Source organism: Lentzea sp. NPDC020367 (assembly GCF_044387305.1).
Classification (GTDB): domain Bacteria; phylum Actinomycetota; class Actinomycetes; order Mycobacteriales; family Pseudonocardiaceae; genus Lentzea.
Genome location: NZ_JBIRVV010000001.1, coordinates 1,431,212 through 1,538,923, shown reverse-complemented (window position 1 = coordinate 1,538,923; position 107,712 = coordinate 1,431,212). Strand labels below are relative to the sequence as shown.

The following is a 107,712-nucleotide window of genomic DNA, read 5'->3' as shown; positions in this document are numbered from 1 at the left end:
CGCGGTCCCGGGGGCCGCGGGGGGGGCGGGGGGGTGGGCCGCCGGGGGGGGGGGGCGCGCGCGGGGGGGGGGGGGGGGGGCCGGGGGGGGGGGGGGGGGGGGGGGGGGGGCGGCGGGGGGGGGGGGGGGGGGGCCCGCGCCCCCCCGCCGCGACTGGGCCGGGGTGATCAGCAGCACTGCCCAGCTGACCCGCGATCTCGATCTGGCCGAGGAATGCGCGCAGGACGCGTACGCGCAAGCCCTGAAGACCTGGGGCGAGAGGGGCGTCCCGGACCGGCCGGGGGCCTGGCTGACCACCTGCGCCCGCAACCGGGCCCTCGACCTGATGCGCCGCGAGTCGGTGTTCCGCGGCAGGATGCCGCTGCTGGTCGCGGGCGAGGCAGTGCCGGGACCCGAGGAAGCCTTGAACGACGATCGGCTGCGGCTCATCTTCACGTGCGCCCACCCGGCCTTGTCGCCGGATGCGCAGGTGGCGTTGACGCTGCGGCTGGTCTGCGGTCTGTCCACTCCAGAGGTGGCCAGGGCGTTCCTGGTGCCGCCGGCCACCATGGCGGCTCGCATCACCCGTGCCAAGAAGAAGATCGCCGCGGCCCGAATCCCGTATCGGGTGCCAGGTCCCGACCAGTTGGAGGAGCGGGTCAGCGCCGTTCTGGAGGTCGTCCACCTCATCTTCACCACCGGGCACACCGCGCCGCTCGGTACCCACCTGATGCGTCGTGACCTGACCGACAGTGCGATCAGGCTGGCCCGCGTGCTGCACCTGCTCATGCCGACCAACGTGGAGGCCGGTGCCCTGCTCGCCCTGTTGCTGCTCAACGCGGCGCGTCAGGAGACCCGGATGTCCGACTCCGGTCGCCTGCTGCTGTTGTCCGAACAGGACCGTGCGCGCTGGGACCGGCAACTCATCAGCGAGGGCCAGTCGCTGCTGATCGAGGCCCTGCGGCGGAAGCCAACAAGCCGGTACGCCCTGCTGGCCGCTATCGCCGCTTTACACGTGGAGGCACCGAGCTGGGCTGACACCGACTGGACGGAGATCGTGGACATCTACGACGTCATGCTCCGGCTGTGGCCGTCGCCGGTAGTCGAGCTCAACCGCGCCGTCGCGGTCGGCATGCTCGACGGGCCTCAGGCCGGACTGGACGCACTGACACCGCTGCTGGCCGATCCCGTTCTGGCGACCTACGGTTACCTCAGCGCCGCGCGCGCCGATTTCCTGCGCCGGCTGGAGAACTGGCCACAGGCCGCGACCGCCTACGAGGAAGCGCTGGCGCTCACCGACAACGAGGTCGAACGCGCTTTCCTCACCGAACGGCTCATCGAGGTTTCGCGCAACCTGTGACCGCCCGTCCACGCCATGGCCGGGTTCCGGGACGCACAGCTCCGTCACACCAGCAGGCGGGGATCCATCCGCGCGACGGCTCCACGCCCGTCCAGGGCCCTGCCGGTCTGGTAGCACCGGTCGAAGACGTCACCGAGTTCCGCGCGCAGCCGCTCGGTCAGCCGCACCGCGAAGACGTCGGCGCCGCCATCACCACCCCGCAGGCGCGCGGCCGCACCCAGCACCTCCGCCGCATCGTCGAACCGGCCCAGCACCGCGGCCGTCTGAGCGAGACCCGGCCCGAGCAACGCGACGACCGGGCGGTCCTCGGTCAGGACGGCGGCCGGGTACGCCTGGCGGAGCACATCGAGGGCGTCGTCCAGCCGCTGCGGCAGGTGTTCGGCGGCCGCGGCGTAGATGGCCGCGACCGCGCCGAGCACGGTCGTGACCACGTGGCCGCGCACCGATTTGGTCGCACCCTCCGCACGTAGCCGGGCCCGGACGTCGTCGGCCAGGCGCACCGCGGCGTCGTGGTCGCCGTCGGTCCACTCGACGCCGACCATCGCCGAGTCGACCACGAGGTCTGCCTGGCCGCCCTGCCAGAGGTTCCCACCACCGGACCGGAGCGCGGCCAGTTCGTGGCGGGCCTGGGCGGTGCGGCCGAGCGACCACAGCAGCCAGGCGATCCGCAGTCGCAGGAAACGAGCGTCGTCCGTCGCCCCGAGCTCCTCGGCGGCCGAGCGCGCGGCCTCCAGGTCGGCCAGTGCGCCGGGCAGGTCACCATCCACCACCCGCAGCGCGCCCCTGGTCCGACCGGCGACTGCCACGCCCCAGCGGTCACCGGTCGTGTGGAACTCCCGCCGCGCGAGCTCGGCCTCCTCCCGCACGCGGTCCGAATCACCCCGGTTCTCGGCCCAGTTGGCGGCCGCGGCGTGCCGCACCGCCCGGACCCACGGATCGGGCGAGGTGCGCGCCTGGTCCGCCACGGCCTCCGCCTCGGCGGAAAGACCGGCCACCGCGGGGAGGACGGCCAGCACCGCGTCGAGGCTGCCGTAGGGGGACGGCACCGGGTTCGCGCGGAACCGCCGCAGCAATTCGGCGACCTGATCACGGACCTGGTCGCCGCCGACGTCACGGCCTTCGTCCAAGGAGAACATCACCCGCACCGCCTCGGCGTAGCCGAGCAACGGCTCGGCGGTCCCGTCGTGCGCCTCTATCAGCTCGTCCAGCCAGCCCGCCTCGTAGGTGTCGCCGGTGATCCTGCCGAGCCACGCCGTCGCCAGGGTCATCATCAACGCCTCGCGCAGCCGTCCGGAGTCGAACAGGTACCGCCGGGCCGCGGCGACGTTGGTCTCCTCCGCGCGCAGGGTGGCCAGCGCCCCCAGCTGGTCCCTGCCCCGCAGCACGGGTTCCAGCGCGTCCACGAGCCGCGCGAAGTAGCGGGCGTGCCGATTCCGCGCGGTCCCCGCCAGGCCCTGTGCGGTCAGCCGTTCCACGCCGTACTCGCGGATCGTCTCGAGCATCCGGTAGCGCAGCGGGGTGTCGTGCGGGGGTCGCAGCAACGACTTCTCGGTGAGTGTCATCAGCAGCTCGCCGACGTCCTCGGAGGGCACCAGGTCGTCGGCGCAGACCGCCACCGCCGCCTCCTCGGTCACCCCGCCTGGGAACACCGCCAGCCGTTCCGCCAGCAGCCTTTCGGGTTCCGTCAGCAGCTCCCAGCTCCAGTCCACCACCGCCCGCAGCGTGCGGTGCCGCGGCAGGGCAACCCGGTCGCCGCCGGTGAGCAGCCGGAACCGGTCGGAGAGCCGGCGGGCGATCTCGGCCACCGGCAGCACCCGCAACCGGGCGGCGGCCAGCTCGATCGCCAGCGGCAGCCCGTCGAGCCCGCGGACGACGGCGACCACGGCCTCGACCGTGCCGTCGTCCAGGACGAAGTCAGGACAGGCGGTCGCGGCCCGGTCGAGGAACAGGCGGACAGCCGGGTACCGGGCGGCCTGCCCGGGAACGGCCACGGACGGCGGCAACGCGAGCGGCGGCACACGGGTCAGCGCCTCGCCGGTCAACCCGAGCGGTTCACGGCTGGTCGCCAGCACCCGCAGGTCCGGCGCGGCGGCGACGAGGTCGGCGACCTGCTCGGCGACCGCGCCGAGCAGGTGCTCGCAGTTGTCGACCACCAGCAGTCCGGCGGACTCGCGCACGGCGTCGAGCAGCCGCTCGCGGTCGTCCTGACCTGACTGCTCCGGCCGCAGCCTCGCCTCGCGCAGACCGATCGCGTCGAGCACGGCCCTCACGATGCCGGCGCCCGACATGACTGGCGCCAGCTCCACCAGCCACGCCTCGCGGCGTCCGCCGGCCGACCAGCCGCGCGCCACCTCGGTGGCCAGCCTGGTCTTCCCCGCGCCGCCGGGACCCACCAGCGTGGTCAGGCGGTGCGCCGCGACGGACGACCGCACCTGGTCCAGCTCGGTCTCCCGGCCCACGAAGCTCGTCAGCGGAGCACCCAGGCCCCGCGGCACCGGCCGCCGCATCGGGGCACGGTCCGCGAGCGCGCCGCCGAGCAACCGCTGGTGCAGGTCGCGCAGCTCCGGCCCGGGATCCGCGCCCAGCTGCCCGGCCAGCTCGCGGCGGATCCGCTCGTAGCCCGTCAGCGCGTCCGCACTCCGGCCGGTCGCGGCCAGCGCCGTGATCAGCTGGGCGGCGAAGTCCTCGCGCAACGGGTGCTCGTCCGCGGTCCTGCGCAGGTCGGCGACCACCTCGTCCGCCCGCCCGAGCGAGAGGGCCGCGGCGAACCGCCCCGCGTGGGCGTCCAGACGCAGGTTCTCCAGCTCGGCGGTCAGCCCGGCGACGTACGGCGCGTCGGGCACCCCGGTCAGCGCCGGACCGCGCCACAACGCGAGCGCCTGCTCGAAAGAGGTCAGCGCGCTCCCGTGGTCCGCCTCGCGGGCGGCACGACGGCCGCGCGCGAGCAGGTCCTGGAACACAAGCGCGTCGACGGCGTCGGGAGTCAGCGGCAACCGGTAGCCGCGGGCGTCCATCAGCACCGAGCCGGCACCGCCGAGCACGCCGCGCAGCCTGGTGATCAGCGACTGCAGGGCGTGCGCCGCCGCGCCGGGCGGCCGTCCGTCCCAGACCGCGTCGATCAGCTCGTCGACCCCGACCGGCCGGGGAACGGCCACCGCGAGCCTGCAGACCGCGGCGCGCAACCGGGTCCCCGCGAGGTGGGTGGCGACGTCGTCCACGTCCACTTCCAGGGGGCCGAGGACCGCCACGCGCACGTTCACCGTCACGGCCGCAACTCTGGCAGATGGCATCGCCCCCACATCGAGGTGTCAGTCCCGTGTGTGCGCCGTGTGTGTGCCGCGTGTGCGGCACACCGGACTCTTTGCCTGTCCGAGGAACACGGGAACATTTCGGAAAGTGGGTCATCCGTGCATGACGTCGTGATCGTGGGTGCCGGCCCGGTGGGGCTCTTCCTCGCGTGCGAGCTCGGTCTGGCGGGCTGCTCCGTGCTGGTGCTGGAGAAGGACACCGAACCGCGTTCGGCCTGGAAGAGGGCGCCGCTCGGCACACGAGGGCTGTCGGCCGCGTCCGTCGAGGCGTTCTACCGCCGGGGCATGCTGGCACCGGTGCTGGAGGCGGCGGGCATCCCCTACGACCCGGACGGCGATCCCGCGCCCCCGCAAGCGCACGGCCACTTCGCGGGCATGATGATCAACCCCGGCGACGTCGACCTCCCGGCGCTGCCGTTCCGGTTGCCCAGCCCCGCCAACCAGCAGGCGGTGGTCAACCTCGAGGCAGTCGAGACGCTCCTGGCCGTACGGGCGGCCGAGCTCGGCGTGGAGATCCGGCGCGGAGTGGCCGTCTCGGACGTCACCCAGGACGAGGACGGCGTGGTCGCCCGGGCCGGGGGACAGGAACACCGGGCGCGGTGGCTGGTCGGCTGCGACGGTGGGCACAGCGCGGTGCGCAAGCTCGCCGGGTTCGAGTTCGTGGGCACCGGCCCGCGCTTCACCGGCTACATCGCCCAGGTCGACCTCGACGACCCCGGGTTGCTGAAGCCCTGGTTCAACCTGACCCCGACGGGCATGTACCTGACGATGCCCGGCGGCGGGATCGGCATGATGGACTTCGACGGCGGCACATTCGACCGTTCGCAGGAGCTGACCCGCGAGCACCTCCAAGACGTGCTGCGCCGGGTCTCGGGCACCGACGTCGCGATCACGGAGGTCCACCTCGCCTCGACCTACACCGACCGGGCGATGCAGACCTCGACTTACCGGCGCGGGCGCGTCCTGCTGGCAGGCGACGCCGCGCACATCCACTCACCCCTGGGCGGCCAGGGACTCAACACCGGCCTCGGCGACGCGGTGAACCTGGGCTGGAAGCTCGCCACGGTCGTGCACGGCGACGCCTCGTACGAGCTACTCGACAGCTACGAGCGCGAACGGCACCCGATCGGCGCCTGGGTACTCGAATGGACCCGTGCCCAAGTCGCCGCAATGGGACCGGACCTGCACTCGCAGGCGGCCCAGGGAGTGCTGCGCGACCTGATCGCCACGCGCGACGGGGCGACCTACGTGTACGGCAAGATGTCCGGCGGCTGGATCCGCCACGACGTCGGCGAGGAACACCCACTGACCGGACGCGACGCCCCGGACTTCCGACTGGAGGACGGCACCCGCCTCGCCGGGCTGATGCGGGACGGGCGAGGCGTGCTGCTCGACTTCAGCCGGGACGAGGTCCTACGCGACGTGGCCTCGCGGTGGAAGGCACAGGTGCACTACGCGGCCGGGACGGCGAAGGACGATCTCGGGCTGACGGCCGTGCTCGTCCGTCCGGACGGGATCGTCGCCTGGGCCGGCAGCGGGCCCGGCGATCCACAGTCGATCGAACGCGCGGCGGCGCGCTGGTTCGGCAAGGCGTTCTAGGAAGCCGGCAGACCGGGTGTGGCAGACCGCCCCGAGCGCGCGGTCGAGGTCGCCATCGTGGCTCGATTGGCGCGGCTCCGTGCCATGCCCTGACCGCCACCATCGGGCACAGGCAGATCGGATGAAGCGCTGTCGGCCAGTTCCCGCCCGTTCTCGGCGGGCACCTCGACCCGTGGGTCACCGGTGATATCGGGGCGGCGGTGCCGAAGCGAGGTCTGCTAGTTGTCGCTGCACTCGCGCGGCGTCCTCGTTGCGGCCTTGCTCCCGATACAACTCCAGCGCCTCCTGCCACGCCTGGCGGGCCTGATCATGTTGTCCAAGAGCGGCGTGGGGATGGCCGAGGCGGTCGAGAGTGGCCGCGACCTCATAGGCGTCGCCGTGGGTTCGGAACATCGTGAGGGCTCGGTGATAACGATCGACCGCCTGCTGGTGATCTCCGATGCGGTGGGCGACGAACGCAAGGCTGTCCAGAGTGGCCGCCTCGCCGTCGGGATGGTGGTGGTGCCGATACAGGGCGAGGGCGGCGGAGCAGTGGTCACGGGCGGTGTCGAACTCGCCCAAGCGCGCGGCGAACCAGCCCACCACGTTGAGCGCGTGAGCCTCCCACACCGGGCGGTCGAGGGTGCGGTAGAGGTCAACGGCATGCCGGGCGTGGTCCAAGGCCTGCCGGTCGTTCCCCTGTTGTCCGCAGGCGATGGCGAGCTGCTGACGGGTGTGCGCCTGTTCGGCGGGGTCGCGCTGGTGCACGGCCAGTGCGAGTGCTCGGCCCAGGTGTCTCGCGGCCTCCTCGTGCAGGCCCAACCGGGAGCAAGCGCGGCCAAGGTTCCGATGAGTCCGGCTGCGGGTGGTTGGGGCGGGCAGATGCGCGGCGGCGTCCAACGCGGTCCGCCACACGGCGAGCGCGTCGTGCCGGTTCCCCTGCCTGCGGTGGAAGGTGTCCAGCGCCCTGGCGAGGTGCCAGACGACGTCGTGGAGACCGAGTTCGGCGGCCGCGCGTTGGGTGGCCAGGAGAATGGCGTGCTCCGCCTTCAGCCAGGCCATCGCCGACGCAGGATCGGCCGGTGAGAGCGGCGGGATGGCGGGCGCGGGTGAGTCGGGGCTGACGAGCGGGCGGTGGGGGTCCAAGATCCGGTCGGCGGCGACAGCGGTGTGCATGTAGAAGTCCATCACCCGCCCCAGGGCCGTCTTCCGCACGTCATCGGGTAGATCACGGGCCGTGATGCCGGCGTAGGCGCGGACCAGGTCGTGCATCGCGTACCGGCCGCCCGGCCGCAGGTCGAGCAATGATGTCTGCTCCAGCGCCGACAACGCTTTGCGTGCTCGGACAGGGGACAGGCCGGTGAGGGCGGCCGCGGCGGGGAAGGTGATGTCAGGTCCGGGGGTGATGCCCAGCAGACCGAACACGGTGCGGTGTTCATCGGTGAGCCGACGCATCGACCAGGACAGCACGGCGGGCAGGCTGGCTGCGGGGTCGGTGTCGTGGTCGAGCATCGCCAAGCCCAGTTCGCGCAGTTCGGCTGCCACCTCGGTCAGCGGAATGGCCGGACGGACGGCGACGTCGCGGGCGGTGATCGACAAGGCAAGCGGATATCCACCGCACAGGTCGATCAACTCGTCGACGACGTGGGGTTCGGCGGCGACGCGGTCGGCGCCGATTCGACGGGTGAGCAGGGCGCGTGCCTCGGCGCGGGCGAGCACGTCCAGTTGCAGGTGGCGGACGCCGTGCCGGTCGATCAGGGAGGCGAGCTTGGTGCGGCTGGTGACCAGCACGGTGCAGGTCGGACTGCCTGGCACCAGCGGGATCACCTGCTCTGCGGTGGCGGCGTTGTCCAGCATCAGGAACATCCGCTTCCCGTTGAGCACGCTGCGGTACAGCGCGGCCTGGGCGTCCAGGTCGGCCGGGATGCGGCTGGGGTCGACGCCGAGGGCGTCGAGGAATCCGCGCATCGCTACTGCCGGTGCCATCGGCTCTTGCGTAGGGCTGAACCCGTGCAGGTCCACGAACAGCTGGCCGTCGGGGAACCGCTCGGCGTGCTGATGCGCCCATGCCAAGGCCAGCCAGGTCTTTCCGATCCCGCCGGCTCCGCCGATCGCTGAGATCACCACCGTGGCGGCAGTTCGTGTCCTCGAACCGGCCTCGGACAGCAGGTGCGCCTCATCAGGTTCAGCCGTCAGTGCCTGGTCCAGGCGGGCCAGTTCGGAGACGCGGCCGGTGAACCACCGTGGTGGCGCGGGCAACTGCCGGGGCGCCGGATCCTCCGCCTTCGCCGGTGTTTCTTGCATCGTCGAGGGTGGGGTGAGGGAGGAGTCGGTGTCGAGGATGCGCTGATGCAGGTCCTGCAGTGCGGTGCCGGGCTCGGTGCCGCATTGCTCGATCAGCCGGGCACGCAGTTGCCGGTAGTGGGTCAGCGCGGCGGTGGTGCGTCCGGCGCGGTGCAAGGCCAGCATGAACTGGGCGGCGACGCGTTCGTCCACCTCTTCCTGTTCCGCCAGTGCGAACAGGTCGGTCAGGACCTCGGTGTGCCGGCCGCAGCGCAGCGCGACGTCGATGCGGTCGAGTTGGGCGGCGATGCGTTCTCGTTCGAGTCCGGTGCGCACCGCGGCCAGCCAAGGGGTGTCCAGACCGGTGAACGGCTCACCCTGCCAGAATGCCAAGGCCTGGTCGAACAAGCCGAGAGCCTGCACGTCATCTGCTCGACGTGCACGGACGACCAGACGGCGGAACCGGTGCAGGTCAACGACATCCGGGTCGGCGAGCAGCACGTAGCCGTTGGGTCGGCGCTCGATCCCGATGCCTTCCGGTGAGAGCAACAGTCTCAGCCTGGAGAGGTAGTTCTGCAGGACCTGCCGGACCCGGTGCGGCAGATCCTCTGGCCACACGCGCTCCAGCAACTGCTCCACCGTGACGACCCGGTTGATGTCCACTGCCAGGACCGCGAACACGCACCGCTGCCGCGTGTGCCCCACCTCCACACGCCGATCTCCGTTCCAGGCTCCTACATCCCCCAGCAACCGAAGCTCCACCATCACGCCCCCTGTCGCCGACGCCCCGGCGTCTACACCCTGCCGGAATTTCCACAAGATCGGCACCGATTCGGCACAGGCGCTCGTGTCAGCACATTCCACGTTCCTGGTGTTTTCTCTTGACGCTGCACTCCCATGCTCGCGGCAGGCGGAATTCAAACGCGGAGGGACAGTGGATCCGGCTGAGCCGGCCAGACGGGCGGCAGGGGAGTTGCCGCCGCCGTCACTCAGGAGGGGGATGAAGTGAGTAGGAGAGTTCGTATTTCCGGTTCAAGGGCAGGGCGTGGGGCGCTGTTGGTGGCGAGCCTGGCTCTGGCTGCTGTTGCCGTGCCCGCGAACGCCTCGGTGAACCAGGGCTACATCTCGGGTTTCGACACCGTCACCGACGACTGGGGCGACGAGGGGGAGCTCGCTCGCAACACTTTCCCGAACAGCAATGCGAGCGGCCTGTGGCAGTTGGTTCTCTACGCGGACGGCTACCTCGGCGCCGGCGAGGTGGACTGTGAGTTCGGTCCGCGAACTGAGGCGGCCACCAAGCGCTGGCAGGGCGATCGCAAGCTCGGGGTGGACGGACGGGTCGGCGTGAACACGTTCAGCCTGGCCGACAACAACCTGAGGATCACTGCGGATCCGTTGATCGTCGAGTACGTCGGGTCGTACGCGTCGGTGTACTTCCGTCGCGAACAGGGCGTGTACTTCATCTACCCGAGCGTGCCGGCCTATTACCGCGTGAAATCTTCGCTCTGTTGAGCGGAGTCGACATGAACCGAAGCTCTGAAGAAGTGGACCACGTGAAGGGCTACATGAAGAAGGCTGCAGTGGTGGTGTTCGCCGGCGCGCTCATGTTCGCGACAGCGACAGCGGCGTCGGCCAACCAGGCGGGTGTGCGGGTCGATGGCAAGGAGCGTGGCTACGGCGGGGTGAACAACCACGGCAACCATGTCTACGCCTGCGACACCAGATCCGACAACTGGGGTGTCAGGACCAGGTTCGTCTACGTCGTGTCCGGCGGTGGCCAGTACGAGGACGTCGTCGGCGACGGCAACGGGTCGACCACGGGCTGCGGTGTCCGAGACCTCCCGCTGGCGCTCACAGCCGTCAGGTTCAACGTGTGCGCCGGTGTTAGCGGCGCGGACACCGGTTGCACAGGGTGGATCGAAGTCGACTTGAACGACCGCGCCGCCCAGGCCGGAGCGGCGAACCCCAGCACGATTTCGCTCGGCTGATCGGGAGATCAGCGCAGTTGTGCAGCCGCACCTCGACCGAGGTGTGGCTGCACAACTGCGAAGGCCCGCCACTCGTCTCAGTCATCTGAGGCGGCGTGCACACCGCTTACCTCATTGACTTGGTCCTGCTGCCCGTCTGACATCTCCAGTGCAGCAGGACTGCGACTCCGGGAACCGCGCTGTGCAGGCGGTTCCCGGAGTTTTCACGACTTGAGGCCACAACGCTCGGACGCAGGTTTCCTTCTGTGTCAACGAAGGACGACGGTGGGCACAGGAGAGCCGGTCAGGCTCGACGATCCGTGCCGCTGTCTGGGCAGACGCGGCAGAACCGGAAGCGGCCACCATGGCCGGCGCGGAGACGTACCTGCACAAGCGCACCACCGACACTGCCACGCTGGCCTCGGTGTTGCCGGGACTGCGGTTCGCGGCGTGGCCCTGGCCGGACAGCCGCATTCTGCGAAGCGGGCGTACGTGTTCTCTGTGTTGGAGGTCGGCAGCCGCTACGTCCACATCTTCGGCACCACCACCAACCCTGACGGCCCTTGGACTGCACTGCAGGCTCGCAACTTCCTCATGGAGCTGGACGACCGGGCCAGCTAGCTTCGGTTCCTGGTTCGTGACAGGCCGGCCAGTTCACGGCGTCGTTCGATTCCGTTCTCGCTGACGCCGGCATCGACGTTGTGAAGGTCCCACCGCAATGCCCGCGGGCCAACTGCTACGCGGAACGGTTTGTCGGCACCGTTAGAAGCGAGCTCACCGACCGGCTGCTCATCATCAACGAGCAATACCTGAAGTCAGTGCTGAACCGCTACGTCTCCCACTACAACCACCGGCGACCACACCACGCTCCACCACGACCCGATCACCCGACCGGAGATCCAGGCTGTAGATCCATACGTCGTCGGCGAGTGCTTGGCGGCTTGATCAACGAGTACGAACCTGCAACCGCGTGATCCGCAGGTCAGGCCCGTCGAGCCGTGTTTTGGCACCCCACACGCCATGATCAGCCTGACGTGGGTACGCCGCCGGCGGCTCCGCAGTCCCAGGCCGTACCGCGGTGACCACGGCCTGCGGTGGACGCGGCGGCCTGTGGGTGAGCATGGCGGTGTAGGAGCACAACCGCGTTCCTCCCGCACCGCGCCGAGGCCACCCGGCCGGTGCGGTGGCCGGAGCCTTGGGGGCATGCTGACGGCCATGAATCGTGAGCACGACGTCGTCGTCTACGGCGCCACCGGGTTCGTTGGGGCGCTGACCGCCGCATACCTGGCCCGGCACGCCCCCGAGGGCGTACGGATCGCGCTGGCCGGGCGGTCCGCGGACAAGCTCACTGCCACCAGGGCCGGGCTGCCTGCGGCGGCGCGGGAGTGGCCGCTGGTCGTCGCCGACTCGGGGGATCCGGTCGCGCTGGCGGCGCTGTCCGCGTCGACGCGGGTGCTGGCCACCACCGTCGGCCCGTATGCGCGTTATGGGCTGCCGGTCGTCGAGGCGTGCGCGCGGGCCGGCACGCACTACGCGGATCTGACCGGCGAGGTGTTGTTCGTCCGCGCCGCGATCGACGCCGTGCACGAGCTGGCCGTGGAGTCCGGAGCCCGGATCGTGCATGCCTGCGGCTACGACTCGATCCCGTCCGACCTGGGCATGCTGTTGCTGCACGAGCGGGCCGTGGCCGACGGCGCGGGGCCGCTCACCGACGTGCGGTTGGTGGCTACGGTCCGCGGCGGTTTCAGCGGCGGCACGATCGACTCGCTGCGGGCGCAGATCGAGGCCTACGAGAGCAATCCCGGCCTGCGCCGCGTCGCCGCCGATCCGCATGCGCTCAGTCCCGACCGCGCAGCAGAGCCGGCGCCTGCCCAGCCCCGTGACGCGGGGATGCCCTCCCGCGCCGCCGACGGAACGTGGCAGGCGCCGTTCGTGATGGCCCCGTTCAACACCCGCATCGTGCGGCGCAGCAACGCCCTGCTCGACTGGGCCTACGGGCCGGAGCTGCGCTACGGCGAGGTAATGGGCGCGGGGCAGGGCGTCACCGGAGCGCTCATGGCGGCCGGTATCACCGGTGGGCTGGCGGGGCTGGTCGGCGCGATGTCGGTCAAGCCCGTCCGCGGCCTGCTCGACCGGGTGCTGCCCGCGCCCGGTACCGGGCCCAGCGAACAGGCTCGTGCGAAGGGCTGGTTCCGTTCGGTGCTGCACGCCACCACCAGCTCGGGGCGCCGCTACCGGGCCACAGTCGCCGGACCAGGCGATCCCGGCTACGCCGCCACGGCCGTCATGCTCGGGCAGAGCGCCCTCTGCCTGGCCCTCGACGACCTCCCGCATCGGTCCGGCTCCCTCACGCCCGCGACGGCCATGGGCCGGCCTCTGATCGATCGCCTGCGGCTCGCCGGCCACACCTACGACGTCACGACCGCCTGACCCACGCCGCCGTGGGGGGATGCTTCTTGCGGCCTCGGGAAGCGTGTCCTAGTCGTGGCACTGAAGCCTCGGACGGATGGTCCTCGGTGTCGGTGCGTCACGCGGGCCTTGAGGGAGGTTGATCCAGGCGAGCACGTCGGGCCTGGTTTGAGTGGCCCGTGTAGGAGAACTCCGGGCTGGGGCAGAGGCCGGCGCCCTGTACGTGCCGAAAAATACGTCCGTGCAGGTCAGCAGTCATCTGCGTGTTTACCGGTCGCCGTCCGGCATGATCGTGGCTCGTGCTGGTCCGCTTCGCCTACCTCGCCGTCTCCCACGCCTTCGCCGCGCTACGGCTGTTGCGCATGACCGACCGTGAGAAGGACGTCGAGATCCTTGCCCTACGCCATCAACTCACGGTCTTGCACAGACAACTCGGCGATCGGCGCCCACGACCGCGGCCCGAGGACAGGGCGTTGCTCGCGGCGCTGCTCGTGCCGCTGTCACGCGTAACGCTGCGCCGGCTCCGGCTGCTGGTCAGCCCAGACACGGTGCTGTGGTGGCATCGCGACCTGGAGAGAAGCCGCCACGCCCGTGCAAGCAAACACTCACGGTCGATGAGCGTGCGTCCTTTGCTTGTCGTGTAAGCAAGAAAGACGCCGAGCTGACGGTTCTCGGTCCGCCCGGCTGTGCCGGAGTACTGCCGCTGCACTCCGGCGGATCCAGTACCCTTCTTCAGGAAACCGGTCTCGTCCACCACCAGCACGCCGTCGCGCTCGCCCAGGTGCTCGACGCGTAGTCACGGACCCCGTCGGCGTCCCAACTCGCCGCGTTGAGCAGACGCTGCATGCCATCCGGTGTGGCATCCCCAGCAGCCTCGGCCAGAGTCCACCCGTTCTTGCCCGCCAAGGGTGCCAACAAGCCCCTACATAGGCACGGGCACGGCGTCGTGGCTCTACCCGGTGAAACCGCCCCGCCACCCGTCCGAACAGGTCGTCCAACCCCGCCGTCCAGGCAGCAAGATCCTCTTCAGTCAACACAAGATCGGTAACCTAGGGACTGTAAAACGTTTGGTGTAACTCCCGATCATGGAAGTGCACCTGATGACCGACATGATGTCCGGCGTGGAGAACGCCGAGGACTCGAAGCCCGCAGCCGGTCTGGACGGCCTGGACGAGCAGCTCGTCGCGCAGCTGCTGAGCAGTGCCAAGGCCAGTGGCCTGAGGCTGACCGGTGAGGGCGGGGTGCTGCAGCAGCTGACCAAGCGGCTGCTGGAGTCCGCGCTCGAGGGTGAGATCACTGATCACCTCGGCTATGACAAGCACGACCCCGCCGGCCGCGGGACCGGTAACTCGCGCAACGGCACCCGATCCAAGACGGTGCTCACCGATGTCGGCCCGGTCGCGATCGAGGTGTCGCGGGATCGGGACGCCAGCTTCGAGCCCAAGATCGTGCGCAGGAACATGTTGCCCTCGACGTGGAGCCGGTCGGCGTGCAGCCCCGGGAGCTGGCAGCCGTCGAGATCCAGCGCGGACAGCGTCGCGCTGCGGGCGGTCATGATCGTGTCGAGCTCGCAGCCGGAAAGCCGCAGCCTGACAGGGCTTCGAGCGAAGTCGAGGTCCAGCGGGCCCACGATTCGCGCGCCACTGAGCTGAACGCCGCGCGGATCAAGCTGTTCGCTGTAGCGGCCAAGCAACAGCCCGCGGATCAGCTCCGCCCTGATCTCTTCATCGGTCTGCAGCACCGCGCCGGTACGAGCCGCCTCCACCAACGAACGTTCACTACTCGTCAGCTGAGACTCAGAGAGCATCCGCTCAACCTCTTTCTACGCAGAGTGCACGCTGTGTTCTCCGGGCACGCAGCCAAACAGGCGCCCCCAGACAGTCTGGGCGGCGCTTGCCGCCAGCACGCCCCCGACACGCCGCCGTGCTGGCGGCAGCCAGGACCCCGGCAGAACACGGGAAGGCTCGCGCGTCAGTACCTCCGGATTTCGCAACGCCGCCGTGTCGACAGCGATAGCGGCCTGTCGCGCGCCGTGCCGGACACGAGGTGATCGGCGGAACTCCTCCGAGAACCGGGCATCGACGGATCCCGCAGTCGTTCCCTGCAGACAGTCGCGTTGCCGGCGCCGTCGCTGGCGAAGCCAGCTTCCTCGCTCGAGCGCCGCCGGCCGCGGGAGGCATTTGTCTCTGCCGCCGCTACTCCAGTTCGGTGGGGACAACGAGGAAGACCGTGCCGCCGGCCCCTAAGATGCCTCCGGTAGGAGCGCTGCGCTTGCATGCCGCTCTGTCACCCCCGACTGGTCCACCGCCTTGGGCTGGTCGGGCGGAGGCGACGCGGTTGCCGACCGCACGATGGTCAGCGCGGTCGTCCAGGCGCGTCACGGCGGCAGGGTCGGCCGCGGAGGTGGCGACCTGGTCCACCGGCTCGACGTAGCAGATGCGGAGCTTGAGGCGGTCCTCGTGCGTCAAGCCCAGCTTGGCCGAGCGCAACCGCAACTCGGCCGCGCGGTTCAGCTCACTGCGCCAGAACTCGTCCACCAGGTGCTTGCCGACGATCGGGTACTGGTCGGGTCGTACCCCGAGCGAGACGTGCTTGTGGGCGATGCGTTCCGCGATCGGGCCGAACGGCGTGCCGTCGAGCAGGTGCTGGGCGTAGGCGATCACCGCGGACGCCCAAGGCGATCTGCTGCTTGCCGCTGGCCTGGTTGCCGTGGTTGAAAAGGTTCAGCAGTTCCGGGTGCGCGGCGAACATCGACGGGTAGAACTCGGCGGTGATCTCGGTGGCGTGGTCGCGGACGACGGGCAAGGTCGCGCGGACCACGGCGGCCGAAGCAGCGGAAAGCACAGGTAGCTCCTCGGGGATGTCCCTGGACAGAACAGACAGCGCGGCTATGTGGCCGCACCTTGAGTTTGTGCGACCAGGACCAGGTGAATGCAGGTGAGAACGTCGCCTGCACTTCAGGACCTTGGTCCCTGCCGTTCGCGACGGAGGCCTCCAGCCCTGGGCGACTACGATTCGCCGATGGCGAGAGCGCAATCTGGCGGACCCGGTCAGGACGGCGTGCAGAACGTGATGAGCGGTACAGCCGACGTAGTGATGCAGGCTGGCCATGTCCACGGGGATGTCTTCGTGAGTTCTGGTCCTGAGCACCTGGACCTCGAGGTCTGGTGTGAGCCGGCGGAGATCGAGACCATGCCCAACCAGCTGGACCTCATCTACCCGTGGATAGATTCCGAACGTGCCCGCCTGATTGCTCTTGCCGACGGTTACGACTGGTCACAGAACAAGCGGTCGCTGGACTTCCTCGATCACCAGCACGAGGTTCAACAGCGCGCCATTCGCGATCTCCGGACACGTGAGGTCTACGAGTCACACGTAGAGGACTACCTCGCGCAGGCGGCAGAGGTCCTCCAGCAGAGAGCCCTGCTGCACCTTGAGAACCACGAACGAGCTTGCGTGCAACTGGTTGTCAGCAACCCGACTGACATGCATTTCCGCGGCGTCGAGCTGCGTATGTGGTTCGAGGGGCCCGTACGTGGTCTCTCCGACGATCTTCGATACACGCTTCCGTTGAAGTGGCCCGGTCTGCCGCCGGTGCCGGCGCCACCAGGAACACGGGCCGAGGACGTGTTCAAGCACCAGATGGTGATGTCTCCACCGCAGCGGATCAGAGAAGTCACACGAGCGGCGGCCGAGGCAAAAGGCGAGGATGTCCTCAATGGATGGTCCGGCTGTGACCTTCAACGTGGCATCCTCGTGACCTTCGACAGATTCTCCTTGCGTCCCAGAGAGGAACGGCTCCTTCCTGCTGTTCCGCTGAAGGTGCTGATGCTGCCGAAGGAGATCTTGACTGGTCACTGGGATGCGACCGCCGATTCCGCACGCGGGCGGCGTTCAGGCGATCTGGAACTCGAGGTGTTTCCGTCCACCGCGAACCTCGCCGAGATCGCCCAGCCGGGTCCTCCCAGCGAGAACAACGGAAGCCTGGCAGACGCACTTGCGGTAGCGGCAACGGCACTCGTCGGGCACATGATCGAGCGGAAACGCAACGCCGAGCTGGTCGGCGGGGCTGAGGAGTTCAGCCAAGCAGATCGAGCTCGGCCTGCAGCGCCTCAGTGAGCACGAGCAGGTCGGGCACATGATCAGGGTCGGCGACCATCGTGATGGTGAACGTGTCGGCGTAGGACAAAGCAGCGAACGCGACCGTCACGTTGCCGGTGGTGGCCGACAACGGGACAAGATCGACGACCGGCGCGCCGCCCAGCCGCATGGGGTGATCAGGGCCGTGCACGTTGGTCACGACGGTGTTCACCATGCGTTGGTGGTTCATGAACCAGTCCGCCATCCCGAGCCACTTCAACATCCGGAAGACAGGCGCGACTGACGACGCCGCCTTCTTGTGTGACCGGGTGATAGCAGCGATCCGTGTCAGGCGTTCCAAGGTTTTGCCCCCGGTCGGCAGCGCGACGGGCATGACGCCGGTGCTGTTGCCGAGATGAGCGGCTGTGGTCGATCGACGCGTCGACACGGGAACCGAGACGACCAGCTCGTCGACGTGGTCACCGCGCCCTGTCAGCACCGTGCCCAGTGCACCCATGACGGCGGCGAGAAGGGCATCGTTGACCGTGCCCCCGCAGGTGTGCGCAGTGGCGTGCAACCGGGAAACGCTGGTCCGCGCGATGGTCTGTTCCCGCCGGGGGCCGGTCGGCTGGTTCAGAGAGCAGCGCGAGCCACGTGACGGCCACCGCAACCCGGCGAACGAGACTCGCCCAGGCGGCGTCCACCGGTCCGTCCAGGTGTTCTTCGCGAGTTCACGACGGGAAGGCGGTGGAGCGGGGAAGGGCGCGGTCTCGGTTCGAGGTGCTCCGTCGACCAGGTTGGCCAGCACGGCGAGGCCGCCGATGCCATCGGACAACACGTGGTGGAACACCAGGATCAGCGCTGCCCTGTTGCCTGCCAGCCCGGTGACCAGCGTCGCCGACCAGAGCGGTGACGAGTGGGGCAACCGGCGAATCACCAGTGACGAGGCGACGTTGAGCAGTGCTGCCTCGTCGCCAGGAGCCGGGCAGGCCGTGCGACGTACGTGTCTGGTGATGTCGAACCCGGCGTCGTCGATCCACACGGGCCGCCCACAGCCGAACGGTGCCCGAACCAGGCGTCGGCGCAGCCGCGGAACAGTCTGGACGCGGTCCGCGAGCAGAGATTCGACGTCGCCAGGATCTCGGTCCAGCACGACCACCGCGCCGACTTGCATGTCCGAGGCCAACGACACCAAGTCTTCGGGACTCGTCCGGTCAATCATCGGAGGTGCCGTTCTGCCCGCTGAACCCTTCACGTCACCGCGAGCTTCAATCACGTCATCTTCTCCTCACGAGCCGGATCAGGGCAGCGCCCGTGACGGCTGCCATGGTGGCCGCCATCAACAGGCCGCCGAGAGCGCCGATCAGGGCGATCAGTTCCGGTGACTGACCTGGTTGCCACAGGGGAGTGGCGACAGCGGTGAACACCAACACGCCGGCGCCCCATGCCACGGCGTTGGCCCAGATCCACAAGTGAGCGCGCCGAACGTGATTTCTCAGGACGAACCACTGTGCGGTTCCCAGTGATAGCAGGATTCCCGTGCCTGCCAGCGCGGCGATGGGCAGTACGGCGGCGAGCGGGAGCATGTTCAGCTGGTCGCCGTTGTGCACGGCAAGCATTGCGACTGCCCAGGCGAATCCCGCTGCTAGTGCCGTGACGCCGATCCAGCTCCGCCGGTGCAGGGTGCGGTCGATGCGGTGCAGTACCACGGCTTGTGCCGCGCCGAGCACGGCACCTTCGACTACTCCAGCGAGAACTAGCAGTTCCGGTGACGAGGTGAGCGCGCCCGCGAGCGCCGGGGTGAGGAAGCCCACGAACTCTCCCGCTGTGGTCCAGCGGAACCACGACTGCCATGTCTCGCGTGCGGCCAGTTCTGTTCTCATCTCTCAACGTTGCGCGCTGAGCCGTTCGAAGTTCAGGGGCCAACGTCCTCATCGGTCAGGCCCATAAGGACGGGCGAAGCCAGCCAGGGCAGGGTGTTTCGAGTCCTCCGGCACTTCGCCCCAGAACGGTCGCGCACACGCCGATCATCACGGCGAACAGGCCCGCGACCGCCCAGTTGGGCTGCTGGCCGTTGACGAGCAGGGCGATCGCCATCGCCCAGATGGCGAGCCCCATTGTCAGCACCTTGATCAGAACGATGGCACCGAGGACGGGCGCCGCAACGTGACCGCGCACCAAGGCGATACCGGTGGTGACGACGGCGGGCAGTGCGAACGCCAGGTCGGCGACATAGACCGGGTACGGCAGTTCCCCCACGTTGAGAGTGCCAGGCAGGCCGCCGCCGATGGTCGGCACGATGTCAGAGAGCCACAAGCCTGCGAACGCGAGGCCGATCACGATCAAGAACCAGCCGACGCCGACATGGCCGCGGAGAGGAACCTTGCGCACGTCGATGCGGGCGACGCCGTCGACAAGAGCGGCGATCGAGAGCGTCAGCGCGGCGACGTAGAGCAGGAACGCCGAGTTGTGAGGTACGCCGAAGGCGTAGATCAGGTACGTGTACGCGATGTAGCCGAGCAGACCGAGCCACAGCAGGTGTGCACGCACCGATCCCGCGCTGCTACGGCGGCCCGCCCAGATCAGTACCGGCACGATCGCCAGCGTCAGGACGTCTTGCGCCAACGACTCGAGGTGCGTCGTGCGGTCGAGCCGATACGCACGGTCGGAGAAGAGGCCGTACAGCGTCGCCGCGATCAGAACGGACGCCAGCAGCCACGTGACACCAGTGGTCCACCACGCCCGCCGTGAGTGCGCCGCGTAGGCGCTGGTTGTCGGAAGAGTGCTCATGACTCAACGTTGCGCTGTCTGGAGTGAGGGGTGCAGGGGCGAAGTGCTCTGCTGCGCCAAGCCGTCTGGCGCGTTCAGCCGTGGAGTTGCTGGTGGGCCAACGGCACCACGCAGACAGGGCAGTGTGCGCGTGTCGTCACGGCGACTGCGGTCGAACCCGCGAGTTCTCCTCGGCCGTGTGAACCCAGCACCAGCAGGCCGACTGATGTGGATGGGGGCTGCAGTCGCCGCGTCAGCGAGCCATTGCCCGGCTTCGTCGAGAACACCGTCCGCACAGGACTCGGCGGCCCGGCGCACCGCGTGCGTTGCCGACTTCGATCCGTCCAGTCCCACGACCACCGGCCTGGTCATCGCCTCCTCCCACTCGTTTCGTTCATGAGTGCGCGGGTCTGCGTCGCGATCTCGATGTCCTCCCGTGCCTCTAGGACCCAGACCTCTACAGCCGAACCGCTCGCGCTGACGAGGCGGTCCTGCGCGACTTCGGAGTTGAGTGCCGTGTCGAGGCTGATGCCGAGGAAAGCCAGACCGGCAGCGGTGTCCGCCCGCAATGCCGCGTCGTGCTCTCCCACGCCGCCGGTGAACACGAGAACGTCGATGCCACCCAGCGACGTCACCATCGCGGCGATGCTCTGCCGCAACCGGTGTGCGTACACCTGCAGTGCGAGGACTGCGTGCTCGTCGCCGTTCTCCGCGGCCTTGCGCACATCCCGCAAGTCACCGCCGACCTCGGACAGGCCCGCCAACCCGGAGTGGTGTTCCAGGCCGTCTTCGAGCTCGTCGAGGGGCAGTCCGGCGCGTTGCAACCACACGAGGAGGCCGGGATCGACGTCACCGCTACGCGTAGCCATCACCAGACCCGCCAGCGGCGTGAAGCCCATCGTGGTGTCGACCGAACGTCCGTCGGTGACAGCGGCGAGCGACGCTCCGGAACCGAGGTGGCAGCTCACCACGCGAGCGCCGGGCCTTCCCGCGAGTTCGGTTGCCCGGCGGGACGCGTAGGCGTGTGACAGGCCGTGGAAGCCGTACCTGCGCAGGTCCCACTTGCGGCGCCATGCGGCGGGCACGGCGTAGGTGGTGGCGGCTGCGGGCATCGTGGTGTGGAAGGCGGTGTCGAAGCACGCCGTCTGGGGAACATCGGGCAGTAGCTGCCGAGCTGCGTCGATGCCGGCGAGCGCGCGGGGCTGGTGCAGCGGTGCCAGCCCGGTGAGTGCGTCGATCCTGGCGCGCACGTCCTCGTCGATCGCTGTGGCGCTGGTGAACGTGGAGCCGCCGTGCACGACGCGGTGCCCGACGGCGTCCACCCGAGGCGCGTCGCTCAGGAAGTTCTCCAACGGCCCGGTTTCGTCGCCGCCGGACCACCGTTCAACGTCGTGCTCGGCGAGGACGGTGTTGTCCTCGCCGAGCACGCGGAGTTTGAGGCTGGACGAGCCCGCGTTCACCGCGAGAACGTTCACTGCCAGGTCCAGTCGCGGACCTCGGGCATGTCCTCGCCGTGCTCGCGGATCCACGTGTGGTGGCGGGCGCGCTGGTCCTGCATGAGCTGCCGCAGTCGAGCCGCTTTGGGGCCGAGGCCGGGCACGCGGTCGATCACGTCGATGACGAGGCGGTAGCGGTCCATGTCGTTGAGCACCAGCATGTCGAACGGCGTGGTCGTGGTGCCTTCCTCCTTGTAGCCGCGCACGTGCAGGTTGCGGTGGTTGGTGCGGCGGTAGGTCAGTCGGTGGATCAGCCACGGGTAGCCGTGGTAGGCGAAGATCACCGGCTTGTCGGCGGTGAACAGCGCGTCGAACTCGCGGTCCGGCATGCCGTGCGGGTGCTCGGTGTCGGGCTGCAGGCGCATCAGGTCCACGACGTTCACGACGCGGATCCGCAGTGACGGCAGGTGTTCGCGCAGGAGCTTCGTGGCGGCGAGCACCTCGACGGTGGGGGCGTCGCCGGCGCAGGCCAGTACGACGTCCGGTTCCTCGATGCTGTCGTCGTTGCTCGCCCACTCCCAGATGCCCGCGCCACGGGTGCAGTGCAGGATCGCCTCGTCGACGTCGAGCCAGTCCGGTGTCTCGTTCTTGCCGGCCACGATGACGTTGACGTAGTCCTTGCTGCGCAGGCAGTGGTCCGCGACCGAGAGCAGCGTGTTGGTGTCCGGTGGCAGGTAGACGCGGACGACCTCGGCCTTCTTGTTCATCACGTGGTCGATGAAGCCGGGGTCCTGGTGGGAGAAGCCGTTGTGGTCCTGGCGCCACACGTGCGAGCTGAGCAGGTAGTTCAGCGACGCGACGGGCCTGCGCCACGCCAGCTTCTTGTGGGTCTTGAGCCACTTGGCGTGCTGGTTGAACATCGAGTCGATGATGTGGATGAAGGCCTCGTAGCAGTTGAACAATCCGTGCCTGCCGGTCAGCAGATAGCCCTCCAGCATGCCCTGACACAGGTGTTCGGACAGCACCTCGATCACCCGGCCGTCGTGGACCAGGTGCTCGTCGACCGGCAGAGTCTCTGCCTGCCACTGCTTTCCGGTCACCTCGTACACGGCGTCGAGCCGGTTGGACGCGGTCTCGTCCGGCCCGAAGATCCGGAACGAGCGGGCGTCGGCGTTGAGCGTGATGATGTCGCGCAGCATCCGGCCGAGGACTCTGGTCGGTTCGGAGTGCGTGGTGCCGTGCTTGACGACTTCGGCCGCGTGCGCGCGGATGCCCGGCATCTTCAGTTCGCGCAACAACAGTCCGCCGTTGGCGTGCGGGGTCGCGCCCATGCGTTGCGTGCCGTGAGGCACCAACGCGGCCAGATCCGCGCGAGGTGCGCCGTCGGCGTCGAACAGCTCTTCTGGCCGGTAGCTCTTCAGCCACTCTTCGAGCTGCCTGAGGTGGTCCGGGTTGTCCCGCACGCCGGAGAGCGGAACCTGATGGGCACGCCAGGTGTTCTCTACCGGCACACCATCCACTTCGGACGGCCCGGTCCAGCCCTTCGGGCTGCGTAGCACGATCATCGGCCACCGCGGCCGCTCGTGCGTGCTCTTGATGCGATGGATTTCGTCGAAGACCTGGTCGAGGACCTCGGCCATGCGGGCGTGCATCACCTTCGGCTCGTCACCTTCGACGTAGAACGGCGCGTAGCCGTAGCCGCGCAACAACGCGTCCAGCTCGTCGTGCGGGATCCGGGACAGCAGGCTCGGGTTGGCGATCTTGTAGCCGTTGAGGTGCAGGATCGGCAGGACCGCGCCGTCGCGCTGAGGATTGAGGAACTTGGCCGCGTGCCAGCTGGTGGCGAGCGGGCCGGTCTCGGCCTCCCCGTCGCCGACCACGCAGGCGACGACGAGGTCCGGGTTGTCGAAGGCGGCGCCGAACGCGTGCGCCAGCGAGTAGCCGAGCTCGCCGCCCTCGTGGATGGAGCCGGGCACCTCGGGCGCGACGTGGCTGGGGACTCCGCCGGGGAAGGAGAACTGCCGGAAGAGCCTTCGCATGCCCACGGCGTCGCGCGGCACGTCCGGGTACGTCTCGCTGTAGGTGCCCTCCAGCCACGTGTTGGCCAGCAACGCGGGGCCGCCGTGGCCGGGGCCGGTCACGAACAGCATGTCGAGGTCGCGGTCGCGGATGATCCGGTTCAGGTGCGCGTAGAGGAAGTTCAGGCCCGGCGTGGTGCCCCAATGCCCCAGCAGCCGCGGCTTGATGTGCTCCGGTGCCAGTGGCTCGGTCAGCAGCGGGTTGTCCATCAGGTAGATCTGGCCGGCCGACAAGTAGTTGGCGGCTCGCCAGTACGCGTCGAGCAGCTCCAGGTCGGCGTTCGACATCTCGCGCTCCTCACTCGGGGTTGGTGACTTCCACGCTGCCGTCCTGATCGATCACGGGACAGGGCATCCGGTCCGCGTAGCCAGGGACTCAAGTCCCTGGGGGGTGCCCTGTCAGTGCACGGGTACACCGAAGTCGGCGAACTGCCCGCGCACGCGCCGCACGAGCTCGGCGTCGGGGGAGGGAACGCCGGCCAGCGGGAACGGAATGCCGAGCGCGGCGTACTTGGGCGTGCCGAGCTTGTGGAACGGCAGGACCTCGACACGTTCGACGGAGTCCAGGGTGCTGACGAAGGACGCGATGCCCGCGACGTTGTCCTCGGCGTCGGTGTGGCCGGGCACGAGCACGAACCTGATCCACATCGGCTTGCGCAGCCCGGACAGCCGGCGGGCGAACTCCAGCGTCGGCGTGACCTCACCACTGGTGACGTGCCGGTAGGTGAGCGGGTCCCAGGACTTGATGTCCAGCAGGACCAGGTCGGTGTCGGCCAGGAGCTCGTCTGACGCGCGTGCGCCCAGGAAGCCGGATGTGTCCAGCGCGGTGTGCAGGCCGAGCTGCTTGACTCGGTGGAACACCGCGGCGGTGAAGTCGGGTTGCAGCAGCGGTTCTCCGCCGCTGATCGTCAGGCCGCCGCCGGCCACCTCGATGAACCGCCGGTATTTGACGACTTCGGCCATGACCTCGTCGACGGTCGTGCGGTGTCCGTCGCGCATGTGCCAGGTGTCCGGGTTGTGGCAGTACAGGCACCGCAGCGGGCACCCGCTCAGGAACAGCACGAAGCGGGTGCCCGGTCCGTCGACCGCGGTCGAGACGTCCCACGAGTGGACTGATCCGGTGGTCACAGCGACTCGTGGAACGTGCGGTTGATGACGTCGCGCTGCTGCTCGGGCGTGAGCCGGACGAAGTTCACCGCGTAGCCGGAGACGCGGATGGTCAGTTGCGGGTGCTTCTCCGGGTGCGCCATCGCGTCGAGCAGGGTCTCGCGGTTGAGCACGTTGGCGTTGAGGTGGAATCCGCCGGCGTCGGTGTAGGCGTCGAGCACGCCGACGAGGTTGGTCACCTGCTCGTCCTCGGTGCGTCCCAGGCCCTCCGGCGTGATGCTCGCGGTCAGCGAGATCCCGTCCTTCGCCTGCTCGTAGGGCAGTTTCGCCACCGACAACGCCGCGGCGGCGAGTCCGTGCCTGTCGCGCCCGTTCATCGGGTTGGCACCCGGTGCGAACGGTTCGCCGGCTCGGCGGCCGTCCGGGGTGTTGCCGGTGTGCTTGCCGTAGACGACGTTCGACGTGATCGTGAGCACTGACTGGGAGTGCACGGCGCCGCGATGCGCGGGGTACTGCCGCACCTTGCGCATGAAGCTCTCGACCAGCTCGACGGCGATCGAGTCCGCGCGGTCGTCGTTGTTTCCGTAGCTCGGGAAGTCACCTTCGACCACGTAGTCGACGGCGAGGCCGGTCTTGTCGCGGATCACCTGGACTCGTGCGTACTGGATCGCGGAGAGGCTGTCCGCCACCACCGACAGGCCGGCGATGCCGCAGCCGAGCAGCCGCTGGACCGGGTGGTCGTGCAGCGCCATCTCGATGCGCTCGTAGGCGTACTTGTCGTGCATGTAGTGGATGATGTTGAGCGCTTCGACGTAGGTCTTGGCCAGCCAGTCGGTCATCCGGTCGAACGCCGCTCGCACCTCCGCGGGATCGAGGTACTCGGAGGTGATCGGCGGGAACGCGGGCGCGACCTGGACGCCGGTCATCTCGTCGCGGCCGCCGTTGATCGCGTACAGCAGCGCCTTGGCGAGGTTCACGCGTGCCCCGAACAACTGCATCTGCTTGCCGACCTTCATGGCCGAGACGCAGCAGGCGATGGCGGTGTCGTCGCTGAACCACGGCCGGATCAGCTCGTCGTTCTCGTACTGGATGGAGCTGGTGTCGACGGAGACCTTGGCGCAGAAGCGTTTGAAGCCTTCGGGCAGACGCGGCGACCACAGGACGGTCAGGTTCGGCTCCGGCGCCGGTCCCAGGTTGTAGAGGGTCTGCAGGAACCGGAAGCTCGTGCGGGTGACCAGCGGTCGTCCGTCGTCGCCGATACCGCCGATGGACTCGGTGACCCAGGTCGGATCGCCGGAGAACAGCTGGTCGTACTCCGGGGTGCGCAGGAACCGCACGATCCGCAGTTTGATGACCAGGTCGTCGACGAGTTCCTGGGCCTCGCGCTCGCTCAGACGGCCTTCGTCGAGGTCGCGTTGCAGGTACACGTCGAGGAACGTGGATGTGCGGCCCAACGACATCGCGGCACCGTTCTGCTCCTTCACCGCCGCGAGATAGGCGAAGTACAGCCACTGCACGGCTTCGCGTCCGGTTGTGGCGGGTTTGGAGATGTCGTAGCCGTAGGACGTGGCCATGTCACGCAGTTCCGCGAGCGCCCGAATCTGCTCCGCCACTTCTTCGCGGTCCCGGATGATGTCCTCTGTGGACATCAGCTCGCCCAGCGCCGCGCGCTCGGCCTTCTTCGCCTCGATCAGGAGGTCGACGCCGTAGAGCGGAACCCGCCGGTAGTCGCCGATGATCCGGCCCCGTCCGTAGGCGTCCGGAAGGCCGGTGATGATCCCTGCCTTGCGTGCCCGCAGGATCTCGGCCGTGTAGGCGTCGAACACGCCGTCGTTGTGGGTCTTGCGGTACTTGGTGAAGATCTCCTTCACACGGGGATCGAGCTCGTAGCCGTAAGTGGCGAGGCTCGTCTCGACCATCCTGAGGCCACCCGACGGCATGATCGCGCGCTTGAGCGGTGCGTCGGTTTGCAGGCCGACGATCAGCTCGTGGTCGCGGTCGATGTAGCCGGGGGAGTGCGCGGTGATGGACGACGGGGTGTGCGGGTCCACGTCGTAGATCCCGCGAGCCCGCTCCTCGACGAACATCTCGGTGAGCCGGTGCCACAACGCGGTCGTGCGCGGCGTTGGCCCGGCCAAGAACTCCGCGGTCCCTTCGTAGGGCCTGTAGTTGGACTGGATGAACTCGCGCACGTCGATCTCGTCGCACCACCGCCCGGCGCGGAAACCGCGCCAGGCAGCGGTGGTCGTGCGTTCGGCGGTGGCAGTCACCGGGTCAGCACCACCTTGAGTGCACCGGTGTCGCCGGCGTTCTCGAACACCTCGTAGGCCTGCTCCATCTCGTCGAGCGCGAAGCGGTGGGTGATGAACCGCTCGCCGTCGATCCGGCCCGCGGCGACCATGCGCAGCAGCGTCGGGGTCGAGCTGGTGTCGACCAGGCCGGTGGTGATGGTGACGTTGCGGATCCAGAGGCTCTCCAGGTGCAGCGTCGCGGGCTTGCCGTGCACGCCGACGTTGGCGACGTGCCCGCCGGCACGCACGAGCTTCGTGCACAACTCGAACGTCTCCGGCACGCCGACCGCCTCGATCGCGACGTCCGCGCCGAGTCCACTGGTGAGCTCGCCGACGACCCGCTCCGCCTCCTCAGCCGTGGCCGCGGTGACGTCCGCGCCGAACTGCTTCGCCGCGTCGAGCCTGGACGTCGCGAGGTCGACGGCGACGATGTGGCTCGGGCTGTACAGCTGCGCGGTCTGGATCGCGGCGAGACCGATCGGCCCGGCGCCGACGATCACCACGGTGTCCGCGGGATTGACCCGTCCATTCAGGACACCGACCTCGTAGGAGGTGGGCAGGATGTCGGCCAGCACTACCGCGGCCGTGTCCGTGACGTCGTCGGGTAGCAGGTGCGTGGAGTTGTCGGCGAACGGGACGCGCACGTACTCCGCCTGCACGCCGTCGGTCGTGTGGCCCAGGATCCAGCCACCGCCGCCGAGACACTGGCCGTAGCTGCCGACGCGGCAGTACTCGCAGCGACCGCAGGAGGTGATGCACGAGATGAGCACCCGGTCACCCGGCTTGACCCCGGTGACCGAACCGCCGACCTGCTCCACGACGCCGACCGCCTCGTGGCCGAGGATCCGGCCGGATTCGACCTCGGGGACGTCGCCCTTGAGGATGTGCAGGTCCGTGCCGCAGATCGTGACCGCGGTGACGCGGACGATCGCGTCGGTGGGCTCCTTGATCTCCGGCTTCGGCACGTCTTCCCACGCGCGCTTGCCAGGACCGTGATAGACCAGCGCCTTCATCGAGATTCCTCCTCGTCGATTTGTCGATTCCAGACTTCTCGGCTCCGCGGGCGCGGCGCAGAGCCCGTGGGCCCGGACGCCAGAGGACCTAAGGACCTCCTCCTGGCCGGCTCCCCAGATCTACCGTCGAGGCATGAAGCACGCGCTTGTGGTGTACGAGTCGATGTTCGGCAACACCAAGGAGATCGCCGAAGCCGTGGCCGAAGGGCTGCGCGAGACCATGACCGTCAAGGTCGTCGAAGTCGGCTCCGCCCCGGTCGAGCTGGGTGACGAGGTCGGGCTGCTCGTGGTCGGAGGCCCAACGCACGCGTTCAGCATGAGCAGGCCGGGCACCCGTGCCGACGCCGCCACCAAGGGAGCCGACGAGCAAGCGGCCGCAGGCACTGGCTTGCGGGAGTGGGCGGAGCGGATCGGGACGGGCTCGGCGCATCCGCCGGTGGCCGCGTTCGACACCAAGGTCAAGGGGCTGATGACGGGCTCGGCTGCCCGCGCCGCGATCAAGCTGTTCCGGCGCGCCCACTTCCCGGTGCTCTTGGCGGCGGAGAACTTCTACGTAGACGGCACCGCCGGCCCGCTGCTCGAAGGTGAGTCCAACCGTGCCCAGGTTTGGGGAGCCAAGTGCGCGAACGAGGTGGGGTAGGCGGGCACGCCCGCACCGTGATCGCCGGCGGCGGAGTGAGCGGGCTCAGCCTCGCCGCACACCTCGCAGTAGCTGATCACCGGCACCCTGTCGTGGTGGTCGACGACGGCTCGTATCCGTTGGACGACAGGACGTGGGCGTCCTGGAGCGACCGGCCCGGCCTGCTGGACGGTGCCGCTTCGCGGTGGTTCGAGCGGATCCGGGTGAATGTGAACGGGCGCACAACCGTGATCCCGTTGGGCCGCTACCGGTACCGAGTGGTCCGCGGTCGTGATCTGCGAGAGGTGGTGCAGCGGTACACCGACCCGTTGCCGCACTTCACCTTCCATCGCGGTCACATCGATCGGATCGACCAGGACGGGATCCTGGTCGACGGCCACCACATGCGGGCCAGGTGGGTGTTCGACAGCATCATCGGACCCGAGGCCCAGTCACATGTGAACGCACAGCTGAGCTTTCGTGGTTGGTACGCCCACAGTGAGCGGGCGGCGTTCGACGCAGAGACACCGACGTTCTTCGACTTCCGAACGTCACAGCGGCACGGGGCGAGTTTCCTCTACGTGCTGCCTTTCGACGCGCACCGCGCACTCGTCGAGCACTCCTCATTCACCGCGCCTGGTGCACTTGTACCTCCTCGTGCGCAACGAGAAGCGCTCGCCGACTACCTGACCGACGTTGTCCGCACTGGCGGCTACGAGGTTGAACGCGAAGAGCATGCCGTGCTGCCGTTGAGCGCCGCGCAGATACCGCGTCGCAGGGGAAACGTGCTCACGATCGGCGCCGCGGGCGGCCTGCTCAAGTCTTCGACGGGATTCGGGTACCAGCGGATCCAGCGAGACAGCGAAGCGATCGCAGAGTCGTTGCGCCGCAAAGGCCATCCGTTCGCCCTGCCTGAACCGTCCCAGCGATTCCGTATGTTCGACGCCGTGCTGCTGGACGTGGTCACCCATGACCCGGAGCAGCTGGAACGGGCCTTTGGCGCGTTGTTCCGCTTCCAGACCGCGGAACCCGCGCTGCGGTTCCTGGACGAGGCCACGACGCCGCCGCAGGAGTGGCGGTTGTTCGCCGGAATGCCGGCGCCGGTCTACCTCGCCGCGGCTGGACGCAGGCTCAGTTCGTGACACCCCGGTGCTCGGCGTTGTGCTTGACGGTGCGCAGCACCGCGCGGCTGATGATCGACACGGCCGGTGTGCTGATGCGCCAGTAGCGGCGGAAGTTGAGCCAGGCCTGCGGATCGGTGAGCTTCACGCGGATCTCGGAGGTGACCAGCGTGCGTCGTTCCCCGTACGGCTGCGTCGTGAACGACCACACGACCTTGCCGTATCCCGGCTTCGCGAAATCCAGGAAGTCGCGCGGCTCACAGGGGAACCACTTCACGACCGGACGCCAGAACTTGCCGACCGCGCCGAGCACGATCTCATGGCCCGGGTTCTCCCCGAGCACCATCCACTCGGTGCCGGCGTCCAGGTCGTCCCAGGTCAGTCTGCTGCGCTCACGTACCGGGCCTTGGTTGCGCGCACGCCAGCGTTCCGGTACCGCGCGGAACCACACCGCGAACGCCGCGACACCGCCACGCAGTTCGATGAGGTCCACCTCGCGCAAGGACCTCCAGGTAACCGCGGGATTCGCATCCACGAGCAGGTGATCGACGCGCCCGAACTCAGGCCTGGGAGCGAACCGGTCGGCGAGGAGCGGGGACGGCAGCTCGGCCATGGTGTTCCTCCAGAACCGGTTGGTGCACCACGAGAACAGGGCACGGCGCGTGGTGGAGTGCCGCCTTGGTCACGGTACCGCTCTCGTGAGCGTCACCGGAACCGACGACGATCAGATCGGTGTCGGTACAACGGGCGATCGCCTCATGCGGTTGCGCATGCACCATCACGGCGTGGTGCGGGAAACCGTCGAGCGCCGCAGCCGCGCGAGCGAGCACGTACGTGTGGTCCGTGTCGATGCTGCTCTGAACCGGAGATTGAGGTGCGGCGTGGAGGACTCGCAGCGCCGCGGCCCGTCGCCGTGCGAAGTCGGCGGCGTGCCGCACCACCCTGCCGTCACCGGGACCGCCGCTGACCAGCGCGGTGACGTGGCGGTGCTGGGCATCGACGGCTGCGGGAGTTCCGCGCACGATCACCGTGTCGCAGCGCGTGGTGGCCAGCAGCGGCAGTACGTGGCTACCCAGGCCGAGCGCTGAGCTTCCCGGACCCCGGTACCCGACGACCACGAGCTGGGCTCGGAAGTCGTCCTGAGGGCGGCGGATCTCGAGGCCGGTGCCGAGGAGCTGAGCGTGAGCGGCAGCCCACCGCAGGACGCTGTCGTCACGTCTGGCGCCGTCTTGGATGATCACAACTGGTTCCATGCATTGACAATGGTTCGTTGCGTCCGTCTGGAGCAGGGCGGGAAGTGTCGACCGCGCCGGGACCAAAGTCCCCGGCGCCGCAGGGCCCGCTGCCCTGCTGGCGGTGCGAGGCACCGCTAGCAGGGCGCATGCTCGTCGGAGTCGACCATGAGCTCGGCGACGGATCGCCGTGGTGTGGCTGGTACCGGTGTGCTGAAGCCCAGGCGCAGCAAGGTCTGCGGCACGAGCACTCCGCCGAGAGCACGGCGCAGGTCCTCGCGGACGCGCTTGACCTCGACTGGCTGGGACATGAACGACGCGGACAGCCCCTGTGTGGTCGCGGTGAGAAGGACGCGTTGCAGTGCCTGTCCTGCCTGGAGATCGCCCAGCGGTCCGTCGTAGAACGAGCAGAGCACCACGACCAGGGGGTCGGACTCGTAGTCCTTGCCGGGGTGGCGTTCGGCGCCCTGGAAGTCGCGGAACACCCACTCGTCCTGCATCTCCGGACGCACACCCGCTGAGGCCGGCGGGACGCCGTCGCGGGCGTCCGGCCGGTGCCCCGTGAAGGTGGCCAGCTCGGCCTGCACGCCTTCGTCGCCGAGCTGGATCTCGTGTGCCTGCTGGACGAACCGCTTGAGCTGGGCACGCTCCTCAGGCGTGGTGACGACGTGCAGCCACGCGCGTTCGAGCTCGGCCGCCCGCACCAGTGCGTGACGCTGGCGAGCGTCGATGTCGGCTTCGAGAAAAGGCCGGCGGTTGGTGCGGCGGCGAGGTACAGCATTGAGCAGTGCCCGATGCTCGTCGTCGAGTTTGATCGTGCCGCCTCGACGCACCACGGCGAGGGCGCCGGGTGCGTCGTGGCCGGGCAGCATCGACACCAGCGGGCGCACGCCCATGCTCTGCAGAGCCAGCCGCAGGTTGAACAGTGCCGCGCCGCAGGACAGCCTCAGTTCGCGGTCTTCCGGGTCGGTCGCCGCGAGCTTGCGGCTCGGGTCCGGGTGGAGCTCGATCCGGTCGCGTCGGACGCGGAACCGCCAGGGCTGGGTGTTGTGCACGGACGGAGCGAGCGAGGCGGTAGTGAGCGCGCTCTCGATCTGTGCGGGCCCGAGCCCCAGAGCCGCCGCCACTTGAGCCATGTCCTTCACCCCATCGTGTTGCTTGTGGATCCTCTTCATCCACTTTCCGCGTTGCCACGGGGCAGACCCACCGTCGAAGGTCCTCACCTGGCCGGGACCGCTTGGCGTCGTCACCGCCACGTGGAAGGCTTGATCCATGGTGGAGCCCGAGGAGAGACCGTCCCGCAGCCTGCTCGGTGGGCTGCGGCTGGACGATCTGCTCGACGAGATGCGCGACCGGCTCGCCGAGATCGGGTCGACCCGCGACAAGATGCAGAGCCTGCTCGACGCCGTGCTGGCGGTTGGTGCCGGCCTGGAGCTTGACTCCACGCTCCAGCGCATCGTTCAGGCGGCGGTGGAACTCGTGGGCGCCCGCTACGGCGCGTTGGGCGTGCTCGGCTCGCGACACAACCTCTCGCAGTTCGTCCACGTCGGCATCGACCCCGAGACTCGCGCGCACATGGGCCACCTTCCCGAGGGCAAGGGGCTGCTGGGCCTGCTGATCAAGGATCCGCGCGCGATCCGGCTGCACGACCTGAGCGAGCACGTGGCGTCGGTCGGCTTCCCGGCCAACCATCCGCCGATGCACAGTTTCCTCGGCGTTCCGGTGCGCGTGCGGGACGAGGTCTTCGGCAACCTGTACATGACGGAGAAGATCGGCGGCGGCGACTTCACCGCAGACGACGAGGTCGTGCTGGCGGCGCTGGCGGCGGCGGCCGGCGTCGCGGTGGAGAACGCCCGCCTGTTCGAACGTTCGCGGATGCGCGAGCGGTGGCTGGAGGCGACCGCGGAGATCAACGCTCAGCTCCTCGCCGGCGCGACCGCCGAGGACGCGCTGCAGTTGATCGTGCAGCGGACCGTGGAGTTGTCGTCGGCGTCGTGGGCGGCGGTGCTGCTGCGCTATGGGAACGAACTCCGCAAGGCCGCGCACGCGGGACACGAGCCTGTACCTGACAGCTTCGCCGCCGACGCACAGGTGCTCGCCCAGGTGCTGGACACAGGCGCACCGGCGCTGATCGAGGAGGTGGACGGCCAGCTCGGCGATCTTCCTGCTCAGACGGGCGCTGCGGTGGTGCTGCCCCTGCGCGCCGGCACCACGGTGACCGGTGTGCTGCTCGCGGTCCGGGACAAGGACGCGGCTTCGTTCGGTGCCGACCTCATGCCGCTGCTGGCGTCTTTCGCGGACCAGGCCGTGGTCGCGATCGAGTTCGCCGAGAACCAGAGCGCCAAGCGCCTGGTCGACGTGCTGGAGGATCGCGACCGCATCGCCCGTGACCTGCACGACCACGTGATCCAGCGGCTGTTCGCCACTGGCATGAGCCTGCAGGGCGCGTTGACTTGGGTGACTCATCCCGAGGCGCGGAGGCGGGTGACGAAGGCGGTCAACCAGCTCGACCAGACGGTGCTGGAGATCCGCACCTCGATCTTCGACCTGCAGGCGGACTCCGGCGACACCGGCCTGCGGCGCCGGCTGCTCAACATCGTCGCCGAGATCACCGAAGGCGCCGAGCTGAGCCCGGCGATCCGGATGTCCGGCACGATCGACAGCCTGGTGCCCGACTACATCGGCGAGCACGCCGAGGCGGTGGTGCGCGAGACCGTCACGAACGCTCTACGCCACGCGCGGGCGAACGAGCTGACGCTGACCGTCGAGGCGGGCGACGCGCTGATCATCACGATGGTGGACAACGGCGTGGGCATGCCGCCTGACGTCGCGCGCAGCGGTCTGCGAAACCTGGAGCAACGCGCCATCGAGCTGAACGGCGCGCTCGCAGTCGCAGAGGAGCCCGGTGGAGGCACGCGGGTGACGTGGCGGGTACCGCTCGACTAGGTCTCAGCCGGTCTCGTTGTCGTGGGTCGGCTTGCGCAGCTGTGAGGCGAGCACGGCGGCCTGGGTGCGGCGTTCGAGGCCGAGTTTCGCGAGCAGGTGCGAGACGTAGTTCTTCACGGTCTTCTCCGCGAGGAACATCTTGTCCGCGATCTGCCGGTTCGTCAGTCCGTCGCCGATGTAGTCGAACACGGTCCGCTCCTGCTCGGTGAGCGCACGGACCGGGTCGCCCTGCTCGCGTTCGCGGCGGATGCGGTTGAGCAGCGCCGCGGTCGATCGGGCGTCCAGGAGGGACTGTCCGGCTGCGACGGTCTTCACCGCGGTTGTGAGGTCGGTGCCGAGGATGCGCTTGAGCACAAAGCCGGACGCGCCGGCCATGATCGCGTCGAACAGCGCCTCGTCGTCGGTGAACGAGGTGAGCATCAGGACGTTCAGTTCGGGCATGCGGGAGCGCAGCTCGCGGCACAGTTCGATGCCGTTGCCGTCGGGCAGCCGCACGTCCAGCACCGCCACGTCGGGATTGGTCGCCGGGACCATCGTGAGCGCCTCGGTCACCGAGGCCGCCTCCCCGACGACCTCCAGGTCGGGGGAGGCGCTGAGCAGCTCCCTGATCCCGACCCGGACGACTTCATGGTCGTCCACCAGGAAGACTCGCGACACCACCGCAACCACCTCTCCTCGATCGTTCCGCGATCACGATCTCTCAGCTGCCCACCGGGCACACAGGGACCAAAGACCCTGTCACCGGGAATCGAGAGTCCTCCGCACCCGCTCGAACTCCTCGGTGTCGATGTCACCCTTGGCCAGCCGTTCCTCCAGTATGCGGTGCGCCGACCCCGCATGCGGAACCTTGCGCAGCAGCACGACGACCAGCGCGACCACACCGCCCCAGAACAGCACCATGGTCAACGCCATCATCCCGAACCCGCCCCAGCCCATCGGGCTGCCGTAGTACCCGTACATCTCCATCGCCTCCCAAGGTCGTGTCCAGGTTCTTCTGGGCGGACGGCCGCGCGGAGAGTCCAAGTGCCCAACCCTCGTGAGCAGGACCGCCCTGTTCGCACGACGGCGTGCGGCGCAATCGTCAAGACATGCGATGGAACCCAGCAGAGGCCGCGGAGATCGTCAAAACGGCGACCAGCGCGCCCGTGTACAGCGCGGACCGGCCTTGGGCCTTGGAGCTGCACGGCAGGTCGGTCTACCTGTTCGAAGCGGGGCAGTGTTCCGAGCACGACCCTCTCGGCTTCGACCGCATGCTCTCGTGTGGCGCGGCCTTGGAACACGTCGTGCTCGCCGTCCGGAACGCAGGCTGGCACCCGCACGTCGTGTTCCCGACCGACCGCGCCAGCCCAGACCTGCTCGCCGTTGTACACGCGGACCGCCGCGAGCCACCGGACCCGCAGGACCTCGACCTGCACCGGGCGATCTGGACCGCCGACGCATCTGGTGGAGGCGACGCTCGCGCATTCGTACGGGCCAACCACTGGGTGGGCACGGAACTGCGCGCCCTGAACGACCACGAACTCGTCGTGCTCACCACCGACGACCGCCGTCCTGACCACGTCCGGGGTGGCGCGGCGCTGCAGGCCGCGATCCTGGCCGGCCGAAGCACCGGTGTGGCGATCCGGCCCGTGGTGCATCTGGTCCACCGCCGCGCGTGGAGGGCGGGCTTGATCGAACAGCACGAGCTCGCCGGTTTCCCACAGGCGCTGGCGATCGTGGGTGCCAAGGACCCGGTCGGCACGGGACCTACGACAGCGTCCACCGCACGCTCCGATTCCTAGCGTTGGAGCCGGAAGGGAGTTCCGCCATGCGAGCTCGCGACATCATGACCAGCCCGGTGATCACCGTGACACCGGTTGTACCGCTCAAAGGCGCGGCCGCGCTGATGGTCTCGCACGGGTTCACCGCGCTCCCTGTCGTCGACGACGACAAACAGCTCATCGGCATCGTGACCGAGGCCGACCTGGTGCGCGGCGGATACCTGGAAGAAGGCGGCAGGGTGGTCGCCGACGTGATGACCACTCCCGCCGTCGCGATGGATGCGGCCGCACCGGCCGAGATGCTGGCCCGCGTCATGGTCGACGACCAACGGCGCTGCGTCCCGATCGTGGACGGCTCGACGGTCATCGGCGTCGTCACCCGACGTGATCTGTTGCGCGCCATCGCCAGGACCGACACGACGGTGACGGCAGACGTCCAGCGCGTACTCGACGTCTACGGCGGCGGTCGCAAATGGACGGTCGCGGTCCACGACGGTGAGGCCGTGATCGGCGCGGACACGACCGATGAGGACACCGAGCGGGTCCTGACCGCGCTCGCCGACGCCGTGCCAGGAGTGCTGCACACCCGAATTCTCGTGGGAGGACAACGATGAAGGCCCCATCCGCCCCGATCGTGGTCGGCGTCGACGGCTCTGCCTCGGCCCTGGCCGCCGTCACCTGGGCCGCACAGGAGTGCGCTCGCCACAAGGTGCGTCTGCGGCTCGTGCACGCGTACTCGTTGCCGACGCGCGGGTATCCCGAGGTCATCCTCACCGGCAACGAGATCCGCAACGCGATCGAGCAACTGGGCCGCGACAAGCTCGACGAGGCAGCCGCTGCCGCGCGAGCGACCGCACCCGACGTCGAGGTGACCACCGGAATCGCGTGTTGCGGTGCGCCCGCCCTGCTGATCGAGGAGTCCAAGGCGGCACGACTGGTCGTAGTCGGCTCGCAAGGCCTCGGCACGGTGACGGGAATGATCGTCGGTTCGTCCGCATTGGCACTCGCGGCGCACGGCAAGAGTCCGGTGGTCGTCGTGCGCGGCGTTGCTGTGCCCGGCGGTCCGGTCGTCGTCGGCGTCGACGGATCCCCGACGAGCGAGGCCGCGCTCGCGTTCGCCTTCGAGACGGCCTCGATGCGCGATGCCTCGCTCACCGTGGTGATGTGCTGGCAGGACTTCATGCTGGAGAGCGCCTACTCGGCGTCCAGATTCACCGTCGACTGGGGCCAGGTCGAGGCCGACGAGCGCAGGTTGCTCGCGCAGCGACTCGCCGGGTGGCAGGAGAAGTACCCGGACGTGCAGGTGCACCAGGTAGTCGTGCGCGACCGGCCTGTGCGGGCACTGATGCGGTACGGAGCTGAGGCTCAGCTCGTGGTGGTGGGTAGCCACGGGCACGGCGGGTTCGCCGGCATGTTGCTCGGCTCGACGAGTCAGGCCCTCGTCTACAACGCGCCGTGCCCGTTGGCGATCGTGCGGCCCGACTAGGCCGCGTTGCCGGCCGACTTCCCCTTCGTCTTGGCGATGAAGGGGATGTCGGCGAACTGCAGCTCTATGCCGAGGCCGCGCAGTTCGTGGCTCAGCCGCAGCAGGCTGACCTGGGACAGGGTGAACAGCGTGCTGACGTCCCAGGCTCGGCCGGCGATGGCCAGCACGACGACCGTCGGCCGGTCAGCGACGTCTCGCGTGCTGTCGAGCGCACGGACCTTGTCCCGCAGCTGCTGCATCGCCTGTGGTTCGAAGTACTGCGCCCACGCCGACACCTGGGCCTGCGTGTAGAGGTGGCTCGCCGCGGTCGCCCGACCGAGCCACTTCATGTGCACGATCTCGTTGCCGGGCCCGAAGATGTCGGCGATCTCGAAGCCCCGAAGGTGCATCGGGGTGTACGCGAGACCGCGGTCCATGCACAGGTAGCCGGACTGCTTGGCCACCTTCCTGGCGAACTGGTGCTCGTCGTCGCGCTTGCCGGTCGGCACCCACACGGGGAACGTCAGCGAGCTCTTGTTCTCCAGTAGCGCACGGACCTGCTCGCGAACACGCGCGACGGCGCCTTCGCCGATCTCGTACCACTTTCCCTGGTGCAGGGCGTAGGTCTTGCCTTCCACCACGGTCTGGAACGCCACCCACTTGATCATGGAGATCGGCCGGGTGAGCGGCTCCGCGCCCAGTTCGTCCTCGCAGGGCGCGAGTTCTGCACTGCGCAGCACGTCGAGGCGGAACTCCTGGTCGACGTCCGTGAACGGTTCCACCAGCTCGTGGATCTCGAACCCCGGCACCAACACACGGGCAGCGGTCGGGCCGACCCTGCTCGACACGAACGACTGGGCCTGTCCGATCTCCCGGATTGCGGAGGAAGGCCAGCAGACGCCCAGCGGCCCGAACTGGTCATCGCCGCCGAGTGCCGCAGCGAACTGGTTCTCCAGGGTCGGCATGACCGGGTTGCTGGTGCTGACGGGACGGATCTCGGCGATGTGGCGCAGCGGCGCGCCCGTGACGTCCTCGTCGACGATCGCGCAGATCGTGCGCAGGTCGGCGATGAACGTCTCGGGCGTACGGCCGAGCTGGATGTTGAGTCCCCGTCCGGCCCGGATGTTCCACGTCCTGCCGTCGGTGGCGGTGTCGTAGGTCAGGCCGGACAGGTCGGCCGGCCCTTCGATGCCGGTGACGAGCTCACCCGCGGGTTCCAGCGGGAAGCCGGACATCGAGCTGCCAGACGGGAACGAGACCTCCATGCCGCGTGCGGACACGTCGAGGAGGTTGCTGCGGATCGTGCGGACCTTGTCCGGGTCGATCCGCCTGATGCCGAAGTTGAGACCGAAGTCGTCGTCGAGCAGCAGCTCGTCGAGCATGAACCTGCTGGAGGAGCCCCACGTGACTGCGCAGACCCACTCGTCGTCGATCTCGACGACGATGAGCGCGAACGGGGAGCTGCCCGCGAGGTCCAGGTTCTCGAGGTCCGACGCCTCCGTGAGGTGCCGGACCCAGTTCGGCTCGCCGCTGCTGCGGACACCGGCGAACACGTGGGTGCGGGTGCCGGCGATCAGAAGTTCGCCGTCGTACCTCACATCGACGCCCTCGACGTCCTTGAGGTAGTCGCTGAGGTTCTCGTGCGTGGCCGGGAGGCGGTACACCGTTGCCGCCCCGGTCGGAAGTGCCTTTGCCAAGGTAGGAACTTCTTTCGTCGTTCGATCGACGACGCAGGTGGAGACAGCGGAGGCGTCGTCTGGCTGATACGGGCGCGCGGGGGAACGCGCGCAGCCGGACAGCCGTGCGGCAGGCCTGTGACGGTCCGATGTGGACAGAGGGTGACGTCGCCCGTTTGGATGCCGACGTCACACGATCGTGACTGGTCCTGCGCGCCTGCGAAGCCCTAGACTCGGCGCGCGTTCTCCCGACTTGTTCTGGTTTCTGAGGCCAGGTTCTTGCCGGTGGAACTTCACGCGGCCTCCTGCTCCAACAGGGGGTCGCGTTCGCACGTCCAGGGCATGTTCGCCTTGGCCGTGATCCAAGGGTGACACGCCCCACGTATCAACTTCGCCTCCGACACGCGTCAGACCTTGAGTGGTTGACGTTCTGCGCCGAGTGGTGAGCAGTGAGCGGTCGGGCCGAACTCGGCGGGCGCTGGAGTGATTCCGCAAACCGGTTGCGACAAGAGATGTCCACTTTGTTGTCTGACTGGCGCTGACAACCTTGTCGGCAGCTTTTAATTGACAAATAGTGGTCATTCTGAGCGTGTGAATTGCCAGATTGTTGCGCAGCGTAACTGATCGCGTGCGCTTCGCGTTGTCGGGTATGAGCCGTTGAACGACCGTTCGTCGCAGACAGGAGGGCCTGTGTCCCGCAAGACGTCGTCGTCTGGATCAGCAAGGGCGTTACAGGGTGTTGTCCGATCTTGGCGCGTCAGGGTCGGCGTGCGCGAAATCGATTTCTGTGACTTATCCGCTGATCCTGCGGTAACTAGGTCGCGGTCGGCGGAATGACCACCACGGGGCATCCGGCGTGACGCAGGCAATTCGCGGCGACGCCGTGCGCAAGGAATTCACGAAAGGCGCCGCGTCCTCGTGTGCCGATCACCAGCAATTCGGCGTGCTTCGAGGCCTCTGTCAGATGGTCGGCCGCGTCGCCCACGACGACGCACTCGGCGACATCGGGCGCGTGGAGCATCGTGGCGCGCACCTGCTGGACGGCATTGTGGAGTTCGCGCGCCGGGTGGCGTTGTGGCATCTCGCCGTACGGGTTGAGGCCCATCGGCACGGCCGGCACGACCACCGGCTCCTGCTCGTAGGCGAACATCGCCTCAACCCTCGCGCCCCGGTGCGCCGCCTCCTCCATCGCCCAGCGCAACGCCGCACGCGACTCCGTCGAACCGTCGACGCCGACCAGGATCACAGGTGTCCTCATGACCGCTCCTCTCGCTCGGAACCAGCGTGCGGCGCGGCCTCAGGCGTTGGCAGGGACCAACGTCACGAGCCGGGCGAGCCCATCCGCACTGCTGACGTGCGCGCACGAAGCGAACCCTCGATCGAACGGATCGGATGGAGGACGCGATGAAGGCGAAGACAGGCGACTGGCTGGTGGAACCCGGCGGGCGGCGCGGGCTGATCGCGGAGGTCAGGCACGAGGACGGGGGACCGCCGTACGTCGTGCGGTGGCTCGACACCGAGCACGAGGCGCTGGTGTTCCCCGGCCCGGACACGCACGTCGTCTCGGCTGAGGACGAGGCCGCGCGCCTCCACGCGGGCTGAGCCGTGGACACAGTTGTCGCACTCGGCCACCTCGCGACGGCGCTCGCGATCGGCCTGTTGCTCGGGGTGGAGCGCGAGCACGACAACGCGCACAACTCGACCAGGCCCGCAGGTTCGCGGACGTTCCCGCTGATCGCGCTGGCAGGAGCGGTGAGCGCGGTACTGTCGCCGGTTGCGCTGGGCGTCGCGCTCGCCGCCGTCGCGGCGCTCGTCATCGCCTGGTACGTGCGCACGTCCGAACCTGGCGCCACCACGGAGATCGCGGCCATTGCCACGTTCCTGCTGGGCGCGCTGGCGTGGCACCGGCCCGAACTCGCGGTGCCGGTCGGTGTCGCCGCTGCCGCGCTTCTCGCCGCCAAACGACCGCTGCACCGGTTCGCGCGCAAGGTGGTGAGCGACCAGGACGTGCGTGACGCGATGATCCTGTTCGTCGTCGCGTTCGTGGTGCTGCCGCTGCTGCCCAACCGGCCACTCGGCCCGTATGGAGTGCTGAACCCCGCCCGCGTGTGGTGGCTGGTCATCGCGGTCACGGTCATCGGGTGGGCCGGATACGTTGCCGCGCGGGCGTTCGGCGAACGCTGGGGGCTGTTGGTCACCGGGTTCGCCGGAGGTTTCGTGTCCGGCTCCGCCACCACCGCGGTCATGGCCCGCAAGTATCGAACCGTTGGCGCGGCAGCGTTTCCCGGTGCGGTCGCGGTCAACCTCGCCACGCTCGCCCAGATCGTCGCGGTGACGGCGATCGCGAGCCCGCCAGTCGCGCTGAGGCTGCTGCCCGCGATCGGAGCGGGGGCGGTGGTGCTGTTGGCCGAGGTGGCCTGGCTCGTGTGGCGCACGAAACCCGCTGAGGCTGAGAACGACGAACCTGTGGTGAGCAGACCGATGTCGCTCAAAGCGGCTTTGTCGCTCGCCGCGATCCTGGTGTTGTTCCTGGTCCTCACTCGCGCGGCGGCGGACTGGCTGGGTGGCGGGGGAGTGGTGGCCGCAGGAGCACTGGGCGGGCTGGCTGACGCGCATGCGGCCGCGATCGCCGCCGCATCGCTTGCGCCGCAGTCGATTTCGGTGCACGTCGCCGTGCTGGCCTGCGGCGCGGCCCTTGCCACCAACACCGTCGTGAAGCTCGTCCTGGCCACGGTCGCGGGCGGGCTGCGGTTCGCGTTGCAGCTCGCCGCGTGGCTCGCGCCCGTGGTCGTGGCGGTCGGGGTGGGCATGGCCTGGTAGGCCGGGGACGAAGGTCCCGGACGGCGCGGGACCGCGGGCACTCACCGGCCGCGGCGCGGGCCGGAAGGCTGAAGTGCATGAGCGAGAAGGAATCCCGGCCCGTCGTGGTCGGCGTGGATGGATCAGCCGCCGCGCAGGCGGCACTGCGATGGGCCGTGGAGGACGCGCGGCGGCGAGGATGCCCGGTCGACGTGATCTCGGCGTGGCACCCCGACTACGGGGCGATGATCGGCCCGGTGCCGGCCGAGGTCATCATGGCGATGTCGCCGCGGGCCATGAAGGAGACGGCGCAGAAGGGACTGGACGCCGCAGTCCAGGGGTTCGAGGGCGTGGAGATCCGCCGGATCCTGGTCGAGGGCAACCCCAGGGACGCGCTCGCCAAGGCGTCGGAGGACGCGGAACTGCTCGTGGTCGGCAACCGCGGCCACAGCACGATCGTCGAGGCGATCCTCGGCTCGGTCAGCTCCTACTGCGTGCACCACGCCGCGTGCCCGGTCGTCGTGATCCGCGCACCGAAGGTCGAGCAGGAGCACGCACCCGCCGCAGCGGCACTGCCGCTGACTCCTGGACCGTTGCTGTGACCGCGCTGGCGCTGCTCACCGACGGTTCGGCGGTGACCGTCCGCGAGCTGGGGCCGGCGGACGTGACCGCGTTGCTGGAACTGCACCAGTCACTTCCGGTCGAGGACAGGTATCTGAGGTTCTTCAGCACCTCGCCGCACCAGCTCGAGGACTTCGTCGGGCGGATGGTGTCGGCGGACGAGCCTTCGCACGTGGTGCTGGGCGCGTTCCGCGGCGACCGGCTGCTCGGGGCCGCCAGCTACGTCGTCGTGCGGGAGACCGACTTCGCCGAGGTCGCGCTCGTCGTGTCGCACGTCGAGCAGGCCCACGGCCTGGGCACGCTCCTGCTGGAACACCTCGCCTCTCTGGCGAGGTCGCGGGGCGTTCGCCGGTTCACCGCCGAGGTGCTCACGATCAACGGTCGCATGCTCCGCGTCTTCACCGACATGGGCTTCGTCGTCGGCATCGTGCCCGACGGCGAGGTCATGTACGTCGAACTCGTCCTGCGGCCCGATGACCGGTACCTCGACGCCGTGAGCGCGCGGGAGTCGATCGCCGACGTCGCGAGCCTGTCCCACGTGCTCCGGCCGGGCTCGATCGCCGTGGTCGGAGCGGGCCGGTCGGAGACCTCCGTCGGGCATGCGGTGCTGCGCAACCTGGTGGACGGGAACTTCACCGGTGATCTCTACGCCGTGAACCCGCACGCGAAGTCGGTGGCCGGCGTCGACTGCTACGCCTCGGTCGAGGAACTGCCCGAGGCACCGGAACTCGCTGTGCTGTGCGTGCCGGCGAAGGCCGTGCCCGCTGTCGCCGAGGAGTGCGGACGCCGTGGCGTGCGCGCCTTGGTCGTCATCTCGTCGGGCGTCGACCCCACGGCCCTGCGGAACGTGGTCAGCGCACACGGCATGCGCCTCGTCGGCCCCAACTGTCTTGGTGTGTCGACGAGTTCGCCCGCGGTGCGGATGAACGCCACCTTCTCCGCACACGCCACCCTCGCCGGTGACATCGGGCTGGTCACCCAGTCCGGCGGCATCGCGATCGGCGTGCAGGAGGAGCTGCGGCGCCTGGGGCTCGGCCTGTCGACCCTGGTCTCCACCGGGGACAAGCTCGACATCAGCAGCAACGACCTGCTGATGTGGTGGGATCAGGACGCAGACACCCGCTTCGTCGTGCTCTACCTCGAGTCGTTCGGCAACCCGCGCAAGTTCTCCCGGCTGGCCCGCCAGGTCTCCCAGCACAAGCCGGTTCTGGCGATCCGTGCCGCCACAAGTGAGGCAGGCCAGCGCGCCGCCGCCTCCCACACGGCCTCGACCGCGACGCCGTCGGTCATCAGGGACGCGTTGTTCCGCCAGGCCGGGGTGATCGCGGTGGACAGCGTGCCGGAGCTGACCGACGTGCTGATGGCGTTGAGCTGGCAACCGTTGCCGCGGGGCAGGTCGGTCGCGGTCCTGAGCAACGCGGGCGGTCTCGGCGTGCTGGCGGCGGACGCGTGCGTGAGGGAAGGCCTGCGCATGGCGGAGCTGTCCGTGGACACCGTGAAGGCGCTGAGCAAGCTGCTGCCCGTCACTGCGAGCTTCTGCAACCCCGTCGACACCACCGCAGTGGTCGACGGGCAGACCTTCGCCCGCTGCCTCGACGTCATCGCGGCCGACCCGGCGGTGGACGGGGTGATCACCGTGAGCGTCCCGACCGCGCTCGGCGACCCGACCGATGGCCTGCACCGATTGGACGGCAAACCGATCCTCGCGGTGCGCACCGGTCAGACGGAACGCCTGCCGGACGACGTGCCCTGCTACGCCGAACCGGCACGTGCCGCCGCGGCACTCGCCCACCTGGTGGAGCGCGCGGAATGGCTCTCCCGGCCCGCCGAGTTCCTCGGCCTGGACAGGATCGACCTGGACACGGCCCGTGGTGTCGTGAGCCGCAGAGCCGATGGCTGGCTCACCCCGGACGAGGTCGTGGTGCTGCTCAAGGCGTTCGGGCTGCCCGTTCTCGGCGGAACGCTGGCCACGACGGAGGACCAGGCGATCGCCGCCCAGCTGGCCTACGACGTGCCGGTGGCGCTCAAGGCGGTCGCAGATGACCTGCTGCACAAGAGCAAGGGCGGCGGCGTCGAGCTCGGGATCAGTGACGGTCCTGCGGTCGCGGAGGCGTTCCGCGCGTTCCGGGACCGCTTCGGCGACGCACTGCGCGGAGTGTTCGTCCAGCCCATGGCGGCCGGTGGGCGGGAACTGCTGGTCGGCATCGCGACCGACGAGAAGTTCGGGCCGCTCGTGGTCACCGGGCTCGGCGGCGTGGACACCGACGTGATCGACGACCGGGCCGCCGCGCTCGCCCCGCTGTCTACATCGGACGCGGACGACCTCGTGCACGGGTTCCGCGCGGCCGGCCGGGTGCTGGCCGAAAAGGACGCGGTGGCGGTGCGTGAAGTCCTGCTGCGCGTGGCGGAACTCGCCACGGCGCTGCCGGAGGTCGTCGAGCTCGACATCAACCCGCTCGTGGTGACGGAGAACGGATGTCTGGTCGTGGACGCGCGGGTGCGCGTCGCACCCGCGCTCCAGACCGACCCGTTCCTGCGCCAGTTGCGGACCAGCTGACAACACGACGAGGAGAGAACCGATGAGCAACTCACAACCGATCGTGGTGGGCATCGACGGTACGCCCGCCTCGGACCGCGCGCTGGAGTGGGCGCTGAACGAGGCGACGGTGCGCGGCTGCCCGTTGCACGTCGTCAACGCCTGGCAGTACGAGGCGCTGGTGGACTGGACGGAGACCTCGGCCCAGCGGGAGACCACGGCGTCCGAGCAGCTGATCGAGCAGGCGCTGCAGCGGGCGAGCCAGGGTCGCACCGACCAGCCGGAGATCGTGCGGCGCAGCCTGCGCGGGGACGCCGCCGAAGTGCTGGAGGCCGCGTCGGAGGGCGCCGCGATGCTCGTCGTCGCCTCGCACACCGACCACCGGATCCGGCAGATGGTGCTGGGCTCGACCAGCATGCACGTCGTCCGGCACGCGCACGCCCCGATCGTCGTCATCCCGGTGACCGACCGGGAACATGCCGTGGCCACGTCATGAAGACGAGAGAACTGCTGAGACCGCTACTCGTCAGCGTGGGGCCGCGCGACTTCGCCCGCCACGCCGAGGGACTGATGGACGACTTCGGGCTCACGGTGCTGCCCGTCGTCGACCGCGGGTTCTTCTGCGGAGTGGTCACCAAGGCGGGCTGCCGGCGCAGCGAGGACGAGGCGCCCGAGGTCGAGCGGGTGATGGTGCAACCAGGGCTGACGGTCGGGCCTGACTTCGACGTCGCGACGCTGTGGGAGGCGATGACGAGGTACGAGGTGATCTGCGTGCCCGTGCTCGAAGACGGCCAGGTCATCGGCATGGTCAACCGGCTCGACGTGCTGCGGGCCATCAGCCACGAGGACCCGCACCTGCGAGTGGGTTCTGCCGCTGAGCACGGCTGACCGGCAGATCGTCGCCCATCACGGCCTGCGCAGTGGCGGCAGCGTCTGGCCGAGCTCGGCCAGACCAGCTGCCTGCGCGCCGTGGGACCGGGGAGCTGACGGCCAAGCTGGGCGCGAGGTCTGCGAGCGGGAGCTGCTCCGGCTGTAGACCGAGCTGGTGAAGCTGCAGGAGTGGGTAGAGGTCACCGGCGCCCGGCTCGTGGCGTTGCCCGCCCCCGGCGAACTTGAACGCGGCCAGTGGTACTTCCAGCGATAGGCGGCTGCGCAAGTACTGGGTTCTCGGTCAGCGACGCCGAGCAGGAACGCGCTTCCACAAGCGCCTCGACGACCCGCTCAAGCGCTGGAAGCTCTCGCCGATGGACCTCGAGTCGCTGACGCGCTGGGAGGACTACTCCCGAGCCAAAGGACGAGAAGTACCCGATCACACCGCCAAGTTCGTCTGAACTTCTGAGAAGAAGCCCCTCGCCGAGGCCAAGCTCGCTCGGCATGAGCGGATGATCTGCTTCGTGGCGGACGTGCAGGGCGTCCGATGGCAAGACTCGCACAGCACCAGAACGTCGCCGGTCAACTCGTCGACGCCGACGGAGGCCGTTGAGGAACAGTCGCGGCACGAGCGGTGCCCGGTGACCTTGATGACGTGGTCCGCGGAGTGCGCGCAGTGGTGCAGCCACCGGCGGTGCAGCCGGCACGAGACCCGCTCCAGCGGGTTGAGCCCGAGTTCCTCCGCCGCGTCTTCCTCGGCGAGCATCACAGCGAGCCTGCGGTCCTTGACGTCCGCGTAGGGCTGGTGGTCGACGACGAGAAGTGGCGTGGTCATGGCGTGCTCCTGGGTTCCGGCGTTGGTCCCAGGCTGCTCCGAGACACATTTCGCGAACACCGCACCGAGGCTTCGTTTCGGCGAGACCAGGGACTCACAGGTGACGAGACCAAGGTCCCTGGGGCCCACCGGCTCCGCCCGGAAGTCTTGACGGTGGAGGTGGACCATGACTGCGAACCCGTTGTCCCGACTCGTCCGCCGGGCCTTTCCCGGACGCAACCCGCTCGCCACGCTCGGCGACCGGATCGAGGGTGCGGTGCTCGCACTGGGGGTCGTCGTGGCGTTGCTCGCCGTTCCCGTTGCCGGAGCGGTCGGCTCGGAGATCTACGCGACGCACGAGTCGCGTGTCGCTGCCGAGCAGAAGAGCCGGACTCAAGTGGACGCAGTGCTCGTGGAAAACGCGCCGTCGATGGACGGCGCTGCCAGCAGCGAAGCGTTGATCGAGACGACCGACGCCACCGCGACCTGGCGCACGCCCGACGGCCTTGAACGGGAGGGCGTTGTTCGCGCGCCCTACGGTGCCGAGGCCGGCACGAGCGTGCGAATGTGGATCGAACTCAGCGGCGAGCCGACCGAGCCTCCCATGACGAACCACGGGGCCGCGTTCAACGCGATCTTCAGCGCCGTGCTGCTCTGGGGACTGATCGCGGGCGCGATGGCCCTGTTGTTCGGAGTGGTGAGGTTCGCGTGCATGCGGGTTCGTCTGCGCTGGTGGCAGCTCGAATGGGAGCTGACCGCGCCGGACTGGACCGGGCGTTGAGACGGGTCACCGTTCCCATTGGACATTCGAACGTCGTTGTGGCTGGCGTGGACGGATCCGAGTCCTCGCTACGAGCGGTGCGCTGGGCGGCTGAGGAGGCCGTCTGGCGGGACTCGGACCTACGGCTCGTTCATGCGGAGTTCCCGCTGCCCGGTGGTGCGCCGGACCTCTGCGGATCGGCGCGTAGCGCCTTGCACGACGAGTCGATGGGATGGATGCACACCGCCCTGGCGACCGCGAACGAGACTGCGCCTGGTCTGGAAATTCAGGTGCGAGTCGAGGTGAACACGGCCGCCCGGCTCCTGGAACAGGAGTCCGAGGCGGCCGCGCTCGTCGTAGTCGGATCGCGCGGGCTCGGCGGCTTCCGCGGCCTGTTCCTCGGCTCGGTCACTGTTGCGCTGTCGGAGCGCTCAAGGTGCCCTGTCGTCATCGTGAAGGGCGATGAGCCTGCTCCTGATGCACCTGTGGTCGTCGGCGTGCACGGCGCTCCAGCGAACTGGCTTGTGGTGGATCGGGCGTTCGAGGAGGCCGCCATGCGTGGCTCGTCGTTGATGGCTGTCCACGCCTGGATTCCGCCGCTGGGAACCGAGGAGCTCGCTGCGGCAGCGGGGGTCCGATGGTCCGAACTCGACGCAGTCCGCGAGTCGCTGGTGGCGCAGCGACTCTTTTCGTGCGCTGACCGCCACCCTGGTGTTCCCGTGGAGTCCTGTGTGGTTCACGGATCTCCTGCACAGCAGCTCGTGGAGTTCGCCGAGCACGCAGCGCTGCTTGTCATCGGCTCACACGGTGAGGACAGGCTTGGCGGAACGGGCCTGGGATCAACGAGTCACGCGGTTGTCCAGCACGCGCCGTGCCCTGTGCTGTTGGTACGGCCTGGGCTTGCAGGGCAGATCGAGCAGGCGCGCGGTCCTGCCTGACTCCGCACACGGAAAAGGGGCAGGACGCCGTGGCGTCCTGCCCCTTTTCCGGACTCTCACCGCAGCCAAGGGTTCGCCTTGACGATCGGCAGGTCGTTCCACCAGCGCGCCAGGCCCCAGGTGACGCCGGACGCGGTGGCCGCGAGGGCGATCAGCACCAGGGCGTAGACGACGTGGTAGTCGATGAGCGGGTTGGTCGACATCGTCGCCTCGCCGGTCGAGGTGTGCTGTGCCGGCGGCCATTCCGCGGCCCACATGAGCAGCATCATCAGCGAACCGCTGACGGCCGCGATCTTCAGGCCGATGCCGAGCACCAGCGCCGCGCCGACCGCGAGCAGGCCGGCCATGAAGAGGGTGTCTGCCCACCAGGTCCCGGCGATGTCGTGGAACACCGACTCGAACGGCCCGACGGCGACGTGGCTGAGGAAGCCCTTGGTGGGCGAACCTCCCGAGAACCAGGCGTTCTTGGACTGGGTGGCGTAGCCGAGGCCGAACGCCTTGTCGACGAACGCCCAGAGGAAGAGCAGGCCGGTCGCGATGCGCAGCACGGCGAGGGGAACGGAACCCGTTTCGGTTCGGGTCCGAGCAGGGGCGTGAACAGCGGACATCTTTACCTCCCAGGAAGTTCTTCTACATCGAGTCTTCTCACGAACACCGGGCGCGAACGCGGTCCTTGGTCCCGACCCGGTCGGGACGTCACGACCTGCCGCGGCGGTACCAGCGCCACACCTCGTCCGCTCCCCACACGACCAGCGGGAAAGCGGCGAGCACCAAGAGCTGCTCCGCGGGAGGCAAGGCGGTACCGAAGACGTGCTGCAAAGCGGGGACGGTCACGACCGCGGCCGCGAACACGACCTCGAACGCGATGCCCCACAACAACAACCGGTTGCTGAGCACTCCGATCGAGCGCAGTGACGCGTACTGCGTGCGGGACGCGAACGCGGTGCCGATCTGGCAGGCGACGATGCCCAGGAACGACATCGTGGTCGCCTGCACCCACACGTGGTGCATCGGCGTTCCGTCGCCGACCGGGTCGCCGAGGTGCCAGCCGCCCGCGAGCAGCGTCCAGAAGAACCCTCCGAGCACCAGCAACGCGGAGACACCGCCCAGCAGTCCCCAGGCGCGCCAGAGCATCTGCCGATCGATCACACCGTCGGTTCGGTGCCTCGGCGGCCTGGTCATGGTTCCCGGCTCTGCCGGCTCGCGTCCGAGAGCGAGCGCGGGCAGGGTTTCGGTGCCCAGGTCGATCGCGAGGATCTGCAACACCGTGAGTGGCAACGGAATCGCGCCGCCCGACAACGCGAACAGCAGGAAAGGGATCACCTCGGGTGTGGCGTGGGCGAAGATGTAGAGGATGAACTTGCGGACGTTGTCGTAGACACGTCGGCCTGCCTCGACCGCGGTGACGATGGTGGCGAAGTTGTCGTCGGTGAGCACCATCGTCGAGGCCTCGCGCGCCACGTCGGTGCCGGAGCGACCCATCGCGACCCCGATGTCCGCACGGCGCAGGGCGGGCGCGTCGTTGACGCCGTCGCCGGTCATCGCCACGACGTTTCCCTGGGCACGCAGCGCGTCCGCGACGCGCAGCTTCACCTCGGGGGAGCTGCGCGCGAAGATCAGCTCCTCGTTGCCGCGCAGCAGCTCGTCCAGTTCTGCCTCGGTCATGTCGTCCAGTTCGGCGCCGGTGACGACCGTCGTGCCGTTGCGGGCGATGCCGACCTGACGTGCGATCTCCTTCGCGGTCAGCCCATGATCGCCCGTGACGACGATGAGCCGGATACCCGCGGTGTGGCACCGCGCCACGGCGTCGGCGACCTCGAGCCGTGGCGGATCGAACATCGCCACGAGACCGAGCAGCTCGAGGTCGTGTTCGGCGTCCTCACGGCGCTCGGGAATCACCTCGCACCGCCGCCGCGCCACGGCCAGCACGCGGAGTCCGCGTTGTGCGTACGCGGCGATGACGCGTTCGACCTCGTCGGAGTCGTAGTTCGTCAGCCGGGTCAGCACTTCCTCAGGTGCGCCTTTGACGTTGACCACCAGTTCGCCGTCCTGGCGATCCACAGTGGACATCATGCGCAGCGCAGGGTCGAAGTGGAACTGCCGCACGCGATGCTCACCGCGAGCCTTGACGGACACCTCGACACCGATGTCCGACGCCGCCTGCAACAGCGCGACCTCGGTCGGGTCGCCGGTGCCCGCTTGCAGATCGGCGTTGTTGCACGCGGAGACCGACGCGGCCAGAGCGGCGCGATCGCCACCCGGCGTCCAGATGTCGGTGACCGTCATGCGGTTCTGCGTCAACGTGCCCGTCTTGTCGGTGCAGATCACCGTGGTCGAGCCGAGTGTCTCCACCGCGGAGAGCCGCTTCACCACGGCCCCTCCACGAGCGAGCGCCCGTACCCCGACGGCCAGGGCGAGAGTGATGGTCGGCAGCAGGCCTTCCGGGACGTTCGCGACGAGCAGTCCGATCGCGAAGTTGAACGAGTCCGGCAACGGCAGCCCGGCGACGAACACGCCGATCGGCAGGAACGCCAGCCCGGCACCCACGGCCACGGCGGCGATGAGCCACGCGACCCGCTTCACCTGACGCTCCAAGGGACTTTCGTCCCGCCCGACCCGCTGTGACAGCGCGGCGATCCGCCCCAGTTCGGTGCGCATGCCCGTGGCGAAGACGACCGCCTTGGCCTCACCGCCGGTGCAACTGGTACCGCTGAACACCAGGTCCCGCGCGTCGAGCAGCGGCCCGGCCACATCGGTGAGCTCCGTGGACCGGTAGGCGGGCAGCGACTCGCCGTTCAGCGTCGAGAGGTCGACCTCGACGCCGCCCTCGATCAGCCGCGCGTCGGCCGAGACGCGGTCACCTTCCTCGATGATCAGCACGTCACCCGGCACGAGCTCGCGTGCGGCGATCGAGGTGCGCACCCCGTCGCGCAGTACCGACGCCTTCGCGGGCAGGTAGGCGGCCAGCGCCTCGACGGCCTTCTCCGCTTGCTGCTCCTGGACGAAGGCCAGCCCGGCGTTGAGGACGATGACGGCGACGATTGCGATGCCGAGCGGTGTCGTGCCGGCGACGATCGCGAGAGCCGCAGCCAGCGCCAGCAGCAGTGCCAGCGGGTGGGTGAACTGGCGCAGGAGCTGCTTGGGCCAGTCCCGCCGTTTGCGGCGGGTGAGCTCGTTCGGCCCATGCGCGACCAGCCGCCGGGCCGCCTCGCGACCCGACAGACCGGTCGGCCTCGTTCGCAGGTCTCGGAACAGCCGTTCCAGTGGTTCTCGCGGATCGCTGTCAGGCTCGGTCGCCGTCGTGGTCGCCATGGGTTCGAGCATCACCAGCGGATGGCATTGTCCCCAGGGACCTAGGGGCACGTCAGGTGGGCAGGAAGTCCGCGTTGGATACTCCAGCGATGAGCAATCGCCCCTCTGCCCAGGCGGACGAAGGCCTTCGGCTGGATGCGGAGACGCGCAAGAAGCTGGTCGCGGTCGTCGTGGACGCGAATGCCTACGGCAAGGTCGGACCTGACCTGAAACGGCTCGCGAACCTGGCGGCTGACCTGGCCAAGATCGGTGTTGAGCTGTGGGTACCTGAGCCGGTCGCGTGGGAGTGGGCAGAGCACCTGTCGGTCGAGTGGGATGCAGCACGCAAGGTGGTCAACGACCAGTTGCGTCATCTCTCAAGGGCAGGGCTGCCCGCCTCGTCTATCACTCCATCGTACTCAGGCCCCGAAGACCTGGTCAGCGCGTTCCTGCAGGTGTTGGGGGACACTCCGCACTTGAAGATCATCGAGCTCACCGGGGCCAATGCCGTCGCAGGCTTGAAAGACCAGATCCTGCAACGGAAGCCAGCGAAAACCAAGAGCAGCGATCGCGTGAAGACTGGAGGCAGCGACTCAGCTTGGTTGCGCGACGTCGTGGCGAAAGCAGGTGCACCCGACGCGTTGCTGTTCCTGAGCCAGGACACCGACATCAGGAGCGCCTACACGGCGTGGGGCCACGCGAAGCAGCCGGTGATGCGTGAGCCGAACACGGTGCGCGCGACCCTTTTCGAGGATGTCGGGGCCAGCATTGATGACCAGTGGTTGATAGCTCGGTACCTCGCCGATCAAATGCCGTTGGTGCTTGAGGATGCGGGAGAGGGTGAGCAGGGCCGACTGGTCGGTCAAACGCTAGGCCTGCTCGACGCGGTCGACCTCGACTGGGCAGACCATGGTCTGCTCAAGGGGAATCTCACAGAGCTGAGCGCGCTCGCAGGCTTGGTGCAGGTGAGGTGCGAAGCTCCGGAACGGTACGAGCCGGGAAGACTGCCGAAGGATCGGACCATCCGAGCCGATGCGTACTTTCTCGCTGAAGCCGAGGTCGCTCACGTCGTTTTTGGCCTCGATGACGGTGACGCCACTGGGGAGCGCACGTTCCACTTCGACGAGCTGGTTGTGCGGACGACACTTGTACTGACTGTGCGGGATGGCCAGGTGGTCGACGTTCGGCCCGACTCAGAGACGAAGGTCTTCCCTGCATCGTCGCGGTACGGGGACAACTGGGATGCGCCCGAAGATTTGGCTGATGTCCTCGACTGCATTCCTGGCCTGGAGTTTCCTGCAGACCAGCGTGCTGGGTGGGACAGCCCCAACCAGGAAATCGCGGTCGAAGGACTGGAGAAGCAGGTCCTGCTCTGGTGGTCGCACAACAACGAAGGCGAGCTGCGAATCTCGATCGGCGCCAAGGAGGCTTATGTCACTTGTGAGTATGACGCCACTACGTGGATCGGAGGCAAGGAAGGAATGCACCTCGAGCCTCCGTACTTCCTGCGAGTCGAGACCGGCCAGGGGGAGGAACCCGGTGCATGGCCGCTCGCTGCCTGGGTCTTCGACCGTCTTCTGGAGTCGAAAGCACCAGCTCCGCGATAGGTCCTGGTTTCCATGAGACGTTGGTCCCGACCCACTCACCGCGTTGGGATCTGCGTCACACCCCAGCAGGAAGAGCAGCCTTGCCTCACCACGAAAACGGCTGAGGGAAGGGGAAGTCCGATGGGCATCCACGGTTACACCGCGCGGCACCGGTCGATGTTGAAGGCGGTCGCCGAAGGCCGCGCCGAGCTGTCCGGCGGCCGCGTCCCCAACCTGGCCGTCGACGGTCTGTGGTGCGACTTCACCGCGACGAACGAGCTGTGTGCGCGAGGCCTGGTCGCGGCGGCACACAGCTCGCAGTCGGGGCAACGAGTCCGCGCGGTCCTCACCTCGTCCGGCGAACAGGTTCTGGGTTCGCTGATCGCGGCGTGAACCGCCAGATCACCGACGCGACTTCACCAAGCGCGCCCCCACGAAGATGCCCGCGACAGCCACCGCTCCCAAGGTGGCGATCAGCCGGTTCACATCCACTGCGGGCACCCACCGGACGTCATCGCCGTTGATCACGAAGGCCCCCGTTGGCTTCGCGGCGATCCCGAACCCGCCGCCCTCGCCCTCCTGGCCCTTCTCGTCCTTGCCCGAGCCGCCACCGGTACCGCCGGAGACGGATGCGGCGGCGATGACGGTGATGCCGTTCTTCTCGTACGGCTCGGCGTAGACCTTCTTCGCCTCCACGGAGTTCTTGACGCTGGCGATCAGTTCCTCGATCTTCATCATCACTCCTGGTTTGTTGGTCATCGGGCCCCCAGCATCCGGTGGACGGGACCCTGTTCGGCAGGGCCCTTCGGCTCAGTGCGGACGTGTCAGCGGGCCCTCTTCCAGCCTCCGCCGGATACCTAGCTTCAAAGCCATGACAGCTGCCATCGCCCTGTCCGGGGTGCGGAAGGCGTACGGCCGGACCAACGCGCTCGACGGCCTCGACCTGACCGTCCCCGCCGGCGAAGTACACGGGCTTCTCGGCCCCAACGGCGCGGGAAAGACGACGACCCTGCGCATTCTGCTCGGCCTGCTGCGCGCGGACAGTGGCGCCGTCACGCTCCTCGGCGGCGACCCGTGGCGGGACCTGGCCGGCCTGCACCGCCGCCTTGCGTACGTGCCGGGCGATGTGACGTTGTGGCCCAACCTGACCGGCGGTGAGGTGATCGACCTGCTCGGCAGGCTTCGCGGCGGGCTGAACACGGTCCGCAAGGCCGAGCTGATCGAGCGGTTCGAGTTCGACCCGACCAAGAAGGGCCGTGCCTACTCGTCCGGCAACCGGCAAAAGGTGGCGCTGATCGCCGCGCTGGCGAGCGACGCCGAGCTGTTGCTGCTCGACGAGCCGACTGCGGGGCTGGATCCGTTGATGCAGGCCGTGTTCGAGGACTACCTGGCGGAGCTGAGGAGCGAGGGCCGCACGATTCTGCTGAGCAGCCACGTGCTCGCCGAGGTCGAGAAGGTGTGCGACCGCGTCAGCATCATCCGCCACGGCAAGCTCGTCGAAAGCGGCTCGCTCACCGACCTCCGGCACCTCACGCGCACCACGATCGAGGCCGATCTGGTCACCCCGCCCAACGGGTTCGTCTCACTGCCCGGTGTGCACGAGTGGCACGTCGACGGAACGCACCTGCGCTGCCAGGTCGACACCGACCGGCTGGACTCGCTGCTGCCCGCGCTGACCGGCCTCGGCGTGCGGACGTTGACCTGCCGCCCGCCCACGCTGGAGGAGCTGTTCCTGCGCCACTACGAGGTGAAGCGATGAACGGCACTCGCGAGCTCGTGCGCCTCGCGCTGCGGCGTGACCGGATCCTGGTGCCGGCGTGGATCGCGGCGTTCGTGTTGCTGGCCGTGACCTCGGCGGCCGCGACGAAGGACCTGTTTCCGACGGTCGACTCGGTGATGCAGGCGGCTTCGTTGATGAACGGCACGCCTGCGCTGGTAGCGGTGTACGGGCACATCTACGACGTGACGTCGATCGGCGCTCTCGCGATGCTGAAGGCGCTCGGCACCGGCTCGGTGGTGATCGCGATCTTCTCCATCGTCCTCGTGGTGCGGCACACCCGTGCCGAGGAGGAGGCGGGCAGGCTCGAGCTGGTCGGTTCGGGCGTGGTCGGCCGGCGGGCGCCGCTGACGGCCGCCCTGGTGGTCGCGATCGGTACGAACGTGGTGCTGGGGCTCATCACGGCGGTGTCGGTGGCGGCCGCGGGGTTGCCCGTCGCCGGATCGGTGACGTTCGCGCTCGCGTGGATGAGCGTGGGGATCACGTTCGCGTGCGTCGCGGCCGTGGCGGTGCAGCTCGTGACGAGCCGCCGCGCGGCGATCGGGCTCGCCACGGCGGCGCTGGGCGTCGTGTTCGTGCTTCGCGCGATCGGGGACACCGTCGGCCCGCAGTGGTTGTCGTGGTTGTCGCCGCTGGGCTGGGGACAGCAGTTCCGGCCCTACGCGGGCGACCGCTGGTGGATGGCCGGAATCGCCGCCACTTTCGCGATCGTGGTGACCGCGGCGGCCTATCGGCTCGTGGCAGGACGGGACCACGGCGCGGGCATGCTGCCCGACCGAGTGGGACCTGCTGGTGCATCACGTTGGCTCGCCGGGCCGTTCTCGCTGGCGTGGCGGCTTCAGCGGGGCTCACTCACCGGGTGGACGGTGGGGTTCGTCGCCTACGGACTGTTGGTCGGCAGTGTCGCGGACAGCATCGGCGACATGGTCGGCAGCCCGCAGGCCCAGCAGATGTTCCAGCAGCTCGGCGGTCGGGACGTGCTGACCGACGCGGTGCTGTCGGCGATGTTCGCGCTGCTCGGCGTGGTCGCTTCGGGATACGGTGTGCAGGCGGCACTGCGACTGCACGGCGAGGAGACGGAGCATCGCGCGGATGCCGTGCTCGCGGCCGGCGTGAGTCGCGCCAGGTGGGCGTTGAGTCACGTGAGCGTCGCGCTCGCCGGCACCGCGTTCCTGCTGATTGGAGCCGGTTTGTCGGCGGGAGTCGTACACGCTGCCCGGACCGGTGACGCGGGCCAGATCGGCCGGGTGCTGGTCGGCGCGCTGGTGCAGGTGCCCGCGGCTTGGGTGCTCACCGGGATCGTCGTGGTGCTCATGGGCACCGTGCCGAGGCTCGCCGCACTGAGCTGGGCGGTGCTGGCGGCGTTCATGCTGCTGGGCGACCTCGGTCCCTTGCTGGGGCTGGACCAGTGGCTGCTGGACTTCTCGCCTTTCGCTCACGTGCCGCACATGCCAGGCGGCGCCATCACGGCAACGCCGTTGCTGTGGCTGGTCGCCACGACCGTCGGCCTCGTGGCAACAGGCCTGACCACATTGCGGCGCAGGGACGTCGGCTGATCTGGAGGAACTGATGAAGCACGCAGGACAGCAAGAGATCGCCAACGTCGTGGTCGATGCCGGTGATCAGACCTCACCGGACGCCAAGCAGTACGCGCACGACCGGATCGCCCCGCTCGCCAGGTTCGCACCCCAGCCGACGAGCTACGCACATGTCCGCATCACGAACCCCGGTTCGCGCACCGTCGAGGTGCACGCGAACCTCGACGTCAACGGCACCCAGGTGGTGGCGCAGGCGGAGGCGGACACCGTCACCGAGGCGGTCGACGCCGTCCGGGACCACCTGCACCGCCAACTGCTGAAGATGCACAACTGAGCTGTCAGCGCGCCGCGACCAGCCGCTCGGCGATCGTGTACGCCCAGCGATCGATCTCGTCCCAGTCCCGGAAGTCACCCGCCATAGGACCCTGCGCCATCTTCCTGGCGAAGAAGCCCACAGCGGTCTGCGGCGTCAACCTGCCGCCAAAGGTGAAGGGTTCCTCCGCACCGATGCGTGCGGCGATCTCCCGCACTGTGCGCGGCGCTTGCTGCGCAGCGACGTCTGCGCCGAGCGGACCACTGTGGAACAGCCACAACGGGCGCGTGTGAAGGAGCTTCTCGTTGCGGGTCAGCAGTTTTACCGCCTCCCGCCGCCACCGTCCGGCGTAGAGCGCGCTGCCGAGCACGACGGCCTTGTACGGCGCGACGGAGTTGACGTCCGCTGCGTCCAGCACGACGACTTCGTGTGACGCCGAGCTGATCCGTGCACCGATCGCCTCGGCGATCTCCTTGGTAGCACCCATCTTGGTCGCGTAGGCGACGAGAATCTCAGTCATACCAACACCATCGTTGCGCTGTTCAGCCTGGGACAGAGCCCTTGTGCTCAGCTGCGATGGGTCGCCGGATACTCGTGACGCGCTCGTGCGCGCGCGAGGCTGGTTGTCAGAGGAGGTAAAGATGACAACCTCGACCGGCTATCCAGTGCGGGTGCACGCGCGGCTCGATCCGGAGCTGAGCCGCTGGCTGTGGCTGGTGAAGTGGATCCTCGCGATCCCGCACTACCTGGTGCTCGCGTTCCTGTGGCTCGGGTTCGCGATCGCCACCGTGGTGGCGTTCTTCGCGATCCTGTTCACCGGCCGCTATCCCCGTGCCCTGTTCGACTTCAACGTTGGCGTGCTGCGCTGGACGTGGCGCGTCGCCTGCTACACCTACGGCGCGCTGTCCACGGACCGATACCCGCCATTCAGCCTCAGGCCGGAGCCCGACTACCCGGCGACCCTCTACATCGCCTACCCCGAGCAGCTCTCCCGCGGACTGGTGCTCGTGAAGTGGTGGCTGCTGGCCATCCCGCACTATCTGGTCGTGGGCTTCTTCCTCGGAGGCGGCGGCTACGCGGGCAGCCACGCAGGGGAGACCGGCTACCACTCCGGAGGGCTGGTCGGGTTGCTGGTGCTGTTCGCGGGAGTCGCGCTGCTGTTCGCCGGCAAGTACCCCAAAGGACTGTTCGACCTGGTGCTCGGCATGAACCGCTGGGCGCTGCGGCTTGCCGCGTACGTCGGGTTGATGACGGACGCCTACCCGCCGTTCCGCTTTGACGCAGGCGCCGATGAACCGGATGGTGAGGCACGACCGGAGGTGTCGCCGTGAAGGTGCTGGTGGCGTACGCGACCGCCGCGGGCTCGACCGCCGGCGTCGCCGAATGGATCGCTGGTTCACTGAAGACAGGCGGCCACGAGGTGGTGGTGCGCACCGTCGACGAGGTGACCGATGCCCAGGCTTACGACGCCTATGTTGTCGGCAGTGCGGTGCACGACCAGGCGTGGCTTCCTGTCGGCGCTGCCTTTCTCGCCCAGCAACGCAAGGCGTTGTACGGCAAGCCGGTGTGGTTGTTCAGCGTCGGCCTGCCGGGAGCCCTGCGTGGACCGTTGCGCAAGTGGGCCCTGTTGAGGGAAGCCGACGTGCTCGCTGCGTTGCTCGACGGCGTCGAGCCGATCGAACACCGGCTGTTCTCCGGCGTCGTCACGCCGGGTGCTTTCGGCTGGTTGGGGACCTTCGTGTTCCGGCTGATGGGTGGCCGGTTCGGCGACTTCCGCGACTGGGCCGCGATCGAGAAGTGGAGCACGGGCATCGCCGAGGCACTCGTCGACATCGAGGCCGCGAACCGCTGACGGAGCCGGGCACCGAGCAGGTGCCCAGCTCCGTGACGTCATGGCTGGCGCTGCAGGTCGAGCAGCCGGATCCGAGTGGTCTGCAGGCGTTCCACCAGCGCGCCGACCATGACCAGTGCGACGCGGTAGCCGAGCTCGGGATCGGCGTCGGCCAGCTCCCGCAGCCTCACGGCGTCCACCATGACCGCTCGAGTGGGCGACACAACGGTGGCGCCGAAGTGCCAGCGGTAGGGCGGTACGACCCACGACCAGCCCAGCAACTCGCCGTGGCCGACGCTCTGCAGCGCCACCCGGCCGCTGGACGGTGTCGTGTGGTCGATCATGACGCACCCGCTGACCACGACCCAGCACCGGTCAGCGACGCCTCCCTCGTCGAACAGCCGATACCCGGGCTCGTAGGTCTCGACCGAGCTGATGCCGGCCACGGCAGCGCGCTGGGTGTCCGACAGGCCCGCGAGCAACGGCAGTTCGTCGAGGGTGGCGGCGGTGGTCATGGCATGGTCCGCGCGATGCGGTCGGTGAGGTCGAGCGTGCGGTTGGCGTAGCCCCACTCGTTGTCGTACCAGCCCATGACCTTGACGACGTGACCCTGCGCCTTGGTGAGCGACGCGTCGAACACACACGACGCCGGGTCGCCGATGATGTCCCGGGAGACGACGGGATCCGTTGTGTAGCGAAGGATTCCCTTGAGGTAGGTGGCTGCGGCGTTGGCGAACGCGCAGTTGACCTGGCCCGCGGTCGCCGGCTCCGCCAGACGGACGGTGAGGTCCGTGAGCGAGCCGTCCTCGACGGGCACCCGGACGGCGAGGCCGTCGAGCTTGCCGTCCAGCGAAGGGATCACCTGGCCGATCGCGCGGGCGGCGCCGGTGGAGGTCGGGATGATGTTCACTGCCGCGGAACGCGCCCGGCGCAGGTCCTTGTGCGGCCGGTCGAGCAACGCCTGGTCGCCGGTGTAGCTGTGGATCGTCGTCATCAGGCCCTCGACGATGCCGAACGCCCCGTCCAGCACGGCGGCCATCGGCGCGGCGCAGTTGGTGGTGCACGAGGCGTTCGAGACGATGTGGTGCTTGCTCGCGTCGTAGACGTCGTCGTTGACGCCCAGGACGATCGTGGCGTCGACGTCTTTGCCGGGTGCAGTGATGATCACCTTGCGGGCGCCGCGTTCGAGGTGCACGCCCGCGGTCTCACGGGTGCGGAACCGGCCGCTCGCCTCGATGACGATGTCGACGCCGAGTTGACCCCAGTTGAGGTCCTGCGGATCCGCTTGTCCGGTGACGAGAATGCTGTGACCGTCCACGGTGAGGATGTCGTGTTCGACGGAGACGTGCTTGCTCCACGGCCCGTACGTCGAGTCGTAGGCCAGCAGGTGCGCCAGGACTTCCGGGGTGGTGATGTCGTTGACGGCGACGATCTCGATCGCCGTGTCCTGCCGGTCGAAAGCGGCGCGCAGGACATCTCGCCCGATGCGGCCGAAACCGTTGATGGCGACTCGGGTGGTCATTGTGGGACTCCTTCAAGATCAATGAGTTCGTGAGCTAACGGGCCTGCCGCAACAACAACCGCCGTTCGGCTGATCCGATCGCCGCCCTGGCAGCGGGAACCGCGTCGGGGTTTACCGAGATCGAGGTGATGCCGAACTCGACGAGCTTCTCGGCGAACTCCGGCTTGTTGGACGGCGCCTGCCCGCACAGCGACGACGTGATGCCGGCATCCCGTGCGGCGCCGACGATGCGGCCGATCATGTCGAGCACGGCGGGGTCGGACTCGTCGAACAGGTCCGCGCACAGCTCGGAGTCGCGGTCGACGCCGAGCATCAGCTGCGTGAGGTCGTTGCTGCCGATGGAGACCCCGTCGATGCCGGACCGCGCGTACTCGGGAATCCAGTACGCCACCGAGGGAACCTCGGCCATGACCCACCGGTGCAGGCCGCGGTGGTGGCCCAGAGGACTGCGGTCGATCTGCTCCAGGCAGGCTTCCAGCTCCCACTTGGTGCGCACGAACGGGATCATCAGGTGCAGGTTCGGCGTCTGCTCCCGCACCCGTGCGAGCGCCTCGAGCTCCAGCCCGAACAGCATCGGGTCGTCGACGTACCGGTAGCAGCCGCGGTAGCCGATCATCGGGTTGTGCTCGTGCTTCTCGAACTCCTCGCCGCCCTTGAGCTCGCGGAACTCGTTGGTGCGGAAGTCCATCGTCCGGTACACGACCGGACGAGGCGCGAACGCGTGAGTGATCTGCAACAGCGACGCCGCCATGGCGTTGATGAAGTCGTCAGGACCACGCTGCGCGAGGAACCGCCGCGGGTGCTCGGCACCGAGTGCCTCAGTGAGCATGAATTCCGCCCGCAGCAGCCCGACCCCGTCGACCGGCATCGCGGCGACCTCGGCAGCGTGCTCCGGCAGCGCGAGGTTCACGTACACACGCGTACCGAGAGCTTCGGTCGCCTGCACCACCGGCGCGACGATCCGCGGCGCCGTCGTGATCGGAGCTGAACCCGCGCGCACCTCGCCGGCGCTGCCGTCGACGGTGACCAGCTGGCCCTCTTTCAACACCGAGGTCGCCGAACCAGTGCCGACCACGCACGGCACCCGCAGCTCGCGCGCCACGATCGCGGCGTGACAGGTGATGCCGCCGCCATCCGTCACGACCGCGGACGCACGGCGCATCGTCGGCACCCAGTCTGGGTTGGTCATCTCCGCGACCAGCACCTCACCGTCACGCAGCCGGCCACCCTCGTCGGGGGAGCTCAGCACGCGAACCCGGCCCGAAGCGATGCCAGGTGACGCGGCGAGCCCGGCGACCAGCGGGCCCGCCGAGGTAGGCGCCTCGTCCGGCAACGTGGTGATCGGACGGGACTGCACGAGCCACGTCTTGCCCTCGGCGATGGCCCACTCGGTGTCCTGCGGTTCGCCGTAGTGTCGCTGCACGCGCATCCCCAACTGCCCGATCGCGATGGCCTCGGCGTCGGTGAGCACCTGTGCGTGCGATTCCTCAGCTGTGAGGTCGATCCGTTCGTCGTTGCCGTTCGCACCGCGCACGATCTTGTGGGACTTGCGGCCGACCCTGGTGTCCACAAGGGACACCGTGTCGCCGTTGCGGCGCAGCACGTACGTGTCCGGCTCGACCGAGCCGCTGACCACGACCTCGCCGAGCCCGAACGATCCCTCGAGCAGCAGCTTGTCGCGGTCGCCGCTGGACGGGTCGGCGGTGAACATGACGCCGGAGCGTTCGGAGTTCACCATCCTCTGCACGACGACGGCGATCGCGGGCTCGTCGCTGATTCCTTGTTCGGCGCGGTAGGCGATCGACCGCGTGCCGAACAACGACACCCAGCAGTCCAGCAGCCGGTCGAGCAGGGCGTGTGCGCCTCGGGTGTTGGTGAAGGTGCTGTTCATGCCGGCGAAAGACGAACCCGCGGTGTCTTCGGAGGTGGCCGAGGACCGGACCGCCACGGACTCGTCCTGGCCGAGGTCGCGGTAAGCCTCCAGCACGGCGTGCCGCACGTCGTCGGAGATCCCGGCCTTGCGCACCAGCTCGCGCATCCGTTCGGCGCACTCTTCCAGCCGCTGCGGTGAGGTACCGCGGTCGAGCGCGATGGTGAGTTCTGCGGCGAGGTCGTCGCGGACCTGGCTCATGGATGTCAGGAACGCCTCGGCGGTGATGACGAAGCCAGGGGGCACTGGCAGCCCTGCGCGGGTGAGTTCGCCGAGGTTGGCGCCCTTGCCGCCGGCGATGGCGGTGTCGTTCTTGCCGAGCGTGGCGAAGTCGCGGATGTAGGTGGTCACTTCTGCTCCTGGTCGCGGAGAAGGTCGATGACGGGACGGCGAGGTGTGGCGGGCAGCGGGTCTGCGTTGAACCCGGCCCAGCCGACGCGGATCACGAGCTGAGGGCAGGTAGCACCGTCGAGGACCTCGTCGCGGACCAGATCTCTGGTCTCCACGATCTCGAGCGGCTGGCTGAGCGGGCAGGTCGCGAGGCCCGCGGCGGTGGCTTCCAGCAACACCGCGCTGGCCGCTTCGCCGGCCCGCAGCCGGGAGAGGTCGTCGTCGGACGACGTGCTGAGCACGAGGAGCGTTCCGGCGTCCTCGCCGAGCAGGCTGGCACCGCCTTGCAGCAAGGATCCCGGCGCGAACTCTCGCATCGTGAGGTTGCCGTACTGCCGCGACCCGGTCGGGATGTTCGCAGCCGGAACTCCGGCCGATGCACCGGGATAGACACCGCTCCACTGGTGGATCTCGGCCTGGTACGCCGGGTCGGCCTCCTGGATGTGGGCGGCCTTGCCGATCGCGATCAGGAGCTCGTCACGCGCCTTTCCAGTCGCGATGTGAGCATCCACCCCCTCAGCGCGAGCGAACTGCACGAGCTGCTGCAGCAGCTCCTCAGGGGTTGGCCAGGAGGAGAAGGCACGGCGATCGGTTCGCCTGCGAGGAATCGCGGCCGCGAGGGCCACATGGGACTGTCGCGGTTCCATCGGCTCGAACTCGATCGCTGCCAGGTGATCGGGCTGTGCGGGGTTGGGCAGACGGTGGACCTTCGAGCGCCAGCCGAGTGCCGCGAGCGCGGTCCGCAGGTGGTGCAACGCCGCCCCACAGCTGACCACCAGGTCGGCGCCGAGCGGATCGGTCGCGGGCAGGGCGCGCGTGCGGTCGGCATACAGATGCAGGCTGTGCGCACCGAGTTCCCAGCGCCACGGCTGGGAGTTGTGCACCGACGGCGCGCGGCCGGCGAGTGCCACCGCCGCTCGCACCGTTGTCTCGTCGGGCTGACCGCGGTCCATCCCGCTCACCTCCACGTTGAAGTCGTGTCTTGAAAGTCGCAGCACGGACGCCCGCGGGTGAGGGGCCTACGTCCCGGCCTGGCCGGGACCCGAGGCACTCACCTCAGCATCAACGGCCCTGCGTGCTGCTCCTCATTGACCGGCACCACCACGACCGGGCACAGGGCGTGGCGCAGGCAGAAGGTCGTGACCGAGCTGAACACCAGCACTTCACGCCGACGAGCACCGTGTCCGCCCACGACAAGGCAAGGTGCGTGCTTGGACAGCTCCACGAGAGCCGGTCCCGGAACGCCATGCAGCGTCTGCAGCTCCACTTGAACCCCGCCGCCGTCCGTGCCCAGCGAATCGAGTGCTGTCTGCAGGTCCTCCTTGTGGGCGGCCTCGAATCCCAGCTGGCACACCCCGACCGCCAGCACAGACGTGTTGGTGCGTTTGGCTTCCCGCACCGCCCACAGCAACGCGGCGCGTGCCGCGGGTGACTTGTCGACTCCGACGACAATCCGTGACTTCTCGCTCATGCGTTCAGCGTGTTGAGCTCGCTCACCGGTGTGCAGGGCCCTTTGGTCCTCTTGCACCGGGTCGGAACGCCCGGCCTACCCACGTCCTTGGCAGGTGGGCGGCCGCTGTTGCGGCGAGAAGGCTTGAGACAGAAAGAGACCGAAGATCGCCGGAGGGTGTCATGCGTGAACCGACAGTCGCCTCGCTGATGACACGTGAGGTGATCACCGCAGACGTCGAGTGCTCGTTCAAGGAGCTCGTGCGGCTGCTGGAGGACAACAAGATCAGTGCTGTTCCCGTGCTTGACGGCGGCTACCCCGTCGGCGTCGTCTCGGAAGCAGACCTGATGCCGAAGGAAGAGTTCCGGGGCGGCACCGAAGACGCACCTGGCGTGTTCGCCGGGCGCGCCACGAAACACCGGTGGGAGCAGGCGAGTGGTGTCATCGCCCGCGACGTGATGACGTCGCCGGTGAAGAGCGTCCCGCCGGACCTCGCCGCGAGCGCCGCGGCCCGCGAGCTGGCGGCAGCCGGTGTGCGCAGGCTGTTCGTCATGGACGCAGACGGCGCACTCGTCGGCGTGCTGTCCCGCCGCGACCTGCTGAAGCTCTTCGTGCGTGAGGACGACGAGCTGCGCACCACGATCCGCGACGAGATCTTCGGCCGGATGCTGTGGGTGGACCCGAACACCATCGACGTTGAGGTGACCGACGGCGTCGTGACGATGCAGGGCCAGCTGGAGCGCCAGAGCGAAGTCGAGATCGCCGAACACCTCGTGCGCGTCCTGCCGGGCGTCGTCGACGTGCACAACGACCTGCGCTGCGGATGGAACGACACCACGCACACCCGCCAGACTGAGATCTTCGGCTAGGAGCGTCATGAGGACTCGAGACGTGATGACCACCGACGTCGTGGTCGTCGAACAGGGCACCCCGGCACGGGACGCCGCCCGCTTGCTCGCCGAACGCGGATTCACCGCACTCCCCGTGGTCGACGCCTTCGGCGCGCTGGTCGGCGTGGTCAGCGAAACCGACCTGCTTCAGAACCGCCTGCCGCAGGACCCGCGTCAGCTCGTCCACGGCGAACCGATCGCGCCCAGGAAGTCGCCTGCGGACGTGGTCGACGAGGTGATGACGAAGCAGCCCTTGACGGTGAGCCCGAACACCGACCTCGCCGAAGTCGCCGACCTGATGATCGAGCACAACGTGCGCACCATGCCCGTCGTCCACGAGGGCCACCTCGCGGGCATCGTGACCCGCAGGGACATGCTCCGCTCGATCACCCGCGCGGACTGGGTCATCGAGGCCGAGATCCACAACCGGCTCGGCATCGTCGGCGGCGCACAGCGTTGGCAGGTCGAGGTTTCCGGCGGCAAGGTGTCCATCGTGGACAAGGCGGACAGCGCAACCGAACGCCATGTCGCAGAGGTGCTGGTCCGCGCGATCGCAGGCGTGACCGACGTCGAGTTCACCACCGAACCCGTGCGTGCGGGGAGTTGACGATGGCCAGGAAGCGGTGGCGTGATCTCACCCCGCTGCAGCGCAAAACCTTCACTTGGCTGAGCGTCGTGCAGGTCACGTTCGCGGCGGCGGCGTGGGCGGACCTGTCCATGCGGCCCGGGGAGTTCGTACGTGGTCGCAAGTTGTGGTGGGCGCTTGCGATCGCAGTGAACTTCGTCGGGCCGTTCTCTTACTTCCGCTGGGGAAGGAGGTCTTAGGGAAGAGCGGAACGAAGGGCGCCGGCACCCCTCCCGGCGCCTTTTTTGCTGCGTAAGGCCGTCTGCGTTGACGTCCCGCCGTGACGGGGACTTAGGTCCCGTGAGCGATGAGTCCTGAGGTGGTGGGGGATCGGTTCACCGGAGCGCAGGCTGCTCACAACAACAGTCCACATCGGAGTGAGGAGCTCGCCGTGAGCACAGACGTAGCCGGACCGGAGGCCGCGACGCGGCCCGGTTCGGGAAGTGAGCAGCCACGCCCGTCCAGATTCGGCCTGCCCACCGCGACCGCGCTGGTGGTCGGATCGGTGATCGGGACCGGTGTGTTCGGCCTGCCGACCGCTCTCGCGGCGTTCGGCCCGGTCAGTCTCGTGGCGTTCGTTCTCGTGTCGATCGGCGCGCTGGCCCTCGCCCTGACGTTCGGCGCGCTGGCGAAGCGCATCAGCGGCTCCGGCGGCCCGTACGTGTACGCCAGGGACGCGTTCGGCGAGTTCGCCGGCTTCCTCAACGCCTGGTGCTACTGGATCACCGCCTGGGCGGGCAACGCCGCGATCGTCGTGGCGCTGGTCGGCTACGTCGAGGTGTTCGTCAACACCGAACACCAGGTCGTCTGGTCCATCGTGATCGCGTTGGCGGGCCTGTGGATTCCTGCCCTGGTCAACCTGTCCGGGCTGCGGAACATGGCCGTCACGCAGATCGTCTTCACCGTGCTGAAGATCGTGCCACTGGTGTTCATGGCCACCGTCGGCCTGATCTTCATCAAGTCGGCGAACTTCGGCCCGTTCAACGCCAGCGGCACCTCGATCGCTGGTGCCATCTCGGCCGCAGCCGCGATCGCACTGTTCAGCTACATCGGCATCGAGACCGCCTCGGTCGCCGCCGGCCGCGTCCGCGACCCCGAACGCAACGTTGGACGCGCCACCGTGTTCGGCACGATCGGCTGCGCCGTCATCTACATCCTCGGCACCCTCACCGTCTTCGGCACCGTGCCCAACGAGACGCTGCGCGGGACCTCGGCGCCGTTCACCGACGCCGCCAACGCCATCTTCGGTGGCCAGTGGGCCGGTCAGGCCGTGGCGATCGCCGCCGTGGTGTCCGGTATCGGCTGCCTCGTCGGCTGGACGCTGATCGTCGGCGAGATGCCGATGGCTGCGGCGAAGGACAAGCTGTTCCCGAAGGCGTTCCTGCGCACTCGCGGTGACATCCCGAGCTTTGGCATCATCAGCTCCACCGTGCTCGCCTCGGCACTGGTCGTCGTCAGCTACACCAACTTCGAGCAGGTCTTCACCACGCTCGTGCTGCTGTCGGTGTTCACCGCTGTCGTCCCGTACCTGTTCAGTGCCGCCGCGCAGCTGTACTGGCTGCTGGTCCGCGGCCGCAAAGCCGAGTGGCCGCACCTCGTGCGCGACTGCACCGTCTCGGTCCTCGCCCTCGCCTTCGCCTTCTGGGCGCTCGCTGGCAGCGGCTATCAGGCCGTCTACTACGGCGTCATCTGTCTGCTGCTGGGTGTGCCGCTCTACATCTGGCTCAAGGTCGGCCGCCGCGAGTATGGCGAGGTGGGGTCATGACCCTCGGCGTCGGATCGGAGGTCGGCACGCTCCGCCAGGTGATCGTGCACCGTCCAGGCCTCGAACTGAGCAGGCTCACCCCGCGCAACTGCGACGAGCTGTTGTTCGACGACGTGCTCTGGGCCTCAAAGGCCCAGGAGGAACACGACGTCTTCGCCGCGAAACTGCGTGAACGCGGCATCACCGTGCACCACACCGGGACATTGCTCGCCGAGACCCTGGCCCTGCCGGAGGCCCGCGCGTTCGTGCTGGACCGGGTCTGCACCCCGGAACTGCTCGGACCGACCCTCGCCGGTCCGGTGCGCGAGTTCGCCGAGAAGGTCGACGCTCCGGTGCTCGCCGAGCTCCTGGTCGGCGGCGTGACCCGCGCCGACCTGTCTCCACTCGGCGTGCCCAGCCTGCGCTGGAACAGCCTCGGACTGGACGACTTCGTCCTGCCACCGCTACCGAACACCCTGTTCCCGCGCGACAGCTCCGCCTGGATCTACGGCGGCGTCACCATCAACCCGATGGCAAAAGCCGCCCGCCGCCGCGAATCCCTGCACTGCCAAGCCATCTACCGCTTCCACCCGCAGTTCGCCGACGCGACGTTCCCGACCTACTACGGCGCCGAGGACGCCAACCACCAGCCCGCCACGCTGGAAGGCGGCGACATCCTCGTACTCGGCCGCGGCACCGTGCTGATCGGCATGGGGGAGCGCACCACCCCGATGGGCGTCGAGATCCTCGCCCGCGAACTCTTCCGCACCGGCCAGGCGAGCTCCGTGATCGCCGTACAGCTGCCCCGCTCGCACGCCCTCATGCACCTCGACACGGTCATGACGATGCTCGACCTCAACACGTTCATCCGCTACCCAGGCCTCGACCCCGAGACGCTGAAGACGTGGGTGATCACCCCAGCCGACGCGGAAGAGGTCGTCGAACGAAGCTCGGCCGGCCTGCGCGTGCAGGAGCGGACCTCGGTGTTCGCCACCATCGCCGATCTCCTCGGCATCGACCGGCTACGTGTCCTGTGCGCGGACGAGGACGCCCGCGCCGCCGAACGCGAACAGTGGGACGACGCCAACAACTTCCTCGCACTCGCACCCGGCGTCGTCGTCGGCTACGAGCGCAACACCGTCACCAACACCATGCTCGCCGACCACGGCATCGAGGTCATCTCCATCCCCGGCAACGAACTCGGCCGCGGCCGGGGCGGCGCCCGCTGCATGACCTGCCCGATCCAGCGCGACGGCATCTGAAAGGACCACTCCGATGCGACACCCCGGCTCGTTGCTCAAGGAACTCGACCTCACCAAGGAGAAGTTCCTCGACCTCGTCTCCCAGGCCCGCGGACTCAAGCGCGCCAAGGCATCCCACACCGAACACCCGCTGCTGACAGGCAAGAACATCGCGCTGGTCTTCGAGAAGAGCTCGACCAGAACCCGCTGCGCCTTCGAAGTCGCCGCCCACGACCAGGGCGCCCACGTCACCTACCTCGACCCGACCGGCTCCCACATGGGCCGCGAGGAGTCCATCCCGGACACCGCCAAAGTGCTCGGCCGCATGTTCGACGCCATCGAGTTCCGCGGCTTCGCCCAGGACACCGTCGAAACGCTCGCCGACCACGCCGGCGTTCCCGTGTGGAACGGCCTCACCGACTCCTGGCACCCCACCCAGATGCTCGCCGACATCCTCACCATGACCGAGAACTCCACCGGCCAGATCGAGGACATCAAGTTCGCCTTCGTCGGCGACGGCCACAACAACGTCGCCCGCTCCCTGCTCATCACCGGCGCACTGCTCGGCATGGACGTGCGAATCGGCGCACCCGCCGAGTTGCAGCCACCCGCCGACGTGATCGCCAAGGCCCACGAGCTGGCGGCGGCCAGTGGTGCCCGCGTGCTCGTCACCGAGGACCCCGAAGAGGCCGTCGCAGGCGTCGACTTCATCTACACCGACGTGTGGGTCAGCATGGGCGACTCACCCGAGGCCTGGGACACCCGCGTGCCCCTGCTGACGCCCTACCGCGTCACCGCCGAGCTGATGAAGGCCACCGGCAAACCCGACACGAAGTTCCTGCACTGCCTGCCGTCCATCCACGACCGCACCACGACCATCGGCCGCCGGGTCCACGACCAGTACGGCCTCGACGGAGCCGAAGTCACCGACGAGGTCTTCTCCTCACCCGCCTCGGTCGTCTTCGACCAGGCCGAGAACCGCCTGCACACCATCAAGGCGGTCATCGTCGCCGGACTGGCCTCCTGATGCGCATCGTCGTCGCACTCGGAGGCAACGCCCTGCTCATGCGCGGCGAACGCGCGGACGCGTCCGTCCAGCTCCACCACCTCGCCGAGCTGCTGGTCGGGCAGAACGAGTTGCTCGCGCAGTTGCGCGAGGACTCCGCGTGAGAGCTTTCCTGCCTGTCAGGGCGGACTGGGCGACCGCCACACCACGGGACCTCGTCGCCGGTCTGACGGTCGCGGTCGTGGCGTTGCCGCTGGCACTGGGGTTCGGTGTGGCGTCCTGACTCGGAGCCGCCGCGGGCCTGGCGACCGCGATCGTCGCGGGCGCGCTGGCAGCGGTCTTCGGTGGTTCCAGCCTGCAGGTGTCCGGTCCCACCGGAGCGATGACGGTGGTGCTGGTGCCGATCGTGGCCACGTTCGGGCCGGGCGGCGTGCTGACCGTCGGGCTGCTCGCGGGTGTGCTGCTCCTTGCGCTGGCAGCGGCCCGGGCAGGGCGCTACATACGGTACGTGCCCGCTCCCGTGATCGAGGGCTTCACCATCGGGATCGCCGCGGTCATCGCGCTGCAGCAGATCCCCGCGGCACTCGGTGTGCCCACGCCCGACAGCCACAACGTCGTGATGAACGCGGTCCGCGCGTTCGGTTCCGGCCCTTCGCTTCCCGCCGTCGCCCTCGCGTGCGGGGTCGCCGCGGTCACGCTCGTCGGCGCACGCTGGAAGCCCGCCGTTCCATTCTCGCTGCTGGCCGTAGCGGTGGGCACGGTGGTGGCGGAGGCCTGCTCCCTGCCCGTGCCGCGAATCGGCACGCTGCCTGCGTTGCTGCACGCGCCGTCGCTGTCGTTCCTCGACCTGAGCGTGCTGTGGTCGCTGCTGCCGTCCGCGGTCGCCGTGGCCGCCCTCGCCGCACTGGAGAGCCTGCTGTCCGCGACGGTCGCCGACGGAATGAGCGTGAACCAGCGCCACGACCCGGACCGGGAACTCTTCGGCCAGGGCATCGCCAACGTCATCACCCCGATGTTCGGCGGCGTGCCCGCGACCGCGGCGATCGCCAGGACCGCGGTCAACGTCCGATCCGGCGCGAGCTCTCGGCTGGCGGCACTGGTGCACGCCGCGACGCTCGCCGCGATCATGCTCGTCGCGGCACGTCTGGTCGAACGCATCCCGCTGGCCGTGCTGGCCGGCGTGCTGCTCGCCACCGCAGTGCGCATGATTGAGGTCGGTTCGGTGCGGGTGCTGATGCGCGCGAACCGCTCCGACGCCGTGGTGCTCGCCCTCACCGCGATCGCGACACTGGCACTCGACCTGGTCACCGCCGTGATCGTCGGCCTCGTCGTGGCGGGAGCGCTGGCGCTGCGCGCCGTCGCCAGGTCGGCGCGGATCGACGAGGAACCCCTGGAGCCCGGCGACCACACGCTGGAGGAACACGAACTGCTCGCCCAGCACATCGTCGCCTACCGCCTCGACGGGCCGCTGTTCTTCGCCGCGGCGCATCGCTTCCTGCTGGAACTCACCGAGATCGCCGCCGTCTCCGTGGTGATCCTGCGCATGTCCCACGTGTCGACAATGGATGGAACGGGAGCGCTCGTGCTGTGGGACGCCGTCGAGAGACTCCGGCAGAGAGGCGTCACCGTGCTGCTCTCCGGCGTGCGCGACGAGCACCGCCGCCAACTGGAGGTACACGCGGTACCCACGTTCGCCAGCACGCCCGAAGCCATCGAGTACGCACGAGACCACTTGCGCCGCAACGGGACGTTGCCGTGACGACTCGCTGATATGCCGCCGACTGTCAGGAGGACACCCCGGGTCAGTCGACTGGACCTTGCGCAAGAGCACCTTGTGCAACTTGCTCGCAGCCTAGATTGGCAGACTGCTGCTCTGCGGTTCACTGATCCGTTTGGGCGATCGCTGGCCGACAGGCGTCACGCCGTCTGCGAATGAACTGTCTCAGGTGCTGCAGGCGATTGAGCGGGCCGGAGATGGAGGCGTCATGGCGGCTGTGGCAGGTGCTGACTTCGTGGCCAGGCTGTCGGTTTGCCATGCGAAGCCAGAGGCGGATTCGACTGACTCTGCCGGGTTGCGGTTCGCCTTCTACGGCCGGATGTCGACGAGCACGTTCCAGGACGTGCAGACGTCTCGTGCGTGGCAGCGGGCGGTGTCGGAGGAGTTGATCGACGGCGTTGGCTCGGTTGTCGCGGAGTTCTTCGATGTGGGTGTCTCACGGCGGTGGTCGTGGCTGGACCGTCCGGAAGCCGGGGCCTTGCTGGCCGCCGCCGCGGATCCTGGTCGCGAGTTCGATGCGGTCGTGGTGGGGGAGTACGAGCGGGCGTTTCATGGTGATCAGTTCCGTGAGGTTGTGTCAGGGCTGAACGCGCTGGGTGTTGCGGTGTGGCTGCCGGAGGCGGGTGGTCCGGTGGAGCTGGGTAGCCCGGTGCACGAGGCCCTGATGGTGCTGTTGGGTGCTCAGGCGCAGCGTGAGGTGGCCAAGGCGCAGGGCGCGCCAACGAGTGCTTGCGGCGATGCGGGCGCAGACTCGAGTCCAGGGCCGGTTCCTGGGTGGTCGGCCGCCTTACGGATATCGACTGGTTGATGGTGGTCGGCATCCGAATCCGGTGCATGGTCGATGGGGCCGGCGGGTGCAGGTGCTGGCGCCGGACCCGGTGACAGCTCCGTGGGTGCGGTGGATGTTCGCCGAACGTGCTCGCGGCCGGACGGTGGCGTCGTTGGCGCGAGAGCTCAACGAGCGTGGCGTTGTGTGCCCGTCGGGAGCCGACCCCAAGCGGAATGCGCATAGGTCAGGTGAGCGGTGGATCGTGCGGACGGTGGCGATGATTTTGGAGAACCCGCGCTACACCGGTCGGCAGGTGTGGAACCGCAGCAGCACAACCGGCCACGGGCCTGGCGGGCGTGTTGGCGGCCGCGGCTCGGGAGCGCTGCGGTACAACCCGGTCAGCGAATGGGAGGTGTCCGAGCGAATCGCGCACGAGCCTCTCGTCGATGACGAGACCTTCGTCGCGGTGCAGGGCTTGCGGTTGGCGAAGCCGTCCAAGGACGGTGAGGTCCGGTGCTACATGCTGGCTGGGCTCGTCGTATGTGGGTTGTGTGGCCGTCGGATGGACAAGCATTGGGTTCACGGGCGAGCGGGCTATCGATGCCGACACGGCGTCAGGTTCGACGGTGCGACCTTCAACGGCATCGCATCGTTCGACCGCACGACCCTCGCTGGTGCCGCCTGGTTCGACGGCACGATCTTCAACGGTCCCGCAGGGTTTCACCGCGCGACGCTCGCTGGCAGCGCTTGGTTCGACCACACGACCTTTGCCGGCGACGCTTGGTTCGACGGCGCAACCTTCATCGACAGCGCCCGATTTGGCGGCGCGACCTTCACTGGCGTCGCTTTGTTCGGCAGCGCGACCTTCACCAGCAGCGCACGTTTCGAGGGTGCAACCTTCACCAGTGGCGCGAGCTTCAACAGGACGACCTTCAGGGGCGACGTGTGTTTCGACCGCGTGACCTTCAAATACAAGGCGCGGTTCGACGAAGCAACCTTCAATAAAAGCGCCCAGTTTTTCGGCGCAACTTTCAATAATAGCGCCCAGTTCGACGGCGCAACCTTCACTAGTGCCGTCTGGTTCGACCGCGCGACGTTCCCTAGCTACGCTAGGTTGGGCGGCGCCGTGTTTACTTCAACAGCCACATGTCGTAGCGCTCGGATTCAGCTCGCCGAGGGGTGCACGTCACAGGGCACGTGGCCGGAAGGCTGGACGTGTGTCCCTGCCGAATCATCGACCAGTGAGGATGGCCAGTGGATGCAGCTGGTTCCGGTACCGGTGGTGCTCGATCGGCGTGTCGTGGTCGACGCAAGGACGGAGGAGTCCTAGGAACGCACCAGGCGGGACATGTTGATCTCGTGCAACCTGGGCATCTCGCGCGGCACCACTGCGGCTGACATCCACCCACTCGAATGGCTCGGCGATGATCAATCTCAATCCAATGGCATATTTGCCAATCAGTTGCCAAGATCATTGAGAATTTGCCACGGGAATTGAGATCCTACAAGTACCTGTAGGGTCCCACCGCTCGTAGGATGTCGATCTTGCGTGACCTGCGTGTTCCGGCTGTGTCTTACGCCGATGTCACCATGATCAGTCTCAGTTGTTGGGTCACTTCCTCAGACAGCCCTCGCGCGCGGCGGTTCACCGAGACGTACCGCGAATGTTGTCGCCCTACTACGCTGCGGCGAGGATCGCAGTGCGGCACGGCGTTCTGTTCGCCGACTACGGGCAGTTCTACATTCAGGACGCCGACGCTCACGACCGCGCGATGCACGCCGGCGCGGCGATGGACCTCGATCGTCCCAGGCGGCTGGACCGAGGACGCCGTCCAGCTACACCGAATCGGGTTGGAACCGCACTCGATCTCAGTGGGAACAGCACGTGAGGACCCGGCCCGTCCAGGACGGCTGAATGCGCTGTTCGGGGGAACCGGCCGAGGCGCTGCAACGGCTGGTGTGGTCGTGACGATCTGTCTTGGTGACGTTGCGGGTTCGCCGGTGTGGCGGGCAGGGGGCGAAGGGGCTGACATGGCTCGGGTTGTCTGCGTGCACGGCATCGCTCAACAGCAGCGCGGTGAGCAGTCCCTGTTGCAGGCCTGGGGCCCGGCGATCGCTGATGGCGTCACCCGTGCTGAAGGTCCGGCTGTGCCAGACGGTGACATCGTCGTGGCGTTCTATGGTGACCTGTTCCGCCCGCCTGGGCAGCTGCTGGCTGTCGGGGACCCGCACTACCGTGCCGCGGACCTACAGCCCGGTCTGGAGCAGGATCTGTTGTTGGCTTGGTGGCGCGAAGCCGCTGCCGTCGACCCAGCTGTGGTCGGCCCTGAGGCGGATACGCTCGTGCGGATGCCGACCGCGGTGCAGGCGGGGCTGCTGGCGTTGTCACGGTCGCGGTTCTTCGCCAAGGTTGCGTTGCGGGCGCTGGTATTCGACCTCAAGCAGGTCGCCCGGTACCTGCTCGAGCCGCGGCTGCGGCAGGCCGCACGAGCTCGGGTGACCGCCCTGATCACGCCCGAGACGAGGGTGGTGGTCGCGCATTCGCTGGGCTCGGTGGTGGCCTACGAGGCCTTGTGCTCGCTGCCCGGACACTCGGTGCGGGCGCTAGTTACGATCGGTTCCCCGCTGGGCATCCCGAACCTGATCTTCGACCAGCTCGATCCGGTGCCGTGTGCCGGTCGTGGTGCCTGGCCGGGGCCGGAGGGCCTGGTGTGGACCAACGTCGCCGATGCGGGTGACGTGGTGGCGTTGGAGAAGGACTTGCGGCACCGGTTCGGGGACCGGGTGCGCAACGCCGTGGTGCACAACGGCGCGCACGCTCACGACGCCACCGCCTACCTGACCGACAAGCTGACCGGCGCCGCGATCACCAGGGGCCTGAATGAGCATTGAGCACGATGACGGCCGTCGTTACCTGATCGCGACCGCAGTTGCTCACCACCGCCACGCACCGCAGTGGGACCGGCCCGGCCTGCAGCAGGCCCGGCAGGAGATGGTCGACCTGTTCACCGGTTCCATGGGGTACACCCATGTCAGCGATCTCGGAATGGACCCAACTCGAGATCAGCTCACCGCCGGGTTGCGCGCGTTCTGCCGCTCACCGCAGCGGCGCCCGAACGACCTGCTCGTGGTGTACATCGCCTGCCACGGCGAGATTCTCGACGGTAGCGGCGACCACGTTCTGCTGACCTGCGACACCGACCCCGACGACATCGCCGACGCGCTGCCGACCGCCGACCTCGCCCGCAAGATGCTGCTGGACACCAGCGTGCGGCGGGTGCTGCTGATGCTGGACACGTGCTACTCCGGCCAAGGCGGGCAGGAACTGGCCGCGGCCGCGCTCACCGGCATGACCCGGCACTGGCAGGACGAGATCGGCTGCGCGCTGGTGGTCATCACCTCCGCCCAGCCTACCGAACAGGCCCACACTGGGGCTTTTCCCCGCCTGCTGCGCCAGGCCGTGGACGACCTGTCCAACGCAGGCCTCACCCCCAGCACGTTGCCACTGGACTCGGTGATCAAATCGATCAATACCAATCCCGAACGGCCGGGTTTCCAGACGGTCACCTCGACATTGGCTCAGCTCACCGGCGCGATCCCGCCGTTTCTGCCCAACCCCCGGCACGACCCGCGGATGACGGAGGTCGACCTGGCGATCCAGCAGGCCAGCGAGTGGGATGCCCAGGACGAGCAGCGCGACATCGAGTACCGCACCCGGCTGCTGGTCCGGGCGATGGGCGGCCACCATCCCGACCAGGGATGGTGGTTCTCTGGCCGCCACGACGCGCTGATCGATCTCACCTACTGGTTGACCCACCCGGACCCCGCCCGGCCGATGCTCGCGGTGACCGCCGGTCCAGGCTCAGGCAAAACCGCCGTGCTCGGACTCGTCGCGACGCTGACCCATCCGGAACGGCGCCGGACCGTCCCGCTGGACGCGCTCGGTCTGCCGCACGCCGCTGTACCACCCGCAGATTCAGTCGATGTGGTCGTCTACGCGCAGAACCTCACCACCGACCAGGTTCTGCAGGCCATCGTGGCGGCGATACGCGTCAGGGCAGACACTCCAGGCGAACTCCTCGAGGCCCTCACCGGCCGCGACGCCCCGTTGACCGTGCTGATCGACGCACTCGACGAGGCCGCCCATCCCGACGAACTGACCCGCCGGCTGCTGCATCCGCTGGCCGAGCACGCCCGCGGACAGCTACGGCTGCTCGTCGGCACTCGCCCGCACCTACTGCCACACCTCGAGCTTCAGCGCCAGCACAGCATCGATCTGGACGCGGCCCGCTACGCCGACCTCGACGCCCTGACCACCTACGCCGCCCGCGGGCTCATCAGCTCCCACCCCGACAGCCCCTATCCCGGCCAGTCCCCAGCGCTGATCCGAGCCGTCGCGCGAGCGGTCGCCCAGACCTCGGACCCCTCATTCCTGGTCGCCCGCATCACCAGCAGCACCCTGGCCGCGGCACCCGACATCCCCGACCCGGCCGACCCGGTCTGGCGGCGATCCCTGCCTCGCCTGCCCGGCCCAGCCATGCACAAAGATCTGCATACCCGGCTCGGCCAGCACGCCGACCGCGCGCGTGACCTGCTGCGACCCTTGGCCTTTGCTGAAGGCCAAGGCCTGCCATGGGAGGACATCTGGGCACTTCTGGCATCTCGCATCGCTGGCCAGCCCTATAGCGACCAGGACGTGATGTGGCTTCGGCAGGCCGCCGGCTCCTACGTGGTCGAGGCCACCGAAGCGGACCGCTCGGCCTACCGCCTATACCACCAGGCCCTGGCCGAACATCTGCGCGAGGGTCTCGACGAGCACGCGGTCCACCGCGCCTTCGTCCACGTGCTGCTCTCCCGCGTCCCGGTGACCGCAGACGGGACCCGCGACTGGGCGCACGCCCACCCATACACGCTGCGCCACCTCGCCACCCACGCCGAACGATGCGACCTGCTCGACGACGTCATCACCGACGCCAACTACCTGGTGTACGCCCACCCCGACGAACTGCTCACCGTCCTACACAGCGTCACCACCGACGAAGCTAGGCTCATCTGTGCGGTTTACCGTGCCTCTGCCGCCGTGCACCGCCACCTCACGACCAACGCACGCCGACAGATCCTGGCCACTGACGCGGCACGATTCAACGCACCACTTCACCAGGTCCTGGCCCAGCCACTGCGATGGGCTCCCCGCTGGGCCACGGGACAACAAACCAGCACAGCCCTGCACTCCGCCTTAACCGGCCACGAGTTCGGGATTTGGGCGGTGGCGTGCAGCGTGATCGACGGACAGCCCGTCGCCGTAACCGGCGGCATCGACCGCACAGTGCGGGTGTGGGACCTGACTAACAGGGAACAGCTCCTTACTCTGCTGACCGGCCATGAGGGAGAGCTGGGGTCGTTGGCGTGCAGCGTGATCGACGGACAACCCGTCGCCGTCACCACCAGCGTGCGCCTCGTCGACGACGAGGTCCTTGGAGCGGTGCTGGTGTGGGATCTGACGAGCGGGGAGCAGCTGTTCGCCCTGACTGGCCACGAGGGCGCGGTGTGGGCGGTGGCGTGCAGCGTGATTGACGGACAGCCCGTTGCCGTAACCGGCGGCACCGACGGCACAGTGCGGGTGTGGGACCTGGCCAATGGGGAGCAGCTGCTCACACTTACTGGCCACGAGGGCGAGCGGGGGTCGGTGGCGTGCAGCGTGATCGACGGACAGCCCGTCGCCGTCACCTTGGACAGAGGCGCAGTGCGGGTGTGGGACCTGACCAACGGGGAGCAGATCCTCACTTTGCTGACCGGCCACGAGGTTGGGTCGGTGGCATGCAGCGTGATCGACGGACAGCCCGTCGCCGTCGTCACCACCAGGGACGGCCTCTACGACATCCCTGGGGCGGTGCTGGTGTGGGATCTGACGAGCGGGGAGCAGCTGTTCACCCTGACTGGCCACGAGGGCGCGGTGTGGGCGGTGGCGTGCAGCGTGATCGACGGACAGCCCGTTGCCGTAACCGGCGGCACCGACGGCACAGTGCGGGTGTGGGACCTGGCCAATGGGGAGCAGCTGCTCACCCTAACCGGCCACGAGGACGGGGTGTGGGCGGTGGCGTGCAGCGTGATCGACGGACAGCCCGTCGCCGTAACCGGCGGCAGTGTCGACGGCACGGTGCGGGTGTGGACCCTAGAGGCCTCGACCAACCAGGACAACGACATTCGCGCCCACACGGCCGATATTCGCGACGTTGCGTGTTCCGAAGTGGATGGGCGCTGTGTCGCTGTAACCGGTGGCAGGGACAGCACGGTGCGGGTGTGGGACCTGACCAATGGGGAGCAGCTGTTCACCCTTACTGGCCACGAGGGCGGAGTGTGGGCGGTGGCGTGCAGCGTGATCGACGGACAGCCCGTTGCCGTAACCGGCGGCACCGACGGCACAGTGCGGGTGTCGGACCTGAGCAATGGGGAGCAGCTGTTCACCCTGACTGGCCACGAGTTCGGGATTTGGGCGGTGGCGTGCAGCGTGATCGACGGACAGCCCGTCGCTGTCACCAGCGACGCGCGCCTCGTCGACGTCGACGACGACGAGGTCCTTGGGACAGTGCGGGTGTGGGACCTGACCAATGGGGAGCAGCTTTTCACCCTGACCGGCCACGAGGGCGCGGCGAGGGCGGTGGCGTGCAGCGTGATCGACGGACAGCCCGTTGCCGTAACCGGCGGCACCGACGGCACGGTGCGGGTGTGGGATCTGACCAACGGGGAGCAACTGTTCATCCTGACCGGCCACGAAGCCGGGCAGATGAATGTGGCGTGCAGCGTGATCGACGGAGGGCCAGTCGCCCTCACCAGCGCAATCGACGATGACATGGTACGGGTGTGGGATCTGACGAACGGGGAGCAGCTTTTCACCCTGACTGGCCACGAGGGCGGAGTGGGGGCGGTGGCGTGCAGCGTGATCGACGGACGGCCCGTCGCTGTCACCGGCGGCAGTGTCGACGGCACGGTGCGGGTGTGGGATCTGACCAACGGTACCGAGGTTCAAGACCTCACCTACGCCCGCAGCACTGCCAACGGCACGTTGTGCATCGGCCCGGGCCGAGAAATCATCATGACCATCGGATGGGACCTGGTAGTGACGGACTGGAGATCAAACAAGTAGCCAGTAGATCGTCGTGGTTCAGGGCCTGCAATCTATGCCGTGCCTGCCACATGCACGAGAGCCACGCCCACACCATCGGCGCGTCCAGCTCGACGACTGAGCGATCTTTGCCGACTCCACCCGGACGGCCGAGTCTCACTTCGACTGCATAAGTTGTGCCGCCCGGAAAGTCATCGCTTCTCTGAGCGGTGATGTTGTACTGGCTGCGAGCATCCCTGGGTGATCGCTTCGCTGTTGTACCAGGTGGTCTGCAAGTTGCTGTCTGTTCCGGCGGTGCTACTTTGCAGTGAAGCGGCCAAGGACGCGGAGCTTCTTGTTCTGCGGCACGAGAACGCTGTCATTCGTCGGCAGTTGGCCCGACCGGTTCGTTACGAGCCCGCGGACCGGTTCTGGTTCGCCACGCTGTCGAGACTGGTACGTCGCTCCCGCTGGCAGGACGTCTTCCCGGTTACCCCTGGCACGTTGCTCGGCTGGCACCGCCGGTTCATCGCCCGCAAGTGGGACTACACCGCGCGCAGGCGAACCGGGCGTCCCTCAACCGCAGCAGCGATCAAGGCGCTCGTGCTTCGACTCGCTAGAGAGAATCCGCGGTGGGGTCATCGGCGGATCCATGGCGAGCTGGTTCGGCTTGGTCATCGCCTGGGGGCCTCGACGGTCTGGGAGATCCTGAACCGCGCGGGCATCGATCCGGCGCCGCGGCGAGGCGGCCCGACGTGGCGGGAGTTTCTGACTGCGCAGGCCGAGGGGATCATCGCGGCGGACCTCTTCCACGTCGACACCGTGCTCGGAGCACGCCTGTACGCGCTGGCGTTTCTCGAACACGGCACCAGGCGCCTGCACATCACCGGCGTCACCGCGCACCCGACGCGAGAGTGGACGGTGCAGCAGGCGAGGAATTTGGCCGGCGAGCTCGGAGTGCGCATGAAGTCACTGCGCTTCCTGCTGCGAGACCGTGACGGTAAGTATGGCGACGCGTTCGACGCCGTGTTTGAGGCAGAGGAACTGCGTGTGATTGCGACTGCTCCTCGAGCTCCGCGGATGAACGCGCATTGCGAACGGATCATCGGCAGCATCCGCCGTGAGACTCTCGACCACGTCCTCATCATGGGAGAAGGTCACGCGCGTCATGTACTTGCTGCCTACCAAAAGCACTACAACGAGCACCGGCCTCACCAGGCCCGCGCCCAGCTGCCGCCAGACGTGCAAGAGCACTCCGGAGCGGCGGATGATCTTGACGGCGCTGGCCGTCGACCCGTCCGCACGCGGATCCTCGGCGGGGTGATCAACGAGTACCGATATGCAGCTTGAGCTGCAGCGATGACTTTCCGGGCGGTACAGGCTGCGTCAGGCCGAGGTCGAGGAAGGCGCCAAACCCGGTGCGAGCCGGCCGAGTCAGCGGAGCTACGTGAGGCGCGCAAGCGGATCAAGCTGCTGGAGCAGGAGAACGAGGTCCTGCGCCGGGCGACGGCGTATCTGTCGCAGGCGAATCTGCCGGGAAAAGGTTCTACCCGCTCGTGAACGAGCTGGCCGCGGACGGGATTCTCGTCTCGGTGACGTGCCGGGTCCTGAGGATCGCTCGATAGCCGTACTACCGATGGCGTGCACGCCCGGTCACCGCCACCGAACTCGAGCGTGCTCATCGGGCGAACGCGTTGTTCGACGCGCAACGCGACGACCCGGAGTTCGGCTACCGATTCCTGGCCGACGAGGCCCGCGACGCCGGTGCGTCGATGGCGGACCGCACAGCGTGGCGGATCTGCCCCTCGATGGGCTGGTGGAGCGCGTTCGGCAAGAAAGCCGGCCCGCCGGTCCACGACGACCTGGTCCGACGCGACTTCACCGCCACCGCAACTAACCTGTTGTGGCTTGGCCGACATCACCGAACACCGCACCACAGAAGGAAAGCTGTATCTCTGCGCGGTCAAGGACGCCTGCTCCAACCGGATCGTCGGCTTCTGCATCGACTCCCGGATGAAGTCCCGTCTCGCCGTCACCGCGCTCACCAATGCTCTCGCGCGCCGCAGTGACGTCGCCGGCTGCATCGTGCATACCGACCGCGGATCGCAGGGTGTGGGGTGCCAGAACTCCGCACACACGCGTTGAGCTGCAGTGGTCGGGCACCGTTGTTCAGTCGGCATGATCATGGGCGTGGCGCTGCGAATGCTGTACCTCGTCCTTGTCCTGTGGGGTTGTGCGTGCCGAGAAATACGTCCGTGCAGGTCAGTAGTCGTCAGTGGGTAGCGGTCATCATCGGGCATGATCGCGGCCGTGCTGGTCCGCTTCGCCTACGGTGCAGACCGGTGTCCGGATGCCCCGCATGAACTCCACCGTCGAACGCTGGGTGAAGACCCTTCGCGCCGAACTGCTGGACCGCACGCTGATCGGGAACCACATCCACTTACGGCACGCGTTGCGCGAGTGCGAGCGGCACTACAACGAGCACCGAACCCACCGGTCACTCGCTGCCGCAGCACCCCAGCGAGATCGACCCCAGCATCTTCAATCCGGCCAGATCCAACACATCAACGTGGAGCGACAGGACCGTCTCGGCGGGGTCATCCACGAGTATCGCCATGCCGCTTAACCTGCGCGGATGTAGTTTTCGGCACGCACAACACCATTGAGCCGATCGACGCGCGTGAAGGCGTCTACCAAGACTGTGGGGCATCGATGGGAGCCGCGGTCAGTTGGGCTTCTCCGTTCGCAGTACGTACCTGATGTCGTTCAGCGAGACGTCCTCGTTGTTCTCGATCTTCAGCGCCTTCTGGACGCGTTCCGGGTTCCAGCCGATTTGGCTGCCTAGCTTGACTATCTGGCTCCGTACCTCCTGCGTGGGAAGTTGGGCCGGCTCGTACACGGGCGTTGGGTCGTGGTCACCCACGTCGTGGTAGGCGCCTCCGTCGGTCTCGTCGTAGACCATCGCATCCCCCTCGTCGTCGGCGCATCTGAAGGCAGACGACGTTAGGAAGGAGGGCGGGCGCGGGTCCACGACCTTTAGCTGGCCGGGGACTGCCGTCGAGCGGCGTGTTCATGACCGCATGAGTGGTCGTCACCGGTCGTGGGGGGATGATCTCCGGGCGGCATTGGCCCAGCGGGAAGGGATCTGGCACGCAGGTGACTGTTCGCATCGCCGTTGTCGACCCGTTGCCGATGTTCCGGCAGGGCACTGCCGCTGTGCTGGCAGCAGCCGGACACGCGGTGGAGGTGCCCGGTGATGTCGTCGAATGGCTGCGCGGAGCCGAGATGTCGCTGGTGCTGCTGAGTGTCGTGGGGGAGCAGGACTGGGAACTTCTCGCGTGCGTCGCCAACTATTCGGCCGCGCACTGGGTGATCGCTCTCCTCGACGACGAGTCGGCGGTCCCCGGCGTCAGGGCCGTGCAGGTCGGGGCTAGGTCGATCCTGCCCAGGAACGTCGACGCGGCAACATTGACAGCGGCGGTGGAGTCGACGATCAGAGGGCGCGCGGTGCTGCCGCCGGCGGCGGTGGTCGCACTGGCGACAGGTGCCAGCGGGCTCGCAAGTTCGCTCCCGTCCCCTGATCAGCTGTCGTGGTTGCGCGGTCTGGCCTCGGGCAAGACAGTGGCGCAGCTCGCGCAGCAGGCCGGCTACTCGGAGCGCGCCATGTTCCGGATGCTGCAGGCGTTGTACCGGCAGCTGGGGGCGCCCAACAGGATCGAGGCGATCCTGCGGGCCCAGTCCCGCGGCTGGTTGTGACGCGCGTCAGGTGAGTGCGTCGAGGGCGGTGCGCAGCCTGTCGTTCTCGTGCAGCTGCTCGACGAGGAACCTGATTCGGCCGGTCAGGATCCGCGACGGCGGTGTCAGCGCTTGGGCGGCGCGGAACGACGTCACTGCCTCGGCGAGATCGTCTCCTCGGTGGAGGTGGAGGCCGCACAACGCAAAACCACGGAAGTTCCAGGCCGCGAAGTCGTACCTGTCGTACATCGTCCGTTCGGTCGATTCGGTGAACAGGTCCTCGAACCGAGTGCGTGCCTCGTATTCCTTCTGGTGGCCGGCGAGCGCGTGGAGTGCCAGCGCGAACAGTGAGCCGCGGCTGTGGGGGAGGCGGCGCAGTTTGTCGATCTCGTTCCACGCCTGCGGTGACTGATCGGTGCTGAGGTAGATCATGGCCAGGGTCACCCGCGCTCGTTGGAGCACTTCCTCGTTGTGCACCTTCTGGGCCAGGGCTACGGCGTGCACGGCAGCTTCTCTGGCCTCGTCGAACCGCTCGAGGTCGAACAGGAGGTCAGCTCGTCCGTCCAGGCACGGCGCCAGCAGCCAGTCGTTCGAGCGGGTCTTCCTGATGTCCAGCGCGGCGTCGACCATGCGTTCGGCGTCGTGGCGCCTCCCGAGTTCGATGTGCCGCCGGGCCAGCCACAACGAGATCTCGATGCGCCGGGTGGCGGCGAAGGTCAGGGCCTTGGCGGTGTCGGGGAAGCTCGGGTGGTCGGGGAGAAGGAGCGCGGCCTCGGCGAGCTTCATGGCTCGCTGGTAGCGGCCACGCCGCTGCTGGCACCTGGCGATGCCTTCGAGCGCGCTCATCAGCGCCATCTGGTCATCGAATCGCACCGCGAGCTTTCTGGCCTCTTTGTAGAAATCCAGTGCCTCTTTGAAGTGGCCCCTGCCCCAGTGCATCCTCGCCAAGTTCACGTGGATCTTGACGATGTCGTGGTTCCATTCGTGCTGGCCCGCGATGGAGAGCGCCGCCTGAAACTCCTCTGCGGCCCCGCGTTTCCCCAGCGACTCGTAGATGCGGGCGAGCGCGTTGTGGTTCGACATCGCGTCCAGTTCGTTCTGGAGCCGGAGTCGCACCTCTTCGCGTTCGGTGAGCAGGAGATGCTCGCAGTTCCACTGGTCCAGCACGTCGTGCGTCAGGCTGATGATCCCGTACGCCGACCCGTGTTCGCCCGCGTTGAGCAACGCCCTGATCTCCGCGAAATGCGTCCGCAGGTCGCCGACGCTGTGAGGATCCGGATGGCGTAGGAAGCCGAGTTGTGTGGCGGCTCGGAAGTAGAGCACCTCGGTGTCCTCGGGCATCGCACGCAGAATCAGCGCAGCCTCGTCCCGCGGGACCGCGTACCGGTCCTTGACGACCTCGTGGATCACGCGGTTCGCCGCGAGATCCCGCAACGCCCTCTTCACGGTGGCAGATGTCTTCTCTGGGACCAGCTCCATCACCGCAGAGGCCGGGACGTGAGTGCCGAACGCCGCCAGCGCCCTGATGACCCGTTTCCTCGTTCCCTTCAGCCCTTCGAGCATCCGCAGCGTGAGGTAGTTGTGCACTTCCGTGCGGAGCTGCTTGCCCAACACGTTGGTGAGTGACTTCAGATCGAGGTCGGTGCGCGCGATGCCGACGACCGCGTGAGCGAGCTCGGCCAGCCGTGGATTGCCCTGCAGACCGCGGTAAAGCCCCGGCCAGATGTCGTCGAGGGACGTCTCTTCCTGGTTGCGCTTGTACTGGCGGGCAAGGCTTTCCCAATACTCGCGGAGTTCGGGTGGGTCGAACCGGCGCAGAGGGATGGCCCCGTCTGCGTTGGACCATGTGTGCTTACGGGGAGAGGCCGGTTGCTCTCTGCTGACCAGCAGCACCGTCACCTGGTGGTCGTCCTCGGTGGCGACCGTCTCCAGTGCCGCGTCGAGATACGGGTCCACCAGCTGCTTGCTGTCCGGTTCCAACAGGCTGTCCACGCCGTCGACCACAACGACTACCGGGGTGTCGCCCAGCGCCTTCAGCACGGTCTCGAGCCTGACCACCGCGGAGTCGTCGCGGGACTCTCTCTCGCGGCCGGTGTCCTGCAGGTAGTTGACGAGCGTCTTCGCGTCGAGCGGACCGGCGACGTCCACGGAATGTCGGTGAACACGAGGCAGGTGCGGTGACGGAGCGGTATTTTCGACGTCTTTCAGGATGGCGACAGCAGCGTCCACCAGCTTGGTCTTGCCGATGCCCCTGGTGCCGAGCAGCATGGCCACGCCGCGAGTCCCGCCGGCCAGTCTGGTGTGCAGGTCGCGAAGATCCTTCTGGCGATCGACCATGCCGTGCGCGTCCCGCACGGCATGGATGCTGGCTGTCACAGCTGCGTGCGGCTCGGGCGACTTCCTGGACTCGACGAAGCTTTCGGTGGCGCGTGCCGCCAGGTACAGGCACCACTCCTTGACGTTGTCGTCGTCGGTGTCCTTCCGGCCGAGGCGCCGCAGGGCGACCCCGACGAGTGCGAGCTGGCACTGCTCACTCCACTCGTCGTGCAGAGCCCATTCGCGGCGCGGGGTGGTCCTGCGGTGCACCTCCAAACACGCCTGCCTGAAGTTCCCGAGCTGGTAGTCCACCACGTCGGCGTCGGGGTTGACGAGCAGCTCCGCCAGGACGGGATCGAGCCTGCGATCGTTGAGTTTCGCGCGGAAGTCCAGGGCGAGGGAGACGAGCAGGTTCATCGGATCCCGGGCGAGTGGCGCGTCGTCCTCGAACCGGTCGTAGTCGATGAGGTGGTACAGCTCGCTGTCGGGCATGTTGCGCGGTACCAGGATGTTGCGGCCATTGAGATCGCCGTGTGCGTTGCCGATCACGAGGTGGGGGACCGGCAGTGCAGCGAGGTGGCCCTCAACGAGCACGAAAGGGTTCGTCAGGTGGGCGGCGCGCTTCAGCCTGGTCTCGAACGATCCATCGGAGCGGGTGACGTCGATTTCGCGGTCGCGCAGCCAGTTCTTGACCAGGCGGAGGCGCTTGTGCGGTCGCAGCAAGCCTTCGAGCAGCTTGCCCACGGTGATGCCTTCCTGCTGCCGAGGGCGACCAGGGTTCCAGCCGTGGATGATCGATTCGGTGATCTGGCCGCACAGCGAAGGAAAGTCGTGGTCCCCGGTGAGCTCGGTGAGTTGTTTGACGCGCTTCAGGCCACCGCTGGCGAGGGCCATGAAGACGGCCCGCCAACCGCCGAGATCGTCGGTGCGGTCGAACACCTCGGCGAGATGCCGCCCGAAGTCACCGGAATTCCGCGGCGCGTTGCGCAGATTGTTGATCCTGTCCCTGTTGTCGTCCTTGAAGAACTTGATCACGGCCTGGGCGACGTTGCCGTTGTCGTAGTTGAGCGTGACACGACCGACGGGCTCACCGCTCCTGCCGTCGTCGAACCAGCTTTCGAGGTCCAGCCGGTAGCCGCCTGGCAGCCACCGCTCCAGAGCGTCCACCACGGCGTCGTCCAGATGACGTTTCCACCCGTCCCGATTCCCGAGTCGCTCCTTCACTGCGCCCCTCCTACCCCGGCGTGAACCGATCCCAAGAACTTAGACTTCGTTCGTGATCAACTGAATCGGCCGCACGAGGCATTGGAAACGCTCCATACTCGGGGGATGCCGGAAGCGTTCGACACGCGCAACGAGGTAAGCGGATCCGTGATTGGCAACGTGGTGCAGGCCGGCACCGTCACGATGACCACGAACGACCCGCGCCCCACCGCGGTAATGGGCCTGCCGCCGGCCGTACCCGCGTTGCTCGGCCGGGAGGAGGAACTCGGCCGCCTGTTGGGAATGGTGGAACCGAATGATCGCGCGGCGAGTGCGGGCGGCGCCGTCGTCGTGTCCGGCCTCGCGGGCGTGGGCAAGACGGCGCTGGTCCTCACTACCGCCCATCAAGCGTCCCGGCGCGGGTGGTTCCCCGGCGGCGTGTTGATGATCGACATGTTCGGCTACGACGCGGCGGAGAGCCGGGTGCGGCCGGAGGTGGCACTGGCGAGCCTGCTCGAGAACGTTGGTGTCGTTGGCGAGCACATCCCGGCGGACGGACCAGGTAGGGCACGTCTGTGGCGCACCATGCTGGCGGCGCGGGCAAAGGCAGGTGACCGGATGCTGATCGTCATCGATAACGTTTCCAGTAGCGACCAACTGCGTGAACTGCGGCCCGGCGTGCCGGGGCACCGTGTCGTGGCCACCAGCCGGCACACATTGGCCGACGTCGAGGCGGCCGTGTTGTTCCGGCTCGGAGTGCTGGAACCCGCTGCGGCGACGGAGTTGCTGCGCCATCAGTTGGTCGCAGCGGACCCTGGCGACCCGCGGATGGTCGCGCAGCACACCGAGGCGGAGCGGATCGCAGAGATGTGCGGGGGACTGCCGCTGGCCATCCGGATCGCGGGCGCGCTGCTGGCGGCCGATCGGGAACAACCACTTGGGGAGATGGCGGAGGCGCTGGCCGACGAGCAGGTCCGGTTGGAGGAGTTGAGCTACGACGGGAGTTTCGCCGTGCGGTCAGCGTTTGATCTGTCCTACCGTCAGCTCGACGATGAGACAGCCAGGTTATTTCGCCTGCTCGCGGTGCATCCCGGTAGTGACTTCTCGACAGAGATGGCCGATGCCGTGCTCGGCGGGACGAGCCATAGCCTAGCCGGACTGCGTCGGTTGCATCAGGCGAACCTGATCGAAACAGGCGCTGTCCGCGGCCGATGGCGCATGCACGACCTGGTGCTGCTCTACGCGCGCCAGCGCGCGGCGGACGATCCGGATCGCGCCGACGTGATCCGCAGGATCACCGACTACTACCTGGGCCTGTGCCGGGCAACAGATCGACGGCTCCCCGCACTGGGCGGCGATACGAACGAGATGCTGCGCTTGATCGACCCCGAACTCCCCAACATCGTTGCGGTGGTCGCGCAAGCACACAATGCGGGGCTGGACAGATCGGTGATCGGCTTGGCCGAGTCGCTGTTCACCTACTTCGATCTGCGCAAACTATGGGACTTCTGGGTTCAGATCGACGAGCTTGCCCTGTCGTCGGCATCACGCGTGAACGACCCGCACGCCGTGGTCAGGATGAGGATGAATCTGGGCATGGCACTTCGCGACTTGGGCCGGTACGAGGACGCGGCGCGTTGTTATGACCTGTCGCTTGCCTACTTCCAGGAGACGGGAGACGACCGCCGCCAAGCCGAGGCGCTCAACAACCTCGCAGTCGTCCTGCGCAAGCGCGGCGAGGGCGATGACGCGCTCGCCGCGCTGCGGAAGGCGAACGAACTGTGGATAGGACTCGACGACACCCTGGGGCAGACACGTGTGCTGAACAACGAGGGCCTCGTGCACCTCGACTCCGGCGACAACGCCACTGCCCTTGGCTGCTTCCGGCAGGCGCTGGAACTGGTGAGCACGACCGGTGACGAGCAACGCAAAGCGAAGATCTTGCACAACCTCGGGGTTGCGTGCCAGCGGAGCGGCCAGCCGGCGGAGGCGGCCGACCGGCTGCGCAAAGCACTCGAACTCCGCGAGGCCCTGGGGGACCGCCACCGGGAGGCGAAGAGCTCGGCCGTGCTGGGATTGGTGTTGCTCGAACTCGGGCAGCGCGACGAGGGAACCGAGAGACTGGAGCGTGCGGCTGCAGTGTTCCGCGAGCTGGGTGACCAGCGCTCGTTGCACAAAGCGACCGCGTGGCTTGGGGCAAGAGCTGATCCGCAGACGTCGCGGCCATGGCAGCGAGCGGTGTCGGACGAGGGACCTGCTGCACCGTTAGGTGACATCTGAGTCGGCTTGCCGTGATGGGAGCTGGCCTGATGTCTGGTGTGGCTTGCTCTTGGTCTGTTCGGGTGGAGATGGACAGGGCGTCGTCACGATGCTTCTGGCAGCTGGGTCTCGGTTTTGACCGAGGGAGCTGACTATGGCCACGTTGACGAACGCCGAACTGGTTGCCGCGTTAATGGGGCGTCGCCGCCTAGGGGCACAGTCTGAGGAGCCTGGCCTGCGCTTTGCGTTCTACGGCCGGATGTCGACGAGTGAGTTCCAGGACGTCCAGACGTCGCGTGCATGGCAGCGCGCCGTGTCGGATGAGTTGATCGAGGGTGTCGGCTCGGTCGTTGTGGAGTTCTTCGATGTGGGTGTGTCGCGGCGGTGGTGGTGGCTGGACCGTCCGGAGGCTGCGGCGTTGCTGGTCGCCGCTGCGGATCCTGATCGTGACTTCGATGCGGTCGTTGTGGGGGGTACGAGCGCGCTTTTCATGGTGATCAGTTCCGTGAGGTCGTGGCTCGGCTGAACGCACTGGGTGTCGAGGTGTGGCTGCCGGAAGCGGGCGGCCCAGTGGAACTCGGCAGCCCTGTGCACGAGGCTCTGATGGTGTTGCTGGGCGCGCAGGCGCAGCGTGAGGTGGCGCGTGCGCGGCAGCGCGTGCTCGCGGCGATGCGGTCTCAGACGCGGTTACAGGGGCGTTTCCTGGGTGGCCGACCTCCATACGGCTATCGGCTTGCTGATGGTGGTCGGCATCCGAATCCGGTGCATGGGCGATGGGGGCGGCGTATACAGGTGCTGGCGCCGGACCCGGTGACGGCACCGTGGGTGCGGTGGATGTTCGTCGAACGTGCTCGGGGTCGGACGGTGGCGTCGTTGGCGCGCGAGCTCAACGAGCGTGGCGTGGTGTGCCCGTCGGGTGCCGACCCCAAGCGGAACACGCACAGGTCGGGGGAGCGGTGGATCGTCCGGACAGTGGCGATGATCCTGGGGAACCCGCGCTACACCGGCCGACAGGTGTGGAACCGAAGCAGCACAACCGGTCACGGGCCTGGTGGACGTGCCGGCGGCCGCGGCTCGGGGGCACTGCGATACAACCCGGTTAGCGAGTGGGAGGTGTCCGAGCGGATCGCGCACGAGCCACTCGTCGATGACGAGACGTTCGTCGCGGTGCAGGGGATGCGAGTAGCGAAGCCTGCCGAGGACGGCGAGGTACGGCGCTACCTGCTGGCGGGCCTCGTCGTGTGCGGGCTGTGTGGCCGCCGGATGGACGGGCACTGGGTTCACGGGCGAGCTGGCTATCGCTGCCGGCATGGCTTCACGAGCGTCAAGCGACGTTCTGACAGCGAACCGCGGAACATCTACGTCCGGGAAGACCATCTGCTCAAGGCACTGCCGCACCTACTTGAGCGGACCGCTCGACCCGTGGCAGAAGGAGCGGGTGAGGAGTTGGTTGATCACGTCCGCGAGCAGCGTCTGCAGATTCACTATGACGACCGGTGTCTTGAAATTCGCCCCGCACAACTAACGTTGAGAACTTTGGAACCTGCTCGTCGCCCAGTTCAGCCGGCACTCGCATTGGATTGGTGCGCTGACGTAGAAGTGGCCGAATATGAATTACCCACGGGATTCTGGTGAATCCCGTGGGGTAAGAGAATGTCCGAGGCCGGAGTTGACCACTACGCCCACGCGCTCTACCAGCGGTTTTCGTTGAAGCTTGACGGCTTCGTCGTCCACGGTGTGTCCGTACATGACCAGTTGGAGCACCCGTACCGCAGATCGCGGTTCAAGGGGGGACTTGACCCCCCACGTGTAGCAAGCGTGCGCAGTTTGCGTGTTCATGCGCTATTGGATAGCTCCAATCCACTATGGAGGGCCAGTCGGCACTAATCAATCTTTCGCCCATCTGCGGCAGGCGCTGCGTGAGTGCGTGAGTACGAATGGCGCTACAACGAGCACCGAACCCACCGATCGCTCGCTGGCGCGGCACCCCTGCGGGCCAGCCTCAGCCTGTCGAACCCGCTCAGATCGAACGCTTCACCACAGGTCGGCATGATCTTCTCGGCTGAGTCACCCACGAGTCGTGCCATGAGCCTTGACCTGCATGGACGTAGTTTTCGGCACGCACACGGCGTAGGCGCGGGCGATGCCGTAACTGTGCGTAGATCGGCAAGATCGTCTCAGCGGAGTCGTCCGCGAGTATCGCCATGTGGCTCAACCTGCGCGAATGCGGTTTTCGGCACGCACAGCGGCCGGAGTCTGGTCGATGATCACGTCTGCGGGCAGGACTGCCGCGGGTCACCGGGCCTCAGACGGGTCTCGTGGCAACTGAGCTCACGGCCACCACCGGTGGACCTGGGCCAGGGTGGCGTCGAGCCAGTCGATCCCTTCGTGACCGGTCAGCACGGCGAGCCTGCCCAACGCCGCTGCCAGCACGGCGGTGCACGTCCTGCGGCCGACGCCGTGCAACGCTCGGCGAAGCATCCCTGCGAACACCAGGTCGTCGGTGACCACCTCGCCCGCCCGTTGCACCACGGCGCAGAGCAGGCTCCGGTCCCCATACGGCATGGTGTCCAGAGCGGTTGCGAGCTGGTCCGCTGTGGTCAGGTGCGGGACCAGTCGTGCCAGGGCGGCCGATCGCAGCCGATCGTCGACGAGCCTGCTCGCGTTCGCCAGCGCTCCCGTGAGATCGTGCAGTTCCTGCGGTGCGACGGAACCACGTTCTCGCACAACCTTCATCTGGATGGACGTGACCGTTAAGGGATCCGACCAGCCGTGTGTCTGGGTGGGACCGTGCCACCTGAGTCCTGCGGGCTGGTCGCGGCCGCCCACTTCCTCCTCCACCACGGTGGCCGCGACGAGCGCTTCTCCCAGTACCCGGCGCCGCATGGCTGGGGGGAGCAAAGGAGCCAGCTCGATCATCGCCTCCGCTTGGTCGTGCGCGTCGGAAATCTTGATGGCCGCCGAGTACGCTCTGTGGAGAATCTCCGCCGGTTCGGCCAGGTGCGCCGCGAAGGCGGTAAGACAGCGCATGCGAGCACGAGGGGACTTTACGTCGCGCAACGCCGTGCTTAGCTGGTGCCAGCTCAGGAAGGGGGCCAGCTCTGCCAGGACGTCTGCGCGCCGGTCCGGGTCTCCCATGTAGGCGATGGAGGAGAGAGCGGAATCAACTGCGGCGGGCAGGTGGGGAGCGAGAGCCGCGTGCGCGACGGCCTTGTGGTCCGGGCTGACGGGCGTGTTCAGGAGTTCGGCGAGCAGCTTGTCGCGTTCTGGGAGGCGGAGGGACACTGCGGCCCTCGCGACGATCCGGTTGTGTCCCGTGATCGACCACGCCACGGCCATGGCTCGTTGGAGCCGGCGTTGAGCCAGATGCGGCACCAGTGAGATGAGCGCTTCTGCCCGCTCCCGCTCACCGCTGATCGCGCTGACGGCGTGCAGGGCACCGGTCTCGTCACCTAGCGCGGTCAGAACCTGCGCACGGGCGCGAGGATGGGTGATCTCGTCCGCGAATCTTCGCGCGGTGCCGAGCTGATCTCGGTTCAGCCAGCCGGCGAGCTCCGCGATGGCGTCGGCTCGATGGCGATCGCCGGAGATGTTTTCGGCGGCATGCAACGCTTTCGCGACCAGGTCCGGTCTGGCGGTCGCGTCCAGGGCGATCAGCTTGAGCAGCACCTCGGCGCGGGGATACGGCGACTCGATCTTCTCTGCCTCAGCACGTGCCAGCGTGAGGACGCCGGCGTCGGGACTCTCGGCAGCAATCATGGTCAGGACGTGCGCGCGGGCGATGGTCGTGCCCAGTCTGAGCGCGTGTGCCACCGCTCTTGCTGATGTCCACACACCTCCCGAGACCAGCGCGGCGACCAGTTCGGCCGAGATCGCGTTCGTGCGGCTGACCACGGACGCCACCATCAGGTCGTAGAGCGTCTCGTCGCACAGCTGCGGGGCCAACTGCCCGGTGAGCAGCGCTTGGTCAGCCGCGTGGGCGTGGAGATCACGTGCGAGCGCCAGGTCTGCGAGGAAATCGTCGACCGTGTCGGCTTGGTCGTGTGCGGCGAACCACGCGGGAGGGCCGTTCCGGGTGGGATCGTCCGCACGGAGCAGCTGGTGTAGGTCCGCTGCTCGGCCCGCGCCTACGAGATGACGTGCCAGATGCCGCAACGGATAGCCGCCGTCGACGTTGGCGAGCGCGGGGGAGTCCACCAGCGCGGGCACCCCCGCCTCCAGAAAACCGAAGTGATTCAGGTAGTGCTCTGCGACGCGGTCGTGTGCGATCGTGGTGGCCGAGTTCAGGGTGTCCCACCACCTCCACTCCTGTTCGGGGCTGTCCTCGGTGGGGCGGACGCCGAGCAGGAACCCGCGCAGGCTGGCGTGGTACCAGGCGAAACCGCGGCCCGCTTGCCCGTCGACGGCGCCGAGGAACGGGCGCAGCGTGCGGTGGCAGTGTTCACGCACAACGGTTTCGTCCACACCGGACAGATGTGCGAGCTCTCGTGCGCCGAGTGGTTCACCCGCCACCGCCAATGTCGAGATGAGCGGCAGGAGGTTGGGCCAGTCCAAGCGGCTCCAGCGCTCGAGGTTCTCGACGTAGTAGGACGTCAGGTCCGCGGGCAACGGATCGGCCGCCGAGCGGATGCCCTGCCGGATCTCGTTCAGGACGTAGCGGAGGTAGACCCAGACGCCGCCGCAGCGTGTGACCAGGTCGCTGTCTGGTTGTAAGCGCGCGACGTGCGATTCCACGTCGGCCATGTTGCGGGGATCGGCAGTGGTGAGGCGCAGCACCGAGCCGGCCTTCGGCGGTGGGCTGCCGGTTCGGTAGGTGCCCACGACGAAGACGCCCGGCGGGAGCTCCAGAGGCAGACCCCACGGCTGCGTCCCAGGCACCTGTTCGGCTTCATCGGCGCCGTCCACGACCAAGACGAGCGGAGTCGGGACGCGGGCGAGCAACGCCTCGAAACCCTCCGGGGTGCACCACCGTTCGGGCAGTAGGCCGTCGGGGACGAGGTCGTGCGAGCGCGCCAGTTGCCCGGCCAGGTTGCGCAACGCTCCTCGGGCCGAGCCTCCCCGCGTCAGCCGCGAGAAGTGACCCGGCCAGCCTCGTTCGCGCACGAGATGTGCCGCCAGAGCGGTCTTCCCGACGCCCGCGTCGCCCTCGACCCACAGGTAGCCGCCCGGCCGTTCAGCCAGGAAGATGTCGATCTGCTCAATCAGCCAGCGACGGCCGGTGAAGCCGTCGCTGAGCACGTCTGCGAACAACGGCCTCAGGTCGCGGACCGCCTCGTTGACCGGAACATCGCCGTTCGCGCCGAACACGATGGTTCCTGCCTGCACGACGGCTCCCGCGAACCCCGCCATGACGTTCTGCGTCACTTGGGACGGCTCAGCCACTCCTCACCCCTGCGGCGGCACTGCGCAGCCGCACGGCTTGCACGATGCGAAGTCCGACCCGACACGCTTTAGCTGTCACGTTGCTCTAGTCGGCCGTCCCAACAACCTTGTTACCCAGATGATCAAGCCATTGGGATCAGCCTGTACTTGCTCTGGAGATGCTCAGGATGTCGGTCAGCCTGCCCGGATGGTGTACTCGCCGGGCATGTTCTAGGTCTAGACGAGCGCGACGCGGACGAAGCTCTCGATGGACGCCGGGCGACAGCCGGGCAGCGCCGCTCGCGGGGTGAGGAACTCGATCATCTTGATGCTCAAGCCAGCGATCGCGATGAACGTCGCCCCGGTCGAGGCGAGGGTGGTCAGCGCGATGACGCCGCTGACGTTGAAGGTCACGCCGGCGCAGCCGTGGCCGGGTTCTTCAACTGGACGATCGCCCGCCGGTGAGCAGGCCAGCGGGTCGCCTCGGGAAGGAACCCCGCGACGAGCTGCCAGCACAGGTCGCCGACAGTTGAATACACGACCTCACCAATCGGCGACCCCGACCGGTGGGTGCGCACCCACCGCGACGCGCTCTGCCGGCACAGGGTAAGTGGAACGAATCTGCACGGCCGCGATCATGCCGGATGATGACCGCTACCCTCCGATGCCCATTGACCTGCATGGACGCACTTCTCGGCACCCACAACGAACCCGCTTTGAAGCGTTTGGAGCCTTGCGTGCGATGAGTCTGTCGTGCGCAGTGCAGTGTGGTGGATCGTCAGCGCGGTCGGTGTGGCCGCCTTCGTCGCGTGGTTGTGGCTGAAGGACTGGCTGGAAACGGCGGATAGGGCGTCCAGCGTCGTGAGCGGATTCGCCGGCGTTGCTGCGCTGACCCTGGCGGTCGTGTCGATGGCCGCGGCACGCAGGTCGGGCGGGCAGGAACCGCTCGCTCAGCTGGACCTGGCCGTGGACGAGCTCGCCCGGCTGGTCGACAGCCAGTGCGAGCGGGAGGCCAGCATCCGCGGGCTGCTGCACCCCGAACCGTTGAGAGTGGCCTGGAGATCCACCTCGCGCCCGGTCAGCCCGCGTGCGGCCGAGATCCTCGACGCCACCCCAGGCGTCACGCCCACCCGTCTGCGTCTCACCGATGACGTCAGCAACGTCGCCGCCACGTGGGCCCGGCTGCCGTCCCGCCAGCTGGTCGTGATCGGCGCACCTGGTTCCGGCAAGTCCTCGCTCGCGATGCTACTGGTGCGTCAGATCGTCGCCACCCGCGCACCGGGCGATCCAGTGCCGGTGTTACTGAACCTGATGGGATGGGACCCGCAACGCGTCCACTTCGACACCTGGCTGGCCCGGCGGCTCGCGGTCGACTACCCCCGGTTGATCGCGAAGCGCTACTACGGCCGCGACGCCGCACGGCGGTTGGTTGACCGGCGCCTGGTGATACCGGTGCTGGACGGCCTGGACGAGATGCCGGAATCTGCACGCCCTCAAGCGATAGCGGCACTCACGGAGGCGATCGGCGGCGCGCGGCCACTCGTACTGACCTGCCGGGCTGAGGAGTACGAGGCCGCGGTCGCGTCTGTCGGAGCACCGTTGGCGCGCGCCGCTGTGGTGGAGCTGGAACCCGTGTCCTTCACCGAGATCGCCGGCTATCTCACGGCTGGGCTGGTCAACGGAGACCAGCGGTGGGCTGGCGTAACCGAGCGGCTTCGGGACGAACCGGATGGCGTGCTCGCCACTGCCTTGTCCACGCCGTTGATGGCTTATCTGGCTCGCATCGCCTACCGCGATCCCGGTGCGGATCCTGGGGTATTGCTGGAAACCGGTGACGTGGAGCGGGAACTTCTGGCGGCCTACCTGCCGACGGTGTACCGGTCGGTACCTGGGGAGCAGAGCGAGCACCGGCCTGAGCTGGCTGAGCAGTGGCTGGGAGGGTTGGCACGGCAGATGACGAAGCGAGGCGACGGCTCGCTCAGGCTGTGGTCCCTGCGCTCGGTCGTCGGGGTTCCAGCCGCGTGGGGTGTCGGGACAGTCGTCCTTCTGGCGGCGCTGACGTCGCTACTTCTATTGTTCACCAAGGGCAGGTTGTTAGGACAGACTGGTGCTTTTGTCGTCGTGCTCGTTGTCTTCGTAACCTCGTTAGTTTTCACTGGATGGAGTCACGAGCTGAGGCAAGTGCCGAGGGTTGTGCCGTACCGGGTGGAACTCAACGCTATCGGCGTGAAGGTGGGGATTCTCGCCGGGCAAATTGGATTCATGTGGACTATAATCAGCGCTCAGTTGTTCATGGATTCATCTGGACTGAAAGGCCCCAACTTCTTGTTGGGTTTAAGCGTATTTCTTGTTGCGGGAATTGCTTGTGCGGCGGGTGCGCTCGCAGGTGCGCTGGTCAACGCCTCGCCTAGGAACCAGGCTTTCGAGCCCTCAGTCGCACTGAAGCAGGACTTGGTCGCATGGTGTGTCGTCTGCTTCATCTCGATCCTTGCCGTGCTGGCTATGCTGCTCGTCAAGGGGGAATTCAGCTGGCTGGCTTTGATTGGCTATGGCGTGTGCTTAGGAAGTGCCATTGCAACAGCGCTTGGAGTCGGCGCTACGGCGAGCCGGTGGTTCGCCGTTCACGTGACCCTGATGCTCGCGGGTGTATTGCCGCTGCGCGCCACCAGGTTCATCGAAGACGCACATAGGCGCGGCGTCCTGCGGGTCGTCGGCATGGAGTACCAGTTTCGGCACGCCAAGATCCAGACCTATCTCGCTGCGTTATGACTTGCGCCCTAGTGGGGTTTGGTTCAACGATAACGGGTTCGGCGTGTCTTATGAGGACGTGACCGGCGAAAGCTGGCGCGTCCTGCTGATGTGGCCGGGTGGGTCGAGCCGGCATCGTTCAGGATCCCTAGCAGCCGCCATGCGCCGAGTCCCCGACACGGACTGGCCAGCCGTTCCGAGGGCGTCGCTCGTATCTTCTCGACGCGGACACCGGGCGTTCAGAACACGCTGGGATGGAGTGAGAGCCAGTCGGTGTGACGGTGCGCGTGCGTGTGCAGACGCGACGGTGGTGGCTGCGTGGGTGCGTTATGCGGCGGAAATTGTCGGACGTCGGACGTAGCATGCCGGTACCCAGAGGTCCACGAGCTGGAGCGAGCCGCCGATGTTCATCGCCACCGTCTATATCCGCTTCTTCCGCTCGTTCAACTTCGACTACCTGCGCAAGGCGGATGAGGGGTTTGTCGCCGACCCTTGGGACGTGCTGGAGTCGGACGGCATGGAGTTCCCCTTCGTTAGGGTGCCTCTGGAGGACGGCGTGACCACTGTTGTGGGCGCGAACGAGTCCGGTAAGAGCCAGCTGTTGTGGGCGGTGAAGCACGCACTCACCGGGCAGGGCATTGAGCGTGGTGACTTCTGCAGGTACTCGCAGTACTTCGCGGTGAACAAGACCATGGCGTTCCCTGACTTCGGGGTGGAGCTCAAGGGCTTGGACCCGGCCGATCGAGCGGCCCTGGCCAAGGCCTGCAAGACCGAAGTGGACGATGAACTGGACTCCTGCCTGGTGTTCCGCATGGGGGGACCTGACCCCGTCGTCTACCTCCAGCAGGACAACGGTTGGAAGAAGCTAGCCGTCAAAGACAAGAAGGCACTCGACGGCGCGCTCCCGCAGTGGTTTGAGATCAACGCTGACGTCGCGCTGCCTGAAAGCGTGCCGATCAAGTACCTCGCCCTCGGTAAGAAGTCGTTGCGCACCAGTCCTCGCAAGGGACGGCAGTCGTTTCTCAACGAGATCCTGGAGAACGGGTCGTCGTGGTTCCGCTCGGCAGAGCAGGTCGCTGCGGCGGCGTCGAACATCATGAGCGCGTTCGCCGCGGTGGATGTGGAGACGGAAGAGCACGACGAGCAGCTCGCGCTCGCGGACGATCTTCTGCTGAAGGTGGCTGGCATCGACCGCACGGCGTTCGAGGAGCTGTTGAAGGCGGTCGACGCGAGCAAGGACGGCTTCGCCAACGGGATCGTGGAGCGGATGAATCGCGAGCTCGCGGCATCGCTGAACTTTCCGAAGTGGTGGTCACAAGACCACCAGTTCGAGCTGAGGCTGACCTTGCGGGATCAGGATCTGGTCTTCACGATCCGGGACAGGACCGGCACCGAGTACTCCGCCGACGAACGCAGCGGTGGGCTGAGGTACTTCCTCAGCTACTTCGTGCAGTATCTCGCCCACGAGGCCCCGAAGTCCGGTGCGCGCGAGATCCTTCTCATGGACGAGCCTGACGCCTACCTGTCCAGCACAGGCCAGCAAGACCTGCTCCGCATCTTTGAGGACTTCGCGAACCCGCAGGACCCGAGTCGGACCGCCTGTCAGGTTGTCTATGTAACGCACTCACCATTCTTGATCGACAAGAACCACGGCGAACGGATCCGCGTCCTGGAGAAAGGCGAGGGTGACGAGGGCACTCGCGTCGTGCGCAACGCCGCGCGAAACCACTACGAGCCGCTGCGGTCCGCGTTCGGCAGCTTTGTCGGCGAGACGACCTTCATCAGCAACTGCAACCTGATGTTGGAAGGCATGTCCGACCAGATCATGCTCGCGGGCATGTCCGCGCACCTGCGCAAGCAGAAGGCATCTTCTTTGGACAACCTCGACCTCAACACCTTGACACTGGTGCCGGCAGGCTCAGCGTCCCATGTCCCGTACCTGGTTTATCTGGCGCGGGGTCGCGATGTCGACCGGCCCGCCGTGATCGTCCTGCTCGACAGCGACACCGCAGGCAACCAGGCGTGCAAGGCGCTTCGGAAGGGTCCGGACGGCATGCCGCTGATCGAGTCCAAGTTCGTCCTGCAGCTCGGTGATCTGGCCGGCGATGGACTCGTGAGCACATTTCCTGGTGGGGTCGTGGCCATCGAGGACCTCGTCCCACTGGAGATCGGGATCGCCGCCGTGCGACGGTACGCACACGACTTCCTGGAACCCGATCAAGCAGCGAAGATCCGTACCCTCACCACGAAAGACGTGTCCTTCGAGGGCTGTTCCGGTACGCACGACGCGCTGGAGAAGGCAGCTGTGGTCAAGCTGGAAGGGTTCCACCTCGACAAGGTGGGTTTCTCCCGCAACGTGCTCGAGGTCGCCCGTCAGGACGAGGGGGTCGAGGTCGCGGCGGAGGTCATGGCCAGCAACTTCCGCATCTTGTTCCGGGAGTTGGGTGCTCGGCAGCGTCAAGCGATGCGCGAGATCACGACCGAGAAGACAGGCGCCAAGATCAAGCGCTTGAAGCGTTCGTTTTTGCGCGACCATCCGGCCACCGCCACACGGGAAGAAGCCACGCTTCTACTGGAAGAAGTCGAAGCGAGCCTGGACAACTCAGTCGACGCGGAGGACCTGAAGAGCCACATCCGAGGGATGCGACGAAACTTCCAGCTAGAGGACGAGCCAACTGAGCCGATTAACGACTTCAAGGCGTTCCGTCGTGCTCTGGACACCTTGGTCTACCGCGAGGTCAACGTCGTCCAGGAACACTAGCCTGTAGATCGAGGCGTATCGCGACGATGTTCGGTCGACCGCTGATTTAGACGGGAGCAGCTAAACCGTTGTGGCAGGTGCGGTTGTGCCGAGAGGGTGGGTGGTGGAGTCAAAGAACGTCAGGTTGTGGCCTGGGAGAGCCAGCATCAGGTTGGTCTTGGTGTTGATGATGTCGACTTCGGCGCTTGTTCCGTTGCCGGGATAGACGGAGATTGCGATCTGTCGGAGATGTCCAGCGGACAAGCCGTCCACGATGTGCTTGTCAGGTGATCCAAGCCCTGCGCCGAAGACAACGGTAGGACTTTGATCAGCTCGGAAAGCCTGGTACGCGAAGCTCAGGTAGTCGGATCGGCGGATCGCGCTCAGTTTGTCGGCGGCGTCACCCTCGCTGACGAACAGTGGTTGCTGGGAACCAGTGGCCGAGTAGGCGTTGCGGATGTTGTCCAACAGTCTTGTGCCCGACGCTGTCCGCTTTCCAGTGACTCCGGTGAGCGCGTCACGCCACAGATGCAGGCCTCCGTGCAAGTGGTACAGCCCGGTTTTGCCGCTGTAGACCTGGGCATCGGTACTGTTGAAGGTGTTGTTCGGCCCCCACATGAAGTCCACAACGCGTCCCTGGGCAACGTTGTCCTGGATGGCCCAGTAGAGCAAGAGGTCGTAGTTGAGGGTGAACACCTGCTGGTACTGAACAAGGTGTGCAGCCATCGTTTGCAGGGTTGCGCCAGGTATCGCCGCCCACGCCACGTGTACCTCGCCGACGGCGTTGAACAGGCCATCGCGCACTTCCTCGTAGATCGGGTCGACCCAGGCAGTTGCCTCTCCCGCGGCGCCGGTCAACGCGCGCGTCAACGACAGCCCTGCCAAGACCGCCTCGAAGTTTCGAGTGTCGAGTCGATCAAACAAGGCGAGGGTGGAAGCGTCGAACTTGCGGCTGGCGACATCGAACAGAGATCCGTACCCGAACCCATCGGAGACGTTGATGCTCGCGCCGTTGCCTACCAAGAGGGTTTGCCACCTGCCATCGTCGACGTCCGACCAGTCGAGCAGCTTCGCATCCACGGACAGCGGGGTCATCGGTCGTTCCTCTTCTTGTCTCAGTGCGCGGTGCGGTGGCCGTCGCCTGGGCGCGTCGGATCTGTAGCTCGGGATGAGCGGCGCGGGAGCGCTACGGCGGTCGACCTACGGCCGCTCCGGAGCGTCGGCCTTCGCAGTTTGCGCGACACGAGTATCGCGCTTGTCCAGCGCCTCCACGGCCGTTTCCGGCAACCAGAATCACCACAGCACGGGGGCCCGGTCGTCAATGCCGGCGGGGACGACCGGGCACCAAAGGCCCGGCTAGCCGCGCTTCCACACCACGATCTGACCGTCCCTGCAGGCGCTGGCGAGGATGCCGTCACTGTTGAAGGCCAGTGACGCCACCTTGTCGCCGTGGCGGCCGAGCAGCGTGGCGGGCCAGCGGCCGTGCGGATCCGAGATCCACACGGCGCCGTCATCGTCGCCGGTGACGAGGATCCGGCCGTCTGGGCTGAACGCGATCGCGTTCACGCGACTTCGCGTGGCCGTTCCCTGGACCGGGCTGCCGGACGGGACCTGCCACAACCGCACAGTGCCGTGCAGACCCGCGGCCGCGACCAACCGGGCTGTAGGCGATCGCCATCGCTGACTCGACGAAACCGTCCGAGGTGTTGGGCATTTCCAGCTCGCGGACCAGTTCCAGACCGCGCGCATGCCACAACCGCGCACCGTTCAGCTCCGAGCTGGTCCATTTCGCCTTCGGTGCAGACCGGTGTCCGGATGCCCCGCATGAACTCCATCGTCGAACGCTGGGTGAAGACGCTTCGCGCCGAACTGCTGGACCGCACGCTGATCTGGAACCACATCCACCTGCGGCACGCGCTGCGCGAGGGCGAGCGGCACTACAACGAGCACCGAACCCACCGGTCAATCGCTGCCGCAGCACCCCTGCGAGGATCGACCCCAGCATCTTCAACCCGGCCAGATCGAACACCTCAACGTAAATCGACTGTCTTGGAGCGGTCGTCCACGAGCACCGCCATGCCGCCTAACCTGCGCGGATGTAGTTTTGGGTACGCACAGCGTTCCCGGACGGGCAGGACCTGGCCCGCCAGTCGGTGCCGCCGTTCCGCGACTTCTTCACCTCGGTGCTCGAGCCGAGTACGGGAAGGTCGACGCGGCGTTCGCCGATGCCACCGCCGCGACCGGCGCCTACGAGCCGCTGACCGAGACGGCCCAGGACCCCGAGTACGGCCCTGCGCCGGCGCCGGTGGCGCGGGTGTGCGCGCTGACGTACTTCTTCTGCACGGACACCGACGTTCACCTCACCCCGGCCGGGCACGAGGCCATCGCCGAGGCCGTACTGGCCGCCGCGGGTTACTGATTCAGCTGGTTTGCCGCGTACTCCGCCCGGTTCCACAGCGCGAAGTAGAGGACGTCGGTCCACCAGCTGAGGCCGATCGGGTTCTCGGTCCTGTCGTCACGGGTGTTGTCGAAGTCGTCGGTCAGCACGAGCCCGTGGAACGCGTCCAGCGGCGGCGCCGACCGCTGGGCCGCCGCCGCGGCGAGCACGGCCCCGGCCGCCGCCGCGTCGTCGGGCAGCGCGTCGATGGCCGCGCCCGCCGCCCGGCACAGGTCGAGGTGGCCCTCGATGAGCGCCCGCAGCTCGTCCTCGCCGCTCTCGATCATGGTGTCGAGCTCGATGGTCTCGAGCAGGACGTACCGGTCGCGGTGCGCGTCGAGGAACCGCTCTGCCTCGGCGAGCCCGGCGTGCAGGCCTTCGGCGTCGCTCACGGCGCGCACGGCGGCGGCGAACTTCGTCAGGCGTGCGAACCCGGCGTCGAACTCACCGCTGATGGCGTACAGCGTGGTCTTGCTCTCCGGGGGCTCGCCGTCGAACCCGTCGGCGATCAGGGACGCGCACAGCCGGGGATCGCCGGACAGGAGCACCAGGAAGGAGAACGGGATGGCGTAGGGCCATTCCGACAACCCGGAGACCGTCTCCGGCCGGTCCTCATAGGACTCCGGCCGGTTGCCGGTGCTGTAAAGGTACGAACGGTTCGCCATGACCGGATCCTATGACGGGCCTGCGGTGGGGTTGGACCTGGCCGAGGCAGATGGTCCGTTTCGGTTGCGGGTAGACGCGGGCGTTCTCCGCTTCCTCCGCCCGCAGGAGTTGGCCCTTGAGGCTGGCAGGCTTCATTGATCGAGTAGTTGGTATTCCGCGGTGAACCTCACCGGCTGTGAATGCAGGGGGCGTAGGTCTTCCAGATACCACCTGTGTCGGCTCAGATTCGGGTGACGTGCTTGCTGTGGAAGCCGAGCGCGTCCGCGATCACGGGTGCCGGTGTCTGGAGGACGAGTTGGCGTAGCCCGGCCACTCGGGTGGCTTATGGAGCCCTATCCGCACATCACCCTGAACCGCCGTTTGATGACACCAGCGCGCTCGGCGGCATGAGAGTGCATTCGCCGTGGTCCGGAATTTATGCGGCGCCTGTAGCGTCAGGGAAGTAGGGCTCCTGCAGGTCTGCGCGAGTCCGTTCAGGTCCATTGAGGACCGTTCTGACAGGTTCAGCGCGCGAAGTGCTCTCTCAATCTGCTCCCACGCCGTGCTCCTAAGGCTCACCGGCGCTGATCCTGTCTGTGGTCGCCCCGCGCGCTCAGCGGCATGATAGTGCGTTGCAAATGGGGCCGCCGTTACGTGGAATTGCGTGTGGCAGACGGTGGCCCACCCTGCGGAACCAGGTGCGCAGCGTCTCCCGCTCATCATCGGTCACCGGCGGTTGGCCCCTTACCATCGTCCGAAGTGGACGATCTCCGACCGGTCGAGCCGCCAATTCCTGTCCTCGGTGGGCTCGAGGTGCTCTCCCAACAGCCGCAACGACCATCGGTCATGCCCGGCCGGCGGAGCCGAGCACACCAGAGCGATCAGCCGGGAATCGGCCTTCCCGGTCACCGGTGACGGCATCGGCGGGAGATCACGCGTCTTATGGGACGCCGACCACTCACCTGACTGGACAAAAACAGGTCAGTTGAGGGGAGCGCCGAAACAGAACCCAGCGGCACCACGAACCACAACGTAGGAGTTTAACGAGCGGTACCCGTTCGGTCTTTTCTGCGGAACGAGCCCGCAGGGCCTGGGCCACCCTGGTCAGCCGCTGATCGTCCCTGTCAGCACAACCTGAAGAGGTGACGACTTGAAACCCGCCATCCGACGGCGGCGACGAACCTTCGCGTTCGGCACCGTCTTGATCACATCACTTTCATTCATCCTCGCGAGCACGAGTACGGCATCTGCCAGCGTGACTGTGTTGTGTGCAGGCAATTCCTACGCCACGTGCATCAACGCCGGCTACACAGCGCATGGTTTCGAGCAGCACGTCCAGTCCAGCTACTGGGGCGCCTACGCAGGACACAACTGCACCAACTACGCCGCCTACGTGATGACGATCAACGGCGCGGCCACGCCGAACTACCAGCTGGGCAATGCCTCGCACTGGGCATCGAACGCATCCCAACACGGTGTCCTGGTCAACCAGACGCCGACAGTCGGTGCGATCGCCCAATGGAACTCCAACGCCGGCGGCGCAAGCCCGGACGGCCACGTGGCCTACGTGGAAGCGGTCAACGGCAACTCGATCACCGTGTCGGAAGACGTCTACTCCGCAGGCCCGTTCCGCTGGCGCACCATCACCACCGGCGACGCGAAATGGCCGAGCAACTTCATCCACTTCAAGGACCAGCCGAACTCCAACCCGGGTTCCGGCGCCCGTCATCTCAGCGACGTTGACCGCAACGGCGCCTCCGACCTCGTCCTGGTCACCAACGAGCCGACCGGGGGCAGCGGCGCCACCATGCTCGTGTCGACCTGGCAGGGCTTCTGGCAGTTGCCAGCGCAGTGGTGGCGAGACGCCACCGTGGGATGGGCTGGCATCACACCCTTCGTTGGGGATGTCAACGGCGACGGCAAAGCTGACTACGTCTTCGCGGCCAACGCCGGCAGTGGAGGCATCGCCGTCTACGTGGCACTCTCCAACGGAAACGGCTTCGGTATCCCTCAACTGTGGTGGAGCGGAAACCAGTTCGACTACAACGCTACGAGGTTCAGTTTCGGTGACGTCGACGGCAACGGCGGCGACGATCTGATACTCAGCGTCCCGCAACCCGGTGGTGTGGCGATCTACACGATGCTGTCCACCTACCAGGGCTACTGGCTGCAGAACCAGCCCTGGCTGACCCTGCCCGGCTGGTCCTGGCAACACACCACGCCATTGGTCGCCGAGACCTACATCACCGTCAGCCCGCTCGACCACCTGCCAGACCGCACAGCGGACCTCGTTCTTCTGACCAACTCAGCCAACGGCAACGCCCAAGCCTGGGTCGGCGCATCCTCACAGCACAGCTTCGTGGGCCCCAGCCTGTGGTGGGACGGCATCGGCTACGGCTACACCGGCATCAAACCCGCTACCGGCGACGTCGACGGCAATGGCGCCTCCGACCTCGTCCTCGTCACCGACGAACCCGCCGGCGGCAGCGGTGCCAGCGTTCTCCTCTCGACCTGGCATGGATTCCTGTCGCCACAACAATGGTGGCGCGATACGGGCACCGGCTGGATGGGCATCACCCCCATGGTCGCCGACGTAACCGCAGACGGCAAAGCAGACTTCACCTTCCTCGCCAACGGCGGCACCGCATCACCGGTCTACGTCGGCTCATCGACTGGCGCGTCATTCGGCAACCCGCAAATGTGGTGGTCAGGCAACGGATACGGCTACAACGGCATCAAGCCAGTACTGCGGTAGCCGCAAATCAGGCGCCTATTCGTGAACGTTCTCCGCCCCAGACGGGAGGACCGGCAGCGGACCACGGCCACGACTGACTTCCAGCCCACAAGCGACTACTAAGAACCGGCCAGGCGCCGCGAGCACTCTGCAGATACAGCGGCTCGGTGCCGTGGCGGTCGGCTACGGCTACGGCTACGGCACCGAGCCCTACCACCAGACGTTCATGGGCACCTCGGCGTGGGGCATGATCTTGACGACGCTGGCCGTCGACTCGTCCGCACGCGTCTCCTCGGTGGGGTGATCAACGAGTACCGATATACTTCTTGAGCTGCAGCGATGGCTTTCCGGGCGGCACAGGATGGAGTCCCTTCGCTTCCTGCTGCGTGACCGCGACGGTAAGTATGGCGACGCGTTCGACGCCGTATTCGAGGCAGAGGAACTACGAGTAATTGCGACTGCGCCGCGAGCTCCGCGGATGAACGCGCATTGCGAACGGATCATCGGCAGCATCCGCCGTGAGGTTCTCGACCACGTCCTCATCATGGGAGAACGTCATGCGCGTCAGGTACTTGCGGCATATCAGAAGCACTACAACGAGCACAGGCCTCACCAGGCCCGTGACCAGCTACCACCAGACGTTCACGAGCACCCAGGAGCGGCGCATGATCTTGACGGCGCTGGCTGTCGACCCGTCCGCACGCGGATCCTCGGTGGTGTGATCAACGAGTACCGATATGCAGCTTGAGCTGCAGCGATGACTTTCCGGGCGGCACAGGATAACAGGCGGCGGGGTGTCGCGATGTGGGGTGTGGCGAGTCATGGTGCTCTCCGTAGTGGCTGATGGACGAGCTGGCGGTGAACACCATGACCGTGTAGGCCGTTCGGGCGGACTCATGTCAACCGAACCCGGATGGCCGACACAGACGCGGCTGGTCGGGGCTAGGTTTCCGGGTCCGAAGTTCGGTTGAGTCTGGACGCCGGGAGGGTGGCAGCGTGGAGGTGGACCCGCAGAAGCAGTTCGCCGCTCAACTCAGCGAGCTGCGCATGCTCGCGGGCGCTCCGTCGCTGTCGGCTGTGGCCGGGTGCGCGCCGGGGGTGTTGAGCCGGTCGAGTCTGAGCACGCTGTTGCGCGGCGAGTTCATCCGTGCTCCGCGGTGGGAGGTCGTCTGGGCCTTCGTCGCCACCTGCTGCTCGCTCGGGGCTGATCAGCACGGCAACCTGCCGCACACCTTGGCCGATCTGACGGCCGAGCGGGTCTGGCGCGATCGACACCGCGCCCTGGTTCAGGTGTTGGAGATGCGTAAGGCGAGCGCAGACACAACCGAGGCAGACACCCTGGCCGAGTCCTCGGCGAGCACGGCACCCTCCGGCCAGGCGGCGCCAGCCGGGGTCGGCGTGGACAACACGGTGTGCGCCAGGTGGGCGGGATCGGTGGTGCAGGCCGGCACCGTCACGGGCGGCATCCACCAACACCACTATGCTGCGGGCCGGCCGGTGGTCGCCTTGCCGTACCGGGCCGGGACCGTGCCGCCGCGCGCGGCCGCGTTCCAGGACCGAGACGCCATCCGCCGTGTCGCCGGGATCGTTGATCGCGGTGACACGGCTGTGTTGACCTCGGACGGACCGGCGAGGATCAGCGTCTTGTCTGGGCTGGGCGGGGTGGGCAAGACCCAGCTGGCCGTGGACTACGCCGAACACCTATGGGCAATCGGCGAGGTGGCGTTGTCGGTGTGGATCACGGCCGACTCCCGGGAGGCGATCGTGTCCGGCTACGCGCGACTGGCCGTGGACCTGACCGGAGCAGAAGACCCCCAGCCCGAGCACGGCGCGCAGCGGCTGCTGGCCTGGTTGGCCGCTGCCTCGCAGCACTGGCTGGTGGTCCTCGACGATCTGCAAAGCCCCCGTGACCTGGACGGATTGTGGCCGCCGACCACGTCGACCGGGCGGGTGGTGGTCACGACCCGCCGGCGGGACGCTGCCCTGCGGGGACACCGCCGCCAACTCGTAGAGATCGACGTGTTCACCGAGCCCGAGGCGAACGCCTACCTGTACGCCGTCCTCGCAGATCACCCGCACCTGCTGGCGGGTGCCGCGGAGTTGGCGCGCGAGTTGGGGTTACTACCGTTGGTGTTGGCCCAGGCCGCCGCGTACATAATGGACCGGGGCTTGTCCTGCGCTGACTACCGAGAGCGGTGGGCGGATCGACAGCGCCGGTTGTCCTCGTTGCTGCCTGATGTGGAGGGGCTGCCGGACCAGCACCGGTCGACGGCGGCCGCGACCTGGTCGCTGTCGGTCGAGCGCGCTGATCAGCTGAGGCCGGTCGGGGTGGCGAGGCCGTTGCTGGAGTTGTCCAGCGTGCTGGACCCCAACGGCATTCCCGCTGCGGTGTTTGGCGCCACCGCCACTCTGGAGATGCTGGCCCAGCGGGTTGGGCACGTGGTCAGTGGCGAGCAGGCGTGGGAGGGGGTGGCGTGTCTGCACCGGCTCAGTCTTGTCACGCGGGATTCAAGCTCGCCGTCCCAGGCAGTGCGGGTGCACGCGCTGGTGCAACGGGCCACCCGCGACAGCGTCACAGGGGACGGTGTACCTGTGCTGGCCCAGATCGCTGCGGACGCGCTCGTCCAGGTGTGGGCAGAGGTCAAGCGAGACACCCAGTTGGCGCAGGTACTGCGAGCCAACGCCGACGCGGTCGCCACGGCCGGTGGCGAGCATCTGTGGGCGGACGGCGCGCACGACGTGCTGTCGCGGGTCGGGAGCAGTCTCGGCGAGAGCGGGTTGTTCGCCGAGGCGGCGGCCTACTTCCGACGGCTGCAGGCCACGGCCACCGGCTGTCTCGGTCCGGATCACCCCGATACCCTGACCATCCGGCACAAAGCCGCCCGCTGGCGTGGGGAGCCGGGTGATGCGGCCGGCGCGGTGATCGCGTTCGAGGAG

93 protein-coding genes and 5 pseudogenes are annotated in these 107,712 nt (G+C 67.8%); 60 read left to right on the top strand and 38 right to left on the bottom strand.

Annotation, left to right across the window (positions count from 1 at the left end; all coding sequences use genetic code 11):
* The first annotated feature begins 163 nt into the window (after positions 1-163).
* Positions 164-1,339, top strand: coding sequence for an RNA polymerase sigma factor (locus ACH413_RS07180; RefSeq protein WP_396424907.1), 1,176 nt, complete (start codon positions 164-166; stop codon positions 1,337-1,339).
* 44 nt (positions 1,340-1,383) lie between these two features.
* Here ACH413_RS07180 and ACH413_RS07175 read toward each other — a convergent pair whose 3' ends face one another.
* Positions 1,384-4,605, bottom strand: coding sequence for a BTAD domain-containing putative transcriptional regulator (locus ACH413_RS07175; RefSeq protein ID WP_360049175.1), 3,222 nt, complete (start codon positions 4,603-4,605; stop codon positions 1,384-1,386).
* A 141-nt stretch (positions 4,606-4,746) separates the two neighbouring features.
* On the opposite strand from ACH413_RS07175, the gene ACH413_RS07170 reads away from it, so the two are divergent.
* Positions 4,747-6,246, top strand: coding sequence for an FAD-dependent monooxygenase (locus ACH413_RS07170; protein WP_360049176.1), 1,500 nt, complete (start codon positions 4,747-4,749; stop codon positions 6,244-6,246).
* 177 nt (positions 6,247-6,423) lie between these two features.
* On the opposite strand, the gene ACH413_RS07165 is transcribed toward ACH413_RS07170, so the two are convergent.
* Positions 6,424-9,219 (bottom strand): BTAD domain-containing putative transcriptional regulator, encoded by a 2,796-nt coding sequence (locus tag ACH413_RS07165; RefSeq protein WP_360049177.1) that lies wholly within the window; start codon positions 9,217-9,219, stop codon positions 6,424-6,426.
* A 348-nt stretch (positions 9,220-9,567) separates the two neighbouring features.
* On the opposite strand from ACH413_RS07165, the gene ACH413_RS07160 reads away from it, so the two are divergent.
* The 6 genes from ACH413_RS07160 (at position 9,568) to ACH413_RS07135 (ending at position 13,528) form a co-directional block, all read left to right on the top strand.
* Positions 9,568-10,020: a peptidoglycan-binding protein gene (locus ACH413_RS07160; protein WP_360049178.1), complete on the top strand. Its 453-nt coding sequence runs from the start codon at positions 9,568-9,570 to the stop codon at positions 10,018-10,020.
* An 11-nt stretch (positions 10,021-10,031) separates the two neighbouring features.
* On the top strand, positions 10,032-10,496 hold the full coding sequence (locus tag ACH413_RS07155) for a hypothetical protein (protein WP_360049180.1): 465 nt from the start codon (positions 10,032-10,034) through the stop codon (positions 10,494-10,496).
* Between the two features lie 471 nt (positions 10,497-10,967).
* On the top strand, positions 10,968-11,096 hold the full coding sequence (locus tag ACH413_RS07150) for a hypothetical protein (protein ID WP_360049181.1): 129 nt from the start codon (positions 10,968-10,970) through the stop codon (positions 11,094-11,096).
* 80 nt (positions 11,097-11,176) lie between these two features.
* Complete coding sequence (locus ACH413_RS07145) at positions 11,177-11,449, top strand: integrase core domain-containing protein (RefSeq protein WP_360049183.1); 273 nt, start codon at positions 11,177-11,179, stop codon at positions 11,447-11,449.
* A 241-nt stretch (positions 11,450-11,690) separates the two neighbouring features.
* Complete coding sequence (locus ACH413_RS07140; protein ID WP_360049184.1) at positions 11,691-12,905, top strand: saccharopine dehydrogenase NADP-binding domain-containing protein; 1,215 nt, start codon at positions 11,691-11,693, stop codon at positions 12,903-12,905.
* A gap of 278 nt (positions 12,906-13,183) precedes the next feature.
* The gene (locus ACH413_RS07135; protein ID WP_360049198.1) at positions 13,184-13,528 is read left to right on the top strand and encodes a hypothetical protein; all 345 of its coding nucleotides are present in this window, start codon (positions 13,184-13,186) and stop codon (positions 13,526-13,528) included.
* On the opposite strand, the pseudogene ACH413_RS07130 reads toward ACH413_RS07135, so the two are convergent.
* A pseudogene (locus tag ACH413_RS07130) lies at positions 13,444-13,918 on the bottom strand (transposase); the annotation flags it as partial. The gene ACH413_RS07135 and the pseudogene ACH413_RS07130 sit on opposite strands and share 85 nt — an antisense overlap.
* Before the next feature lie 51 nt (positions 13,919-13,969).
* Here ACH413_RS07130 and ACH413_RS07125 point away from each other — a divergent pair.
* The gene (locus tag ACH413_RS07125) at positions 13,970-14,536 is read left to right on the top strand and encodes a transposase (protein WP_360049186.1); all 567 of its coding nucleotides are present in this window, start codon (positions 13,970-13,972) and stop codon (positions 14,534-14,536) included.
* 882 nt (positions 14,537-15,418) lie between these two features.
* Here ACH413_RS07125 and ACH413_RS07120 read toward each other — a convergent pair.
* Positions 15,419-15,728: pseudogene (locus tag ACH413_RS07120) on the bottom strand (globin domain-containing protein); the annotation flags it as partial.
* 177 nt (positions 15,729-15,905) lie between these two features.
* Here ACH413_RS07120 and ACH413_RS07115 point away from each other — a divergent pair.
* Positions 15,906-17,003 (top strand): hypothetical protein, encoded by a 1,098-nt coding sequence (locus ACH413_RS07115; RefSeq protein ID WP_360049188.1) that lies wholly within the window; start codon positions 15,906-15,908, stop codon positions 17,001-17,003.
* On the opposite strand, the gene ACH413_RS07110 is transcribed toward ACH413_RS07115, so the two are convergent.
* The 9 genes from ACH413_RS07110 to ACH413_RS07070 all read right to left on the bottom strand — a co-directional run bounded on the left by ACH413_RS07110 (position 16,963) and on the right by ACH413_RS07070 (position 27,658).
* Positions 16,963-18,138: a wax ester/triacylglycerol synthase domain-containing protein gene (locus tag ACH413_RS07110; RefSeq protein ID WP_360049189.1), complete on the bottom strand. Its 1,176-nt coding sequence runs from the start codon at positions 18,136-18,138 to the stop codon at positions 16,963-16,965. The genes ACH413_RS07115 and ACH413_RS07110 overlap by 41 nt on opposite strands.
* A gap of 103 nt (positions 18,139-18,241) precedes the next feature.
* A complete protein-coding gene (locus ACH413_RS07105) occupies positions 18,242-18,847 on the bottom strand; it encodes a hypothetical protein (protein WP_360049191.1) in 606 nt (201 codons plus the stop codon).
* Between the two features lie 55 nt (positions 18,848-18,902).
* Positions 18,903-19,754, bottom strand: coding sequence for a hypothetical protein (locus ACH413_RS07100; RefSeq protein ID WP_360049192.1), 852 nt, complete (start codon positions 19,752-19,754; stop codon positions 18,903-18,905).
* Between the two features lie 74 nt (positions 19,755-19,828).
* The gene (locus tag ACH413_RS07095) at positions 19,829-19,945 is read right to left on the bottom strand and encodes a hypothetical protein (RefSeq protein WP_396424917.1); all 117 of its coding nucleotides are present in this window, start codon (positions 19,943-19,945) and stop codon (positions 19,829-19,831) included.
* Between the two features lie 156 nt (positions 19,946-20,101).
* Positions 20,102-21,208, bottom strand: a complete 1,107-nt coding sequence (locus ACH413_RS07090; RefSeq protein ID WP_360049195.1) for an acetate/propionate family kinase — start codon at positions 21,206-21,208, stop codon at positions 20,102-20,104.
* On the bottom strand, positions 21,205-23,535 hold the full coding sequence (locus ACH413_RS07085; RefSeq protein ID WP_396424906.1) for a phosphoketolase: 2,331 nt from the start codon (positions 23,533-23,535) through the stop codon (positions 21,205-21,207). The genes ACH413_RS07090 and ACH413_RS07085 overlap by 4 nt, the downstream gene beginning before the upstream one ends.
* Positions 23,536-23,646: 111 nt before the next feature.
* Positions 23,647-24,375 (bottom strand): pyruvate formate-lyase-activating protein, encoded by a 729-nt coding sequence (pflA, locus tag ACH413_RS07080; protein WP_360037242.1) that lies wholly within the window; start codon positions 24,373-24,375, stop codon positions 23,647-23,649.
* Positions 24,372-26,624 carry a formate C-acetyltransferase gene (gene pflB, locus ACH413_RS07075; protein ID WP_360037240.1) on the bottom strand — a complete coding sequence of 751 codons (2,253 nt, stop codon included), beginning with the start codon at positions 26,622-26,624 and terminating at the stop codon, positions 24,372-24,374. Before pflB ends, pflA begins: the two co-directional genes overlap by 4 nt.
* Positions 26,621-27,658, bottom strand: coding sequence for a zinc-dependent alcohol dehydrogenase family protein (locus ACH413_RS07070; protein ID WP_360037237.1), 1,038 nt, complete (start codon positions 27,656-27,658; stop codon positions 26,621-26,623). Before ACH413_RS07070 ends, pflB begins: the two co-directional genes overlap by 4 nt.
* Before the next feature lie 133 nt (positions 27,659-27,791).
* On the opposite strand from ACH413_RS07070, the gene ACH413_RS07065 reads away from it, so the two are divergent.
* Positions 27,792-28,298 (top strand): flavodoxin domain-containing protein, encoded by a 507-nt coding sequence (locus ACH413_RS07065; RefSeq protein WP_360037234.1) that lies wholly within the window; start codon positions 27,792-27,794, stop codon positions 28,296-28,298.
* On the top strand, positions 28,277-29,419 hold the full coding sequence (locus tag ACH413_RS07060; RefSeq protein WP_360037231.1) for a lycopene cyclase family protein: 1,143 nt from the start codon (positions 28,277-28,279) through the stop codon (positions 29,417-29,419). The genes ACH413_RS07065 and ACH413_RS07060 overlap by 22 nt, the downstream gene beginning before the upstream one ends.
* Here the strand turns inward: ACH413_RS07060 and ACH413_RS07055 are convergent.
* The 3 genes from ACH413_RS07055 to ACH413_RS07045 form a co-directional block, all read right to left on the bottom strand.
* On the bottom strand, positions 29,409-29,900 hold the full coding sequence (locus ACH413_RS07055) for a hypothetical protein (protein WP_396424905.1): 492 nt from the start codon (positions 29,898-29,900) through the stop codon (positions 29,409-29,411). The two genes, ACH413_RS07060 and ACH413_RS07055, sit on opposite strands and share 11 nt — an antisense overlap.
* 58 nt (positions 29,901-29,958) lie before the next feature.
* Positions 29,959-30,651: a universal stress protein gene (locus ACH413_RS07050; RefSeq protein WP_360037228.1), complete on the bottom strand. Its 693-nt coding sequence runs from the start codon at positions 30,649-30,651 to the stop codon at positions 29,959-29,961.
* Between the two features lie 116 nt (positions 30,652-30,767).
* Complete coding sequence (locus ACH413_RS07045) at positions 30,768-31,766, bottom strand: Acg family FMN-binding oxidoreductase (RefSeq protein ID WP_360037225.1); 999 nt, start codon at positions 31,764-31,766, stop codon at positions 30,768-30,770.
* Positions 31,767-31,902: 136 nt separating this feature from the next.
* On the opposite strand from ACH413_RS07045, the gene ACH413_RS07040 reads away from it, so the two are divergent.
* A complete protein-coding gene (locus ACH413_RS07040; RefSeq protein ID WP_360037222.1) occupies positions 31,903-33,576 on the top strand; it encodes a GAF domain-containing protein in 1,674 nt (557 codons plus the stop codon).
* Positions 33,577-33,579: 3 nt separating this feature from the next.
* On the opposite strand, the gene ACH413_RS07035 is transcribed toward ACH413_RS07040, so the two are convergent.
* Positions 33,580-34,236 carry a response regulator transcription factor gene (locus ACH413_RS07035; RefSeq protein ID WP_319986234.1) on the bottom strand — a complete coding sequence of 219 codons (657 nt, stop codon included), beginning with the start codon at positions 34,234-34,236 and terminating at the stop codon, positions 33,580-33,582.
* Between the two features lie 78 nt (positions 34,237-34,314).
* Positions 34,315-34,542 (bottom strand): SHOCT domain-containing protein, encoded by a 228-nt coding sequence (locus ACH413_RS07030; RefSeq protein ID WP_360037219.1) that lies wholly within the window; start codon positions 34,540-34,542, stop codon positions 34,315-34,317.
* 122 nt (positions 34,543-34,664) lie between these two features.
* On the opposite strand from ACH413_RS07030, the gene ACH413_RS07025 reads away from it, so the two are divergent.
* Genes ACH413_RS07025 through ACH413_RS07015 form a run of 3 tightly spaced genes read left to right on the top strand, consistent with a single transcriptional unit; the run spans position 34,665 to position 36,822 of the window.
* Complete coding sequence (locus ACH413_RS07025; RefSeq protein WP_360037216.1) at positions 34,665-35,357, top strand: hypothetical protein; 693 nt, start codon at positions 34,665-34,667, stop codon at positions 35,355-35,357.
* A gap of 26 nt (positions 35,358-35,383) precedes the next feature.
* Positions 35,384-35,950, top strand: coding sequence for a CBS domain-containing protein (locus ACH413_RS07020; RefSeq protein ID WP_360037213.1), 567 nt, complete (start codon positions 35,384-35,386; stop codon positions 35,948-35,950).
* Positions 35,947-36,822: a universal stress protein gene (locus ACH413_RS07015; protein WP_360037210.1), complete on the top strand. Its 876-nt coding sequence runs from the start codon at positions 35,947-35,949 to the stop codon at positions 36,820-36,822. Before ACH413_RS07020 ends, ACH413_RS07015 begins: the two co-directional genes overlap by 4 nt.
* Here ACH413_RS07015 and ACH413_RS07010 read toward each other — a convergent pair.
* Complete coding sequence (locus ACH413_RS07010) at positions 36,819-38,498, bottom strand: TIGR04141 family sporadically distributed protein (RefSeq protein ID WP_360037207.1); 1,680 nt, start codon at positions 38,496-38,498, stop codon at positions 36,819-36,821. The two genes, ACH413_RS07015 and ACH413_RS07010, sit on opposite strands and share 4 nt — an antisense overlap.
* Positions 38,499-39,291: 793 nt before the next feature.
* Entirely contained in the window at positions 39,292-39,735 is a 444-nt protein-coding gene (locus ACH413_RS07005; RefSeq protein ID WP_360037204.1) for a universal stress protein, read from the bottom strand.
* A 146-nt stretch (positions 39,736-39,881) separates the two neighbouring features.
* Here ACH413_RS07005 and ACH413_RS07000 point away from each other — a divergent pair, with 146 nt between their 5' ends.
* The 7 genes from ACH413_RS07000 (at position 39,882) to ACH413_RS06970 (ending at position 45,764) form a co-directional block, all read left to right on the top strand.
* Positions 39,882-40,079, top strand: a complete 198-nt coding sequence (locus ACH413_RS07000; RefSeq protein WP_360037201.1) for a DUF1918 domain-containing protein — start codon at positions 39,882-39,884, stop codon at positions 40,077-40,079.
* A gap of 3 nt (positions 40,080-40,082) precedes the next feature.
* Positions 40,083-41,297 (top strand): DUF4010 domain-containing protein, encoded by a 1,215-nt coding sequence (locus ACH413_RS06995; RefSeq protein ID WP_360037198.1) that lies wholly within the window; start codon positions 40,083-40,085, stop codon positions 41,295-41,297.
* 77 nt (positions 41,298-41,374) lie between these two features.
* Positions 41,375-41,878 (top strand): universal stress protein, encoded by a 504-nt coding sequence (locus tag ACH413_RS06990; RefSeq protein WP_360037196.1) that lies wholly within the window; start codon positions 41,375-41,377, stop codon positions 41,876-41,878.
* Complete coding sequence (locus ACH413_RS06985; RefSeq protein WP_360037193.1) at positions 41,875-44,454, top strand: GNAT family N-acetyltransferase; 2,580 nt, start codon at positions 41,875-41,877, stop codon at positions 44,452-44,454. The genes ACH413_RS06990 and ACH413_RS06985 overlap by 4 nt, the downstream gene beginning before the upstream one ends.
* 22 nt (positions 44,455-44,476) lie before the next feature.
* Entirely contained in the window at positions 44,477-44,929 is a 453-nt protein-coding gene (locus tag ACH413_RS06980) for a universal stress protein (protein ID WP_360037190.1), read from the top strand.
* The gene (locus ACH413_RS06975; RefSeq protein WP_360037187.1) at positions 44,926-45,321 is read left to right on the top strand and encodes a CBS domain-containing protein; all 396 of its coding nucleotides are present in this window, start codon (positions 44,926-44,928) and stop codon (positions 45,319-45,321) included. The genes ACH413_RS06980 and ACH413_RS06975 overlap by 4 nt, the downstream gene beginning before the upstream one ends.
* 224 nt (positions 45,322-45,545) lie before the next feature.
* Entirely contained in the window at positions 45,546-45,764 is a 219-nt protein-coding gene (locus ACH413_RS06970; protein WP_360037184.1) for a hypothetical protein, read from the top strand.
* Here ACH413_RS06970 and ACH413_RS06965 read toward each other — a convergent pair.
* The gene (locus tag ACH413_RS06965) at positions 45,743-46,138 is read right to left on the bottom strand and encodes a hypothetical protein (protein ID WP_360037181.1); all 396 of its coding nucleotides are present in this window, start codon (positions 46,136-46,138) and stop codon (positions 45,743-45,745) included. The two genes, ACH413_RS06970 and ACH413_RS06965, sit on opposite strands and share 22 nt — an antisense overlap.
* A 166-nt stretch (positions 46,139-46,304) precedes the next feature.
* On the opposite strand from ACH413_RS06965, the gene ACH413_RS06960 reads away from it, so the two are divergent.
* Both ACH413_RS06960 and ACH413_RS06955 read left to right on the top strand, forming a co-directional pair.
* Positions 46,305-46,898, top strand: coding sequence for a hypothetical protein (locus ACH413_RS06960; protein ID WP_360037178.1), 594 nt, complete (start codon positions 46,305-46,307; stop codon positions 46,896-46,898).
* Positions 46,899-46,945: 47 nt separating this feature from the next.
* Positions 46,946-47,815: a universal stress protein gene (locus ACH413_RS06955; RefSeq protein WP_360037175.1), complete on the top strand. Its 870-nt coding sequence runs from the start codon at positions 46,946-46,948 to the stop codon at positions 47,813-47,815.
* A gap of 56 nt (positions 47,816-47,871) precedes the next feature.
* Here the strand turns inward: ACH413_RS06955 and ACH413_RS06950 are convergent, their stop codons facing one another.
* Positions 47,872-48,423, bottom strand: coding sequence for a hypothetical protein (locus tag ACH413_RS06950; protein WP_360037172.1), 552 nt, complete (start codon positions 48,421-48,423; stop codon positions 47,872-47,874).
* Positions 48,424-48,511: 88 nt separating this feature from the next.
* Positions 48,512-51,127 (bottom strand): cation-transporting P-type ATPase, encoded by a 2,616-nt coding sequence (locus ACH413_RS06945; RefSeq protein ID WP_360037169.1) that lies wholly within the window; start codon positions 51,125-51,127, stop codon positions 48,512-48,514.
* An 89-nt stretch (positions 51,128-51,216) separates the two neighbouring features.
* On the opposite strand from ACH413_RS06945, the gene ACH413_RS06940 reads away from it, so the two are divergent.
* Together ACH413_RS06940 and ACH413_RS06935 are read left to right on the top strand one after the other, a co-directional pair.
* Positions 51,217-52,713: a hypothetical protein gene (locus tag ACH413_RS06940; protein ID WP_360037167.1), complete on the top strand. Its 1,497-nt coding sequence runs from the start codon at positions 51,217-51,219 to the stop codon at positions 52,711-52,713.
* A gap of 120 nt (positions 52,714-52,833) precedes the next feature.
* Positions 52,834-53,085, top strand: a complete 252-nt coding sequence (locus tag ACH413_RS06935) for a hypothetical protein (protein ID WP_360037164.1) — start codon at positions 52,834-52,836, stop codon at positions 53,083-53,085.
* A gap of 9 nt (positions 53,086-53,094) precedes the next feature.
* On the opposite strand, the gene ACH413_RS06930 is transcribed toward ACH413_RS06935, so the two are convergent.
* Positions 53,095-53,427, bottom strand: coding sequence for a spore germination protein GerW family protein (locus ACH413_RS06930; protein ID WP_360037161.1), 333 nt, complete (start codon positions 53,425-53,427; stop codon positions 53,095-53,097).
* Positions 53,428-53,563: 136 nt separating this feature from the next.
* Between ACH413_RS06930 and ACH413_RS06925 the strand changes: the two genes are divergently transcribed.
* From ACH413_RS06925 to ACH413_RS06915, 3 genes are read left to right on the top strand one after another with little or no spacing between them, the layout of a single operon-like run.
* Complete coding sequence (locus ACH413_RS06925) at positions 53,564-54,451, top strand: ABC transporter ATP-binding protein (RefSeq protein ID WP_360037159.1); 888 nt, start codon at positions 53,564-53,566, stop codon at positions 54,449-54,451.
* Positions 54,448-56,025, top strand: a complete 1,578-nt coding sequence (locus ACH413_RS06920; protein WP_360037156.1) for an ABC transporter permease — start codon at positions 54,448-54,450, stop codon at positions 56,023-56,025. The genes ACH413_RS06925 and ACH413_RS06920 overlap by 4 nt, the downstream gene beginning before the upstream one ends.
* Before the next feature lie 13 nt (positions 56,026-56,038).
* On the top strand, positions 56,039-56,341 hold the full coding sequence (locus ACH413_RS06915) for an HPF/RaiA family ribosome-associated protein (RefSeq protein WP_360037154.1): 303 nt from the start codon (positions 56,039-56,041) through the stop codon (positions 56,339-56,341).
* Between the two features lie 4 nt (positions 56,342-56,345).
* Here the strand turns inward: ACH413_RS06915 and ACH413_RS06910 are convergent, their stop codons facing one another.
* Positions 56,346-56,840 carry a flavodoxin domain-containing protein gene (locus ACH413_RS06910; protein ID WP_360037151.1) on the bottom strand — a complete coding sequence of 165 codons (495 nt, stop codon included), beginning with the start codon at positions 56,838-56,840 and terminating at the stop codon, positions 56,346-56,348.
* A 121-nt stretch (positions 56,841-56,961) separates the two neighbouring features.
* Here ACH413_RS06910 and ACH413_RS06905 point away from each other — a divergent pair.
* Together ACH413_RS06905 and ACH413_RS06900 are read left to right on the top strand one after the other, a co-directional pair.
* Positions 56,962-57,636 (top strand): annotated as a pseudogene (locus tag ACH413_RS06905) (DUF4389 domain-containing protein); the annotation flags it as partial.
* Positions 57,637-57,647: 11 nt separating this feature from the next.
* Positions 57,648-58,172 carry a flavodoxin domain-containing protein gene (locus tag ACH413_RS06900; RefSeq protein WP_360037145.1) on the top strand — a complete coding sequence of 175 codons (525 nt, stop codon included), beginning with the start codon at positions 57,648-57,650 and terminating at the stop codon, positions 58,170-58,172.
* 38 nt (positions 58,173-58,210) lie between these two features.
* Here ACH413_RS06900 and ACH413_RS06895 read toward each other — a convergent pair whose 3' ends face one another.
* The 5 genes from ACH413_RS06895 to ACH413_RS06875 all read right to left on the bottom strand — a co-directional run bounded on the left by ACH413_RS06895 (position 58,211) and on the right by ACH413_RS06875 (position 63,464).
* Positions 58,211-58,666 carry a cyclic nucleotide-binding domain-containing protein gene (locus ACH413_RS06895; RefSeq protein WP_360037143.1) on the bottom strand — a complete coding sequence of 152 codons (456 nt, stop codon included), beginning with the start codon at positions 58,664-58,666 and terminating at the stop codon, positions 58,211-58,213.
* Positions 58,663-59,673 carry a type I glyceraldehyde-3-phosphate dehydrogenase gene (gap, locus tag ACH413_RS06890; protein WP_360037140.1) on the bottom strand — a complete coding sequence of 337 codons (1,011 nt, stop codon included), beginning with the start codon at positions 59,671-59,673 and terminating at the stop codon, positions 58,663-58,665. The genes ACH413_RS06895 and gap overlap by 4 nt, the downstream gene beginning before the upstream one ends.
* A gap of 34 nt (positions 59,674-59,707) precedes the next feature.
* Positions 59,708-61,954: a phosphoenolpyruvate synthase gene (gene ppsA, locus ACH413_RS06885; protein WP_360037137.1), complete on the bottom strand. Its 2,247-nt coding sequence runs from the start codon at positions 61,952-61,954 to the stop codon at positions 59,708-59,710.
* Positions 61,951-62,946 carry an Acg family FMN-binding oxidoreductase gene (locus tag ACH413_RS06880; protein ID WP_360037134.1) on the bottom strand — a complete coding sequence of 332 codons (996 nt, stop codon included), beginning with the start codon at positions 62,944-62,946 and terminating at the stop codon, positions 61,951-61,953. Before ACH413_RS06880 ends, ppsA begins: the two co-directional genes overlap by 4 nt.
* 98 nt (positions 62,947-63,044) lie before the next feature.
* On the bottom strand, positions 63,045-63,464 hold the full coding sequence (locus tag ACH413_RS06875; RefSeq protein WP_360037131.1) for a universal stress protein: 420 nt from the start codon (positions 63,462-63,464) through the stop codon (positions 63,045-63,047).
* A gap of 161 nt (positions 63,465-63,625) precedes the next feature.
* Here ACH413_RS06875 and ACH413_RS06870 point away from each other — a divergent pair, with 161 nt between their 5' ends.
* From ACH413_RS06870 to ACH413_RS06795, 16 genes and pseudogenes are all read left to right on the top strand, one after another.
* Positions 63,626-64,312 (top strand): CBS domain-containing protein, encoded by a 687-nt coding sequence (locus tag ACH413_RS06870; RefSeq protein ID WP_360037128.1) that lies wholly within the window; start codon positions 63,626-63,628, stop codon positions 64,310-64,312.
* A gap of 7 nt (positions 64,313-64,319) precedes the next feature.
* Positions 64,320-64,940: a CBS domain-containing protein gene (locus tag ACH413_RS06865; RefSeq protein ID WP_360037125.1), complete on the top strand. Its 621-nt coding sequence runs from the start codon at positions 64,320-64,322 to the stop codon at positions 64,938-64,940.
* 2 nt (positions 64,941-64,942) lie between these two features.
* The gene (locus ACH413_RS06860; RefSeq protein ID WP_360037122.1) at positions 64,943-65,158 is read left to right on the top strand and encodes a PLDc N-terminal domain-containing protein; all 216 of its coding nucleotides are present in this window, start codon (positions 64,943-64,945) and stop codon (positions 65,156-65,158) included.
* A gap of 191 nt (positions 65,159-65,349) precedes the next feature.
* The gene (locus ACH413_RS06855; protein ID WP_360037119.1) at positions 65,350-66,723 is read left to right on the top strand and encodes an amino acid permease; all 1,374 of its coding nucleotides are present in this window, start codon (positions 65,350-65,352) and stop codon (positions 66,721-66,723) included.
* A complete protein-coding gene (locus ACH413_RS06850; RefSeq protein WP_360037116.1) occupies positions 66,720-67,964 on the top strand; it encodes an arginine deiminase in 1,245 nt (414 codons plus the stop codon). The genes ACH413_RS06855 and ACH413_RS06850 overlap by 4 nt, the downstream gene beginning before the upstream one ends.
* Before the next feature lie 13 nt (positions 67,965-67,977).
* Positions 67,978-68,970, top strand: a complete 993-nt coding sequence (gene argF, locus ACH413_RS06845) for an ornithine carbamoyltransferase (protein WP_360037113.1) — start codon at positions 67,978-67,980, stop codon at positions 68,968-68,970.
* Entirely contained in the window at positions 68,970-69,113 is a 144-nt protein-coding gene (locus ACH413_RS06840; protein ID WP_360037111.1) for a hypothetical protein, read from the top strand. Before argF ends, ACH413_RS06840 begins: the two co-directional genes overlap by 1 nt.
* On the top strand, positions 69,110-69,232 hold the full coding sequence (locus tag ACH413_RS06835; protein ID WP_360037108.1) for a hypothetical protein: 123 nt from the start codon (positions 69,110-69,112) through the stop codon (positions 69,230-69,232). Before ACH413_RS06840 ends, ACH413_RS06835 begins: the two co-directional genes overlap by 4 nt.
* Before the next feature lie 18 nt (positions 69,233-69,250).
* On the top strand, positions 69,251-70,708 hold the full coding sequence (locus tag ACH413_RS06830) for a SulP family inorganic anion transporter (protein WP_360037281.1): 1,458 nt from the start codon (positions 69,251-69,253) through the stop codon (positions 70,706-70,708).
* A 226-nt stretch (positions 70,709-70,934) separates the two neighbouring features.
* Positions 70,935-71,534 carry a hypothetical protein gene (locus ACH413_RS06825; RefSeq protein WP_360037105.1) on the top strand — a complete coding sequence of 200 codons (600 nt, stop codon included), beginning with the start codon at positions 70,935-70,937 and terminating at the stop codon, positions 71,532-71,534.
* On the top strand, positions 71,464-72,825 hold the full coding sequence (locus ACH413_RS06820) for a pentapeptide repeat-containing protein (protein WP_360037102.1): 1,362 nt from the start codon (positions 71,464-71,466) through the stop codon (positions 72,823-72,825). Before ACH413_RS06825 ends, ACH413_RS06820 begins: the two co-directional genes overlap by 71 nt.
* Positions 72,826-73,526: 701 nt before the next feature.
* Positions 73,527-74,387, top strand: coding sequence for a hypothetical protein (locus ACH413_RS06815; RefSeq protein WP_360037099.1), 861 nt, complete (start codon positions 73,527-73,529; stop codon positions 74,385-74,387).
* Entirely contained in the window at positions 74,377-78,639 is a 4,263-nt protein-coding gene (locus tag ACH413_RS06810; RefSeq protein WP_360037096.1) for a caspase family protein, read from the top strand. Before ACH413_RS06815 ends, ACH413_RS06810 begins: the two co-directional genes overlap by 11 nt.
* Before the next feature lie 219 nt (positions 78,640-78,858).
* A complete protein-coding gene (locus ACH413_RS06805) occupies positions 78,859-79,947 on the top strand; it encodes an integrase core domain-containing protein (RefSeq protein ID WP_360037093.1) in 1,089 nt (362 codons plus the stop codon).
* Positions 79,948-80,025: 78 nt separating this feature from the next.
* Positions 80,026-80,706: pseudogene (locus ACH413_RS06800) on the top strand (DDE-type integrase/transposase/recombinase); the annotation flags it as partial.
* Between the two features lie 250 nt (positions 80,707-80,956).
* Entirely contained in the window at positions 80,957-81,223 is a 267-nt protein-coding gene (locus ACH413_RS06795) for an integrase core domain-containing protein (RefSeq protein WP_396424904.1), read from the top strand.
* A 99-nt stretch (positions 81,224-81,322) separates the two neighbouring features.
* Here ACH413_RS06795 and ACH413_RS06790 read toward each other — a convergent pair whose 3' ends face one another.
* Entirely contained in the window at positions 81,323-81,559 is a 237-nt protein-coding gene (locus ACH413_RS06790; RefSeq protein WP_360037087.1) for a hypothetical protein, read from the bottom strand.
* 194 nt (positions 81,560-81,753) lie between these two features.
* Here ACH413_RS06790 and ACH413_RS06785 point away from each other — a divergent pair, with 194 nt between their 5' ends.
* Complete coding sequence (locus tag ACH413_RS06785; protein ID WP_360037084.1) at positions 81,754-82,353, top strand: DNA-binding response regulator; 600 nt, start codon at positions 81,754-81,756, stop codon at positions 82,351-82,353.
* 6 nt (positions 82,354-82,359) lie between these two features.
* On the opposite strand, the gene ACH413_RS06780 is transcribed toward ACH413_RS06785, so the two are convergent.
* Positions 82,360-85,872 (bottom strand): tetratricopeptide repeat protein, encoded by a 3,513-nt coding sequence (locus ACH413_RS06780; RefSeq protein ID WP_360037081.1) that lies wholly within the window; start codon positions 85,870-85,872, stop codon positions 82,360-82,362.
* 105 nt (positions 85,873-85,977) lie between these two features.
* On the opposite strand from ACH413_RS06780, the gene ACH413_RS06775 reads away from it, so the two are divergent.
* The 3 genes from ACH413_RS06775 (at position 85,978) to ACH413_RS06765 (ending at position 89,745) form a co-directional block, all read left to right on the top strand.
* On the top strand, positions 85,978-88,131 hold the full coding sequence (locus tag ACH413_RS06775; protein ID WP_360037078.1) for a tetratricopeptide repeat protein: 2,154 nt from the start codon (positions 85,978-85,980) through the stop codon (positions 88,129-88,131).
* A gap of 133 nt (positions 88,132-88,264) precedes the next feature.
* Positions 88,265-88,636: a hypothetical protein gene (locus ACH413_RS06770; RefSeq protein ID WP_360037076.1), complete on the top strand. Its 372-nt coding sequence runs from the start codon at positions 88,265-88,267 to the stop codon at positions 88,634-88,636.
* Positions 88,624-89,745 carry a recombinase family protein gene (locus ACH413_RS06765; RefSeq protein WP_360037073.1) on the top strand — a complete coding sequence of 374 codons (1,122 nt, stop codon included), beginning with the start codon at positions 88,624-88,626 and terminating at the stop codon, positions 89,743-89,745. Before ACH413_RS06770 ends, ACH413_RS06765 begins: the two co-directional genes overlap by 13 nt.
* Before the next feature lie 696 nt (positions 89,746-90,441).
* Here ACH413_RS06765 and ACH413_RS06760 read toward each other — a convergent pair.
* The 3 genes from ACH413_RS06760 to ACH413_RS06750 form a co-directional block, all read right to left on the bottom strand.
* The gene (locus tag ACH413_RS06760; protein WP_360037070.1) at positions 90,442-93,492 is read right to left on the bottom strand and encodes an NACHT domain-containing protein; all 3,051 of its coding nucleotides are present in this window, start codon (positions 93,490-93,492) and stop codon (positions 90,442-90,444) included.
* 216 nt (positions 93,493-93,708) lie between these two features.
* Positions 93,709-93,885 (bottom strand): hypothetical protein, encoded by a 177-nt coding sequence (locus ACH413_RS06755; RefSeq protein WP_360037068.1) that lies wholly within the window; start codon positions 93,883-93,885, stop codon positions 93,709-93,711.
* On the bottom strand, positions 93,882-94,010 hold the full coding sequence (locus tag ACH413_RS06750) for a hypothetical protein (RefSeq protein ID WP_360037065.1): 129 nt from the start codon (positions 94,008-94,010) through the stop codon (positions 93,882-93,884). The genes ACH413_RS06755 and ACH413_RS06750 overlap by 4 nt, the downstream gene beginning before the upstream one ends.
* A 214-nt stretch (positions 94,011-94,224) precedes the next feature.
* Between ACH413_RS06750 and ACH413_RS06745 the strand changes: the two genes are divergently transcribed.
* The gene (locus tag ACH413_RS06745; RefSeq protein WP_360037062.1) at positions 94,225-96,240 is read left to right on the top strand and encodes a hypothetical protein; all 2,016 of its coding nucleotides are present in this window, start codon (positions 94,225-94,227) and stop codon (positions 96,238-96,240) included.
* A gap of 382 nt (positions 96,241-96,622) precedes the next feature.
* Positions 96,623-98,980 (top strand): AAA family ATPase, encoded by a 2,358-nt coding sequence (locus tag ACH413_RS06740; protein WP_360037059.1) that lies wholly within the window; start codon positions 96,623-96,625, stop codon positions 98,978-98,980.
* Positions 98,981-99,040: 60 nt separating this feature from the next.
* Here ACH413_RS06740 and ACH413_RS06735 read toward each other — a convergent pair whose 3' ends face one another.
* Both ACH413_RS06735 and ACH413_RS06730 read right to left on the bottom strand, forming a co-directional pair.
* Positions 99,041-100,054 (bottom strand): DUF4917 family protein, encoded by a 1,014-nt coding sequence (locus ACH413_RS06735; protein WP_360037056.1) that lies wholly within the window; start codon positions 100,052-100,054, stop codon positions 99,041-99,043.
* A 261-nt stretch (positions 100,055-100,315) separates the two neighbouring features.
* Positions 100,316-100,525, bottom strand: coding sequence for a hypothetical protein (locus ACH413_RS06730; RefSeq protein WP_360037053.1), 210 nt, complete (start codon positions 100,523-100,525; stop codon positions 100,316-100,318).
* A gap of 249 nt (positions 100,526-100,774) precedes the next feature.
* Here ACH413_RS06730 and ACH413_RS06725 point away from each other — a divergent pair.
* Together ACH413_RS06725 and ACH413_RS06720 are read left to right on the top strand one after the other, a co-directional pair.
* Positions 100,775-100,882 (top strand): annotated as a pseudogene (locus tag ACH413_RS06725) (integrase); the annotation flags it as partial.
* 181 nt (positions 100,883-101,063) lie between these two features.
* Complete coding sequence (locus ACH413_RS06720) at positions 101,064-101,378, top strand: hypothetical protein (protein ID WP_360037050.1); 315 nt, start codon at positions 101,064-101,066, stop codon at positions 101,376-101,378.
* Here ACH413_RS06720 and ACH413_RS06715 read toward each other — a convergent pair.
* A complete protein-coding gene (locus tag ACH413_RS06715) occupies positions 101,372-102,061 on the bottom strand; it encodes a hypothetical protein (RefSeq protein ID WP_360037047.1) in 690 nt (229 codons plus the stop codon). The genes ACH413_RS06720 and ACH413_RS06715 overlap by 7 nt on opposite strands.
* 1,130 nt (positions 102,062-103,191) lie before the next feature.
* Here ACH413_RS06715 and ACH413_RS06710 point away from each other — a divergent pair.
* From ACH413_RS06710 to ACH413_RS06695, 4 genes are all read left to right on the top strand, one after another.
* A complete protein-coding gene (locus tag ACH413_RS06710) occupies positions 103,192-104,796 on the top strand; it encodes a CHAP domain-containing protein (protein ID WP_360037044.1) in 1,605 nt (534 codons plus the stop codon).
* A gap of 151 nt (positions 104,797-104,947) precedes the next feature.
* Positions 104,948-105,079: a hypothetical protein gene (locus tag ACH413_RS06705; protein WP_360037041.1), complete on the top strand. Its 132-nt coding sequence runs from the start codon at positions 104,948-104,950 to the stop codon at positions 105,077-105,079.
* 57 nt (positions 105,080-105,136) lie between these two features.
* Positions 105,137-105,523 carry an integrase core domain-containing protein gene (locus tag ACH413_RS06700; protein WP_360037038.1) on the top strand — a complete coding sequence of 129 codons (387 nt, stop codon included), beginning with the start codon at positions 105,137-105,139 and terminating at the stop codon, positions 105,521-105,523.
* A gap of 248 nt (positions 105,524-105,771) precedes the next feature.
* A partial coding sequence (locus ACH413_RS06695) for an NB-ARC domain-containing protein (RefSeq protein WP_396424900.1) occupies positions 105,772-107,712 on the top strand: 1,941 nt, incomplete at its 3' end.

What these genes read in the sequence shown, in the direction of transcription:
- ACH413_RS06715 (WP_360037047.1), bottom strand. Translation starts at nt 102,061, where the DNA reads ATGGCGAACCGTTCGTACCTTTACAGCACCGGCAACCGGCCGGAGTCC.
- ACH413_RS07125 (WP_360049186.1), top strand. Translation starts at nt 13,970, where the DNA reads ATGGAAGTGCACCTGATGACCGACATGATGTCCGGCGTGGAGAACGCC.
- ACH413_RS06860 (WP_360037122.1), top strand. Translation starts at nt 64,943, where the DNA reads ATGGCCAGGAAGCGGTGGCGTGATCTCACCCCGCTGCAGCGCAAAACC.
- ACH413_RS07025 (WP_360037216.1), top strand. Translation starts at nt 34,665, where the DNA reads ATGCGATGGAACCCAGCAGAGGCCGCGGAGATCGTCAAAACGGCGACC.
- ACH413_RS07105 (WP_360049191.1), bottom strand. Translation starts at nt 18,847, where the DNA reads ATGAGAACAGAACTGGCCGCACGCGAGACATGGCAGTCGTGGTTCCGC.
- ACH413_RS07100 (WP_360049192.1), bottom strand. Translation starts at nt 19,754, where the DNA reads ATGAGCACTCTTCCGACAACCAGCGCCTACGCGGCGCACTCACGGCGG.
- ACH413_RS06925 (WP_360037159.1), top strand. Translation starts at nt 53,564, where the DNA reads ATGACAGCTGCCATCGCCCTGTCCGGGGTGCGGAAGGCGTACGGCCGG.
- ACH413_RS07040 (WP_360037222.1), top strand. Translation starts at nt 31,903, where the DNA reads ATGGTGGAGCCCGAGGAGAGACCGTCCCGCAGCCTGCTCGGTGGGCTG.
- ACH413_RS06850 (WP_360037116.1), top strand. Translation starts at nt 66,720, where the DNA reads ATGACCCTCGGCGTCGGATCGGAGGTCGGCACGCTCCGCCAGGTGATC.
- ACH413_RS06960 (WP_360037178.1), top strand. Translation starts at nt 46,305, where the DNA reads ATGACTGCGAACCCGTTGTCCCGACTCGTCCGCCGGGCCTTTCCCGGA.
- ACH413_RS07065 (WP_360037234.1), top strand. Translation starts at nt 27,792, where the DNA reads ATGAAGCACGCGCTTGTGGTGTACGAGTCGATGTTCGGCAACACCAAG.
- ACH413_RS06895 (WP_360037143.1), bottom strand. Translation starts at nt 58,666, where the DNA reads ATGACCACCGCCGCCACCCTCGACGAACTGCCGTTGCTCGCGGGCCTG.
- ACH413_RS06810 (WP_360037096.1), top strand. Translation starts at nt 74,377, where the DNA reads ATGAGCATTGAGCACGATGACGGCCGTCGTTACCTGATCGCGACCGCA.
- ACH413_RS07110 (WP_360049189.1), bottom strand. Translation starts at nt 18,138, where the DNA reads ATGCAAGTCGGCGCGGTGGTCGTGCTGGACCGAGATCCTGGCGACGTC.
- ACH413_RS06865 (WP_360037125.1), top strand. Translation starts at nt 64,320, where the DNA reads ATGAGGACTCGAGACGTGATGACCACCGACGTCGTGGTCGTCGAACAG.
- ACH413_RS06840 (WP_360037111.1), top strand. Translation starts at nt 68,970, where the DNA reads ATGCGCATCGTCGTCGCACTCGGAGGCAACGCCCTGCTCATGCGCGGC.
- ACH413_RS07045 (WP_360037225.1), bottom strand. Translation starts at nt 31,766, where the DNA reads ATGGCTCAAGTGGCGGCGGCTCTGGGGCTCGGGCCCGCACAGATCGAG.
- ACH413_RS06825 (WP_360037105.1), top strand. Translation starts at nt 70,935, where the DNA reads ATGGCGGCTGTGGCAGGTGCTGACTTCGTGGCCAGGCTGTCGGTTTGC.
- ACH413_RS06875 (WP_360037131.1), bottom strand. Translation starts at nt 63,464, where the DNA reads ATGAGCGAGAAGTCACGGATTGTCGTCGGAGTCGACAAGTCACCCGCG.
- ACH413_RS06980 (WP_360037190.1), top strand. Translation starts at nt 44,477, where the DNA reads ATGAGCAACTCACAACCGATCGTGGTGGGCATCGACGGTACGCCCGCC.
- ACH413_RS06975 (WP_360037187.1), top strand. Translation starts at nt 44,926, where the DNA reads ATGAAGACGAGAGAACTGCTGAGACCGCTACTCGTCAGCGTGGGGCCG.
- ACH413_RS06930 (WP_360037161.1), bottom strand. Translation starts at nt 53,427, where the DNA reads ATGAAGATCGAGGAACTGATCGCCAGCGTCAAGAACTCCGTGGAGGCG.
- ACH413_RS07140 (WP_360049184.1), top strand. Translation starts at nt 11,691, where the DNA reads ATGAATCGTGAGCACGACGTCGTCGTCTACGGCGCCACCGGGTTCGTT.
- ACH413_RS06770 (WP_360037076.1), top strand. Translation starts at nt 88,265, where the DNA reads ATGGCCACGTTGACGAACGCCGAACTGGTTGCCGCGTTAATGGGGCGT.
- ACH413_RS07115 (WP_360049188.1), top strand. Translation starts at nt 15,906, where the DNA reads ATGGCGAGAGCGCAATCTGGCGGACCCGGTCAGGACGGCGTGCAGAAC.
- ACH413_RS07070 (WP_360037237.1), bottom strand. Translation starts at nt 27,658, where the DNA reads ATGAAGGCGCTGGTCTATCACGGTCCTGGCAAGCGCGCGTGGGAAGAC.
- ACH413_RS06910 (WP_360037151.1), bottom strand. Translation starts at nt 56,840, where the DNA reads ATGACTGAGATTCTCGTCGCCTACGCGACCAAGATGGGTGCTACCAAG.
- ACH413_RS07000 (WP_360037201.1), top strand. Translation starts at nt 39,882, where the DNA reads ATGAAGGCGAAGACAGGCGACTGGCTGGTGGAACCCGGCGGGCGGCGC.
- ACH413_RS06700 (WP_360037038.1), top strand. Translation starts at nt 105,137, where the DNA reads ATGGAGTCCCTTCGCTTCCTGCTGCGTGACCGCGACGGTAAGTATGGC.
- ACH413_RS06790 (WP_360037087.1), bottom strand. Translation starts at nt 81,559, where the DNA reads ATGGTCTACGACGAGACCGACGGAGGCGCCTACCACGACGTGGGTGAC.
- ACH413_RS07155 (WP_360049180.1), top strand. Translation starts at nt 10,032, where the DNA reads ATGAACCGAAGCTCTGAAGAAGTGGACCACGTGAAGGGCTACATGAAG.
- gap (WP_360037140.1), bottom strand. Translation starts at nt 59,673, where the DNA reads ATGACCACCCGAGTCGCCATCAACGGTTTCGGCCGCATCGGGCGAGAT.
- ACH413_RS06735 (WP_360037056.1), bottom strand. Translation starts at nt 100,054, where the DNA reads ATGACCCCGCTGTCCGTGGATGCGAAGCTGCTCGACTGGTCGGACGTC.
- ACH413_RS06815 (WP_360037099.1), top strand. Translation starts at nt 73,527, where the DNA reads ATGGCTCGGGTTGTCTGCGTGCACGGCATCGCTCAACAGCAGCGCGGT.
- ACH413_RS06945 (WP_360037169.1), bottom strand. Translation starts at nt 51,127, where the DNA reads ATGGCGACCACGACGGCGACCGAGCCTGACAGCGATCCGCGAGAACCA.
- ACH413_RS06935 (WP_360037164.1), top strand. Translation starts at nt 52,834, where the DNA reads ATGGGCATCCACGGTTACACCGCGCGGCACCGGTCGATGTTGAAGGCG.
- ACH413_RS06950 (WP_360037172.1), bottom strand. Translation starts at nt 48,423, where the DNA reads ATGTCCGCTGTTCACGCCCCTGCTCGGACCCGAACCGAAACGGGTTCC.
- ACH413_RS07085 (WP_396424906.1), bottom strand. Translation starts at nt 23,535, where the DNA reads ATGTCGAACGCCGACCTGGAGCTGCTCGACGCGTACTGGCGAGCCGCC.
- ACH413_RS06940 (WP_360037167.1), top strand. Translation starts at nt 51,217, where the DNA reads ATGAGCAATCGCCCCTCTGCCCAGGCGGACGAAGGCCTTCGGCTGGAT.
- ACH413_RS07020 (WP_360037213.1), top strand. Translation starts at nt 35,384, where the DNA reads ATGCGAGCTCGCGACATCATGACCAGCCCGGTGATCACCGTGACACCG.
- ACH413_RS06820 (WP_360037102.1), top strand. Translation starts at nt 71,464, where the DNA reads ATGCGGGCGCAGACTCGAGTCCAGGGCCGGTTCCTGGGTGGTCGGCCG.
- ACH413_RS07050 (WP_360037228.1), bottom strand. Translation starts at nt 30,651, where the DNA reads ATGGAACCAGTTGTGATCATCCAAGACGGCGCCAGACGTGACGACAGC.
- ACH413_RS06920 (WP_360037156.1), top strand. Translation starts at nt 54,448, where the DNA reads ATGAACGGCACTCGCGAGCTCGTGCGCCTCGCGCTGCGGCGTGACCGG.
- ACH413_RS06965 (WP_360037181.1), bottom strand. Translation starts at nt 46,138, where the DNA reads ATGACCACGCCACTTCTCGTCGTCGACCACCAGCCCTACGCGGACGTC.
- ACH413_RS06795 (WP_396424904.1), top strand. Translation starts at nt 80,957, where the DNA reads ATGAACTCCACCGTCGAACGCTGGGTGAAGACCCTTCGCGCCGAACTG.
- ACH413_RS07030 (WP_360037219.1), bottom strand. Translation starts at nt 34,542, where the DNA reads ATGGAGATGTACGGGTACTACGGCAGCCCGATGGGCTGGGGCGGGTTC.
- ACH413_RS06870 (WP_360037128.1), top strand. Translation starts at nt 63,626, where the DNA reads ATGCGTGAACCGACAGTCGCCTCGCTGATGACACGTGAGGTGATCACC.
- ACH413_RS06990 (WP_360037196.1), top strand. Translation starts at nt 41,375, where the DNA reads ATGAGCGAGAAGGAATCCCGGCCCGTCGTGGTCGGCGTGGATGGATCA.
- argF (WP_360037113.1), top strand. Translation starts at nt 67,978, where the DNA reads ATGCGACACCCCGGCTCGTTGCTCAAGGAACTCGACCTCACCAAGGAG.
- ACH413_RS07005 (WP_360037204.1), bottom strand. Translation starts at nt 39,735, where the DNA reads ATGAGGACACCTGTGATCCTGGTCGGCGTCGACGGTTCGACGGAGTCG.
- ACH413_RS06880 (WP_360037134.1), bottom strand. Translation starts at nt 62,946, where the DNA reads ATGGACCGCGGTCAGCCCGACGAGACAACGGTGCGAGCGGCGGTGGCA.
- ACH413_RS07015 (WP_360037210.1), top strand. Translation starts at nt 35,947, where the DNA reads ATGAAGGCCCCATCCGCCCCGATCGTGGTCGGCGTCGACGGCTCTGCC.
- ACH413_RS06775 (WP_360037078.1), top strand. Translation starts at nt 85,978, where the DNA reads ATGCCGGAAGCGTTCGACACGCGCAACGAGGTAAGCGGATCCGTGATT.
- ACH413_RS06915 (WP_360037154.1), top strand. Translation starts at nt 56,039, where the DNA reads ATGAAGCACGCAGGACAGCAAGAGATCGCCAACGTCGTGGTCGATGCC.
- ACH413_RS06740 (WP_360037059.1), top strand. Translation starts at nt 96,623, where the DNA reads ATGTTCATCGCCACCGTCTATATCCGCTTCTTCCGCTCGTTCAACTTC.